The organism is Micromonospora sp. NPDC048835 (genome assembly GCF_040649995.1).
Lineage (GTDB): Bacteria > Actinomycetota > Actinomycetes > Mycobacteriales > Micromonosporaceae > Micromonospora.
In genome coordinates this window covers 1-115343 of sequence record NZ_JBEZGM010000011.1, presented here as the reverse complement: position 1 = coordinate 115343, position 115343 = coordinate 1, and the positions used below count along the sequence as shown (strand labels likewise).

General features: G+C 70.6%; 106 protein-coding genes and 1 tRNA gene (1 of these 107 running past the window's edge). 42 read left to right on the top strand and 65 right to left on the bottom strand.

Features of this window, described 5'->3' with window-relative positions; genetic code table 11:
- The 4 genes from AB0C15_RS15735 to AB0C15_RS15720 all read right to left on the bottom strand — a co-directional run.
- Nucleotides 1–495, bottom strand: partial view of a primary-amine oxidase gene (locus tag AB0C15_RS15735; RefSeq protein WP_357352369.1) — the beginning only. Its footprint begins 732 nt before the window's first position; 495 of the gene's 1227 nt are visible here — the first part of the coding sequence; its start codon is at nt 493–495; its stop codon lies beyond the left edge, outside the window.
- 10 nt (nt 496–505) lie between these two features.
- Nucleotides 506–1207, bottom strand: coding sequence for a hypothetical protein (locus tag AB0C15_RS15730; RefSeq protein ID WP_357352366.1), 702 nt, complete (start codon nt 1205–1207; stop codon nt 506–508).
- Between the two features lie 65 nt (nt 1208–1272).
- The gene (locus AB0C15_RS15725) at nt 1273–1401 is read right to left on the bottom strand and encodes a hypothetical protein (protein WP_357352364.1); all 129 of its coding nucleotides are present in this window, start codon (nt 1399–1401) and stop codon (nt 1273–1275) included.
- Nucleotides 1402–1432: 31 nt separating this feature from the next.
- Nucleotides 1433–4867: an RHS repeat-associated core domain-containing protein gene (locus AB0C15_RS15720; RefSeq protein WP_357352362.1), complete on the bottom strand. Its 3435-nt coding sequence runs from the start codon at nt 4865–4867 to the stop codon at nt 1433–1435.
- Nucleotides 4868–5920: 1053 nt separating this feature from the next.
- Between AB0C15_RS15720 and AB0C15_RS15715 the strand changes: the two genes are divergently transcribed.
- Complete coding sequence (locus AB0C15_RS15715; RefSeq protein WP_357352360.1) at nt 5921–6595, top strand: hypothetical protein; 675 nt, start codon at nt 5921–5923, stop codon at nt 6593–6595.
- Between the two features lie 1050 nt (nt 6596–7645).
- Here the strand turns inward: AB0C15_RS15715 and AB0C15_RS15710 are convergent.
- Both AB0C15_RS15710 and AB0C15_RS15705 read right to left on the bottom strand, forming a co-directional pair.
- Nucleotides 7646–8293 carry a 2'-5' RNA ligase family protein gene (locus AB0C15_RS15710; RefSeq protein ID WP_357352358.1) on the bottom strand — a complete coding sequence of 216 codons (648 nt, stop codon included), beginning with the start codon at nt 8291–8293 and terminating at the stop codon, nt 7646–7648.
- A 10-nt stretch (nt 8294–8303) separates the two neighbouring features.
- Nucleotides 8304–9104 (bottom strand): GntR family transcriptional regulator, encoded by an 801-nt coding sequence (locus AB0C15_RS15705; protein ID WP_357352356.1) that lies wholly within the window; start codon nt 9102–9104, stop codon nt 8304–8306.
- A 124-nt stretch (nt 9105–9228) separates the two neighbouring features.
- Between AB0C15_RS15705 and AB0C15_RS15700 the strand changes: the two genes are divergently transcribed.
- The 15 genes from AB0C15_RS15700 (at nt 9229) to AB0C15_RS15630 (ending at nt 18657) form a co-directional block, all read left to right on the top strand.
- Nucleotides 9229–9546, top strand: coding sequence for a hypothetical protein (locus tag AB0C15_RS15700; RefSeq protein WP_357352354.1), 318 nt, complete (start codon nt 9229–9231; stop codon nt 9544–9546).
- A 251-nt stretch (nt 9547–9797) separates the two neighbouring features.
- A complete protein-coding gene (locus AB0C15_RS15695; protein ID WP_357352352.1) occupies nt 9798–10226 on the top strand; it encodes a DUF3307 domain-containing protein in 429 nt (142 codons plus the stop codon).
- A 35-nt stretch (nt 10227–10261) separates the two neighbouring features.
- Nucleotides 10262–10444: a hypothetical protein gene (locus AB0C15_RS15690; RefSeq protein WP_357352350.1), complete on the top strand. Its 183-nt coding sequence runs from the start codon at nt 10262–10264 to the stop codon at nt 10442–10444.
- A 105-nt stretch (nt 10445–10549) separates the two neighbouring features.
- Nucleotides 10550–11488: a hypothetical protein gene (locus tag AB0C15_RS15685; RefSeq protein WP_357352348.1), complete on the top strand. Its 939-nt coding sequence runs from the start codon at nt 10550–10552 to the stop codon at nt 11486–11488.
- Nucleotides 11489–11570: 82 nt separating this feature from the next.
- A complete protein-coding gene (locus AB0C15_RS15680) occupies nt 11571–12446 on the top strand; it encodes an FtsK/SpoIIIE domain-containing protein (protein WP_357352346.1) in 876 nt (291 codons plus the stop codon).
- Nucleotides 12443–12652, top strand: coding sequence for a hypothetical protein (locus tag AB0C15_RS15675; protein WP_278137311.1), 210 nt, complete (start codon nt 12443–12445; stop codon nt 12650–12652). Before AB0C15_RS15680 ends, AB0C15_RS15675 begins: the two co-directional genes overlap by 4 nt.
- A gap of 87 nt (nt 12653–12739) precedes the next feature.
- Nucleotides 12740–13138, top strand: coding sequence for a hypothetical protein (locus tag AB0C15_RS15670; protein ID WP_357352344.1), 399 nt, complete (start codon nt 12740–12742; stop codon nt 13136–13138).
- Nucleotides 13138–13437, top strand: a complete 300-nt coding sequence (locus AB0C15_RS15665) for a hypothetical protein (RefSeq protein WP_357352342.1) — start codon at nt 13138–13140, stop codon at nt 13435–13437. The genes AB0C15_RS15670 and AB0C15_RS15665 overlap by 1 nt, the downstream gene beginning before the upstream one ends.
- On the top strand, nt 13434–13844 hold the full coding sequence (locus AB0C15_RS15660; protein WP_357352340.1) for an RRQRL motif-containing zinc-binding protein: 411 nt from the start codon (nt 13434–13436) through the stop codon (nt 13842–13844). Before AB0C15_RS15665 ends, AB0C15_RS15660 begins: the two co-directional genes overlap by 4 nt.
- On the top strand, nt 13841–14134 hold the full coding sequence (locus tag AB0C15_RS15655; RefSeq protein WP_357352338.1) for a hypothetical protein: 294 nt from the start codon (nt 13841–13843) through the stop codon (nt 14132–14134). Before AB0C15_RS15660 ends, AB0C15_RS15655 begins: the two co-directional genes overlap by 4 nt.
- Complete coding sequence (locus AB0C15_RS15650; RefSeq protein ID WP_357352336.1) at nt 14124–14978, top strand: DUF2637 domain-containing protein; 855 nt, start codon at nt 14124–14126, stop codon at nt 14976–14978. Before AB0C15_RS15655 ends, AB0C15_RS15650 begins: the two co-directional genes overlap by 11 nt.
- The gene (locus AB0C15_RS15645) at nt 14975–15238 is read left to right on the top strand and encodes a hypothetical protein (RefSeq protein ID WP_357352334.1); all 264 of its coding nucleotides are present in this window, start codon (nt 14975–14977) and stop codon (nt 15236–15238) included. Before AB0C15_RS15650 ends, AB0C15_RS15645 begins: the two co-directional genes overlap by 4 nt.
- Entirely contained in the window at nt 15238–17037 is a 1800-nt protein-coding gene (locus AB0C15_RS15640; protein ID WP_357352332.1) for a replication initiator, read from the top strand. The genes AB0C15_RS15645 and AB0C15_RS15640 overlap by 1 nt, the downstream gene beginning before the upstream one ends.
- 25 nt (nt 17038–17062) lie before the next feature.
- Entirely contained in the window at nt 17063–17251 is a 189-nt protein-coding gene (locus tag AB0C15_RS15635; protein ID WP_357352330.1) for a helix-turn-helix domain-containing protein, read from the top strand.
- Nucleotides 17248–18657, top strand: coding sequence for a site-specific integrase (locus tag AB0C15_RS15630; RefSeq protein WP_357352328.1), 1410 nt, complete (start codon nt 17248–17250; stop codon nt 18655–18657). Before AB0C15_RS15635 ends, AB0C15_RS15630 begins: the two co-directional genes overlap by 4 nt.
- 187 nt (nt 18658–18844) lie before the next feature.
- On the opposite strand, the gene AB0C15_RS15625 is transcribed toward AB0C15_RS15630, so the two are convergent.
- Nucleotides 18845–18917, bottom strand: a tRNA-Arg gene (locus AB0C15_RS15625).
- A 287-nt stretch (nt 18918–19204) separates the two neighbouring features.
- Between AB0C15_RS15625 and AB0C15_RS15620 the strand changes: the two genes are divergently transcribed.
- Entirely contained in the window at nt 19205–20815 is a 1611-nt protein-coding gene (locus tag AB0C15_RS15620; protein WP_357352326.1) for a serine/threonine-protein kinase, read from the top strand.
- Between the two features lie 77 nt (nt 20816–20892).
- Here the strand turns inward: AB0C15_RS15620 and AB0C15_RS15615 are convergent, their stop codons facing one another.
- On the bottom strand, nt 20893–22251 hold the full coding sequence (locus AB0C15_RS15615) for a glycoside hydrolase family 6 protein (RefSeq protein WP_357352324.1): 1359 nt from the start codon (nt 22249–22251) through the stop codon (nt 20893–20895).
- Between the two features lie 188 nt (nt 22252–22439).
- Here AB0C15_RS15615 and AB0C15_RS15610 point away from each other — a divergent pair, with 188 nt between their 5' ends.
- From AB0C15_RS15610 to AB0C15_RS15590, 5 genes are all read left to right on the top strand, one after another.
- The gene (locus tag AB0C15_RS15610) at nt 22440–23651 is read left to right on the top strand and encodes a CapA family protein (RefSeq protein ID WP_357352322.1); all 1212 of its coding nucleotides are present in this window, start codon (nt 22440–22442) and stop codon (nt 23649–23651) included.
- A gap of 154 nt (nt 23652–23805) precedes the next feature.
- Nucleotides 23806–26010 (top strand): HAMP domain-containing protein, encoded by a 2205-nt coding sequence (locus AB0C15_RS15605; RefSeq protein WP_357352320.1) that lies wholly within the window; start codon nt 23806–23808, stop codon nt 26008–26010.
- A 2-nt stretch (nt 26011–26012) separates the two neighbouring features.
- Entirely contained in the window at nt 26013–27290 is a 1278-nt protein-coding gene (gene pgsB, locus AB0C15_RS15600) for a poly-gamma-glutamate synthase PgsB (protein WP_357352318.1), read from the top strand.
- Nucleotides 27287–27772, top strand: a complete 486-nt coding sequence (locus AB0C15_RS15595) for a poly-gamma-glutamate biosynthesis protein PgsC/CapC (RefSeq protein ID WP_355005071.1) — start codon at nt 27287–27289, stop codon at nt 27770–27772. The genes pgsB and AB0C15_RS15595 overlap by 4 nt, the downstream gene beginning before the upstream one ends.
- 25 nt (nt 27773–27797) lie before the next feature.
- Nucleotides 27798–28844, top strand: coding sequence for an NlpC/P60 family protein (locus tag AB0C15_RS15590; RefSeq protein ID WP_357352316.1), 1047 nt, complete (start codon nt 27798–27800; stop codon nt 28842–28844).
- A 13-nt stretch (nt 28845–28857) separates the two neighbouring features.
- Here AB0C15_RS15590 and AB0C15_RS15585 read toward each other — a convergent pair whose 3' ends face one another.
- From AB0C15_RS15585 to AB0C15_RS15500, 18 genes are all read right to left on the bottom strand, one after another.
- Complete coding sequence (locus AB0C15_RS15585; RefSeq protein ID WP_357352314.1) at nt 28858–29781, bottom strand: hypothetical protein; 924 nt, start codon at nt 29779–29781, stop codon at nt 28858–28860.
- Nucleotides 29782–29833: 52 nt separating this feature from the next.
- A complete protein-coding gene (locus AB0C15_RS15580; RefSeq protein ID WP_357352312.1) occupies nt 29834–30811 on the bottom strand; it encodes a carbohydrate kinase family protein in 978 nt (325 codons plus the stop codon).
- A gap of 15 nt (nt 30812–30826) precedes the next feature.
- Nucleotides 30827–32272, bottom strand: a complete 1446-nt coding sequence (gene ahcY, locus AB0C15_RS15575; protein ID WP_357352310.1) for an adenosylhomocysteinase — start codon at nt 32270–32272, stop codon at nt 30827–30829.
- A 107-nt stretch (nt 32273–32379) separates the two neighbouring features.
- Nucleotides 32380–33843 carry a peroxidase family protein gene (locus AB0C15_RS15570; RefSeq protein WP_357352308.1) on the bottom strand — a complete coding sequence of 488 codons (1464 nt, stop codon included), beginning with the start codon at nt 33841–33843 and terminating at the stop codon, nt 32380–32382.
- Nucleotides 33844–33997: 154 nt separating this feature from the next.
- Nucleotides 33998–35383, bottom strand: a complete 1386-nt coding sequence (locus tag AB0C15_RS15565; protein ID WP_357352306.1) for an acetyl-CoA carboxylase biotin carboxylase subunit — start codon at nt 35381–35383, stop codon at nt 33998–34000.
- 2 nt (nt 35384–35385) lie between these two features.
- The gene (locus AB0C15_RS15560) at nt 35386–35823 is read right to left on the bottom strand and encodes a biotin/lipoyl-containing protein (protein WP_357352304.1); all 438 of its coding nucleotides are present in this window, start codon (nt 35821–35823) and stop codon (nt 35386–35388) included.
- Nucleotides 35810–37471 carry an acetyl-CoA carboxylase carboxyltransferase subunit alpha gene (locus AB0C15_RS15555; RefSeq protein WP_357352303.1) on the bottom strand — a complete coding sequence of 554 codons (1662 nt, stop codon included), beginning with the start codon at nt 37469–37471 and terminating at the stop codon, nt 35810–35812. The genes AB0C15_RS15560 and AB0C15_RS15555 overlap by 14 nt, the downstream gene beginning before the upstream one ends.
- Nucleotides 37468–37938: an SRPBCC family protein gene (locus tag AB0C15_RS15550; protein WP_357352301.1), complete on the bottom strand. Its 471-nt coding sequence runs from the start codon at nt 37936–37938 to the stop codon at nt 37468–37470. The genes AB0C15_RS15555 and AB0C15_RS15550 overlap by 4 nt, the downstream gene beginning before the upstream one ends.
- A gap of 4 nt (nt 37939–37942) precedes the next feature.
- Nucleotides 37943–38200 carry an acyl carrier protein gene (locus AB0C15_RS15545; RefSeq protein WP_357352299.1) on the bottom strand — a complete coding sequence of 86 codons (258 nt, stop codon included), beginning with the start codon at nt 38198–38200 and terminating at the stop codon, nt 37943–37945.
- Nucleotides 38197–38658 carry a cupin domain-containing protein gene (locus AB0C15_RS15540; RefSeq protein WP_357352297.1) on the bottom strand — a complete coding sequence of 154 codons (462 nt, stop codon included), beginning with the start codon at nt 38656–38658 and terminating at the stop codon, nt 38197–38199. Before AB0C15_RS15540 ends, AB0C15_RS15545 begins: the two co-directional genes overlap by 4 nt.
- Before the next feature lie 2 nt (nt 38659–38660).
- A complete protein-coding gene (locus AB0C15_RS15535) occupies nt 38661–39668 on the bottom strand; it encodes a class I SAM-dependent methyltransferase (protein ID WP_357352295.1) in 1008 nt (335 codons plus the stop codon).
- Nucleotides 39665–40006, bottom strand: a complete 342-nt coding sequence (locus tag AB0C15_RS15530; protein ID WP_357352293.1) for a TcmI family type II polyketide cyclase — start codon at nt 40004–40006, stop codon at nt 39665–39667. The genes AB0C15_RS15535 and AB0C15_RS15530 overlap by 4 nt, the downstream gene beginning before the upstream one ends.
- Nucleotides 40007–40010: 4 nt before the next feature.
- Entirely contained in the window at nt 40011–41633 is a 1623-nt protein-coding gene (locus AB0C15_RS15525; protein WP_357352291.1) for an FAD-dependent oxidoreductase, read from the bottom strand.
- Nucleotides 41626–41952: an antibiotic biosynthesis monooxygenase family protein gene (locus tag AB0C15_RS15520; protein WP_357352289.1), complete on the bottom strand. Its 327-nt coding sequence runs from the start codon at nt 41950–41952 to the stop codon at nt 41626–41628. Before AB0C15_RS15520 ends, AB0C15_RS15525 begins: the two co-directional genes overlap by 8 nt.
- 15 nt (nt 41953–41967) lie before the next feature.
- A complete protein-coding gene (locus tag AB0C15_RS15515; protein ID WP_357352287.1) occupies nt 41968–43026 on the bottom strand; it encodes a methyltransferase in 1059 nt (352 codons plus the stop codon).
- Nucleotides 43023–44243, bottom strand: coding sequence for a ketosynthase chain-length factor (locus AB0C15_RS15510; protein WP_357352285.1), 1221 nt, complete (start codon nt 44241–44243; stop codon nt 43023–43025). Before AB0C15_RS15510 ends, AB0C15_RS15515 begins: the two co-directional genes overlap by 4 nt.
- Nucleotides 44240–45502 (bottom strand): beta-ketoacyl-[acyl-carrier-protein] synthase family protein, encoded by a 1263-nt coding sequence (locus AB0C15_RS15505; protein ID WP_357352283.1) that lies wholly within the window; start codon nt 45500–45502, stop codon nt 44240–44242. The genes AB0C15_RS15510 and AB0C15_RS15505 overlap by 4 nt, the downstream gene beginning before the upstream one ends.
- Before the next feature lie 81 nt (nt 45503–45583).
- On the bottom strand, nt 45584–46372 hold the full coding sequence (locus AB0C15_RS15500; protein ID WP_357352281.1) for an AfsR/SARP family transcriptional regulator: 789 nt from the start codon (nt 46370–46372) through the stop codon (nt 45584–45586).
- A 233-nt stretch (nt 46373–46605) separates the two neighbouring features.
- Between AB0C15_RS15500 and metK the strand changes: the two genes are divergently transcribed.
- Nucleotides 46606–47793 carry a methionine adenosyltransferase gene (gene metK / locus AB0C15_RS15495; protein ID WP_357352279.1) on the top strand — a complete coding sequence of 396 codons (1188 nt, stop codon included), beginning with the start codon at nt 46606–46608 and terminating at the stop codon, nt 47791–47793.
- A 16-nt stretch (nt 47794–47809) separates the two neighbouring features.
- On the opposite strand, the gene AB0C15_RS15490 is transcribed toward metK, so the two are convergent.
- The 6 genes from AB0C15_RS15490 to AB0C15_RS15465 all read right to left on the bottom strand — a co-directional run bounded on the left by AB0C15_RS15490 (nt 47810) and on the right by AB0C15_RS15465 (nt 54923).
- Entirely contained in the window at nt 47810–48508 is a 699-nt protein-coding gene (locus AB0C15_RS15490) for a response regulator transcription factor (protein ID WP_357352277.1), read from the bottom strand.
- Between the two features lie 129 nt (nt 48509–48637).
- Nucleotides 48638–49762: a ScyD/ScyE family protein gene (locus AB0C15_RS15485; protein ID WP_357352275.1), complete on the bottom strand. Its 1125-nt coding sequence runs from the start codon at nt 49760–49762 to the stop codon at nt 48638–48640.
- Nucleotides 49763–49850: 88 nt separating this feature from the next.
- Nucleotides 49851–51935, bottom strand: a complete 2085-nt coding sequence (locus AB0C15_RS15480; RefSeq protein ID WP_357352272.1) for a multicopper oxidase family protein — start codon at nt 51933–51935, stop codon at nt 49851–49853.
- 105 nt (nt 51936–52040) lie between these two features.
- Nucleotides 52041–52700 carry a response regulator transcription factor gene (locus tag AB0C15_RS15475; protein WP_357352270.1) on the bottom strand — a complete coding sequence of 220 codons (660 nt, stop codon included), beginning with the start codon at nt 52698–52700 and terminating at the stop codon, nt 52041–52043.
- Nucleotides 52697–53815 (bottom strand): sensor histidine kinase, encoded by a 1119-nt coding sequence (locus tag AB0C15_RS15470; protein ID WP_357352268.1) that lies wholly within the window; start codon nt 53813–53815, stop codon nt 52697–52699. The genes AB0C15_RS15475 and AB0C15_RS15470 overlap by 4 nt, the downstream gene beginning before the upstream one ends.
- Before the next feature lie 82 nt (nt 53816–53897).
- Nucleotides 53898–54923 (bottom strand): methyltransferase, encoded by a 1026-nt coding sequence (locus tag AB0C15_RS15465; protein WP_357352266.1) that lies wholly within the window; start codon nt 54921–54923, stop codon nt 53898–53900.
- A 127-nt stretch (nt 54924–55050) separates the two neighbouring features.
- Here AB0C15_RS15465 and AB0C15_RS15460 point away from each other — a divergent pair, with 127 nt between their 5' ends.
- Nucleotides 55051–56589: an aminotransferase class III-fold pyridoxal phosphate-dependent enzyme gene (locus AB0C15_RS15460; protein WP_357352264.1), complete on the top strand. Its 1539-nt coding sequence runs from the start codon at nt 55051–55053 to the stop codon at nt 56587–56589.
- Nucleotides 56590–56752: 163 nt separating this feature from the next.
- Complete coding sequence (locus AB0C15_RS15455; RefSeq protein ID WP_357352262.1) at nt 56753–58450, top strand: MFS transporter; 1698 nt, start codon at nt 56753–56755, stop codon at nt 58448–58450.
- Between the two features lie 53 nt (nt 58451–58503).
- Here AB0C15_RS15455 and AB0C15_RS15450 read toward each other — a convergent pair whose 3' ends face one another.
- From AB0C15_RS15450 to AB0C15_RS15440, 3 genes are all read right to left on the bottom strand, one after another.
- Nucleotides 58504–59070, bottom strand: a complete 567-nt coding sequence (locus AB0C15_RS15450; RefSeq protein WP_357352259.1) for a PadR family transcriptional regulator — start codon at nt 59068–59070, stop codon at nt 58504–58506.
- Between the two features lie 65 nt (nt 59071–59135).
- Complete coding sequence (locus tag AB0C15_RS15445; protein WP_357352257.1) at nt 59136–59816, bottom strand: response regulator transcription factor; 681 nt, start codon at nt 59814–59816, stop codon at nt 59136–59138.
- Nucleotides 59813–60889: a histidine kinase gene (locus tag AB0C15_RS15440; protein ID WP_357352255.1), complete on the bottom strand. Its 1077-nt coding sequence runs from the start codon at nt 60887–60889 to the stop codon at nt 59813–59815. Before AB0C15_RS15440 ends, AB0C15_RS15445 begins: the two co-directional genes overlap by 4 nt.
- A 332-nt stretch (nt 60890–61221) precedes the next feature.
- Here AB0C15_RS15440 and AB0C15_RS15435 point away from each other — a divergent pair, with 332 nt between their 5' ends.
- Both AB0C15_RS15435 and AB0C15_RS15430 read left to right on the top strand, forming a co-directional pair.
- Entirely contained in the window at nt 61222–62685 is a 1464-nt protein-coding gene (locus tag AB0C15_RS15435; RefSeq protein WP_357352253.1) for a multicopper oxidase domain-containing protein, read from the top strand.
- Nucleotides 62686–62703: 18 nt separating this feature from the next.
- Complete coding sequence (locus tag AB0C15_RS15430; RefSeq protein ID WP_357352251.1) at nt 62704–63156, top strand: SRPBCC family protein; 453 nt, start codon at nt 62704–62706, stop codon at nt 63154–63156.
- Here AB0C15_RS15430 and AB0C15_RS15425 read toward each other — a convergent pair.
- The 9 genes from AB0C15_RS15425 to AB0C15_RS15385 all read right to left on the bottom strand — a co-directional run bounded on the left by AB0C15_RS15425 (nt 63153) and on the right by AB0C15_RS15385 (nt 73863).
- Nucleotides 63153–63755, bottom strand: coding sequence for a hypothetical protein (locus AB0C15_RS15425; RefSeq protein WP_357352248.1), 603 nt, complete (start codon nt 63753–63755; stop codon nt 63153–63155). The genes AB0C15_RS15430 and AB0C15_RS15425 overlap by 4 nt on opposite strands.
- The gene (locus AB0C15_RS15420) at nt 63752–64630 is read right to left on the bottom strand and encodes an ATP-binding cassette domain-containing protein (protein ID WP_357352246.1); all 879 of its coding nucleotides are present in this window, start codon (nt 64628–64630) and stop codon (nt 63752–63754) included. Before AB0C15_RS15420 ends, AB0C15_RS15425 begins: the two co-directional genes overlap by 4 nt.
- A gap of 164 nt (nt 64631–64794) precedes the next feature.
- Complete coding sequence (locus tag AB0C15_RS15415; RefSeq protein ID WP_357352244.1) at nt 64795–66099, bottom strand: cellulose binding domain-containing protein; 1305 nt, start codon at nt 66097–66099, stop codon at nt 64795–64797.
- A gap of 211 nt (nt 66100–66310) precedes the next feature.
- Nucleotides 66311–67456 carry an alanine racemase gene (locus AB0C15_RS15410; RefSeq protein ID WP_357352242.1) on the bottom strand — a complete coding sequence of 382 codons (1146 nt, stop codon included), beginning with the start codon at nt 67454–67456 and terminating at the stop codon, nt 66311–66313.
- On the bottom strand, nt 67453–69051 hold the full coding sequence (locus AB0C15_RS15405) for an IucA/IucC family protein (protein WP_357352240.1): 1599 nt from the start codon (nt 69049–69051) through the stop codon (nt 67453–67455). The genes AB0C15_RS15410 and AB0C15_RS15405 overlap by 4 nt, the downstream gene beginning before the upstream one ends.
- On the bottom strand, nt 69048–70676 hold the full coding sequence (locus AB0C15_RS15400) for an IucA/IucC family protein (protein WP_357352237.1): 1629 nt from the start codon (nt 70674–70676) through the stop codon (nt 69048–69050). The genes AB0C15_RS15405 and AB0C15_RS15400 overlap by 4 nt, the downstream gene beginning before the upstream one ends.
- Nucleotides 70673–71842: a siderophore biosynthesis protein gene (locus AB0C15_RS15395; protein ID WP_357352554.1), complete on the bottom strand. Its 1170-nt coding sequence runs from the start codon at nt 71840–71842 to the stop codon at nt 70673–70675. The genes AB0C15_RS15400 and AB0C15_RS15395 overlap by 4 nt, the downstream gene beginning before the upstream one ends.
- Before the next feature lie 54 nt (nt 71843–71896).
- Nucleotides 71897–73156 carry an MFS transporter gene (locus AB0C15_RS15390; RefSeq protein WP_357352235.1) on the bottom strand — a complete coding sequence of 420 codons (1260 nt, stop codon included), beginning with the start codon at nt 73154–73156 and terminating at the stop codon, nt 71897–71899.
- Nucleotides 73153–73863: a siderophore-interacting protein gene (locus AB0C15_RS15385; protein WP_357352233.1), complete on the bottom strand. Its 711-nt coding sequence runs from the start codon at nt 73861–73863 to the stop codon at nt 73153–73155. The genes AB0C15_RS15390 and AB0C15_RS15385 overlap by 4 nt, the downstream gene beginning before the upstream one ends.
- Before the next feature lie 81 nt (nt 73864–73944).
- Here AB0C15_RS15385 and AB0C15_RS15380 point away from each other — a divergent pair, with 81 nt between their 5' ends.
- Entirely contained in the window at nt 73945–74505 is a 561-nt protein-coding gene (locus AB0C15_RS15380) for a GNAT family N-acetyltransferase (RefSeq protein ID WP_357352231.1), read from the top strand.
- Nucleotides 74506–74544: 39 nt separating this feature from the next.
- On the opposite strand, the gene AB0C15_RS15375 is transcribed toward AB0C15_RS15380, so the two are convergent.
- The 3 genes from AB0C15_RS15375 to AB0C15_RS15365 are packed head-to-tail and all read right to left on the bottom strand — an operon-like array spanning nt 74545 to nt 77846.
- Nucleotides 74545–75240 (bottom strand): hypothetical protein, encoded by a 696-nt coding sequence (locus AB0C15_RS15375; RefSeq protein ID WP_357352229.1) that lies wholly within the window; start codon nt 75238–75240, stop codon nt 74545–74547.
- Between the two features lie 24 nt (nt 75241–75264).
- Nucleotides 75265–75948 (bottom strand): DUF305 domain-containing protein, encoded by a 684-nt coding sequence (locus AB0C15_RS15370; protein ID WP_357352227.1) that lies wholly within the window; start codon nt 75946–75948, stop codon nt 75265–75267.
- 14 nt (nt 75949–75962) lie between these two features.
- The gene (locus AB0C15_RS15365; RefSeq protein WP_357352225.1) at nt 75963–77846 is read right to left on the bottom strand and encodes a sigma-70 family RNA polymerase sigma factor; all 1884 of its coding nucleotides are present in this window, start codon (nt 77844–77846) and stop codon (nt 75963–75965) included.
- 321 nt (nt 77847–78167) lie between these two features.
- Here AB0C15_RS15365 and AB0C15_RS15360 point away from each other — a divergent pair, with 321 nt between their 5' ends.
- Nucleotides 78168–78353, top strand: a complete 186-nt coding sequence (locus AB0C15_RS15360; protein ID WP_357352224.1) for a hypothetical protein — start codon at nt 78168–78170, stop codon at nt 78351–78353.
- Nucleotides 78354–78571: 218 nt separating this feature from the next.
- The gene (locus tag AB0C15_RS15355; protein ID WP_357352222.1) at nt 78572–79378 is read left to right on the top strand and encodes an RNA polymerase sigma factor SigF; all 807 of its coding nucleotides are present in this window, start codon (nt 78572–78574) and stop codon (nt 79376–79378) included.
- A gap of 6 nt (nt 79379–79384) precedes the next feature.
- Here the strand turns inward: AB0C15_RS15355 and AB0C15_RS15350 are convergent, their stop codons facing one another.
- The 10 genes from AB0C15_RS15350 to AB0C15_RS15305 all read right to left on the bottom strand — a co-directional run bounded on the left by AB0C15_RS15350 (nt 79385) and on the right by AB0C15_RS15305 (nt 89697).
- On the bottom strand, nt 79385–80452 hold the full coding sequence (locus tag AB0C15_RS15350) for a DUF2855 family protein (RefSeq protein WP_357352220.1): 1068 nt from the start codon (nt 80450–80452) through the stop codon (nt 79385–79387).
- Nucleotides 80453–80543: 91 nt separating this feature from the next.
- A complete protein-coding gene (locus AB0C15_RS15345; RefSeq protein WP_357352218.1) occupies nt 80544–81758 on the bottom strand; it encodes a PP2C family protein-serine/threonine phosphatase in 1215 nt (404 codons plus the stop codon).
- A gap of 57 nt (nt 81759–81815) precedes the next feature.
- Entirely contained in the window at nt 81816–83306 is a 1491-nt protein-coding gene (locus AB0C15_RS15340) for a glycoside hydrolase family 130 protein (RefSeq protein ID WP_357352216.1), read from the bottom strand.
- On the bottom strand, nt 83303–84355 hold the full coding sequence (locus AB0C15_RS15335) for a glycosyltransferase (protein ID WP_357352214.1): 1053 nt from the start codon (nt 84353–84355) through the stop codon (nt 83303–83305). The genes AB0C15_RS15340 and AB0C15_RS15335 overlap by 4 nt, the downstream gene beginning before the upstream one ends.
- Nucleotides 84352–85488, bottom strand: coding sequence for a glycosyltransferase (locus tag AB0C15_RS15330; protein WP_357352212.1), 1137 nt, complete (start codon nt 85486–85488; stop codon nt 84352–84354). Before AB0C15_RS15330 ends, AB0C15_RS15335 begins: the two co-directional genes overlap by 4 nt.
- Before the next feature lie 31 nt (nt 85489–85519).
- On the bottom strand, nt 85520–86524 hold the full coding sequence (locus AB0C15_RS15325; RefSeq protein ID WP_357352210.1) for a glycosyltransferase family 4 protein: 1005 nt from the start codon (nt 86522–86524) through the stop codon (nt 85520–85522).
- Entirely contained in the window at nt 86521–86694 is a 174-nt protein-coding gene (locus AB0C15_RS15320) for a hypothetical protein (RefSeq protein WP_357352208.1), read from the bottom strand. The genes AB0C15_RS15325 and AB0C15_RS15320 overlap by 4 nt, the downstream gene beginning before the upstream one ends.
- Before the next feature lie 413 nt (nt 86695–87107).
- Nucleotides 87108–88139 (bottom strand): medium chain dehydrogenase/reductase family protein, encoded by a 1032-nt coding sequence (locus AB0C15_RS15315; protein WP_357352206.1) that lies wholly within the window; start codon nt 88137–88139, stop codon nt 87108–87110.
- 88 nt (nt 88140–88227) lie between these two features.
- Nucleotides 88228–88770 carry a TetR family transcriptional regulator gene (locus AB0C15_RS15310; protein ID WP_357352204.1) on the bottom strand — a complete coding sequence of 181 codons (543 nt, stop codon included), beginning with the start codon at nt 88768–88770 and terminating at the stop codon, nt 88228–88230.
- Nucleotides 88771–88815: 45 nt separating this feature from the next.
- On the bottom strand, nt 88816–89697 hold the full coding sequence (locus AB0C15_RS15305; RefSeq protein WP_357352202.1) for a helix-turn-helix transcriptional regulator: 882 nt from the start codon (nt 89695–89697) through the stop codon (nt 88816–88818).
- A 152-nt stretch (nt 89698–89849) separates the two neighbouring features.
- Between AB0C15_RS15305 and AB0C15_RS15300 the strand changes: the two genes are divergently transcribed.
- Complete coding sequence (locus AB0C15_RS15300; RefSeq protein ID WP_357352200.1) at nt 89850–90716, top strand: oxidoreductase; 867 nt, start codon at nt 89850–89852, stop codon at nt 90714–90716.
- Here AB0C15_RS15300 and AB0C15_RS15295 read toward each other — a convergent pair.
- Entirely contained in the window at nt 90713–92269 is a 1557-nt protein-coding gene (locus tag AB0C15_RS15295) for an MFS transporter (RefSeq protein ID WP_357352198.1), read from the bottom strand. The two genes, AB0C15_RS15300 and AB0C15_RS15295, sit on opposite strands and share 4 nt — an antisense overlap.
- Nucleotides 92270–92373: 104 nt before the next feature.
- On the opposite strand from AB0C15_RS15295, the gene AB0C15_RS15290 reads away from it, so the two are divergent.
- Together AB0C15_RS15290 and AB0C15_RS15285 are read left to right on the top strand one after the other, a co-directional pair.
- Nucleotides 92374–92850: a helix-turn-helix domain-containing protein gene (locus AB0C15_RS15290; RefSeq protein ID WP_357352196.1), complete on the top strand. Its 477-nt coding sequence runs from the start codon at nt 92374–92376 to the stop codon at nt 92848–92850.
- Between the two features lie 341 nt (nt 92851–93191).
- Nucleotides 93192–94442, top strand: a complete 1251-nt coding sequence (locus AB0C15_RS15285) for a DUF222 domain-containing protein (protein WP_357352194.1) — start codon at nt 93192–93194, stop codon at nt 94440–94442.
- A gap of 20 nt (nt 94443–94462) precedes the next feature.
- On the opposite strand, the gene AB0C15_RS15280 is transcribed toward AB0C15_RS15285, so the two are convergent.
- Complete coding sequence (locus AB0C15_RS15280) at nt 94463–94699, bottom strand: hypothetical protein (protein WP_357352192.1); 237 nt, start codon at nt 94697–94699, stop codon at nt 94463–94465.
- A 397-nt stretch (nt 94700–95096) separates the two neighbouring features.
- On the opposite strand from AB0C15_RS15280, the gene AB0C15_RS15275 reads away from it, so the two are divergent.
- Both AB0C15_RS15275 and AB0C15_RS15270 read left to right on the top strand, forming a co-directional pair.
- A complete protein-coding gene (locus AB0C15_RS15275) occupies nt 95097–98174 on the top strand; it encodes a S8 family serine peptidase (protein ID WP_357352190.1) in 3078 nt (1025 codons plus the stop codon).
- 162 nt (nt 98175–98336) lie between these two features.
- Nucleotides 98337–100832 carry an AAA family ATPase gene (locus AB0C15_RS15270; protein ID WP_357352188.1) on the top strand — a complete coding sequence of 832 codons (2496 nt, stop codon included), beginning with the start codon at nt 98337–98339 and terminating at the stop codon, nt 100830–100832.
- A 112-nt stretch (nt 100833–100944) separates the two neighbouring features.
- On the opposite strand, the gene AB0C15_RS15265 is transcribed toward AB0C15_RS15270, so the two are convergent.
- The 6 genes from AB0C15_RS15265 to AB0C15_RS15240 form a co-directional block, all read right to left on the bottom strand.
- Complete coding sequence (locus tag AB0C15_RS15265) at nt 100945–101370, bottom strand: hypothetical protein (protein ID WP_357352186.1); 426 nt, start codon at nt 101368–101370, stop codon at nt 100945–100947.
- Nucleotides 101371–101587: 217 nt separating this feature from the next.
- Nucleotides 101588–103831 (bottom strand): glycoside hydrolase family 27 protein, encoded by a 2244-nt coding sequence (locus AB0C15_RS15260; protein ID WP_357352184.1) that lies wholly within the window; start codon nt 103829–103831, stop codon nt 101588–101590.
- Between the two features lie 46 nt (nt 103832–103877).
- The gene (locus AB0C15_RS15255; RefSeq protein WP_357352182.1) at nt 103878–105956 is read right to left on the bottom strand and encodes an alpha-galactosidase; all 2079 of its coding nucleotides are present in this window, start codon (nt 105954–105956) and stop codon (nt 103878–103880) included.
- Nucleotides 105953–106774: a carbohydrate ABC transporter permease gene (locus tag AB0C15_RS15250; protein WP_357352180.1), complete on the bottom strand. Its 822-nt coding sequence runs from the start codon at nt 106772–106774 to the stop codon at nt 105953–105955. The genes AB0C15_RS15255 and AB0C15_RS15250 overlap by 4 nt, the downstream gene beginning before the upstream one ends.
- A complete protein-coding gene (locus tag AB0C15_RS15245; RefSeq protein WP_357352178.1) occupies nt 106771–107691 on the bottom strand; it encodes a sugar ABC transporter permease in 921 nt (306 codons plus the stop codon). Before AB0C15_RS15245 ends, AB0C15_RS15250 begins: the two co-directional genes overlap by 4 nt.
- Nucleotide 107692: 1 nt before the next feature.
- The gene (locus AB0C15_RS15240; protein ID WP_357352176.1) at nt 107693–108988 is read right to left on the bottom strand and encodes an extracellular solute-binding protein; all 1296 of its coding nucleotides are present in this window, start codon (nt 108986–108988) and stop codon (nt 107693–107695) included.
- Nucleotides 108989–109147: 159 nt separating this feature from the next.
- Between AB0C15_RS15240 and AB0C15_RS15235 the strand changes: the two genes are divergently transcribed.
- The 7 genes from AB0C15_RS15235 to AB0C15_RS15205 are packed head-to-tail and all read left to right on the top strand — an operon-like array spanning nt 109148 to nt 115088.
- Entirely contained in the window at nt 109148–109894 is a 747-nt protein-coding gene (locus tag AB0C15_RS15235; RefSeq protein ID WP_357352174.1) for an SDR family oxidoreductase, read from the top strand.
- A 35-nt stretch (nt 109895–109929) separates the two neighbouring features.
- Nucleotides 109930–110640, top strand: coding sequence for an FCD domain-containing protein (locus AB0C15_RS15230; RefSeq protein ID WP_357352172.1), 711 nt, complete (start codon nt 109930–109932; stop codon nt 110638–110640).
- Nucleotides 110637–111782, top strand: a complete 1146-nt coding sequence (dgoD, locus tag AB0C15_RS15225) for a galactonate dehydratase (RefSeq protein WP_357352170.1) — start codon at nt 110637–110639, stop codon at nt 111780–111782. The genes AB0C15_RS15230 and dgoD overlap by 4 nt, the downstream gene beginning before the upstream one ends.
- Nucleotides 111779–112615, top strand: a complete 837-nt coding sequence (locus AB0C15_RS15220) for a hypothetical protein (protein WP_357352168.1) — start codon at nt 111779–111781, stop codon at nt 112613–112615. Before dgoD ends, AB0C15_RS15220 begins: the two co-directional genes overlap by 4 nt.
- A gap of 9 nt (nt 112616–112624) precedes the next feature.
- Nucleotides 112625–113248 carry a bifunctional 4-hydroxy-2-oxoglutarate aldolase/2-dehydro-3-deoxy-phosphogluconate aldolase gene (locus AB0C15_RS15215; protein ID WP_357352166.1) on the top strand — a complete coding sequence of 208 codons (624 nt, stop codon included), beginning with the start codon at nt 112625–112627 and terminating at the stop codon, nt 113246–113248.
- Complete coding sequence (locus AB0C15_RS15210; protein ID WP_357352164.1) at nt 113245–114186, top strand: sugar kinase; 942 nt, start codon at nt 113245–113247, stop codon at nt 114184–114186. Before AB0C15_RS15215 ends, AB0C15_RS15210 begins: the two co-directional genes overlap by 4 nt.
- 20 nt (nt 114187–114206) lie before the next feature.
- Nucleotides 114207–115088: an SMP-30/gluconolactonase/LRE family protein gene (locus AB0C15_RS15205; protein ID WP_357352162.1), complete on the top strand. Its 882-nt coding sequence runs from the start codon at nt 114207–114209 to the stop codon at nt 115086–115088.
- Nucleotides 115089–115343 lie beyond the last annotated feature (255 nt).

Below are 115343 nucleotides of genomic sequence, written 5' to 3'. Positions count from 1 at the left end.
GTCGACACCCTGCCGGGAGTAGAGGTAGCCGTCGTCGGCGACCCGCTGCGCCGGGCCGGTGGGCTCGGCGACGACACAGAGGACCTTGCCGCTGTCGTACGCCGCGCGCCGCGACCCGCCGGGGCACTCGCGCTCGGGCAGCCGCTGCATCGCGTCGCCGCCGAAGCCGTACGAGGTGATGTCGTTCCACTCGGTGGTGCCGGTGTCGTACGGCACGTTGAGCTGACCGAGCGTCACCGACTCCAGCACGGTGGTGACCGGGCCGCCACGGAAGCTCAGCCCGACGTCCTCCAACACCAGGCCGGTCTGCGGATCGACGTGCCAACACATCTGCCAGCGGGTGCCACCCGGCAGCGTCTCGCGGACGGTGGCCGCCGGACCGCAGGCCACCGTGGCGGGCTCCTCGGCGTGGCCGGCGCTGGCGCCGGCCAACCCGGAAGCCAGGATCACCGACAGCACGGCGGACAGGCCGAGGGCCAGGGTTCGCTTGGTCATCGCGGGCTCCTCAGGGCAGACGGACGACGGTGCCGGCGGACAGGTCGACGACCAGGTCGGTGAGATCCACGTAGGGCTCGCCCGGTCGGTGCAGGAGCAGCAGGACGCAGCGGTGCACCGCGCACGGTTCGCCGGTGTAGGTCTGCGCGCCGGGCTGAAGCTCCGCCGCCGTGGCCGGCGCGGCGCCGGTGGCCTGCCGGAACCGCTCGCGCATCAGCTCGCCGAGGTCGTGCCGCCAGAGCAGGTCCACCGCCGCCGCCACCTCCCGAGGGGTCGCCGGCGGCTGCATGCCGGTGGCGGTGAAGGTGCCGGTGACCCGCCCGGCGGTGAGGTCGACCGCGACCTTGACCAGCTTGTCGCCGCGGTAGTCGTACGTGAGCACGTCGGCTCGGCGTGCGGTGCCGTCGCCGTCCGCGCGCCGGACGGCCAGCAACTCCGGCCCGGCCGCTCCGGTGACGTCGGTGGGCCCGGTCGGGCCGGCGTCGGCCAGCCCGGCCAGTGCCAGCTCGCGGGCCCGGGCGGTCTCGGTCGGGGTGAGCGGATCCCGCCCGGTGCCGGCGGCCGGCACCGGCGCCTCGGGCGGGTCGGTTATCCGCGGAACGACGGGCGCGGCACCGGAATCCTCCGCGCCGGCCGACGAGCCGAGCATCCAACCCAGCGACCACATTGCGACCACCGCCGCGACCATGGCCGCGGCCGTTCTCTTCTGCATGTGCCGGCCCCCCGTGAGTGTGCCGGGCCGGCCGGTCGTGACCGGCCGGCCCGGATGCTGCGGTGCTACTTGTTACGCGAACGCAGGAACAGGATCACCACGATGGCGACCGCCACGAGGACGAAGAAGCCGATCAGCACCGGTGTGGCGACTGGTGACTTCGGTCCGCCAACCACGGCGAGGTTTTCCAGCATGTCGGTCTCCGTCCGATGAGGATGGTGCGGGTCAGAATTTCTGTGTTCCCGAAATGCCTAGCGAACAACCCGCTCCGGTGCTGCCCGGGCTGACCGAGGCGCCGTACTCGTCCTCACCTGTCGCCGCGTCCTCCTCGACGGTGGCGTTGAACGGCCCGGCGCTGCACTGGCCGTACCCACTGACGCCCTCCTCGACGGTGCCGCCACCGATCTCACTGTTGAAGCCACCACCGGCACCGACCCCGATGGTGCCGGTGACGCCCTGATTGCCCTGGTCGTCGATCTCGTAGTTGAGACCGGCGCAGATGACGTAGCAGACCTCGAAGCCGATGCTCGCCACCACCAGACCCGTCGGATCGGAGTTGTTGATCGGGTCGGCCCCGGCGAACGCGTACCTGTTGCCCACCGTCGGGTCGCCGATGGTGTTGAGGCTGTCCTGCTGGGTGAACCGGCCGGTCTCCGGGTCGTACCACCGCTTCCCGAACTTGGTCAGGCCGGTGCTGGCGTGCCTGAGCCCGCCGGCGTAGCCGATCGCGAACGAGTTGACCACCGGCTGGTTGGCAGTGATGTTCGTGGTGCGGCCGTACGGGTCGTAGGTCCAGTGGCCGGCGTAGGTGCCGTTCTGGTTGGTCAGGCCGACCACCGAGCCGTTGCCGTCGATCGTCGGGAAGTAGTGCACCCACTTGCCGGTCTTCTTCTCGGCGACCCGTACGCCGACAAGCGCGCCGGTGCCGTCCCGCTCGAGGAAGTGGGTGTCACCGTCGACGGCCTGGTAGTCGTCGAGCGAGGTGCCGCCCTGCGAGCCACGCCCCCAGGCGAAGTACATCTGGTCGTTGTCGTCCCCGTCCACCCAGACGGAGTCCAGCTCGGACTGGTCGCCGGTCAGATAGTGGAAGTAGGCGTCCTTGTTGCCGCTGGTCCGGTTGCCGGTCGTCTGCCCGGCCGCGTTGTAGTCGGTGCTTCGGGTGGCCGAGCCGTTGAGCTGGTTGCCCGCGCCGTCGTACGAGTAGCCGCTGGAGGTGATCTGGTTGGCCGAGTTGAACGTCAGCCGCTGCGTCTCGGTGCCGTTGACCTTGACGGTGGTGCGGTTGCCGTTCGAGTCGTAGGTGTAGTCGAACGTCCCCGGCGCCAGGTTTGTGGCCTTGGTCAGCCGGTTCGCCTTGTCGTACGTGTAGACCTGCACGGCTCCACCGCGGTGGTGCTCGGTCTGCCACTGGCGCAGCGAACTGTCCTGGGTCGTGTCGGTGGTGTTGCACGCGGCGGTGCCGACCCGCTTGCTGTAGCAGTACGAGACGTCGTACGTGACGAACTCCTGGTCGGCGTTGTTCACCCGCTCCCAGCGCTTGCTCGTGGTGCGGGTGATGCGACCCGACTTGTCGTAGGTCAGCTTGGTGTGCGCGGTGGTGGTCGGCCCGGCGTCCTCGACGCTGAGCTTCGTGTCGGTGCGCCGACCCTCCTTGTCGTACTCGAAGGTGTAGGTCGCGCCGTCGACCTCCATCTTCGTGAGCAGGTTGCGCTTGTCGTACGAGTAGACGGTGTCGCCCCGGTAGTCACCGTGCAGCTTGGTGAGGTTCCCGGCCGGGTCGTACGTGTACTGGGTCAGGTAGTAGTCCGGCCCACGCTGGATGAGCCGGTTGAGCCGGTCGAAGACGAACGTCTCGCTCTTGCCGCGGGTGCGCTCGATCAGGTTGCCGGAGCCGTCGTACTCGTACTCCACCGACTCGGTGTCGTCGGAGTACGTGGTCCGGACGAGGCGGTCGTCGGTGTCGTACTCGTTGGTGGTGACCCGCCCGCCGCCGTCGCTGGCGGTGCGCACCCGGCCGAACGCGTCGTAGGTGAACTCCCGCTTGGCCAGGCTGTTGCCGGTCGGTGGGGTGATGGTGGTGAGCTGCTTGTTGCTGTTGTACGTGTAGTTCGTCGGGTTGTTGGTGTTCGCCGGGTCGGTGGCGGTCTTCACCGTGCCGTCACTGTTGTAGTCGACCTTGGCCTCGGCCGCCTCGGCGTTCTTGGCCGACATCTTGTTGCCGGCGCCGTTGTACGAGTACGAACTCTGGTTCTTCTGCGCGTCCCCACCCGTCGAGGGCTGGTAGCCGGCGGTCGGGTTGGACGACGTGGGCGCGTTGGTGTACGCCGCCGTGCTCGACGCGCCGGTCGGCGTGGTGGTCGAGGTCAGCGACTGGCCGTTGTTGGCGTCGTACTTGTTGCCGACGCTCTGCCCCATCGCGTCGGTCGAGGTCGCCACGTCGTGGTACGGGGTGTAGGAGCGGTTGCGCTCGTTACCGTCCGGGTCGACCGCCTTGGTGATCCGCTTGTCGCTGTCGGTCGTGTAGGTGGTGTGCGCGACGTCCGACACCCGCTTGGTGATGTCGGTGTTCGGGTCGGCCACCTGGACCTCGGTGGACGACGTGTACGCCCACCGGGTGATCGCGAGTCGGCCGTCCGGGTTGTCCACCGACTCGTTCTCGAGCACGCGGGCGACCGCGGCGACGCGGTGCAGGCTGTCGTACTCGACCCGGGTCTCGGTGCCCGGCTCGGAGGAGAGCCCGGTGGTGATCCGCTTGACCCGCTGCGACGAGTCGTAGGCGAACTTCACCGCGTGCCCGGAGGTGGGCACGATCTGCGTCAGGTTGCCCGCGTTGTTGTACGAGTAGATGACCTGCCGCGAGTTGGAGGCGTCGACCGCCTGCTGGAGTCGCTGGATCCGGCCGTTCTTGTACGTCACCACCGCGGTGCGCGCCCCGGTGGCACCCCGGTCGGTGACCACCTTGGTCAGCTCGCCCGCGCTGTTGTAGGTGTAGTCGATGACGTTGTCGTTGCGGTCCTCGACCTTGTCGAGCTGCCCGGACGAGGTGAAGTACAGCTCACGCCCGTCGTTGTTCTCGGTGAACTTCCAGCCCGACCCGTCCTGCTTCAGCGTGCCCTTGAACTCCTTGGGCGTGTCGTAGCCGCCGCTGACCGCCGTGAACGTGCCGACCAGCCCGTCCGCGGCCGCGTACGTCACCGAGTTGTCGGAGTTCTTGATGAGCTTGGTGTCCGGGCCCGTGCGTGCCCGCCAGCCACGCCCGTGCGCGCCGGTCTCGATGTCACTGCCGACAAGCAGGCTGTTGAACGCCGCCCCCAGCACCACGTTGGTGCTGATGCCCGGCAGCACCAGGTCGGTGGTGCGCAGGAGGAGGTTGCCCGAGCCGGCGTGGACCTGGAGAACCACCCGGTCGGACAGGTCGAAGGTGGTGAACGTCGCGTTGTTACCGGCACCCGTCCCCTTGGGCACCTCCACCGCGCCGGGGACCATCGCGAGCGTCCCGTTGCTGGGGCCGAGCGCGATGCGACCGGAGCCCGGCGAGCCGGGCTGCACCGGGGTGGCCTTGGGGGCCTTCTCCGGAGCGGCTAGCACCGGCCCGGCCACCGGCATGAGGACGGTCGCGGCGGAAACCGCCGCGACCGTGAACACTCTGAGAACGCGCACTACCGAACCTCCCCGTCGTCATGGCAAAGCACGGGAAGGCTTTCATCGAGATCATTGGATGGTCTGCCCCGTCGAGTCGTTTGCGCAGCATCCTCTATTGAGGACGATTGCCGTTAGGCAACTAACTGAAGACGTGGTATGTGATCACAAGCAGTGAACTGGCGGGAAGGGTGGCCGCTGCCGTAGATCCCGGCGCGTTCGCGCAGCTCAGGGGCGCGAGGACGACAGTCACCCGGCGGGACGCACAGAGTTGAATCATGGTGCGCGGAGAGACTCCCGCCGAAGCGACGGGTCGGTCTCAGCTGATCTTGGAGGTGCCCCCGGCAGGATTCGAACCTGCGACACACGGTTTAGGAAGGGTATAGCGCCTGCTCGGGTGCACCTCGTCCTAGCAGGCGTTGCGTCCGACTGGTCCAACCCGTTGCGCTTGATCATTCCGCGCATGTTCCGGATTTTGCGATCAACGTCGACGTCTCGCTTACAAGCTCTGTGCACCGCGTCCGGCGGAGTCTACGTCCGTCTCTGACATCGGGCGATGATCCGTCACCCATCGCCCTTGGTTGCCTCCGTCCTGCCTCGTCGCTGTCACCGTTGCTGTCGACAGCAACGTCGATGGCCGCTCCGGTACAAGGTCCTGCACGCTTACAGTTCGTCGTTCCTCCGTCTCATGTCGGCGGCAGTCCCCCCATGTGGATGCGGCGGCGGGCGTCGGTGTCCACCGTGCGGCCAACAATGATGGGTCGAATCGACGCGGTCGGATCATGGCCCTCGCGCTGCTCCGCTGCCGCGATCCTGCTCGTCGTAACGGGCGTCATCGGGTGCCGCCTGTCGTGAATCTCTCCGTCGAACCCCGGTGGGCTGGAACGCGCCGCTGATGCAAGCTGCGTTTGGCACGGGGCAGCATGATGGTCGATGTTCGTGTACGTTAACAACACCGGCCGGTAACACCCCGTAAGCGGGAGAACCTCGCCACCTGGCAGGGGTCAAGCCGACACGGGTGCGACTGCGGGATGCACCCCGCAGCCGCACGTCCCCATCGAGAACGGAGATCTAATGAGGACGACACCATCGTACCGCCCTGCCTGGGCTGTGACAGCATTGCTCTCACTGTTGTCACTCGTCGCTGCGGTGCTTGCGGTTCCAACCTCGGCCTCGGCCGATGCCGCGAGCGCGGGCTGCTATCGAGTCGGCGACGCGCAGTACGCTGAGTTTCGCTCGACGGTGAAGCAACTGAAGGCGAAGGGCGAACTGAGCGCTTCCGATGCATCGGCATTGGACTGCGACCCTAGGCGCGCTAGTGAGCGCATCACCTACGAAATCAGCAGCGAACCCGTGATGGGGACTCTGGCCTCCGGCTGCAAGTCCAGTACCAACTGGATTATCAGCTTTAGCATTTGGGGCGCAGAAGCAGGCAAGCACAACCAAAGCCTTAGCTGGTGTTGGAACAACACCACGAAGAAGGTATCGGACTGGGGCGGGCCGTGCGGCGGCTCTACCACTGGCTGGGGAACGACCAACGGGTGGAGTTGGGACGGCTGCTCACAGAACGACTTTATCCCGTACACTTTGGGTGGGTCCTACCCGGGCGGCATTCACCATAAGACGGAGGGCAAGTTCACAAATAGCGTCCCCTACACGCCGGCAATCTATTTGCGCCTTGAAATTTGGGGGCACTACGCCGGCACCTGCGCCACTAGGTACAACAACACGACGCGCCAGTACTGCTAGCTAGGCTACTGTCGGCCGAGGTGGGGGTGCGCTAACGTACCCCCACCTCGGCCAAACGCCAATTTCGAGGAGGTTGTGTAATGCCACTCAGCATCTCGCGCCGGAGTCTGACGACGGCCTTGATCGTCTTCTCTGGAGTGGCAGCACTCTTGATAGCCGGCACTAGGCCCACTTCTACCGCCGTATACCGAATTGGCCAGACCGGCGAAGTGCTAGAGCAGGCGGTAATTCATCCCCTGAACCTGGCACTACTTGCCTGGTCGGCGGCCGTTGCTGCCCTCGCCACGTGGGCGGCAATCGCTTATTTGCGTGGGCAACTCAAAACGGCTCAACGGGTCCTCTTGTTCGCAGGCATCATGGGGCTCGTTCCGGCAATTTTGCCGGGGGTTGGCGCACTAGCCGCACGTGCGTTCGTTATTCGAGAGAAGTAACTTCCAGCAGCTCCGGCCATTAAACCCCCGCACCGACGGCCACCGACGGCGCTTTGCCATCCCGTCTGCCGTCGACCCGCCCTCCTGGGGTGCGGGCCGCCGCCCGGCCCGCCGCGTCAAGACGGCCTTGACGCACGGTCGGACGCTGGCGGGCCGGGCGGTGGTCTGCTCGGCTCGCCCGGGTCGAGGGCAGGCGGGTTGGCCTACCGCAACCACCCACGGACGGTGACCCGCCGATGCAGTCTTGCCATCCTGGAGCCCGAGCGCCCCCGCCGGAGGCGCAGTAACCGCGCCCCCGCGACCACCGCCAGTTCGCCGACGCGGCCGACGTCCGCTCCCCTACGCCGCGCGGGCTCGTGGCCGCGCGGCCCGGCCGGCTGCCGGCCAAACACCCCACCGTTCAACGGCCTGTCGTTCTGCGGCGGCCCCTTGGGCTTCCCGCTTCCGCGCCAGCCGCCGGGCATGTTGCGTGGCCGGAGTCGGAGCGCCAGCGGAGCGACGGACGCGCGCCCAGGCGGCGGCGCGTGCGGCCCGTTCAGGGCCGCCTTGAAGACGTACAGAAACTTTGCACAACATCGCCGGCAGCCGACTGGTCACGTCCGTACCGAGCTTGCTGCCGTCAGTGCCCTATTGGGATTTGAACGGCTTGGTTCCACTCGTACATGCGGTTGTCGCGGTGAAACTCAAGCAGGCCCACGTGGCTCAGCGAAACCGTGACGGGGGCCGCTTCGACCCCGCTGATCGCGTCCGCGATCGGCTCCGCGGCTTGTGCTGAGTTGGAGTAGGCGACGCTGACGTGCGGCCGGTACACCGGGACGTGTTCGGGTGCCAACTCGACGTGGTCCTGCCCGAGGACGCCTCCAATCGCGATTCTGACAGCGTCCCGCACGGCTCGGATGGGCTCCGGTGGCAACCCTGGCAAGTAGACGGCCTCGGCTCGCACGACTGGCCGATGGAACGTCACGACAGGTGTCGGAATCTTGGCCACTCTCCGACGGATCACCTCCTCCAACTTCACGGTCTGGGCGTCGCTAAGTTCATCTACGAACCCGATGCCTTGCATGGTCATGTGCAGCCACGACGCGGGGATAGGGTCAAGGCCGGGAAACGGCTCTAATGCCTGCTGGTATAGCTGGACCAGCTTCACCAGCTCGGCGTGCTCGCCCACGGCGAAGTGGCATGCGTAGAAGTGGCGACCCTTCTGCCATCCCGGCCGCCACCACCAGTGGTCCTGCATCGTGCCGACGTGCTCGACCAGATCGGACATGTCACTTTCCCTAGATGTCTGAGCGACCGGCAGCGTCTTCAGGCTGCTGGGTGACGTCGTACTCATCGATGATTTCGATCCGGTCTGCCGGCCACACCGACTCGGACACTTCGAGCACCGTGTCGTCCTGGGCGCGAGCGACATGAACCACGTGAACAACCCCGGTCCCCGCCGAAATTTGGAGTGCCTCGGCCTCGGCCGATGTGGGCATCCGCCACTGCCAGTGGTCCCTAGCCTGGGCGTACTTCTTACCGCTCAAGTCCTCCACGCACAGGAAAAGTGCCTTAGGCACCACGGTGGGCTCTTCAAGGAAGGTGCTGCCGGCGATCCCTACCGGGATGTAGCTAGCCCCGACCTCCTGAGGCTTGCTGGTCTTCGAATCCGACAGGATGCGTCGGCGGATGACTACTTCCTCACCGGGCTCCATGTCCGCTGCCTTGGCAATGTGCTCGGGAACTGGGCCACGCCCCGCAAATGGGATCTCATGGCGTAGGTGGGCCGTAAGTAGTTTGCCGTCGGTCCGGGCACGCCCGTAGCGGTCACGGGACCGGCGTTGCAACCGGCGGTTCGTGCTGACGAAGGTGCCTACGCCCTGGCGCGCCTCGACGATTCCCTCGGCCCTCAGGACACGGATCGCACTTCTCAAGGTCTCAAGCGAGAGGCTGGGGAAGGTAGCGCGGAAGCGCTCAAGTAATGCGGCCTCGGCAGGCAGCCGCTCCCCTGGTTCGTACTTGCCGCTTTTGATGTCGCGCCGCAGCTCATCGGCTATGCGCTGGTACTTGGGAGCCTTTGTTCCCAGGTCATCGGTCATGTTGCCCTCCTACCACCAAGTTTAGTCCTCTAGAGGACTTGACGCGCTCACTGGATCGACATACCTTGATTACACGCAGTCCTCTAGAGGACTAGAGCACTAGACCTAGGAAGGGGTCACGCTCATGAAGCTTTACGTGGACACCACGAGCAAGCAGGTGACGGCGTCGAAGGACCCGATGCCGAAGAACGACGAGAAGGGCAATCAGAAGTCCGAGAAGAACACGGGCCGGCTGATGTGGTCTACCCAGGTCTTCGTGCTCGACGAGAACGGCGGGGAGGTCATCACCATCACCACGGCGGGAGAGAAGCCGAGCGTGAAGGTGGGCGACTTCCTGGCCGTCGAGCAGTTGGAGGCCATTCCGTGGGCGACCAACGGGCGTAACGGCGTCGCGTTCCGGGCGGTCTCGCTGAAGCCGAAGACTGGTTCTCCGGCCAAGTAGGTCCCTCGCACCGCTGTGCTGTGTGAGCCGCTGGTGTCCGTGGCTCGCTGTAGCGGCCTGATGGTCCGCTGATCTAACCAATCCCCATCTTTGATTCGTCCGGGAACGGTTCTGGCTCGCACGTTTCCGGCCGGTGATCACGTCAGGTGGTCACATCCCACAAGGCGCGGGGTCGGTACTGGCTCGCATACCTGCCGACCCCGTCTGCCATTTCCAACCTGTCTGCCCTCGTCATAGGGAGTGGTTGTCTCATGCTCGTTTCCGCCATCGTGTTCGCCGTCGTCGCGGCGACCCTCTACGCCGGTCACCAGGTGGCCGATCACGTTCTCGGCCAGTCCGACAAGCAGGCCGCACACAAGGCCGCCCCGGGCTGGGACGGCTGGCGTCACCTGTTGGGCCACGTGATGGCCTATCACCTCGTAGTGGTGGTCATGCTCGCCATCACGCTCGCCGCCCTGGACCTGCCCGTCACCGCCCTCGGGCTCGCTGCTGGGCTCGGCTTCTCCGCCGTCTCGCACGCGTTTCTTGACCGACGGTGGCCGGTGCGCTGGCTACTCACCCACACCGGAAGCGGCGACTTCGCCGACCGTCAGGCCCCGATCTGCGGGATGTACCTGGCCGATCAGTCCCTGCACGCGGCGTGCCTGTGGGCGTCCGCGCTGCTCATCGCCTGCCTCTAAGAACCCCTCACTCTGATCAAGGGGAGATCCCTGCCATGGGGAAGAAGTACCTGTTCAGCGAGGACACCAGTGGTCGTGTCCGTGAGGTCAAGGTCGACCCGAAGCACCTGGACAAGCAGCTCCGCGAGGAGCGCGCCGCTGGGCGCACCCCGACCGTCCTCGACGAGGACGACCGCATCCGTTTCGGCCTGATCGCCAACAACCTGCGCAACGACTGACGTCGGTCAGTTTAGGAAGTTCGAGCGCGGGGCCGGTACTGGCTCGCAACCTGCCGACCCCGCTCTCTCCAACCCATCCAACCCATCCACTTGGGAGGACGTGTCATGTCCAAGTCTAGCCCTCGCCGGTTCGCTGGCAGGTCAACCGGAACGGTGACGGTCATCGAGGCCAAGGTTCACCGATCCTCGGCCCGTAACGCCCGGATGGCGTTCATCCTCACGGCGGTCATCGTCGGCCTCCTGGCGGTCGTGGTGGCCGCTTCCTACATCCACCCGATTCTTGCCGTCTTCGTCGGCGCGCTGATCGGCGTCCCGACCGGTGCCCTCGTCTGGCTCCTCGTCCGGGTGTGGCCGGTGATCCGGCTGCTGTGGTGGTGGACCCCGGAAACCATCCTCGGTGTCCTGCTGCTCACCGCGTGGGTGCAACTGGCCAACCACACCCCGACCCTGGTGACCCTGATCGTGGTCGCCCTGATCGTCGGCGTCCCCGCCGCCATCCGCCCGGTCCGCCGGCAGGTCATCGCCTGGACCTGGTGCCTGATCGTCCGGCATCGACTGCGCGTGTGCTTCGCGCAGTTCATCATCGCCAACCAGTCCGGCAGCCTGCCGCTGATCCTATGGGCACGTCCCACCCCGGTCGGTGAGCGAGTCTGGGTCTACCTGCGCCCTGGCTTGTCCGCCGAGGACTTGGCCGGGCAACTCGACAAGATCGCGGTCACCTGCCACGCCTCCACCGTGCTCGTCGAGCGCGCTTCGGAAAACAAGGCCGCCTATCTGCGGTTCGACATCAAGCGACGCGAGGTGCTCACCGCGCACGTGGGTTCCCCGCTGGTCGACGTGATCGACCTGACCGTACCCGTCTCCGCACCGCACATGTCGGTGCCCACCGCCCTGGACCTGCCGGACGTCGACGCTCCAACGTTCACCCTCCCGGCTCAGGGCAAGCCGGCGAAAAAGCCGGCCGCAACCACGGCCAACGGCAGCAAGCCCGCGGCTTTGTCTGCGCCGTCCGTAGATCACGACGACACCTCCGACTGGATCTGACCCAAACCCAACCCGGATGCGAGGAGCCATGACGGCTCGTTCGTGTGGCTCCTCGCGCCCACAACGCCCAGGAGGGCACCTCATGACCACCACGATTCCCACCACTGCCGATGCGGTGCCGGTGGGTGCTGGCCTGTCGATGTTCGACCCGGTGTTCATCGGGATCGACGAGTTCGGCCAGCCCGTCTACCTCGACGTCGTCTATCACAACCTGCTCGCCGCTGGTGAGCCCGGCGGCGGTAAGTCCGGCCTGATCAACAACATCTGCGGCCACGGCGTTCTGTGTGACAACACCCGCCTGGTGCTGTTCGACGCCAAGCTCGTCGAACTCGGCCCCTGGCGCGACCTCGCCGACGCGTTCATCGGCCCCGACATCGATCAGGGCATCTCGGTGCTACGTCGCCTGCTGACGGTTGCGACCAACCGCTACACCTGGCTGCTCGCCAACCGGCGCCGCAAGCTCGGCCCCGATGATGGCATGTCCGTCATCCTCACCGTCATCGACGAACTCGCCATGTTCTCCACGGTGCTGGGCACCAAGCAGCAACAGGAAGAGTTCTCCACCCTTCTGCGAGGGCTCGTCTCCCTCGGGCGGGCCTGTGGCATGCCCGTGGTCGCTGCGACTCAACGCCCGTCGTGGGACATCATTCCCGCCTCGTTGCGGGACCTGTTCGGATACCGGGCCGCGTTCCGGTGCACATCGCTGAACAGCTCGAACATCATCCTCGGTCAGGGCTGGGCCGAGCAGGGCTACACCGCCTCCGACATCAGCCCCACCAACCAGGGCGCGGCCTACCTCCTGGCCGAAGGCGGCGTTCCCCGCCGCATCAAAGCCGCCTACCTCACCGACTCCGATATCTACAACATCGCCGACTACGCCGCCTGGACCCGCCGCCCTGTCGGCACCAGCGCCAACGCTCCGGCGGCCAATTCGACCGAGTGGGAAATGGCGGCATGACTACCCGCGAGCGCGCCTACGCCAAAGCCAACAACCAACGCGCCGCCCAGTTCACCGAACTGTGGGTCATCGGCCGTCCCGAGGACATCGCCGTCATGGTCCGCGCCGCGTCCGCCAGCGGCCGGCTCGTCTACCTGTCCTCGCCCACCCCGATGGGTGGCGACGACAACCGCCAACGCCGCTACCTACGGCTGCGCACTCACTGATCGGCCGACAGGACCGGAACTTCGCCTGGCAGCAATGCCGGTCCTGCCGACCTCCCAACCAAGCCCTTCTGAAAGGACGTGGCTGCCATGAAGGCTACCCAAAACCCACCACCCACCACAGCAAAGGTCACACCGGCTGACCTGCTGCGAATGGCTGCCCTCTACCTGCGCCGGCACGGCTGGACCCAGGGCGACTACTACACCGTCGTCTTCGACGCCCTTACCCCTCGGGCCTGCGTCTCCGGCGCTATCGCCATGGCTGCCTACGGCACCGCCACCGACTTCCCGTTCGGTGTCGACCGGCCTGAGCGGCCCGACTTCCGTGCCGCCTTGGGCGTCCTGCGCGATCACCTCGACCTGGGTTGCACCTCCCGCCTGTTCGGGTGGAACGACAAGCCCGGCCGCACCGCCGAGCAGGTCATCAACGCCCTCACCGCCGCCGCTGACCGGTGGGACTCCCTCCACACCCAGGAGGGCGAGAACTAATGAGCACCGTCAAGAAGCCCTTGACGCCGAAGCTGCCTCGGCAGAAGCGGCGCACGGTCGTCGAGAACGACGAGTTCGCCGCGTTCGGTCGCCGGATCATCCGCGCTCACGGTCGCCGCGTCGCCACCGGCGATGTGGAAGCACTGCGCGACCTTGTCGCCCTCTCATCGGTCATCGACGAGGCCATCGGTGAGGCCGTGATCGGCCTTCGCGCGTTCGGCTACTCCTGGTCGGAGATTGGGTCCCGGCTTGGCATCTCCAAGCAGGCCGCCCAGCAGCGCTGGGGAGACAAGCCATGACCGACCTTCGCAGCGTCGACCTCGACAACCTGGCCGAGCGCACCGGCATCCGGGTCGAGTTCTACGACCCGCTCGGCACCCGCTACGGGTTCCCGACCTTCCCCTACCACGCCGCACCCTTCGGCCTGGCCACCGTGCGGCAACTCCGCGCCGCCGGCCTTCGCCCCAACGGCCAGACCCCCATCGCGCAGATCTATTGGCGGCACCGCCAAACCCGGCGCGTCGCCTACCTCTACCGCCTCGACATGGCCGCGCCGAAGCGAACCGCCACGCCCGCTCAGCGGGAGGCCATCGCCAAGGCGCTTCGTGCCCGCCGGACCTGCCGGATCTGCCAGCAGGTCAAGCCCTACTACATCCCCCGCCGCTACGGCGAATGCCTCGACTGCCACGAAGGGAACCCGTCGTGAGCTTCCACCTGTCTGACCCCTGCCTGTGGTGCATCGAGGGCAGCAGCCCTGCCGGCATCCACGACATCCTCGGCCCGGTCTACAAGCCCTGCCCCGTCTGCCTCGGTGCCTGCGCCCTCTGCGAGGGCGACGGACTGTTCCCAGCCGACTTCGCTTGCCTGCCCTGCTTCCGGCAGCAGCTCGCCGCCCAAGGGCTGGCCCCCATCATGTGCGCCCACTGCTCCGGCGTGGTCGACCTCATCCCCCTCGACGCCATCCCGGCCCCGGAGGTGACTCCCCATGGCCACTGATCCCACTGCCGTCACCGAGCAGTTCGCCGCCGAGTACGCCCGCAACGCCGTACCGACCATGCTCAAGGCGATCAGCTCCATCAAGCGGTACAACCGCTTCGTTCTCCTCGGCGCTTTGCTGACCAGCTACCTGCACCAGGCCCACTACCTGTGGACCCAAAACGCCGGCTACTTCGCCTACCTCGTACCACTGATCTTCGACGCCGCGATGGTCTCGATGCTGACCGTCGTCCGCACCTCCGGCATCGCCAAGGACGCCAAACGCGGAGCCATGATCGTCTTTGCCGCCGCCGCCATGCTGTCGGCCACCATCAACTTCGCCTCCCCCGGCAGCCTCGGCCTACGCCTGGTCTTCGCCCTGGTCGTCGTCCTCGTCATCGGCGTCGAACTCGTCGCCGGACGCATCCGCCCCGACTTCGCCGCCATCCAAGCCGAAGCCGCCGCACTCCTCGCCGCCGTCAACGACCTCACCGACACGACACCGGCCACCGAGCCGACCACCACTCGGACCGTCGACACCACATCGGCCCCTACGCCGACCGTCGACACCCCGCCGGACCCTGCTCCGGTCGTCGACATCCCGCCGGCACCCGCGCCGGCCGCCATCACGGCACCCGCCTTCACCCCGATTCCGGTCGCCCGACCGGAGGTCCCGGCGCACCTGATGCCCACCGCCCGGTTCGTCATCGGCCGCCACGAACAGAGCACCGGCCGACCCATCACCACCGACGAACTCGCCGACCTGCTCTCCGTCACCCCGGACATCGCCCGGGAACTGCTGCACACCATCACCGGCCACACCCCGGCTGTCAACGGCACCCCCATCAGCGGTGGTGCCCGATGACCATCCACGTCGTCGACATCGAGCAGGTCACCCACACCTGCCCCGCCTTCGCTGAGGCGCATCCTTACGACACCCGACGCACGGTCATCCATGTCATCCCCGGCGGTCCCTGCCGGAACCCGGTCACGGTTCGCTGCGGCGACACGACGGTCACCATCGCGTGCCACCGGCACGAACCAACGGATCGCCAATGCGGCGCCTGCCGCATCATCGTCACCCAACACACCATTACCACCCGGCACCTCACTGAGGCTGCCTGATGGTTTCGACGCTGGACCTCACACCCCGCGCTTCGGCCCGGGGTGTGGGCTCGAACGCCGACACCACCAGTCCCTACGTCGGCTACACCGCCGCCGGCTCCGCGTTCACCCGCGCCCAGCAACCCGACTACTTCGGCTGGCTTGAACACGTCCGCGCCGCCGCCGGCTGCACCCGCCCCATCCGCCTCGCCGGGCAGCTCCTCACCGTCGAACCCGCCACCGGCCGACTCCTCGACGCCCGACACACCGACGCCATGCCCGACGCAGCGATCTACAAGGCGTGCGGCAACCGCCGCGCCACCGTCTGCCCCACCTGCGCGGGCGTCTACCAGCGCGACGCCTACCAACTGCTACGCGCCGGCCTCGTCGGCGGCAAAGGCGTTCCTGAAACCGTCTCCCGACAACCGGCCGTGTTCGCCACCTTCACCGCACCGTCCTTCGGTGCTGTGCACGTCCGCGCGGTGAAGCGGCACACCTGCGCCAACCGCAAACGCTGCGACTGCCGACCTGACCCCTGCCATGCCCGCCGCAGCACCGACGCCACCGCTGGCCTCTGCGCCCATGGTCGCCCGGCCGTGTGCTGGGCACGCCACGAACCCGGGGACCAGGTGCTCGGTCAGCCGCTGTGCCTGGACTGCTACGACCACGACCACCAGGTCGTCTGGAACGTGTTCGCAGGCGAACTGTGGCGGCGGACCAAGCAAGCCGCGGAACGCCACCTCGCCCAACTCGCCCGCCGACGTGGCATCCCGCCAGCCCGGATGGTCACCGCCTCGGGCAAGGTCCGTACGCTCGCCCCGGTCCGGCTGTCCCACGGGAAAGCCGCCGAGTTCCAAGCACGCGGCGCAGTCCACTTCCACGCCCTGGTGCGCCTCGACGGCGTCGACCCCACCGACCCCACCGCCGTCATCCCACCACCGCCCGGGTTCACCGCCGCCGACCTCGACGATGCCATCCGCCACGCCGCGTCCCAGGTCGGCTACACCACCCCCACCCACCCCGACCGGCCCGAAGGCTGGTCGATCGTGTGGGGTGACCCGTCCAAGGGCCTCGACATCCGACCCATCAGCCTGACCGGAAGCGGTGAGGTCACCGACGGCATGGTCGCCGGTTACCTTGCCAAGTACGCCACCAAGAGCACCGAGGTAACCGGGCACCGCTCCGTCAGGCTCGACGCCGACAGCATCGGCGACTACGCCGACCCCGACGGCGACCACACCGCCCGCCTCATCGACGCCTGCTGGCGACTTGGCCGACCCACGAGCACACCCATCCCGCTCTCGCAGCGGCCCCGGGAGCACCGACCTCGGCCCGGCTTCGTGCAGCGCTGGGAATGCCCCGACTGCGGCACCCACACGCGCTACGCCGCCTGCCCCGTCTGCATCGCCGAACGTCAAGCCAGCCTTGACGCCGAACCGACGAAACCGGCCACTGGCAACCCGTACGCCCGGCTACGCCGCTGGGCACACATGCTCGGCTTCGGCGGCCACTTCCTCACCAAAGCCCGCCGCTACTCCGTCACCTTCCAACTCCTGCGCGACACCCGCGTCACCTACCGACGCAACGACGACCAAGACCAAGCCGTCCCCGACCCCATCAAGGCCGTCGACCACCTCGACGACACCACCCTGATCGTCGGCACCCTCACCTTCGCCGGCGTCGGTTGGCACACCACCGGAGACGCCCTGCTCGCCAACACCGCCGCCACCATGGCCCGCGCCCGACACGCCACCGGCCGCGAAGAACTCGCCCACGAACTCGGCACCACCCCCGCCGGCTCTACGCCGGTAGCCGCTTGAATCGACAGGAGGAAGGACCCCGACGGTGGATGACGAACTGATGACCGTTCCGGAGGTGCTCGCCGCGCTTAACAACGTGTCCCGCCGAACGTTCTACCGGTGGCGTGAACTCGGTATCGCCCCGGCCTGCATCCGGCTTCCCAATGGAGAGCTTCGGATCGCGAGGAAGGACCTCCGGATCTGGCTTGAGCAGCGGCGCGAGGTGGTGGCGTGAAGTCCCGTCGCGTCCGCATCTGGGCGATCAAACCGAACGCCGGAGGCGTCGGGTCAAAGAAGGCCAAGCGGTCGTACACCGTCCGGTGGGTGGTGGCTGGCCGCGAGAAGTCCCGCACGTTCGTCACCCGCGCCTTGGCCGACAGCTTCCGCTCTGACCTCATGCAAGCAGCCAACCAGGGCGAGACGTTCGACACCGGCACCGGGCTACCGGACTCTCTGACGGAAACCCCGGCGGCCACGACCTGGCTGGACTTCGCCACGAAGTACGTCGACATAAAGTGGGCAGGCGCGGCGGCCAAGTCCCGCGACAGCATGACCGAAGCGCTCGCCGCCATCACGGCGGCACTCGTCAAGGACGCCCCCGGCCGGCCACCGGTCAAACTGCTTCGCCAGGCCCTGCGCAACCACGTGCTACCGCCGCCAGCTCGTGGCCTGCACATGCCACCGGACATCGCCGACGCGACGCGCTGGCTGCGCCACGCCTCCCTGCCGCTGCCTGAGCTTCGAGAGGCGGGGACCGTTCGGGGTGCGCTCGACGTCCTGGTGGTGAAGCTCGACGGCAAGCCTGCCGCCGCGACCACCGCGCGCCGGAAGCGGTCGGTGTTCTACAACGCGCTTCAGTACGCGGTCGAGCTGGAAGAGCTGGAGTTCAACCCGATCGACAAGCTTCGGGTGCGGTCGCAGCGGAAGAAGATTGCCGAGGTCGTCGATCGCCGGGTGGTCGTCAACCAGCGCCAGGCGTTGGAACTGCTGATCGCCGTCACCTACGTCGGTCAGCGGGGCCGGAAGGCCAAGCGTGGTGAGCGCCTGGTTGCGTTCTTCGCCTGCTTGTACTTCGCCGCGCTCCGTCCGGCAGAGGCGTTGGCGCTACGTGAGCAGGACTGCGACTTACCCGCGAAGGGATGGGGTCGGCTGACGCTGGCCAAGAGTCGACCCCAGGCGGGCAAGCGGTGGACAGACAGCGGCGAGGTTCACGACGATCGAGGGCTGAAGCATCGAGCCGAGGATGAGCCGCGTAGCGTGCCGATCCCGCCCACGCTCGTGGCGATCCTGCGTGCGCACATCGAACGGTTCGGGGTCGCCAAGGATGGCCGGCTGTTTCAGAGTGAGTGGGGCAACGTCGTTGCGGCCTCGACGTACTCGCGCGTCTGGGGTGAGGCGCGTCGACTGGCGTTGACGCCGCGTCAGGTTGACTCGCCGCTCGCAGGTCGGCCGTACGACCTTCGGCACGCCGCCGTATCGCTGTGGCTCAACGCTGGTGTGCCGGCGACCGAGGTAGCCGACCGGGCCGGACACTCCGTTGACGTTCTGCTGAAGGTCTACGCCAAGTGCATCGACGGCGCGGAAGCGACCGTCAATGATCGGATCTCTGAGGCTCTGACCGGCGTGGCCTGGCCCGTATGATGGTCGCCGTTCCGGATCTTGCCTTGGACGTGCCGACTGACCTGCACAGATGCCGCCAAGGTCATTCCGTGCCTGTTCCGGGAGCTGCGACAATCGGCGGCTTCCGGTGACCTACGGCTGCACACCTGTTCTAATTGAACGGCATGCGTATTACCAGCTCAGGAAGCGTTTCGGCTGTGTATCGAGGTGCCCCCGGCAGGATTCGAACCTGCGACACACGGTTTAGGAAACCGATGCTCTATCCCCTGAGCTACGGGGGCGCGAGGGCACAGTCTAGCGACCTGCGGGGTGACCCGCGTGGGCAGGGAGCGACCCCCGTTGAACCGGGCGGGCCCCGCCGAAGCGTCCCGACCCACACCACACCCCCACCAATCCGGACGGGCAGGGACCAGCGTCCGCGCTCGAAGCCCCAGCACCCAGGGTGTGGGCGGCATCGACGGCGCTGGGTGGACGGACGATAGGCTGCGGGCTGCTTCCGACTGACCTAAGGGGAACGGGTGATGGGCGGAACGGTTCGCGTGGTGGTCGCGGTCTGCGGGCATCCGGCGTGAACGACGGGTTGCGTCCCGGTGACCCAGCCCGCCTCGGCGGGTACGAGGTGCTCGGTCGACTCGGCGACGGCGGCATGGGCAGCGTCTTCCTGGCCCGCTCGCCCCAGGGGCGGCGGGTGGCGGTCAAGGTCGTCCGTGCGGAACTCTCGCACGACGAGGAGTTCCGGGGTCGGTTCCGGAGCGAGGTGAACCGCGCCCGCCAGGTTCCACCGTTCTGCACCGCCGAGGTCCTGGATGCCGACCCCGATCATGACCCGCCGTATCTGGTGGTGGAGTACGTCGAGGGTCCCAGTCTGGCCCAGGTGGTCCGGGAACAGGGGCCGCTGGGGGCGGCGCAGCTGCACAGCATCGCGGTGGGGGTGGCTACCGCGCTCACCGCCATCCACGGTGCAGGGGTCATCCACCGGGATCTGAAGCCGGCGAACGTGCTGGTGGCACCGGGCGGGATCAAGGTCATCGACTTCGGCATCGCCCGAGCGTTCGAGGCGACGAGTCAGCACACCCGGACCAACCAGATGGTCGGGACTGTCTCGTACATGGCTCCGGAGCGGTTCGACGGGGCGTCTGGCGGTCCGGTGGGCCCGGCCGCGGACATCTTCGCGTGGGGTGCCGTGGTCGTCCATGCCGCCACCGGCCGTAACCCGTTCGTGGGCGATTCGGCCACCGCCACCGCGATGCGGATCCTCACTCAGCCGCCGGACCTGACCGGGCTCGGTGGGCCGTTACGAGACCTGGTCTCCCGTGCGTTGGACAAGGACCCCGCTGCTCGGCCCACCGCCCGAGAGCTGCTCGACGAGTTGCTGACCGCAGGGTATCCGGGGGCTGCTGGCGGGCCGGCCCACACGACGGGCGCGACGCCGATGGCCGGTGTGTCCGCCGCCGGTGGTGCGGACCAGGGCCGCCGATCGGTGCCGCCTGGTCCCGCCACGGCCGGCCGCACGGGCCGGCGCCGCTGGCTCACCGCGCTGGGGGCGACCGCCGCCGTGATCGCGGTGCTCGTGCCCGCCTCCCTGTTCGGCCGTCAGTTGCTGCAGGGGCGTGCGAAACCGGATCTCACCGGTTCGACGGTGACCGGCAGCCCGACAGCGAACGCACCGTCGACCACCGCGTCCGCAGCCGCATCGGCTACGCCGTCCGTGTCACCGTCGAGGAGCGCGGACCCCACCCGAGCCATCCTGGCTGGTCAGCGGCGTATCCTGGTGCACGTCGTGGAGATCGACCGTGACCTGTCGCTGCCGTCCCATGGTGAGCTCGAGGTCGGCGACGGCACCGGCAAGAGTGGGCTCTTCGTTCTCGAACCGGTCGGCGTCGACTACATGATCAGGTCGGTGAACCCGGAGATTGCCCACCGACCGTGCCTCGGCGTCAAGCAGAACTCGAAGGGGGACAGGTCACTTGTGGGAGCCGACTGCCGGCCGACCGCCGCAACCGTGTTCGTGATATCCCCCGAGGGCGAGGACGACAAGGGGCGCCCGTCCTACACGATCAGCAACGACGAGCACGGCGTGGTGCAGTGGAGCCCGACCCGGAAAGAGATCTACGTGGAGTTTCTTGGTGACGCCCCGATCGACACCACGTTCAGCCTGGTCGACCGAGGCGCGGTCTGACTCGGGCGTACCCGGCATGCTGGCGGGCCCGGTGAGCAGAGTGGTCCTCCCCGCCGGGCCCGCCGCACCAGGTGGATTCAGGCGGTCACGCAGGTGCCCGCCGTTGTGCCTGGGCCGGTGCCGGTGCCCTGGAAGCCGAAGTTCGTCGACTGCCGGCCGAGAACCCGCCCGTTGTAGCTCACGTTGGTGAACCTGACGTTCCCGCTGACGCCGCTGACCTGGGCGTTCCAGGCGCTGGTGACCGACCCGTTGGGCAGCGCGACGGTGACGGTCCAGCCGTTGATGTCCGACTGGCCGGCGGTGACCGTCACGCTCGCGGTGAAGCCGCCAGCCCACTGGTTGACCGCGATCGACGCGTAGCAGCCGTCACCGGCCGGCGGCGTGGTCGGCGGCGTGGTCGGGGGCTCCGTCGGCGGCGTCGTCGGGGGCGTGGTCGGCGGGGTGGTGGTGGGCGGGTTGGGCGCGCCGTTGGCCAGGCTGAAGGCCAGGTCGGGCTGGAACGACCCGGCGGTGTAGCGGCAGCCGTCCGCCTCACCCGGAGGCTTCACCCACAGGTACGCGTCGATGTTGTTGTCGCCGGTGTTGGTCGTCGGGTACGTCCCGATGCGCCGGTCGGTGTTGTCGTCGCCGCACCAGTCCCCGCTGGCACCGCCGTTGCGGCTGGTGTCGATGACCTGGCGCTTGCCCGAGATGCCCATGCCGTTGAGGGAGGAGATCACCGCCCGGCCGAAGTTCGCCTCGTTCGACGTGGAGTTGTAGTTCGACACGTTGCTGAAGAAGCCGTCGGCGTACTGCACGCCTGCCGCCCGGAGCCGGTTGGCCGTCTCACCCGCGCTGTTCCAGGTGGAGTGGCCGGCGTCGAGGTACACCTTGGCGTTGGGGTTGGCCGACTTGATGGTCCGGGTGGCCGTCGAGATCGCCTGGTTACGCGCGTTGATCTCACTGCTGCTCAGGCACGTCAGCAGGGCGAGCGAGTCGGTCTCCAGGATGATCAGGACGGTCTGGTTGCCCAGCCCTCTGGCGAAGTTCGACACCCACGTCTGGTACTGGTTGAGGTCGGGCGCCCCGCCGGCGCTGGCCCCACCGCAGTCCCGGTTCGTGATCTCGTAGACCGCCAGCACCGGGATCTGCTGTGCCGCGTTCGCGGCACTGATGAACGCGGAGGCCTCGGCCTGCACCGTCGACGGGTTGAAGTTGGCGAACCAGCGGGCCTGGGGCTGGCTCGCGATCTTGTCGCGAATGACGGCGGCGCGCGAGTCGCCGGGGTTGGCGGCGACCCAGCGGACGACTGCCGAACTCGGGTCGCGGTAGAGCGACCCGGACACCGTGCCGGCGGACGCACCGCCGGTGAGACAGACGCTTACGACGGTGGTGGCCGCGACGGCCGCCACACCGATGGCCGCCGATCTACGGCGGAGCGAGGAGAGGATAGCCACGACGTGTTTCCTCCAGATCACATAGACGTATCTAAGTTCATGGGAGCGTTCCCATGGACGGTAGCGGAGGCAAGCGCCGCTGCCAAGATGTCCGGACGTGCTCGCGCTGTCGACATCCCCGTCGCCGGCCGGGTGACGGCCGACCAACCCCTCCGCTTGCGATCTCCAGGGCGTACTAGCCTGTCGCGGTGGCGAGCAATTCTCAGCCGAGCGGCGGGTTCTCCGGCACGCTACGGGCAGTCCTCAATTGCGTGATCGCATTGGCGGTCGGGGTCGGCGCGATCTACGCCCTCGGGCCCTGGTCGGTCGAGTCGCCGGCGCCGGCCGACCCTCCGCGCCCCCTGGGTGCCCCGGCGAAGGTCGCCGGACGGACGGTCTCCGTGCTCGGCGCGGGGGACATCCTGCTGCACCCCGAGTTGTGGGACCAGGCCCGGCAGGACGGCGGCGGCGAGTTCGACTTCGCCCCCATGCTCGAGCCGGTGCGCGAGACCGTCTCCAGCGCGGATCTGGCCCTGTGCCACCTGGAGACGCCGCTGGCACCGCCGGGAGGCCCGTACATCGGCTTCCCCAAGTTCAACGTGCCGCAGGAGGTGGTCAAGGGCATCAAGAGCATCGGGTACGACGGTTGCTCCACCGCCTCGAACCACACCATCGACCAGGGGTACGACGGGGTCAAGCGGACCCTCGACGCGTTGGACAAGTCGGGTCTGGGGCACACCGGCAGCTACCGGACCGAACGCGACTCCCGCACCATCAAGATCTATCGGGCCAAGGGCGTGAAGGTCGGGCACATCAGCTTCACCAAGAGCTTCAACGGCCTGCGCCCCCCGGCCGGCAAGGAGTGGGTGGCGAACCTGATCGACGTGAAGGCGATCCGGCGGGACGCGGCGGCGGCTCGGGAGGCGGGCGCGGAGATCGTGGTGGTCAGCCTCCACTGGGGCACCGAGTACGAGCACGAGCCGGACGTCGACCAGCAGACCTGGGCCCGCCAGATCGCCGCCATCGACGACGTGAACGTCGTCTTCGGACATCACGCGCACGTCGTTCAGCCGGTCGAGCGGATCGGCGACACCTGGATCGTCTACGGGATGGGCAACCAGCTCGCCCGGCACGCCGAGCCGGTGAACGCCAATCGCGACGGCGCGATGACCCGGGTGACGTTCGGTCCGGCCGATGGGCCGAAGAGGTGGAAGGTGGTGGCCATCGAGGCGATCCCCACCTTCGTTGATCTGAACCCGGACATCCGTCTGGTCGATCTTGAGCGGGCGCTTGCGGACCCGGCCCTCTCCCCCGGACGCCGCCGGATCTACGAGGCCGCTGTCGAACGGATCGAGGGCAACCTCTTAACCAGGGCCGCCGACACGTCGGGCCTCGTGGTACGCGGGGTTCCACGCAAGTAACAGCGGTGACTCAGCCGACGCGAAGACGAAATCGGCACGAATCTCTTGGTGGTTGACCTTGCTAGCATTCGCGGCGGCCGGCGGCCGTGCCTGGCTGACGAGCTGGCTGGGATCGCGGTCCAGGGAGTAGCTCCACCGGGAAGGTTGTCGTTTCGTGTCAGGCAGGTCGGCGCAGTACGCGCCATGGCAGTCGACGGCTGGACCTGCGGACGATCATGAACAGCTGGTGGCCTGGCGGCGACGGGCACTCGACCAGCAGTTGCCAGCGGCGGCATTCCCCGCCGGCACGAGCGCGCCCTCCCTGGTCTATCTCTGGACCACCATGTTCGTGGTCGCCATGGCGATCCTCGGGTTCGCGGTCAGCGCCCAGCGCGGCGTACTCCCGGCTGTCGTCGACTCTCAGCGTGACGTCGTGGCCAAGCTGGCGTCCAGCATGCGGGTCGAAGCCAGCGGCCGGGCGACCGACCTGAGCCGGACGGTGCAGGACCGCGGCGCCGCGAGCGACGCCGACCTGCTGACCCGCCTGGTCGGTGACGGCGCCGACTTCACCGGCGCGATGATCGTCGAGACCGCCACCCGGCGATCTCTCGCCGCCAAGGGTGCGGCGCTGCCGATCGACCTGCTGCCGCCGGTGCTGGTGGTGGACAGGACGACAGCGGTCACCACGCCGGACGGCCCCGTGCTCGTCTACGCCGTCGCGCTTGACGACACCCGCGCGGTGCTGGCGATCCAGCCGGTCACCATGCGGAACCTGCGACTCAACCCCGACGCGGGGCACGGCATCCACATGATCGGGCCCGACGGCAAGAGCAGCCTGATGCAGGGGGCCAGCGCGGTCGACGCCGTACACCTGCCGACGGTCTTCGCCGGCCTGGCCGGGTCCGACTCGTCGCAGAGCCGCGAAGTGGTCGTCAAGGAGTGGACGGACCGCAGGCTGGTGGTGTCGTCCGCGCCGGTGGGCGACACCGGGCTCGTGGTCGTCTCCCTGCTCGCCGCGCAGGTGAGCGCCGGGACCTCGGGCACCAAGGGGGTGTTGCTCGGGCTCAGCCTGCTGGTCGTGACCCTGCTCAGCTTCGTACTCATGCGCATGTCGCTGGTCCGACCGGTCCGGGCGCTGCTGGATCAGGCGAAGGCCGACGCCTGCGGCGCGATGACCCGGCACCGTGCGCCGATGCGCATCCGCGAGGCGCACCGGATCACGCGGGCGCTGGCCCTGACCTCCGGCGACCAGTACCCGCCGGACCGGCGCTGGCGGCCGACGGTCCTCCAGGGCCTGACCGCGGCCGTGGTGGTCGCGATGCTCTGGCCGGCGGCGGCCACCGTGCTCGCGTTGCAGGCTCCCGACCCGACGATTCCCGTGCAGTTGGTGCGGGACGCGGAGAGCCGGGCCGAGGAGGCCAGCAATGCCCTGGGGCACCTCCTCGATGACGGCCTGGCCACCGTCTCCCGGGTTTCCCAGGGGGTCAACGCGAAGGACCTTGCCCAGGCCGGCCGGACCCTCGACCGGGAACTCGCCGACGAGCAGCGACTCCGTGCGTTGTACCTGGTCGACCCGGGCGGGAAGATGGTGGCCGGCGCGGGTCGGAAGCCGCTGCGGGCCGCCGCGCCACTGCCCGGCGAGGTCGGCATCCACCTTGACGACACGGCCGAACGGTTGCCGCTGGTGTACGCCTTCAACCAGCGCGCCGACGGGTACGCGGTGGTTGGTGAGTTCGACCCCGACCGCCTGCTCGGGTTGGTCCGTCGGGTCGACGGCCGGGTCCGGGTCGTCGACGCCGAGCTGCGGACGATTCTGGATTCGGAAGGCTTCCAGGCGTTCCAGCCGCTACAGGGCGAGTTGGCCCGGAGCATCGCCGTCGAGGTGCTGCCCGGCAGCACGGTCGGCCGGTCCACCACCACGGACGGCAGCCCCGCGATGGTCGCCGCCTCCGGCCTGACCGTGCCGACGACCGTCGCCCACCTCGAGTGGGCGGTCGTGCTGGAGCAGGACGTCGCCGGGTTGCGCCTGCCGACGATGGTGGAGCGGCGTTGGACCCTGCTGGTGGCCGGTGCCGTGGTGGGCATCGCCCTCCTCACCCACGTGTGGCAGCTCTACATCTACGTCCGGCCGCTGCGCAGGTTGAGTTCGTTCGCCGAGCAGATGAGCGACGGGACGGTGGAGCTGCCCGTTCCGCCGCAGCGGCACGACGACATCGGGGCGATCGCGATGTGTCTGGAGATCTGTCGCCAGGTACGGCACACCGGGTCCGCCCGGTTCGGAGGTGCGCTGCGGCTGCGTGGCGCGGGAGCCGACCGGACCAGCGTCCTCGCCCGCGTCCGGCACGCGGCCGGGGCTCGCAGCCGAGCGACGAAGGGCTGAGCATGTTCTACCTCTACACCGTCTACAGCCTCTGCTGCCTCGCGCTGCTGGTGGCCGGCGTGATCGAGCAGCGGAACCACAACCGCAACCTCGACACCATCCCGCACCGCGTGCTCGTCAACGGGATCCGTGGCAAGAGTTCGATCACCCGACTCTGCGCGGGCGCGCTGCGCGGCGGCAGCAAGGTCGTGGTGGCCAAGACCACCGGCACCGCCGCGCGGTTCATCTTCCCGGATGCCAGCGAGGAGCCGGTACACCGCAAGTTCGGGATCGCGAACGTGGTCGAACAGATCGGCATCGTCCGGCGGGCCGCCGTCTACCACCCGGATGCGCTGGTCATCGAGTGCATGGCGGTCATGCCGGCGTTGCAGGAGATCAACCAGAGCAAGCTCATCCGGTCCACCATCGGGGTGCTCTGCAACGTCCGTGAGGACCACCTCGCGGAGATGGGGCCGACCCTCGACGACGTGGCCCGGTCGCTGAGCCGGTCGATGCCCGAGGGCGGCATCTGCATCACCGCGGAGAAGGACCGGCTGGCGATCCTGGAGCAGGAGGCGGCCAAACGGGACTGCCGACTGATCGCTGTCGACCCGGAGTCGGTGACCGACCAGGAGATGTCGGGCTTCGGCTGGATCACCTTCAAGGAGAACGTGGCGATCGCGCTCGCCGTTGCCGAACAGCTCGGCGTCGACAGGCGCAGCGCACTCGCCGGCATGTGGTCGGCGCCGCCCGATCCGGGGGTGCTCTCGGTGGCCCGGGTCCTCTACGGCGACAAGCGCGTCCGGTTCGCGAACATCTTCGCCGCCAACGACCCGGAGTCGACGTACATGAACATCGAGCAACTGGAGAAGCAGCGGTTGATCAGCAAGCCGTTGACCATGGTGATCAACTGTCGACCGGACCGGGTGGAACGGAACGGTCAGATGGGTACGCTCGCCGGCCGGGTACAGCCGCAGCGCATCGTGTTGATCGGTGAGATGACCCGCAGCGCCCGGGTCAACGTGCCCGCCGAGCTGCAGAGCCGGGTCGTCGACCTGGGCGGGAAACTCCCCTCTGAGCGGCTGATCAGCGAGGTGCTGGCGGTGACCGCCGAGGATGCCTCGATCGTCGCCGTCGGGAACATCCACGGGCAGGGTGAGGTGCTGCTGCACGAACTGGCCGCCCTGCCCAGCTGGGAGCCACGCGACCACACCCGCGCCGAATCGATGCTCCGTCCGCCGACCGCGCGCGCGTCCGCCGTGGACGGCGAGACCGTGTTCCTGGGAAGGACCTACCGGTGACATTCGGAGGAGAACTCAGCGCCCAACTGGCCACCGCCTGCCTCGGCATCGGGCTGGTCTTCGCGCTGCTCTGCTATCTGACCACAAACCTCTCGCCGGGCGGGATGATCACGCCGGGCTGGATCGCTCTCGCGCTGATCGAGGACCCGCTCCAGGCCGCGGTGATCGTGGTGATGACCGTCGTCACCTACGCCCTCACCCGGCTGATGCAGCGCATGGTGATCCTCTACGGCAAGCGCCTCTTCGCCGCGATCGTCCTGCTCAGCGTCCTCCTCCAGATGACGCTGTTCGTGATCGTCCAACGGGACCTGCCGCTGCTCTTCGCGCACCAGACCCTGGGCTTCGTGGCACCGGGTCTGATCGCCTACCAGCTCGTACGCCAGCCACCGAAGGCAACCGTGCTGGCCACCGTCATGGTCACCGTCATCACCTACGGGGTGGCGTTCAGCGGCGTCGTGGCCGGCTTCGTGCCGGTCACCTGAGGCCACACACCCACGAGGGACAGGCATGAACTACCGGACGTACTCCCGCAGCCGCGCCGTGCTGATGACCGTCGCCGCCTTCGCGCTGCTCAGCGGCGGCAGCACCTTCGCCTACGTCGTCGCCCGGCACAGCGCTGCGGATCCGATCGAGCTGAGCCTCGGCGCGCAGGCCGCGCAGGCCGCCCCGCCCGCCGCATCCGGCTACAGCTACCGGAGGTTGAGCGCACCGAACCGGACGTTGATGGTCGACGCCAAGGGAAAGACCGTCGCGATCATGACCGACGGCGCCCGCACGGTGCACATCGGCGGCGCGCGGCGGACGTTCGCCGAGGCGCGGTTCACCAAGGCCAAGGTGCCCACCGACTTCTGGGTACGACTGGCCCCACGGGAGTGGCGGGCGGGCGCCGAGAAGGAGAAGTGGTTCACCGACTGGTTCCGCAGGGCCCGCACCGACCGCTCGCCGGACGTCCTGGCGGTGGCCCGCGAGTACACCTACGTCGCCGTACCGAAGAAGGACGCGAAGGGCCGGCAGTACTCCGGCGACGCCGCCTTCGGGCCGCTGTCGGACATCGACCCGGACGGTCGCGCGGAGAACTCCGACTTCTACGACTACCTCGGTGTGTCGTGGGAGTTCCCCGACAAGAAGGAGAAGCCGACCGCGTCGCACATCCGCAGCCTGGACTGCTCGGGCTTCCTGCGCATGGTCTACGGCTACCGGATGGGCTATCCCCTGCTCGGCACCAACAACGCCGGCCCCGGCCTGCCCCGACGGGCGACCGCGATGGCCTCGGTGGGGCCGGGGGCTCTGCTGATGCCGAACACCGGCAAGCGGGCCCGGGAGCTGGATCGGCTGCTCCCCGGCGATCTTCTCTTCTTCAACGCCGGGCCGGTGCAGGGCGCGAACATCGAGCACTCCGGCATGTACCTCGGCGTCGACGACCGGGGACACCACCGGTTCATCTCCAGCCGTACCACCGCGAACGGCCCGACCATGGGTGACCTGGGCGGCGAGTCCATCCTGGACGGCACCGGCTACTGGGCTCTGCGCTGGCGGACGGCCCGTCGGATCTGAACCCGACGGCGGGTCAGGCCGCGGCGAGCTGCGCCGCTAGCACCGTCGCGACGCGGCTCCGGGCCTCGGCGTCGCGCCGGACCGACCAGCTCAACTCCAGGTGGACGAAGACGGCTTTCAGCTCCGCCGCGGCCCGGCCCTGCTCGTTGGTCCTACCCTCGAGCTGGCCGCACTTCTGCACCCACGCACGGCAGGCGTTCAGCCCCGCGCCGGATAGGCCGTCCGCGATCCGCCGGGCCACCGGGGTCACCGGAGCCGAACCTGTCGACACCACCGCGTCGGAGGTGGGCAGGTTCCGGTCGGCGAAGCCGTGCAGTTGGATCTGGTCGAGGTCGTTCCTGGCGAACTCCGTCGCCAGGGCGTGGAACAGCGACCGGTCGTTGTGGGCGACGTCCGCGTCACCGTCGGCTGCCTGCCGGTGTGCCCCGGCGACAAGCAGCACGCTCGCCGGCGTCTTCCGGTACAACGCCAGGCCGAGCTTCTCCGTGTTGATGTCGAAGCCGGGGTGCGGCACCTCGATCACCGTACGCGGGGTCGCGCCCCGGTCCACGAGCACGGCACCCCAGGAGCGGTCGTCGGAGCCCTCGGCGAGGTAGAGGTCGAACGCCCGACCGGTGGCCGGGTCCGTGCCACGGTGCGCCCGGAAGCCGAGGTCGGCGAAGAGCCGGCCCAGGTCGGGGTCGGCGTTCGGCTCGGTGACCAGCAGTCGCGCTGCCCGCCGGGCCGCCGCCCGTTCCTCCGCGTCCGGATCACGGTACGGATTGTCCCGGGCGAGGCCGGCGGTCAGCTCGTCGATCAGCTGCTCGGGATCGGGCCCCCGCTGCTGTTCGGCACTCGGCTCGGCGTCGGCGCACGCCCCCGAGCCGAGCAGGGCCAGCGTCGCCGCGGCGATCAGCCCGCGGCGGGTGGAACCCGCGGCCGGAAGCGGTGTACGCACCAGTGCAGGCTATCTGATCACCCGCCGCGTTCGTCTCGTGCGGCTGGCCCGGTCAGACCCGGGCCAGCCCCAGCGCACGCACGTCGAACGCCGCATCCGGGCCGTACGACTCGGCGAGACGGCGCTCGAAGGCCTCCGCGTCGATCGTGTACTCCTGCGGGCCCTCGACCTCCAGGACGTGCGCCGCGAGGACACAGCCGACCTGTGCCGCACGCTCGATGGGCAGGTCGGCGGCGAGCGCGGCGAAGAAGCCGGCCCGGAAGCCGTCGCCGACACCCGTCGGGTCGACGATGTCGCCCACCCGGGCCGCCGGCACCAGGACGTCGCCGTCGGGCCCGGTGACCCGTACCCCGTTGGCGCCCAGGGTCACCACCCGTACGCCCACCCGGCGCAGGATGTCGTCCCCGCTCAGCCCGGTCTTCGACTCGAGCAGCGCCGCCTCGTACTCGTTCGTCAACAGGTAGCGCGCGCCGTTGATCATCGCCTCGATGTCCGCCGACGACATCCGGGCCAGTTGCTGCGACGGGTCGGCGGCGAAGGGCAGACCCAGTCGGCGGCAGGCGGCGGCGCGGCCGAGCATGGTGTCCGGGTTCTCCGCGGCGACGATGACGAGCCCGAGCCCGCCGGCCCGCGCGGCGACACCGTCGAGGTCGACCCGGTCGGGCTCGCCCATCGCCCCGGGGTAGAACGACGCGATCTGGCAGAGGTCGGTGTCGGTGGTGCAGATGAACCGAGCGGTGTGCGCGACGGAGCTGACCTGCACCTCCGAACAGTCGACCCCGTGCCGCTCCAGCCAGCCGCGATAGTCGCCGAAGTCGCCGCCGACCGCGCCGAGCAGCACCGGCCGGTGCCCGAGCTGCGCGAGCCCGAAGGCGATGTTCGCCGCGACCCCGCCGCGACGGACGACGAGGTCGTCGACGAGGAACGAGAGCGAGACGGTGTCGAGGCTGCCGGCGATGAGTTGCTCGGCGAACCGCCCCGGGAAACGCATCAGGTGGTCGGTCGCGATCGAGCCGGATACGGCGATCATGCGAGGCGGGCCCTCTCAGTAGCGGTAGTGGTCGGGCTTGTAGGGCCCTTCGACCGGGACACCGAGGTAGTTGGCTTGTTCCTTGGTGAGTTCGGTGAGGCGCACACCCAGCGCGGCGAGGTGCAGTCGGGCGACCTTCTCGTCGAGGTGTTTGGGCAGGGTGTGCACGCCGACCGGGTACTGGTCGGTGCTGGTGAACAGCTCGATCTGGGCGATGGTCTGGTTGGCGAAGCTGTTCGACATCACGAAGCTCGGGTGCCCGGTGGCGTTGCCCAGGTTCAACAACCGCCCCTCGGACAGCACGATGATCGAGTGGCCGTCCGCGAACCGCCACTCGTCCACCTGCGGCTTCACGGTGATCCGCTCGACGTCCCCGCGCTTCGCGAGACCTGCCATGTCGATCTCGTTGTCGAAGTGGCCGATGTTCCCCACGATCGCCTGGTGCTTCATCCGCGCCATGTGCTCGTTCGTGATGACGCTGAAGCAGCCCGTGGCGGTCACGAAGATGTCGGCGGTCTCGACCACGTCGTCGATGGTGGCGACCTGGTAACCGTCCATCGCCGCCTGGAGGGCACAGATGGGGTCGACCTCCGTCACGATGACCCGCGCCCCCTGGCCCCGCAGGCTCTCGGCGCAGCCCTTACCGACGTCGCCGTAACCGAACACGACGGCGACCTTCCCGCCGATCAGCACGTCGGTGGCCCGGTTGATCCCGTCGATCAACGAGTGCCGGCAGCCGTACTTGTTGTCGAACTTGCTCTTGGTCACCGAGTCGTTGACGTTGATCGCCGGGAACAGCAGGGTCCCCGCCTGCTGCATCTCGTACAGCCGGTGCACGCCGGTCGTGGTCTCCTCGGTCACGCCCCTGATGCCGGCGGCGACCCGGGTCCAGCGGCGGTCGTCCTCCCGCAACGATCGCGTCAACACCCCCAGGATGACCTCGTACTCCTCGGAGTCGGCGCTCTCCGGCGACGGCACCGCGCCGATCGCCTCGAACTCGGCACCCTTGTGCACCAGCAGCGTGGCGTCGCCACCGTCGTCGAGGATCATGTTCGGGCCCTGGCCGTCCGGCCAGAGCAGCACCTGCAGGGTGCACCACCAGTACTCTTCGAGGGACTCGCCCTTCCAGGCGTAGACCGGAACACCCGCCGGGGCTTCCGGGGTGCCGGTCGGGCCGACCACGATCGCTGCCGCCGCGTGGTCCTGGGTCGAGAAGATGTTGCAGGACGCCCAGCGGACCTGCGCGCCGAGCGCCACCAGCGTCTCGATCAACACCGCCGTCTGGATGGTCATGTGCAGCGAGCCCGTGATCCGCGCACCCTTCAACGGCTGCCGGTCGGCGAACTCCCTGCGGATCGACATCAGACCCGGCATCTCGTGCTCGGCCAGCTCGATCTCCTTACGCCCGAAGGCCGCCAACGACAGATCCGCCACCTTGAAATCGCTGAAGTCGCCAGTCATGCCCGCACCCTCCCCCAAGGGCGTCGAGGACCGTTGGAGTTCCGTTCAACCGCGGGGGATGCTCCGCACACCGGGCCGCCCCGGGCCCGGGTGCGGAGCAGACACCGTCAGGAGTTGCGGCTGGCCGGGTCGACCCGGGCGTACGTGAGCAGGTCGGCCATCGTGAACTGCCCCGAGAAGCGGGCGGGCAGGGTCGGACGCCAGTTGGGCTGCACGGTCAGGTAGCTCCCCGGGTCGAGCTGGGCGATGCCGATCAGCACCTCGGCGACGATCCGCCCGCCCACCGCGCCCAACGAACCGCCGCCGGCCTGGAGTTGCGCCTCCTTGAGGACGTAGTAGAAGAGCGGGGTGTTGGAGTCCAGACCGAGGCCGTACCCGCTCAGCTCCGGGAAGTTGAAACTGCTCAGCGCCGGGGCGCCGATCTGCGCGGCGATCCGTTGGCCCGACGGGATGCCGAAGGTGAGCTGACGGAGCAGGTCGCGCCCGAGCAGGTTTGCCGACGGCGAGCCGGACGGTGGCGGTGGCAGCGGGAACCCGAACAGCGGCGTCGAGTTGCGGACGTCGATCCACTTGCTCCAACGCACCTGGCCGTCGAAGAACTGGAACCAGAACTGGTAGTCGAGGTAGCGACGGGCGGCCCGCTTGCCGCCGCGCAGGTCGGCCGGGTCGGCGCCGCTGAGCGCCGAGTCGAAGAGCATGGCGTAGAACTCGTCGCCGCCGTCACCGGTGCGGTTGACCAGGTACGCCGGTCGTGGCTGGCTGTGGCCGAAGCGGAACGCCGCAGCGGTGAACTCGACCGGGATGAACGTCGCGTTCGGCTCCGGCCGGTAGAAGCGACGGCCCCCGTTGAGAACTGTGAAGACCGTGCCCGTGCCGGCGATCAGCGGAAGGAACTCGTTGAGCACGATCCACTGGTAGTGCCAGGTGACGATCTTTCGGGCTGCGGCGAACACCTGCGACGCCGCTGTGCCCTGGGCCCGCACCAGGTCGACCACCCGGTTGTGGAAGAGGATGAACGCGGCAGTGATCTGCGAGATCGGCAGGTTCTCGTCGTTGCGGGGGTCGAAGACGATCGCCCTGCCGCTCGAGTTCCGAGGCAGGTCCTCGAAGCGCCCGCCGGACTCGATCTTCAGTTTGGCCGGATCGGCCGAGTTGTAGAGCTCCGGGTTCCCGCTCGGCCCACCGCCGTAGAGCGAGTCGAGGTCGAGGGCCGGCGTCCGGGGGTTGGCCACGGTGGTCGGGTCGACAGGCGTGCCCAGCGGCGCCGTCGTCTCGAACGCCAGGTCGTGGTCGACGAACTGCCCGAAGTACGTCATGCCCTGTGGGACCGAGAAGTTGTCGGGGTTGTTGATGCTGTGCTGCTGCAGGTCGGCGAGGGCCTCCGCGCCGACACTGAGCGGGTCGCGTGCGTCCATCGGGCCGCCGACGCGCGACAGGTCGATGAGCGCGTTCCGCATCTGGGTCGTGGCGGACCCGAACGCCGGCAGCGACGGGAACATCCGACCGAACCGGTTGGAGAACGCGGCCGCCGCGGGCGTCGCGTCGAGCAGAACTCCCCCGGTGCCGGCCACGAGGGCCCCCGCGCCGACTCCGGCCAATAATCGCCGTCGGCTGACACCTCGGGAGGCGTTGTCAAATGCCATGTCGGCCACCTTCCGTCCGCAGGCGCCCGCGTGGACGCACGGGCCGTAAACCCGCGAACCGGCAGCAGTGTGAACCCTTCGGTTAGTGGCGCCCTGGAGCTTCGGTGGTGTCCGGCTGGAGGCCGTTGAGCATGGTGTCGACGAGCGAGGTGTCGTGCTTCGCGGCGCGGAACAGCGGATGGTCGAGCGTCGATCTGAGGAAGTCGCGGGTCGTGGCCACCCCCGGCCCCTCGACGGTGCACTCGTCCAGGGCGCGGGCCATCCGGGCCAGGGCCTGGGCGCGGTCGGGTGCCCAGACGACCACCTTCGCGAGAAGTGAGTCGTAGTCGGCCGGCACCCGGTAGCCGGGGTACCCGTGCGTGTCGACGCGGACGAACGGGCCGGCGGGCAGGTCGAAGCGGGTCAGCTCACCCGGCGTCGGCACGAAGCCGCGGGTCGGATCCTCGACGTTGAGGCGACACTCGATCGCCGTGCCGCGCGGGGTCACCTCGGCCTGGGTCAGCGCCAGCCGTTCGCCGGCGGCGACGAGGATCTGTTGCCGCACCAGGTCGACGCCGGTCACCAGTTCGGAGACCGGGTGTTCGACCTGGAGCCGACAGTTGACCTCCATGAGGTGGAAGTCGTCCCCGCCGCCGACCAGGAACTCGAAGGTGCCCGCGCCCACGTAGCCGACACCGAGCGCACCGGTAACCGCCGCGGCGGTCATCCGGTCGACCATGTGGTGCGGCAACCCGGGCGCGGGCGACTCCTCGATCAGTTTCTGGTGCCGCCGCTGCACCGAACAGTCGCGCTCGCCGAGGTGGATGCCGTTGCCGTAACGGTCGGTGAGCACCTGCACCTCGACGTGGCGGGCCGACTCGAGAAAACGCTCGATGTAGACCCGGTTGTCGCCGAAGAGCAGCTGCGCCTCGGACCGCGCGGAGGCGAACTCGCCCAGGAACGCGGCCGGGTCACGGACCACCCGGACGCCCCGACCGCCGCCGCCGGCGACCGCCTTGATGATCAGCGGAAAGCCGATCTCGTCGGCGACGGCACGGGCGTGTGCCGCCGACTCGACGGCGTCGGTCGTGCCGGGCAGCACCGGCAGGCCGAGGCCCGCCATGATGCCCCGTGTCCGGGCCTTGTCGCCCAGCGCGGCCATCACGGCGGGCGGCGGCCCGATGAACGTGATCCCGTCGGCCTCACAGATCTCGGCGAAGTCCGGGTCCTCGGAGAGGAACCCGTAGCCCGGATGGATCGCGTCCGCCCCCGTACGGCGAGCCGCTTCGATGATGGCCGGGGCGCTCAGGTAACTGCGTCGGCTCGGACCGGGCCCGATCTGGACTGCTTCGTCGGCGAGGCGTACCACTGCCGAGTCGCGGTCGGCGGTCGAGTAGACCGCCACGGTACGCAGCCCCATCTCCCGGCAGGTCCTTGCGATCCGGACCGCGATCTCGCCCCGGTTGGCGATCAGCACCGACTCGAACACTGTCAGTCCTCCGACACAGCTAGGGCGATCAACCGTTCGCCGTACTCGACAGGCGTCGCGTTGGGCACCAGCACCTTCACGACCTCGCCCGCGCGGTCGGCCTCGACCGGGATCATCATCTTCATCGCTTCGAGGATCGCGACCTGCTGGCCGGGTACGACCCGGTCGCCCGGACTGACGAACGGGTCGGCGCCGGGCGACGGTGCGAGGTAGAGCGTGGCCACCATCGGCGCGCACACGTAGTGCAGGCCGGCGTCGGCCTCCACCGGCGGGGCCACCGGGACCGCCGCCACCGCAGGTGTGCCCTCCGGCCACTCCACCTCGACCACCAGGTCGCCGTGCTGCAGCCGGGCACGGCGGACCGGACCCGGCGTCGATCCGATCAGCCGCGCGAGACTACGGACCGCGGCATCCAGCGGGTCGCCGTCACCCTCCGACATTCGTCACACCTCCGATCTGTCGGAAGCGGGCCCGGCGGTGGGCCCGCACCTCCTCGCGGTTGAGACCGGCCAACTCCGCCAACGCGTCGACAACCGCCCGGTGTACGGCCGACGCGGTCGCCCCGGGATCGGCCGGCGCCCCGCCGGGCGGTTCGGCGACCACCCCGTCGACGATGCCGAGCGTGAGCAGGTCGCCGGCCTGGAGCTTGAGCTGCGCGGCCGCCTCGTCGGCCCGACCGGAGTCGTTCCACAGGATCGCGGCGCAGCCCTCCGGGCTGATCACCGAGTACGTCGCGTTGGCGAGCATCAACACCCGGTTGCCGACGCCGAGGGCGAGCGCACCCCCGCTGCCCCCCTCACCGGTCACGACCGCGACGACCGGCACCGTCAACCCGGCCATCAGCCGGATGTTGTCGGCGATGGCGAGAGCCTGCCCGTTCTCCTCCGCCGAGATGCCGTGGTAGGCCCCCGGGGTGTCGATGAGCGTCACGATCGGCGTCGCGAGCTTCTCGGCCAGGCGCATCAGCCGGGCGGCCTTGCGATAGCCCGCCGGCGTCGCCATGCCGAAGTTACGGCTCGCCACCTCGGCGACCGTGTGGCCCTTCTGGTGGCCGATCACGACGGCGGGCCGCCCGTCGATCAGGCCGACACCGCCGACGATCGCAGGGCAGTCACCCGCCAGCCGGTCACCGTGCAACTCCACGAAGCCGTCCACGAAGTGACCGATGTAGTCCAGCGTGGAGGGTCGTCCGAGGTCCCGGGAGAGCGCCACGACCGACCACGCGTCGGCCGCCTCGGGAGGCTCGGCCACCCGTACCCGGTAGGGATCCGGCGCGGACCGCTCGGCCCCCGCGAAGGCCAACAGCCGGCCGATGGTCGGCCGCAGGTTGGACCGGGGCACCAGGTCGTCGAGCATGCCGCGGGCGAAGAGGTACTCGGCGGTCTGGAAGCCGGCCGGCAGGGGCTGGCGCAGGGTCTGCTGGATGACCCGCGGCCCGGCGAAGCCGAGGCGGGCTCCGGGCTCGGCGAGGATGACGTCGCAGAGGGTCGCGAACGATGCCGCGACGCCACCGTAGGTCGGGTCGCTGACCAGCGAGATCGTCAACACCCCGGCCTCGTCGAGGGCCCCGAGCGCCGCGCTCGTCTTGGCCATCTGCATGAGCGACAGCGCGCCCTCCTGCATCCGGGCACCACCGGAGGCGCTGACGATCAGCAGCGGCGTACCGGTCTCGAGCGCCACCTCGGCCGCCCGGGTGATCCGTTCGCCGACGCCCGAGCCGAGACTGCCGCCGAGGAACCGGAAGTCCATGACCGCCGCGACCAACGGCTGCCCCTCGACGGTGCCCCGGACGCAGACGACTGCCTCGTCCAACCCGGTGCGCCGACGGGCCGCCTCGATCCGTTGCGGATAGGGCTTGGTGTCGACGAAACCGAGCGGATCGCCGACGGCGCCCACCGGTGGCAGCTCCTCGACGGAGTCGAGGTCGAAGAGCTGCTCGATCCGTTGGTGCGCGGTGACCTGGTCGTGGTGGTCGCACTCCGGGCAGACGCCCAGGTTGCGATCGACCCGACGCTGGTAGAGCAACGCCCGGCAGCCCGGGCAGATGAGCCAGCTCTTACCGACTGGCGTGTTGACGGTGGCGGTCATGACTGCCCGCGTTCGGCCGCGGCCTTCTCCACGATCTCCCGGATGCGTGCCTGCTGCTCACGTGTGGTCCGGTTGAGGTGGGCGGTCATGCCCTCGTCGTCGGCGTGCCCGCCCGGCCGCATCTCGAAGTCCTGGACCCACCGCATCCGTACGCCGCCGTCCGGAAGCTCGGTGTACTCCCAGAACAGGTTCATGTACTTGAAGGCGCCGGTCTCCAGCCGCCGTGCCCGCACCACCCGGTCGGCGCGGTCGGGCACCCGCTCGGAGACCCAGCTCCAGACCCGGCCGGCCGGGTCGGGGTGCATGGTCAGGCGGAAGACGACAGCCCCGTCGGCGGACGTGGAGAGCACCTCCGTGCTGGCGTACTCGCTGAAGAGGGAGGGCCAGTTGGGGATGTCGTTCGTCAGGTCCCAGACGAGGTCGAACGGTGCGTTGATGACGATCGCGTTGTCCGTGTGTCCGGCCATGGGGTCACCGATCCGCGAGTCGTTGGTTGACGTAGTCGACGGCGAGCCGCGGCGTCTTCATGATCGAAACGGCGTCGTCGGGGATGCGCACCTCGTACTCCTGCTGCACCCGCGCCGCCAGCTCGAGCAGCGCGAGCGAGTCGTAGCCGAGGTCGTCGAACGGCGCGTCGAGCGTCGCCGGGTCGGACCAGTCGGTCTGCTCGACCACGCCGGAACTGGTCTCCAGGATCCGACGCAGGTCGTCGAGGGTCAGCTGGCTCATGATTTTCCTCCAGTGGGTCGCTGCCACCCGTCGCGCACACCGCCGACCTGCGGCACCGGCGACTCGGGGTGCGGGACCTCCTCGGTGTCGACGTGGCCCAGCTCGGGGCGGGGCGCGAGCGGACTGATCTGGAACACGATCAGCGCGGTCTCGCCACCGGCGTTGACGATGCGGTGCCGCTGGCCGCGCCGGACCATGAGGGCTTCGTCGGCGGCGAGCTTGACCTCCGCGCCGTCGACCCGGATCACGACCTCGCCGCGCACGAGGTAGCAGAACTTGTCCGAGTACGGGTTGTACTGCTCGGCCAGGAACTCGCCCGGCTCCAGGCGGACCGTGCCCATGAAGCCCTCGGTCGCGTCGACGGTCTTCGGGCTGAGCAGGATCCGCACCTCCCCGCCGATCCGGTTGATGCCGGGCACGTCGGTGGCGGCGACCTTGACGATCGGTTGCCGGTGCATGGTCATCCCTTCTCTGCGACGAGCACCCGGAAGGGCAGGTCCGTCGGGTGGACGGTGGCCGGGCCGAAGCCCGCCGCGGCGAGGGCCCGGTTGTAGGCGGCCACGGAGTGCGACTCACCCTCGAAGGTCCAGACCAGCATCAAAACCGAGAAGAGGTACGGCGCCGGGTCCAGTGCCGGTGACTCGTCGCCGGTGGTGAAGCCGACGATGACCAGCCGCCCACCCGGCTTGACCACGGAACCGAGCCGTTTCACCAGCTCGTGCACCCGCTCCTCGGAGAAGTGGTGGGTGACGTTGGTGAGCAGCGCGACGTCGTAGGGCCCGCCGAGATCGGTGGTGAACATGTCACCGGGCAGGAACGACGCCCGGTCCCGTACGCCGAGCCGCTCGGCGTGCTTCTCCGTCACGGCGAGCACGTTGGGCCAGTCCAGCGAGGTCACCGCCGCCTGGGGGTTGTGCTGCGCGAGGGTGTAGCCGTAGACGCCGTGACCGCAGGCGACGTCGAGGATGTCGAGTGCGGTGCGCTCCTTCGTCCACGGCGCGAGCGCCTCGGCCATCACCTCGGCGGTCGGCTGGGCGACCTTCGTCGCGTACGCGGCGAAGTCCTCCCAGTAGGTGTACTCGGGGGTCTCGGCGTGCACGTCGAGCACGGTGCCGCCGGCCTTCACCGCGGCGCTGAGGTCGCGCAGCGCGTCCCACTCCCAGTCGCTGGACATCACCTTGACCATGCCGCCCAGGTAGTCCGGGCGGGTGCTGACCAGGTGGTCGGCGGCCGCCGAAGTGAGCGAGAAGTGCTCGCCGGTCCGGTCGGTGAGGCGGATCGCGGTCAGCGCGTCGAGCAGGATGCGTGCGCCTCGCGGGTGGATGCCGAGCTTCGGGGCGAGCCCGCTCGCCGTCGCAGGGCCCGCGGCAAGGGCGTCGAAGACGCCCAGCTCGACCCCGGTACGCAGCAGACTGGTCTTCTTGTAGGCCTGCATCATGTCGTTGATGTCGCGGCGGGTCAGCGTCACGTGATGCTCCCTGTCTCGGGGCTCCAGGTGTAGAAGGGCGTGGCCTTCGAGTCCTGCAGCTCGGTCATGCTGTCCGGCGCGTAGCGCTGCAGGTAGGCCGAGAGGCGCCGGTTGACCTCCTGGAAGTCCGTGCGGGCTCGGGCCGCGAGGAGCTTGTCGAAGACGTCGGTGTCGGCCTCGAGCAGGTGCATGTAGAGGTCCTGGTAGCGGAAGAGCGTGCGCCGCGAGATGCCGACGACGTAGGGCATGTCGCCCTTGTCGTGCTCGGTGAACAGCTCGGCGACCGCGTCGGCGTGGCTGGGGGCCATCCGCATGACCATGAGGGCGCGGTAGGACATCTGTTCACGCTCCCCGCAGGATGGTGGCCAGGGCGGCGGCCAGGGTCTGCTTCTGGTCGTCGACCGGGCCGGTACTGCGCCAGGCGACGATGCCGTCGGGGCGTACCAGCAGCGCCCCGCCGGGGCCGACTCCGCAGCTCGCGAGCCAGGAGCCGTCGTCGGCGAGGTCGCCGTCGGGGCCGGCGGTCAGCGCCGTGATCGGCAGCCCGGTCTCCGCCGAGGCAGCCGCGGCCGCCGCGAGCCAGGCGTCGTCGCCGGGAGCCGTGGCGAGCGTCCAACCCTCGGTGAGCACGTCGATCGTGGAGACCCGGCTGCCGTTGCGGTCGACCCAGCCGTGCGGGGCGCGCGATCCGGGCTGGCCGGTGAAGGTCAGCTCGCGGGGCAGCAGCTCGGTGTCGGCGGGTACGCCGACGACCGCGTTCGAGGTGTACCGGTAGCCCATCGTCACGATGACGAAGTCGCGGTAGGCGGCCTTGTCCTCGTCGGCGAGCTGACCCCGGGTGCGGAAGAGCATCCACGCCTGGTCGGCGGTCGCGGCACCGACCGGACGACGCTCGGCCTCGTACGAGTCGAGCAGGCTCTCGTCGGCGTGCCCCTGAAGCACGTCGGCGAGCTTCCACGCCAGGTTGTGGGCGTCCTGGATGCCAGCGTTCACGCCGAAACCGCCGGCCGGCGGGTGGGCGTGGCAGGCGTCACCGGCGAGGAAGACCCGCCCCGACTGGTACGCGTCGGCGACCATGTGCCGCGCGTCCCAGGGTTGGGCCGACTCGACCTCGATCTCCAGCTCGGGGTCACCGGCCGCGATCCGGGCAAGCTCCACGCAGCGCTCCGGGGTGAAGTCGGCCGGCGACTGCCCCCGCTCGGGGTAGTAGTTCACCCCGAACATCCACCGCCCGGGCTCGATGAAGAGCAGCAGGCCCTGGGCCCGCTGGTTCATCAGGTAGATCAGCGTGAACCGGGGCGCGGTGTCGGGCAGGTCGACCTTGGCGCGGAAGATGATGCTCACGAAGTTCCCGGCCACACCGTTGCTGCGGTTGCCGATCTCCAGCATCTCGCGGACGGGGCTCTTCACGCCGTCGGCCGCGACGACGTAGCGCGCCCGGATGGTGCGGGTCGTGCCGTTGTCGTTGACCGTCGCCGTCACGCCGTCGGAATCCTGAACCAGCCCGACCAGCTCGTTCTGGAAGCGGATGTCCGCGCCCGCCTCGACGGCGGCGTCGAAGAGCAGCGGCTCGTAGTGGTCCTGCCCGCACCAGATCGGCCAGCTCGGGGTGAACCTGTCGTAGTCGACGTCGTGCGCCTCCATGACGAACGACTTGTGCAGGTCGGCCAGCGACTGGGCGCCGAGCATCACCAGCGGCGTGGCGCGACCGGCGCGGACGAGGTCGAGTTCCGCTCCCGGCCCGACGATCTTCATGCCGGCCTGCTGCACGGCCGGCTCCAGGCCGACCGTGCGGAAGATCTCCACCGTGCGGGCGTGCAGACCCGTCGCGCGGGGAATCGTGGACAGCCGGGGCCGCCGTTCGACGAGGATCGGCCGGACCCCCTTGCGGGCCAGGAAGAGCGCGGTCGACAGGCCGACCGGGCCGCCGCCGACGATCAGGACGTCGGTGCTTCCGTCAGACATGAGCGTCCTCCGTGTAGACGACTTTGTAGAGGTGGCGTTCCGGGGTGGCGATCGCGCGTACCTCGCCGAAGTGCGGGTGGACCTCGGGGCTCTGGAGCATCGCGGTGAAATGCTCCTCGCTCTTCCACTGCGCGTAGTTGACGACCCGGGTCCCGTCGAGACTGGCGTGGATGTTCGCCGACACGAACCCGTCGACCTTGGACATCACCGCGTCGGTCGCCTCGATCAGGATGTCGACGAGCTTCTGCTGGTTGGCCGGCTCGACGGTGAAGACGTTGACCATCGTCACGACCGGCTGGTCGATGCCGATGTGTGCCATTGCGGGCTTCCTTTCCTAGATCGGACGCGCTTCGAGCAGGGCCCAGCCGCGCGGTGCGGGGGTGTTGACCAGCTCGAAACCGGACGCGGTGAAGAGCGCCTGCCATTCGCGGAGGTCGCGTTCCTTGCCGCCGAAGAGCACCAGCATGTCGATGTCGATGATCTTGGCGTGGTCCCACTGGTTGCGGGGCGGCACGATCTGGTCGATCGCGATGAGACGGGAGTCGGCGTCGCCGATCGCCGCGCGGATCCTCCGCAGCAGCGTGACGCAGGTGTCGTCCGGCCAGTTGTGGACGATCGACTTCAGGATGTACGCGTCGGCGCCGGTCGGCAGCTCGTCGGTGAAGAAGTCGCCGCCGCGCACCTCGACCCGATCGGTGACACCGTGCTCCTTGAGCAGCGGTTCGGCGTCGGCCACCACCTCGGGCAGGTCGAAGAGGACGCCGGTGCCCTCGGGGTGACGCTGGAGCATCTTGGCCAGGAAGTAGCCGTTGCTACCACCGATGTCGGCGATCCGGTCGAACCGCTCGGGCGCCAACTCCGCGGCGAACCGGTCGGCGAGCCGGCGGCTCCAGTGGGCCATGAAGCCCTCGAAGAACCGGTTCGCCTCCGGGTGGGCCTGGAGGTAGTCGTAGAAGCCCATGCCGAAGACCTTGTTGAAGGCCGGCTCGCCGGTGCGGACGCTGTGCAGGATCTCCGCGTACGGGAGGCGGTTGAAGTCGGCGCCGCTGAACTGCACCATGGGCCGCAGCCCGCCGATCCGGGCCGACGTCAGCCCTTCGCCGAGCGGTGTCAGCGCGAACGCCCCGTCCTCCTGCTCGTCGAAGATGCCGACCGCGGCGGCCGCGCGCAGGATCCGCCGCAGGGCGTCCTCGTGCGACTCGGTCGCCGCGGCCAGTTTCGCGACCGGCACCGGCCCGTCGACGAGCAGGTCGGCGACGCCGAGTTCGGTGACCACGTAGATCACATTGGCGATCTGTTTGGCGCTCCCCAGCACCGCGATCTGCCGTTCACGCAGGTCGAGTGCCTGCTGCTCGTCGAAGTTCGCGACGGCGGCGAGGCTGGCGTCGGTCATCGTCCATTCCTTTCGTCGGTCACGACCATGGCCGCGTTGAATCCGCCGTAGCCTCTGGCGAGCACGAGCGCGGCACGCACGGGCGTCTCCCGCGCGACGTCCCGCACCAGGTCGAGTCGCAGGCCCTCGGCCGGCTGGCGGATGTTCGTGGTGGGCGGAATGACTCCGTGCCGGATCGACAGCAGCGCGGAGACCAGGTCGAGCGCCGCCCCGCCCGAGTAGAGCCGGCCGGTCATCGTCTTGGGCGCGGTCACCGGCACCCCGAGTGGGCCGAAGACGGCGGTGATCGCCTCGGCCTCGGCGCGGTCGAGGTCCGCGACCCCCGCGCCGTCGGCGAAGACGACGTCGATGTCGGCAGGCGTGAGACCGGCGTCGGACAGGGCCATCTCGGCCGCCCGACGCAGCCCCGGAGGGCGCCCGGAGCCGGGCCGGGGGTCGAATGTCGCGCCGTAGCCGGCGATCACGCCGTAGACCTCGGCACCGCGCTGGGCAGCGGCGCGTTCGTCCTCCAACACCAGCATCGCCCCGCCCTCGCCCGGCACGTAACCCGACGCGTTGGCGTCGAACGGCAGGAACGCCGTGGCCGGATCGCGCCCCGTGCTGAGCAGGCCGTTGGCGAGCTGGGCCGTCCAGCCCCACGGGCAGAGCGACGCGTCGACACCGCCGGTCATCACGAGTTGCACGCCCTTGCGCACCTGACGCCGGGCCTGCGCCACCGCGTCGAGCCCGCCCGCCTGCTCGGTGACGAGCACCCCGGTGGGGCCACGCATGCCGTGGCGGATCGAGATCTGGCCGGTGTTGACCGCGTAGAACCAGGCGAACGACTGGTAGGCGCTGACGTGCTCGGAGCCCTTGCTCCAGAGCTTCTCCAACTCACGGTGGCCGAACTCGAAGCCGCCCGACGCGCTCGCCGTGACGACACCCATGCCGAACTCGGGCAGCGCCGACGGGTCGACTGAAGCATCGGCGAGCGCCCACTGTGCCGCCGTCAGCGCCAGCCGGGTCATGTGATCGGTCTGCGCCATCAACCGGCTCGGAATGTGGTCGGACGCCTCGTACCCGGGAACCTCGCCGGCCAACTGCGCGGGGTACGTCGAGGAGTCGAACCGGCTGATCGGTCCGATGCCACCCACCCCGGCCACGGTGGCCGCCCAGAAGGCGTCCCGGCCCAACCCGTTCGGCGCGGCAACCCCGACCCCGGTGACGACAGTGGTCATGCCACACGCGCCAGGAGCATGGCGCTCTGGAAACCGCCGAACCCGCTCCCCACGCTCAACACGACGTCGGTCTGCTGCTCACGGGCGGTCAGCGGCACGTAGTCGAGGTCGCACTCCGGGTCGCGTTCGTGCAGGTTGGCCGTCGGCGGCACCACCCCGTGCTTGATCGCCAGGGCCGACGCCGCGATCTCGATCGAGCCGATGGCGCCGAGCGAGTGACCGATCATCGACTTGATCGAGCTGACCGGGGTGCGGTACGCGTGGTCGCCGAGGCTTCGCTTGAACGCCGCCGTCTCGTGCCTGTCGTTCTGCTTGGTGCCCGAGCCGTGCGCGTTGATGTAGTCGACGGCGTCGCCGGACAGCCGGGCGTCGGCCAGCGCGACCCGGATCGCCTCGGCCATCTCCCGCCCGTCGGGCCGCAGGCCGGTCATGTGGAACGCGTTGGAGCGCGAGGCGAAACCGACCAGCTCGGCGTAGATCTGCGCACCCCGCCGGCGGGCGTGCTCCAACTCCTCGAGGACGAACATCGCCGAGCCCTCGCCGAGGACGAACCCGTCGCGGCTGTTGTCGAACGGCCGCGACGCGTGCGTCGGGTCGTCGTTGCGGGCGGTGGTCGCCTTGATCGCGTCGAAGCAGGCCACCGTGATCGGTGAGATCGGGGCGTCGGTCGCGCCGGCGATCATCACGTCGGCCGAGCCTTCGCGGATCAGCTCCCGGGCGTGGCCGACCGAGTCGAGCCCCGACGTGCAGCCGGTGGAGACCACCGTCGCCGGGCCTTCCGCCCCGACCGACCACGCCACCTCCCGGGCGAACGAGCTCGGCACCAGATAGTCGTAGAGGTGCGGGGTGGCGTACCTGTGGTCGGTCAGCCACTTCCGGCCGCCGTCGCTGACCACGACGTACTCCTCTTCGAGGCTCATCGTGGCCCCGACCGCCGTGCCGACGCTGACGCCGACCCGGGTCGGGTCGGTGACCTCGAAGCCACTGTCGGCGAGCGCCTCCCGGGTGCAGACCACGGCCATCTGGGCCGCCCGGTCCATCCGGCGGATCTCCTGCGGTGACAGCCCCTCGGCCGCCGGGTCGAAGTCGGCCTCCGCGGCCACCCGCGACCGGAAGGGTGTGGCATCGAAGAACGACAGGGTACGGGTGGCCGTGCGGCCAGCGGTCAACAGTTCCCAGAACGCCTTGGTGCCCAGTCCGCCGGGGGCGATGACGCCAATCCCGGTGATGACCACCCGACGGTCGGATGTGCTCGTCATGGAAGACCTCCTGGCCGCGATATCCGTGTGAAAGCTAGGGACGGCCGGTCGAACGGCGCTGGAGCGTCGGTCGAGGGCCTGTCACGAGGCCCTGGCCAGCCCCGGGCGCAGGGGTGCGCCGGCTGCCAACACCTCCCGCTGGAGCCGCTGGAGGTCAGGCGAAGGGTCCAGGCCCAACTCCTCACTGAGCACCCGGCGCAGATGGTGGTACGCCTGCAACGCCTCGCCGCGTCGTCCCGACCGACTGAGCGCCACGATGAGCTGGCGGTGGAACCACTCGTTGAGCGGGTACGTGCCCACGAGGTACCGCAGCTCGCCGATCAGCTCGCGGTGGCGGCCGAGCGTGATGTCCGCCTGGATCCGTAGCTCCAGCGCCCGGATCCACTGCTCCTGCAGGTGGATCGCGTGCGCCTCCAACGCCGGCCCGAACGTCACGTTGGCGCCCACCGGCCCCGTCCACATGGCCAGTGCCCGCCGCAACACCTCGGCGCCCTCCTCGGGCCGGTCCGCCTCGATGTGCGTACGGCCCTGGTCGAGCAGGGTCTCGAACACCTCGGCGTCGAGTTGGCCCGGCTCCACCCTGAGCAGGTAGCCGCGGGCGCGGCTCTCCAGCACAACCCGGTCCGGGGTCTCTATGCCCTCCTTCGCGAAGAGCTTCCGCAGGTGGTAGATGTAGGTCTGCACCGTGGTGACGGCGCTGCGCGCCGGATCGTCACCCCACAGCTCCCGGATTATCGAGTCGACCAGGACGACCCGGTTGGCCCGCATCACCAGCAGCGCCAACACGGTCCGCACCTTCGGCGGTGTCGGTGTGCAGATCCGGCCGTCATGGATGACTTCAAGCGACCCGAGGATCTCGTACCTGACCACAGTGGTCCCCCCATTCCCCATAGCACTCGTCGAGACGTTCTCAAGCTATGGAGGAGCGGGGTGTGTCGGAACGACCGCAGGTAGCGACATCACGGGTTCTTCCGAGGATCGATGTGTGTCGAAAGTTGTACGGCGGATACCCCTTTGATCGCTCGATGCTTCCTCAAGGCAACCTCCACCAGTTGCGGGAAGACTCGCCGGGCCCCCACGCCTCCTTGGGTTAGGAGTCACACATGTCGCGCCGCCTCTTCACGTCCGAGTCGGTCACCGAAGGTCATCCCGACAAGATCGCCGACCAGATCAGCGACGGGATCCTCGACGCGCTGCTGGCGCAGGACCCGCACAGCCGGGTCGCCGTCGAGAGCCTGATCACCACCGGTCAGGTCCACGTCGCTGGCGAGGTCACCACGCAGGCCTACGCCGACATCCCCCGCATCGTGCGGGACACGGTCCTGGGCATCGGCTACGACTCGTCGAAGAAGGGCTTCGACGGCGCCTCCTGCGGCGTCAGCATCTCGATCGGCGCCCAGTCGCCGGACATCGCGCAGGGCGTCGACACCGCGATCGAGCTGCGCGACGGCTCGTCCGGCGGTGGGCTCGACGCGCAGGGCGCCGGTGACCAGGGCATGATGTTCGGCTTCGCCTGCTCGGAGACGCCGGAGCTGATGCCGCTGCCGATCGCGCTGGCCCACCGTCTGGCCCGTCGCCTGGCCGCCGTCCGCAAGGACGGCACGGTGCCCTACCTGCGACCGGACGGCAAGACCCAGGTCACCGTCGAGTACGACGGCCTACGCCCGGTCCGGCTCGACACCGTCGTGGTCTCCACGCAGCACGCGGCCCACATCTCCCTCGACGAGCTGCTCGCTCCCGACATCCGCAACCACGTGATCACGCCGGAGTTGGAGGCGCTCGACCTCGACACCGAGGGCTACCGGCTGCTCGTCAACCCGACCGGGCGGTTCGAGATCGGTGGCCCGATGGGCGACGCCGGCCTGACCGGGCGGAAGATCATCGTCGACACCTACGGCGGGTACGCCCGCCACGGCGGTGGCGCCTTCTCGGGGAAGGACCCGTCGAAGGTCGACCGGTCGGCGGCGTACGCGATGCGCTGGGTGGCGAAGAACGTGGTCGCCGCGGGCCTGGCGGAACGGTGTGAGGCGCAGGTGGCGTACGCGATCGGCAAGGCCCACCCGGTGAGCCTGTTCGTCGAGACGTTCGGCACGGAGACGGTGCCGCTCGACCGGATCGAGAAGGCGATCGGCGAGGTCTTCGACCTGCGCCCGGCGGCGATCATCCGGGACCTGGACCTGCTGCGTCCGATCTACCAGCAGACGGCGGCCTACGGCCACTTCGGCCGCGAACTCCCGGACCTGACCTGGGAGCGGACTGACCGCGCCGCCGACCTCAAGGCCGCCTGTTGAGCGACGTCCGCAGCCGCTAACGCGGCGGGCGGCGAGGGCGCGGCACCAACCGGTCGTGTGGCAGCGTCACCAGTGACGCTGCCACCGCCTTGTTCACCGCGTCGATGCGGGAGACCGCGCCGAGCTTCGCGAAGATGCGACGCAGGTGACTCTTCACCGTGGCCTCGGTCAGGTCGAGCCGGCGCGCGATCTGGGCATTCGTCATCGCCTCGGCCGCCAGTTGGAGGATCTCCAGCTCGACGGGGGACAGAATGGCGGACTCCGCGTTCTGCACCTGCACCAGGCTCTGGCCGGAGACGGAGAGCAGGACCGAGCCGCTGCCGTCCCGCGCCTTGCGGATCGCGGCCACCAGCTCCGCACGACCCACGCTCTTGAGCAGATAGGCGCGCACCCCGGCGGCGATCAGACGGCGCAGCAGGTCAGGGCTGTCGTACATGCTGAGGATGACGACCGCGCTGTCGGGCGACACCTCGCGGATGCGGCGCACCGTGACCACCGGGTCGTCGCCGGGGATCTCGACGTCGAGCAACACGACGTCGGGGCGCTCGGCCGCCGCCTTGGCGACTGCGGTGGCCGAGTCACCCGCCTCGTCGACCACGTCGAGGTCGGCGTGGACCTCGAGCACCCAGCGCAGCCCTTCGCGGACGAGAGCGTGGTCGTCGACTATGAGGATGGTGGTGGCGCCGGCGGGAGACCCGCCGTCGGACCGCGTCAACCTGACCCCCAGACCCCGTCCCCCGCCACCAGCGTGCACATGATTGGCACCGTATCGCGGACCTCCGACGCAGCAGCTATCGTGGCGTCCCTCTGACACGAAGAACGCCACGATCGCCGCGCGTTTATGTCAGTCTCGTGTGGACAGACGGACCAACTCGCCGATGCCAAGGCCCTTGTTGGCGATGTAGAAGCTTCCGTCGCGGGCGATGGCGAACGACATCGGGTTGTCGAGGCCGGTGCTCGCCAGCTCCCGGAGGCTGCCGTCACGCTCCACCCGGATCAACGCCCCGGTCGAGTCCCCGGAGTTGAGCCCGTTCTTCGCGATCTCCAACACGACCAACCGGCCCCGCTTGTCGAACGCGAGGTCGATGATGTTGGTGAAGCCGGTCGCGTAGATGGTCGGCTCCTGCCCCGGCACCAGCCGCCACACCCGGGCGCCGCCCCTGGGGAAGGGGTGCCCGGTCAGCTGGCCGATGTAGAGAGCGCCATCGGGCCCGCGGGTGATGGTGACCGGCACGAACTGGATCGGCGTTGTCGAGCCGGGCGGCAGGCCCCACTCCGGCGGTGCCGGAACCTGCTCCTGCGGCCAGACGTGTTCCGCCGTGACCACGCCGCGACGGTCGATGCGGAGCACGTCGTTGGCGGCCGCGTCGAGCGCGTAGACGTCCCGCCCGTCGGCGACGACGGCGTAGGGCTGGCTCTCCGGGATGACACCGTCGGGGTTGTTCTGCCCCTCGAAGGCCGAGAGGTCACCGACCACCGACCACCGGCGCTTCCCCTCCACCCGGAGGATCGTTCCCATCGTGGCCCCGGCCGCACCGAGCAGGTCGCGCGAGACCGGGTCGGTGCTGTAGCCCATCGCCACAAGGATCTTGCCCTGCCGATCGAAGGCAAGGTCGTGTGCGCCGTACACCGAGAAGCCGCCACCGGTGCTACGCAGCGACGGCAGGCCCGTCACCACCCGCTTCTGCCAGCCGTGACGGACCGCCGTGATCGCCCCGGTCGAGCCGTAGCAGAGGTTCGTGCCGAACGTGCCGGGGATGCAGACGTCCTCACCTCCGAGCCCGGCCTCGGCGACGAAGACGGTGCCGGCGCGGTCGATGGCGACACCGCGAGGGTTGTCGAGGTTGCGGGCGACGACGGTCAGTCGCCCAGTGGTCGAGGTGGCCGCGGTGGCGGGCGCGGCGAGGCCGGCCACCACAAGTACCAGCGGCACGGCCAGCGACAGCGTTCGTCGCATCGCGTCTTGCATGGGTTCTCCTCAGCAAGAGGGGTTCGGATGCGAACGACGCTGCCGCCGGTGCCTCGAGGCCCGGTGGAGGAAGACTCGACAGGGCCGCCTACTCCGGCTGGTTGGGAGTGCCCCGCCCCAGCTCGTACGGCGACGTCACGCCCTCGTAGGCCAGGTGCATCACCATGCCGTTGGCCGCGTGGTCGAGGTTGTGGCAGTGGTCCATCCAGAGCCCCGGATTGTCCGCCTTGAAGCCGATCTCGTAGATCTCACCGGGGATCACGTCGAGGCTGTCGATCCACCACGGCGAACCGGTCGCGGCGACTCCGTTGCGGGACAACACAAGGGCGTGATGCCCGTGCAGGTGCATCGGGTGGTTCTGGTGACTGCGGTTGACGATCCGCACCTTGACCACGTCGCCTGTCCGGACCATCAGGGTCGGCGTCTCGGGGAAGCTGTGCCCGTTGATGATCGGCACCAGGTGCAGGCCACCGTTGTAGAAGGACAACCGGTCGTCGAGGAGTTGGGTGAACGAGCGGTCGTACGACGAGCGCGCGTCGAAGGGTCGGGAGCCGCCCGAGCCGTACGAGAGCGGGTCGAACTGGTCGCCGTCGTCGACGACCTTCGGCGTCGAGGTGTCACCCGGCGGCGCCAGCACCAGCCCGCCGTCGCGGTTGGCGAGGTCGGTCACGCGGACCGGGTTCGCGGGCATCGTGAAGGTCACGTCGTGCCGTCCACCTGTCGCCAACCCGAACCGTGGGTTGGTCAGCGGGGTCGGGCCGTTGACGTCGACCCCGTCGATCGCCGCGACCTGCACCGGCGTGCCGTTGACGGTCAACGACCGGGGGCGGCTGTCGCCGGCCGGGTTGTTGTCGGTGTTGATCAGGCGCAGCCGCACCGGAGTGCCCGGGGCGATCTCCTGGCGTTGCAGCGTGTCACTGGTGCCGAACGAGACGAGGTTGTCGTCAGGCGTACGCCACTCGTGTGCCATCACGACGACGTCGCGCTCACCCGGTGGTGGGCCGTCGCGTGGCTCGACGATCAGCGCGCCGAAGAGGCCCCGCCGGATCGCCTCCAGCGGGTTCTGGTGGGTGTGGTACCAGAAGGTGCCGACCTGCTCGGCGACGAATCGGTAGGTGAAGCTCCCGCCCATCTCCACCGCGTTCTGGGTCGCGCCGGCCACCCCGTCCTCACGGTTGGGCACGTCGAGACCGTGCCAGTGCAGCGTCACGTTCTCGTCGGGGATCTCGTTGCGCAGCGTCACCTCGACGAGATCGCCCTCGCGCACCCGCAGCTCCGGGCCGGGCGACTGACCGTTGTACGTCAGGGCGTCGATCTCGGCGCCCGACGACAGCCGTACCGTGGCGGTCTTCGCGGTCAGGGTGAACGTCTTGTCGGGCGTGCCGGTCGTCGGCCCACGCAGGTCGTCGACGGAGACCCCGCCGCCGTGGTTGCCGCCGTGCCCGAACGACGGGCCGCCGCCGTAGTCGACGTTGTCGTGGGACATCATGCTCATCCGGTCGGGCAGCCTGCTGCTCTGCGCCACGTAGGTGATGCCGGCGGCGACGACGAGCACCACGACCGCGGTCTGCGCGACGGCGCGCAGGGCACCGGCCCGGCGGCCCCGGCGGGCGAAGTCGGTCGCGGTGACCGCCCGCAGGCGACGCCCCTGCCAGAACCAGAACACCACCACCGCCAGCAGGATCGGCGCGGCGTGGGTCGCGATGTCGTCGAGATACGACGGGACCGGCCGGGACACGTACGCGAAGTAGACCCCGACGACCGTCGCCACGGCCGTCACCTGGACCGGGACGACGAACCTGGGCTGGGCGGCGGCGGCGCGCGTCTCGGCGTCGACGGGTGCGTCGTCGTCGCGGTTGGCCAGGGCGCGCAGGCCCGGCACGGTCCACACGGCGACCGCAAGCATCGGCAGCAGCAGGAGGGGCATCTGGACGATCACCCGGTTGTCGGCGAAGATCCAGTCGACGGCGAGCATCAGCCCGATCGCGACACACTTGACCACAAGCACCACAAGAGCGGCGACGAGCAGACGAAGCAGCCGGCGGGCGCTCTTGCGCAGCGCGACGGGCGTCGGCCGCCAGGCCAGCCGCGTGGCGAGGATCGCTGCGGGCAGCCAGATCAGGAACAGGACCCCGGCCAGGATCCCATCGGCGTTCTCTCCGACCTCAAACATGACGCCAACATACGAAGGATTCCCACCCCACGGCATCCGTTGCTCAACGGCCGGGAGGTACGGCGTTCGCCGTAGCCGGAACCCCCGGCGAAACAGGGGCCGTAGCTAGCCGCCGGGCGCGACGAGCCCGGTCTGGTAGGCGAGCACGACGAGCTGCGCGCGGTCGCGGACGCGGAGCTTGACCATCGCCCGGTGGACGTGGGTGCGAGCCGTGGCGGGGCTCATCGACAGCCGCCGTCCGATCTCCTCGTTCGTCAGCCCGTTGGCCACCAGGCTCATCACCTCGCGCTCGCGGTCGGTGAGCACCGCCAGCCGGCCGCCGTCGACAGGCGCCGGCGCGACCTTGCTGACGAACGCGCTGACCAGCCGACTGGTCACCCGGGGCGAGATCAGCATGTCCCCGCCGGCCACCACCCGCACCGCCTGGCGCAGCTCGTCGGGCTCGATGTCCTTGAGCAGGAACCCGCTCGCGCCGGCGCGCAGCGCCTCGAAGACGTACTCGTCCAGCTCGAAGGTGGTCAGGACGATGACCCGCACCGCCGGGAACCGCTCGACGATCGCGGCCGTGGCCCGCACTCCGTCGAGCACGGGCATGCGCACGTCCATCAGCACGATGTCGGGCCGGGTCGCGGCGACCATCTCGACAGCCTGGGCACCGTTTGACGCCTCACCGACCACCTCCAGGTCGTCACTGTGGTCGAGCAGGCCCCGGAAGCCGGCCCGTACGAGTGTCTGGTCGTCCGCAAGCACCATCCGGATCGTCACGCTGTCTCCTCCACCTCGACCGGCAGCCGCGCGGCCACCCGGAAGCCCTCGCCCTCTGACCGGGGCCCGGCTTCGAGCGACCCGCCGGCGCCGGTGGCCCGTTCCCGCATGCCGGCCACCCCGTGCCCCCGCTGGCCCGTCCCGACCCCGACCCCGTCGTCGACGATCTCGACGGTGACGGCGTCCCCCGCGTACGTGATGGTGACATCGACAGTCGTCGCTCCGGCGTGCTTGACCGTGTTGGTGATCGACTCCTGCACGATCCGGTAGACCGAGAGCGCCACCTCCGGCGGGATCGGGCGCGGCGTTCCGGCGACCCCCGAGCGCACCTTCACGCCGGCCTGCTCGGCGACCGCGAAGACGCGGGCCAGGTCGGGCACCTCGCCGGCGTCGCGGAGCATGCCGATCGCCGCGCGGACCTCGTGCATCGCGTCGCGTGCCGCGCCCCGGATGCTGCGCAACGCGGCCCGTGCCTCGGCCGGCTTGCTGTCGAAGATGTCGTCGGCGAGACTCGCCTGCACACTGATCGCGGCGATCGTGTGGCCGAGCACGTCGTGGACCTCGCGGGCGATGCGGAGCCGCTCCTGGGCGACCTCGTGTTGGCGCTCCTGGCGCATCACGGCGAGGCGCTGCTGTGCCTCGGCCAGCCGGATCCGGCGGGTGCGGATCGTCTCGGCGAGCAGCACCACGGCCGCGAGCAACGAGCCCTCTTCGAGGGTGGCCGAGAGGGAGGGGAAGAAGCCCTCGCCGAGCAGCGTGTACCGCATGATCAGCTCAAGGACGACGAAGAACCCGGCGACGACGAGCGCCCAGGTGAACCGACCGGCGGCCGCGACGGAGAAGAGGGCGGCGGCCAGCGGAAGGGCGGGCGGGATGCCCGGGTACTCGAGCGCGTAGTAGATCATCAGCGCGGTGACCGAGCCGACGAGCACCAGCAGCGGCCAGCGGCGCCGGAAGACCAGCAGGAGCCCGATCACCGCGCCGATCGCGTAGGCGCGCGCGTCCGGCGGCCGGGCGCCGGGCTCGTCGGCGACTCGGATCGCCACCGCCACGACGGCCGCGACGCCGATGGCGATGAGGACATCGATCGCGGTTCGTCGGAGGGCCGGGCTCATGCCCGCAACGGTACGACGCGCGCACGGTCCGTTAGCGAGGGCCCCTTCCTAACCCAGGTCCGTCAGCAAGGGGCCCGTCCCTTCAGCCGCGACGGAGAGAGAGGAGGGTCTGCCCGGTCGGGATCACCGTGCTGCCGTCCACCTGGAGCCCGGCCTTCTCGCCAAGCTCGGCGTACTCCCGCCAGGTCCGCGCCTTGCCGGCCATCAGCGAGAGGAGACGCAGGTCCATCTGGGTGATGAACATGAGTCGGGCCGGGTCGTCGGGGAAGTTGTCGTTCTCGTCCTTCACCAGGATCTGCACGATCAGCACCTTGCCGGTCGTGCCGATCGCGTCGGCGGCCCGCTGGAGGATCTTCTCGGCGGCGCTGTCGTTCCAGTCGTGCAGGACGTTCGACAGGATGTAGACATCCGCGCCGGCCGGGAGCGGGTCGAAGATGCTCCCGCTGACGACCTCGGCACGGTCGGCGATGCCGGCCGCCTCGAACCGGGCCCGGCCCTGCTCGACGACGCCGGGCAGGTCGACCACGGTGCCGCGCAGGTGCGGCTGGGCCTTGAGGATCTCGGTGAGCAGGGCGCCGGTGCCGCCGCCGACGTCGATGACGTGGTTGACAGTGCTCCAGTCGTACCCCTGGACGACCTGGTCGAAGTAGCTCGCGTGGGTGGCCATCAGCGCGCCGAACGACGTGGCCCGGTCGGGGTTGGTGGCCAGGTCGTCCCAGAACTCGATGCCGTAACGCACGGGGTACGCCGCGTCGCCGGTACGGATCGAGTGGGTAAGCGAGCTGAACGTGCCCTCGATCCGGCCGGCCATCGAGTCGACGTCGAGCCAGGGGCGCTGGGCGGCGGGGTGGTCGGTCTTGAGGAACTCGGCCGCCTCGGTCAGGGCGTACACCCGTGGCTCGGTCTCCTTGAAGACGCCACGGACCGAGAGGTAGCGCAGCAGCCGGTGCAGCGCGTCGGGGTTGGCCTTCGTCGCCGCGGCGAGCTCGTCGAGCGTGGTGGTGCCCTCGGCGATCAGGTCGGCGAGGCCGAGCGTCGCCGCGGCCCGCACTGCCCACGGCGTGATCGTGTCGGTCAGCGAGTAGAGATTGACCCGATTATCCGTCATGGCGGCGAGCCTCGACGACGACGCTCGAGACCGGCTCGAAGCGGCGTCGATCGACCCGTTCTCCAGTCAGGTTCGAGTGGGCCCGCGCAGGCTGCGCCTGTCACGGCCGCCATGCGAAGGGGACACGATGGGCGCCAGCCACCAGGAGCGCGGAGCGATCGAGGTCATTCAGGACCTCATGCAGCAGAAGTGGGTCTACGAGCTGTTCGGCGAGATCGGCGCGCGCCAGGGTGCCTCGGCCGCGCACGTCGAGCAACTGAGGGCGGTCGACGCCGCCGCGCACGTGTTCTGGCCGTTCCAGGCGCCGCCGTTTCCGATCATCGCGGCCACCGCGAGCGGTTCGACGTTGACCGACATCGACGGCAACAGCTACCTCGACTGCCACATGGGGTACGGCGCGCAGGCGCTGCACGGTCACAACCCGGCCCCGGTCGTCGACTTCGTCCGCGAACACCTCGGCAAGGGCACCGGCAACGGCTACACCAGCGCGCTTGAGCTGGAGCTGGCGACCCTGCTTCGGGAGATCCTCCCGCACAACGAGAAGTTCGCCTTCCAACACTCGGGCACCGGCGCCACCCAGTCGGCGATCCGGCTCTGCCGTGCGTTCACCGGGCGGCGGATGGTCGCCAAGTTCGAGGGCACCCTGCACGGGTCACACGACCTGGCCGTCCACAACACCGCGCCGTGGTACCACGGGCACCCGGCGGTGCCGTTCCCGGAGATCGGCAAGGACGGCATCCCGCTGGTCTCGGCGTTCGCCGGCGTCGCCCCGGCCGAACCGCGGGACCTGCTGATCCTGCCGAACGACACGGCGCTCGCCGTCGAGCTGATCGAGCGCCACGCGGGTGAACTGGCCTGCATCCTCGCCGAGCCGGCCGCGTCGTCGTTCCCGTTCGAAGAGACGACGATCCCGATGATCCGCGAGGTGGCGGTGGCCTCCCGGCGGCTCGGGGTGCCGTTCATCCTCGACGAGGTGCTGACGGGCTTCCGTTCCGGGCTCGGCGGTGCCGCGCAGAAGTTCGACATCCCGACCGACCTCGTCACCTACGGCAAGGTGATCAGCGGCCTCGGGCTGCCGCTGTCGGCGATCGGCGGTCGGGCCGACATCCTCGACATCACGCAGACCAGCGGGCAGTCGTGGACCGACTTCGGCCAGAAGGCCGGTCTGCAGGGCAGTCACACCGGCAACTACCTGTCGGTGGCGGCGTCGCTGGCCACGCTCCAGCTGCTCCGCGACAAGGGTCCGGCCTACTACACCGACCTGAAGGCCAAGGTCGACCGGGTCCAGGCGCGGCTGGCCGAGTTCCGGGCGGCCGAGGGCATCCCGCTGCGCATGGTCGGCTTCGGCGACTACATCGGGTGCTTCCAGTTCCTTCCGGAGGACTCCTACACCGACTACCGGGTCTACTCGCGGGCGCTCAACCCCGCGACGTTCATCCTCACGCTGCTGCTGCGCAAGCGCGGCATCTACACGCTCGGCATGCCGATGTTCTTCGCCGGCGGCGCCCACAGCGACGCGGACGTCGACCGGCTGACCGACGCCGTGCTGGAGAGCACGCTGGAGCTGCGCGCCAACGACTTCCCCTTTGAGCTGGCCTGGCCGGCGACGTCCGAGTGGGGCGCCGCTTCCTCGGAGTGGAGTGGCACCTCGTCCAGCTGGTCGTAAGCCGCCGCTGTGTCACCGGGCCCGGGTCAGATCATGACCCGGGCCCTCACCATGTGCCGTACGGGTCATACGCAAATAGCCGTACTTGACTATTCGTACGCGACAGCGTGTAGTCGAAGGGTGGGTCCGCTGTCGACCCCCGTCCGACTTCAGGAGGAACACGATGACGGAGAGCTGGACCGACGACCGCAGCGCAGCGCCACCCAACCCACGCCGATGGCTGATCCTGGCGGTCGTTCTGGCCGGGGCGTTCATGATCCTGCTGGCCACGACGATCGTCAATGTGGCGGTGGCGCCGATCCAGCGCGACCTCCAGTCGACCTACACGGCCATGGAGTGGGTCATCGCCGGCTACGCGCTCGGCTACGGCCTGCTGCTCATCCCCGCCGGTCGCATCGGTGACCGCTTCGGCCACCGCAAGCTGTTCCTCATCGGCGTCGCGGGGTTCACGCTCGCATCGGCGGCGTCGGCGCTCGCGGCCACGCCCAACCAGCTGATCGCCTTCCAGGTGGTGCAGGGCATGATGGCCGGCATCCTCAACCCGCCGGTGCTGGCGCTGATCCAGACCACGTTCCCGGCGAAGGAGACCGGCAAGGCCTACGGGATCTACGGCGCGATCGGCGGCATCGCGACCGCCAGCGGCCCGCTCCTCGGCGGCCTGCTGATCGCCTGGGACCTCGGCGGCTGGGACTGGCGGCCGGTGTTCCTGCTCAACGTGCCGATCGGCCTGGCCACGTTCATCGCCGCGCTGATCCTGGTGCCCGAGTCGCGCGGGCGCCGCGGCGGGCTCGACGTGGTCGGCATGCTGCTGGTCTCGGCCGCCGTCCTGCTGCTGGCCATCCCCCTGGTCGAGGGCCAGCGCCTGGGTTGGCCGGCCTGGACCTTCGTCTCGATGGCCGCGGCGCTGCCCGCGCTCGCCGCCTTCGCGGTGTGGGAGCTGCGCCGCGCCCGACGTGCCCAGGTCCCGCTGGTGAGCATGCGCCTGTTCGCCCACCGCTCCTTCTCGGCCGGCGTCGGCATCAGCCTCTGCTACTTCGCCGGCTTCATCGGGCTGCTCTTCGCGCTCTCGCTCCACCTGCAGATCGGCCTGGAGAAGTCCGCCCTGACCACGGGGTTGATTCTGCTGCCGTTCTCGTTCGGCACCCTCGTCGGCGCGGCCATCTCCGACAACATCGCCCGTGCGCTCGGTCGCGGCGTGCTGATGCTCGGCGCGGGCATCGTGATCGTGGGCATGGTCGGCATCATCGCGACGATCCACTGGTGGGGCTCCGGCCTGGAGCTGTTGCCGGCCCTGCTCTTCGCCGGCTTCGGCTCGGGCCTGGTGATCGCGCCGAGCGTCGAGATCGTGCTTGCCGGCGTGCCCTGGCAGGACGCGGGCGCGGCCAGCGGCGTGCTCGGCACCGCGCAGCGGCTCGGCCAGGCGATCGGCGTCGCGGTGGCGGGTGTGGTCCTCTTCGGAACGCTCGGCTCCTACTCGGCGACGGCAGCGGAGAAGGCGAGCCCCGAGCTGCAGGCCTCGCTCGTGGCGGCGGGCCTGCCGCCGGAGCAGGCGAGTACGGCAACGGCCACCTTCGCCGACTGCTTCATCCGCCAGTCACGCGCGTCGGATCCGACGGCCACGCCACCCGGCTGCGAGGACTCGGCTCCGGGTCCGGTCGGGGCGGCCTTCGACGACGCGGCCAGCTCGGCGCTGGAGACCAACTTCAACCGCGCGGTCCAGTGGACGGTCGGCGCCGTCCTGGTCGGCGTGATCCTCACCTTCCTTCTCGTCTACCTGCTGCCCCGCCGACCCGACGAGCCCTGGGCCGAGGCGAGCAAGCCGGACTGGAACGTGACCACGCAGCCCGAGCCCGCGAAGTGACGAGCCGCCGGCCCTGGCCCCCGGACATGCCGTCGGGGCCAGGGCTGGCACGGTCACGAGGTGGTCATCGTCGTCGGTTGGTTGGCCATCAGCTTCGGCAGCTGGTCGAGCAGCTCGTCGTGCCAGGCGAGCTCGGTGCGAAGTCGCAGCTCGGTGTGTCGGAAGGTCGTCCACTCCAGACCACGAATGTGGGGCGCCGCCAGCTCGCGGAGGGCGAGCCACGAGTCGAGCTGCGCGGCGAGATCCTTCCGGCGCGCGACGATGATGGTACGGAGCGCTTCTTCTCCGAGGTCGATCACGTTCTGCAGGGCCAGGTCGACCGGGTCGTGACGAAGCTTGGTGTCGCGCAGCGCCTCGTCGCGGTGGTCGATGAGCTCCGCGGCGCCGGCCGAGGTGAGCGCGTAGATCGTGCGGGCCGGTCGGTTGCCCTCCTGCTCGGTGCGGAGCGCCTCGATGACGCCCTCGACCTGCATCCGGTGCAGCGCACCGTAGAGCGACCCCGGCTTGACGTCGCTCCACAGCTCGGTACGGTCGACCTGCGCCGCCCGGCGGATCTGGTGCCCGTGCATGGGGCCGCCACGCGCGAGCGCTCCGAGTACGAACAGGCGAGTGCTATTCACGGCATTAGTCCAACACGAGTGCCCGTTTGCGGGCAACCCACCCATAGCATTGCTCGAGTGGCCTCCTACCCGCCGTAAAACCTGGGGTCGACGCAGATCCGGGGCAGGACGATCAGCGAAGCGGCGATGGCCCTGTTGACCGCGTCGATCCGTGACACCGCGCCGAGTTTGGCGAAGATGTTGCGCAGGTGGCGCTTGACCGTCGCCTCCGACAGGCAGAGTCGACCGGCGATCTGGGCGTTGCTCATCGCCTGACCGACCAGCTGCAGGACCTCGCGCTCGCGGTCCGACAGCGTGCTGTGCACCGGCCCCTGCACCTGGGTGAGGCTCTCCCGCGACACGGCAAGCATCACCGGCGCGTCATCGGCCCGGGCGCCGCGGATCGCCGCGACCAGCTCCTGACGCGTCGAGTTCTTCAGCAGGTAGCCGCAGATGCCGAGGGTCAACAACTCGCGGAGCAGCGTCGGGCCGTCGAACATGCTGAGGATGATGACCCGACTCGCCGGCGCGACCTCACGGATCCGGCGAACCGTGGTGGTCACCCCGTCACCGGGGATCTGCACGTCCAGCAGCACGATGTCGGGCTGGCGAAACCGTATCTCGTTGATCGCGGCGCTGCTGTCGCCGGCCTCGCCGACGACCACGAGGTCGAGCTGGGCGTCGAGGATCTCCCGGAGACCGTCGCGCACCACGACGTGATCGTCGACGAGCACGATGCGGGTCGGCTCGACCATCGTGGTGGTCATCGGCCGACCCCCGCCTCGACGGCGAGCAGCGGCACGACGAGCTCGACCGAGGTGCCCTGGTGGCCCGCCGCGCGCACCGACAGGCGACCACCGATGGCGGCCGCACGCTCGGCCATCGCCTGCAGGCCGGAGCCGTCGCGCGCCGCCGCGAGGTCGAAGCCGACCCCGTCGTCGGCGACTGTCGACCGCAACTCGTGCGGCGTGATGTCGACGACCGCGTGGATCACCCGAGCACCTGCGTGCGCGACCGCGTTGCGCAGCGCCTCGCGGACGACCAGGAAGACCTCGTCGAGCACCTCGGGTGGCACCCACGACTCGTCCCCGTTGATCTCGGTGTGCAGACGCGTGTCGCCCGTCTCGACAGTCGACAGGAAGTTGGCAAGCGCCTCGTCGAGTGACCCCAGCGGCTGGGACAGCCGAAGATCCGCGATGAGCACGCGCAGATAGCCGACCGCGTCGTGAAGTGACTCGCGGGCGATGACCACCCGGCGGTCGACGTCGTCGCGGCGTCGTTCCTGGGCGAGCTCGTGGGCCTCCAGGTTGCGGTAGGCCGCGCTCAGGCTGTGGCCCAGCCGGTCGTGCAGCTCGCGTGCGATCAGCGAGCGCTCGGCGATCTGCGCCCGATGGACCTCGTTCATCAGGCCGGCGGCATAGCGCGAACTCGCGTCGAGCAGCCGGGTCAGTGTGGTGCGGGTGAGTGCGTCGGCGACCAGCGCCAGGATCGCGCCCTGGTCGGGCCGGCCACACAACTGCTCCCGCGCGTCGGCCAACACGGTGTCGGTAAGGGCGACGACCGCGCGGAAGCACTCGCGTGGGTGAAGCTCGCCGCCCTCGGTGGACACCGCTGGTGGCGGTGTCGGCAGCGGGTCGACCGTTTCGCGCGCAAGCTCGCCCATCGTCTCCTGGACGAGGGCACCAGCAAGTGCCGTGTAGCTGTCGATCAGGTCAGCGGCCCCGGCGAGTTCGTCACTCGCGGCGGCGAGACGCCGACGGTAGGCGGCGAGAATCGGTTGACGCCTGCGTTCGAGAACCTCGGCAGCGGTCCTCCGCAGCGCATCGTTTCCAACAACCATCGCGGATCCCCCGGTGTGTGCCCTATTGCTCCCCAGGTGCGGGCACGAACGGCTCTCCCCAGCGCCGGCTGCCCGCCGTGTCGCCCTCCCCCCTGTGTGTGGGCGACAAAGCACTCAGATCGGATCGGCCTTCTACGAGTTGTCACGGCCGAGTACTCGCACGAGTCTACGGTCTCCCGGCGTGTCGTTGGAAGCATCGAAGCTTAGCTTTTGGTAGTCGCACCAGAACTTAAGGTGAAATCCATATTGGCCGCGATCAGCCTTCGACGATGCGTTGAGCGAACTCGGTGACAGTTCACCCGAGACCTCGAACGTCAAGAGCGGAGCGACAGATGGTGAGCAGACGCAACGTCATGAAGGCCGGCGCCACTGCTGGAGCAGCGGCGCTGGTCACCGGCACTGCGGCCGCATCGGCCCAGGGATCCACCCCGTCCGCGACGCCGGCCCACGGCACCCACGCGGGCCACGGGAAGACCGCACACGTCGCGGCCGTCACCGCCCCGTTCGCTGTCCGGATGCCGATACCGCCCGTGCAACAACCAATCGCCTCGGTAGCTAACACCGACTTCTACGTCGTTTCCACCCGTAAGGCTCAAGTGGAGATTTTGCCCGGAACGCGTACCGAGGTGTTGACCTACGACGGGCACTTTCCCGGCCCGACGTTCCGGGTCAAGACGGGCCGTCTGGCAGTCATCGCCCACAGCAACCACCTCGACATGCCAACCGCGGTGCACGTGCACGGCGGCAACACACCGTCGAGCAGCGACGGCTTCCCGACCGACGTGCTCGACCCCGGCAAGAGCCGGCTCTACAGCTACCCCAACAAGCAGCGGGCCGCCACGCTCTGGTACCACGACCATGCCCACCACATGGAGGCCGAGCACGTCTTCCGCGGGCTCGCCGGCTTCTTCCTGATCGACGACCCGGCCCAGAACGAGCTCCGGCTGCCGTCGGGCAGCTACGACGTTCCCATCATGCTGCGTGATGCCCGGTTCAACGAGGACGCGAGCCTGCTCTTCGAACACGACGACTTCCAGTTCCGCAACACGATCCTGGTCAACGGCAAACCGCAGCCCTACTTCCAGGTCGCCGCCCGTAAGTACCGGCTGCGGCTCGTCAACGCGTCAAACCTCCGCACCTTCACCCTGCGGCTCGGCAACGACGCCGAGGTCACCCAGATCGCGAGCGACGGCGGCCTGCTCGCCGGCCCGACGCCGATCCGCTCATGGAGCCTGACGCCCGGCGAGCGGATCGAGATCGTCGTCGACTTCGCCGCGTTCCCGGTCGGCAGCCAGGTCTTCCTCGACGATGCCGTGGCCGGGCCGGTGCTGCGCTTCGACGTCAACCGGGCCGTCGCCGACACCAGCCGGGTGCCCGACCGGCTGAGCACCATCCCCACCTTGCCGGCGGCCACGAAGGAGCGCGCCTTCACGCTCAACTTCAACCCGTCGACCGGCCAGTTCCTCATCAACGGGCAGCAGTTCGACGCCGACCGGGTCGACACCGAGATCAAACGCAACACGACCGAGGTATGGACGGTGACGAACGGCGACACGCTCTTCGGTATCCCGCACAACTTCCACCCTCATCTGGTCCAGTTCCGGGTGCTCGCCCGCAACGGCCAACCGCCGGCACCGGGCGAGGCCGGGGTGAAGGACACCATCTCGGTCGGTCCGGGCGAGACGGTCCGACTCCAGGCGACATTCGGGCCCTACCTTGGCCGGTATGTCTACCATTGCCACATGATCGACCACTCCGCGAGTGGGATGATGGCACAGATGAAGATCGTTCCCTGACCCTAGGAAAGGTTCCTTGTGCCCTCGGCAGAGAAGACCGTACAGATCGGACGTACCCCCGACGTCGTGTTCGCCTTCCTCGCCCGTGGCGAGAACGACGCGCGCTGGCGTCCCAACGTGCTCGACGTCGCGCGCGTCTCGGGTGAGGGGGTCGGCACTCGCTACCGACAGGGGCTCAAGGGCCCCGGTGGGAGCCGCATCCCGGCCGACTACGAGGTGACCGGGTTCGAGCCGGGCCGGCGTCTGGCGTTCCAGGCGACCGGCAGCGTGGTGCGCACCCAGGGCGAATACACTCTCACCCCGGCCGGCGACGACGGGACCAGCCTCACGCTGAGGCTGGCGTGGCAGCCGAGCGGGCTGTCCCGCTTCCTCGGCCCGGTCGTCGGCAAGACGTTCGAGGAGGAGATCGCCGCCCTCGACGCCCTCCGCGACCTGCTGGAGGGAGAAGCCCCGCCTCCGTCGGCGGCCTAGTCGCCGGTCAGGTCGCGACCGACACTGACGCTCGCCACCGCCAGGGCCACTGCGGCCCACCCGGCGGCGGTCAGCAGACCCCGGGTGTCGCCGGCACCGGCGCTGATCAGTGCGGTGAACGGCAGTGGGAGCTGCAACCTGCCGACCAGACCCTCGACGAACACGAACCAACCCGCAGCACCGAGGAAGAGCCACGTCGAGCGTCGCACCACGGAGGCGCAGGAGCCGGCCAGGATCGCCAGGATCGGCACCACAGTCACCAGGTCCCGGTACGGCCCTGCGTCACCCCTGATCAGCACGGCGAGGCCACTGGTCGCGACGAACCCGGTGGCCACGACAGTCGCCGCCGCCAGCTGCCCACCGAGCACCACCATCCGCCTGGGTTGCGACAGGTAGAGAAGGACGGCTGTGCGGTGCTGATAGTGCTGTGCCACGACCATCGCGGCGAACCCGAAGGCACCCATGCCGGCCATCAGGGCCCAGGCGTCGATGTTCACGGCACCGACGAGCAGGACCAGCAGGCTGAGCACGACCAGGGAGACCACGCTCGACCGGATGGTCACGGTCCGGTAGAGGTCGCTGCGGAGGATGGAGATCATCGGCTGGCTGCCAGGTCGAGGAAGATCCGCTCCAGGTCCGGTGGGTCGACGGTCAGTTCGTACAACGGAACCCGTGCCTGGCAGGCGATCTCGCCGACGTCCTCGGCGGTCAGACCCACCACCTCCATGGTGTCGCCATTCCTGGTGACCCGCCCGCCGGCGCTCTCCAACACGTGCCAGAGCCGCCGCGGCTCCCGGCTACGGATGCGTAACCGGGAGGCCGCGTTGCCGTACAGGCTGGCGAGTGGCGCCTCGCAGGTGACCCTTCCCTTCACGATGATCACGACGTCGTCGATGAGTTGAGCCAGCTCGGCGAGCAGATGACTGGAGAGCAGGACCGTTCCGCCGCGGTTGGCGTGGTTACGCAGCAGGAGGCGGATCCACGCCACACCCTCGGGGTCGAGCCCGTTCGCCGGCTCGTCCAGCACCAGCACCGGCGGGTCACACAACAGCGCGGTGGCAACGGCCAGCCGCTGACGCATGCCAAGCGAGTACTGGCCGGTGCGCTGGTCGGCCACCTGGGCGAGGTCGACCTCGTCGAGCAGGGCGTCGACCCGTGCCCGGCTCGCGCCCACGACGATCGCCTGGGAGGTCAGATGCGCTCGCCCGGACTGGCCCGGATGGCTGATTCCCTGTTCGAGGACGGCACCGACCTCCCGGGACGGGTGCTTCAGATCCCGGAACCGCCGGTTGTTGACGTGCGCCTCCCCGGATGTCGGACGAGTCAACCCGAGCAGCATCCGGAGGGTTGTCGTCTTCCCCGACCCGTTGAGCCCGAGGAAGCCGGTGACCCGACCGGGCCGCGCCGTGAAGCTGACCCGGTCCACCGCCCGCACCCGACCGTACGACTTGGTCAGTCCAAGAGCTTGGATCATCGCAGCTGGATGCCTCCGTGGGCGGTCATGGTCTCGCTCTTCCGCACGGCGCGACGGCCCCACACGGCGTGACGATCACCCATCTCTCTACACCAATGACCCGCCCGCACACCAGCGGAAGGGCCCGGAGCCAGCCGGCTCCGGGCCCTTCCCTGTCCAGGTGGTCAGGGGCTGGTGCAGGTGACGTTGCTCGGTGCGGTGGCGCCGTTGCCGGTGGCGGTGAAGCCGAAGGTGGTCGAGGCGTTCGGACCGACCGCGCCGTTGTACGGGGCGTTCCTCACGGTGACGCTTCCGCTGGTGCCGGTGCTGGTGCCGCTCCACAGGCTGCTGATGGCCTGACCACTGGCCAGGGTCAGACCCACGGCCCAGCCGTTCAGTGGCGTGCTGGAGTTGTTGGCCACCGTCACCTCAGACTGGAAGCCGCCGGGCCAGGTGTTCAGCGTCCGGTAGGTGGCGGTGCAGGTGCCCGGCTCGCCGGTGGGCGGCGGGGTGGTCGGAGGCGGGTCGGTCGGCGGCGGGTCAGTGGGCGGCGGACTCGTCGGCGGCGGACTCGTCGGCGGCGTGGTCGAGGCGAACTGGCTGAAGAACCTCCAGATCTCGCCCGAGGTCCAGGTCCGCGAGTCGTTGGGGCTGCCCGACCCGTCGACCGGGCTGGGGGTGTGGTCCCCGTCGAATGCCGCCCACTGCACCGGGTAGCCGGCGCGGCAACCCGAGTACGCGGTGGTGACGTGGGTGAGGCTGCCCCGGCTCGGCTCGCGCGGGCTCTGCGCCGTACAGCCGTTGTTACGTACGAACGTGTCGCGCAACTGCCGACCCTGGGAGATGTTCAGCACGCTGTCGTAGATGCCGTGGATGCCGAAGTAGGCGACCGGCTGCGTGCCTCCGTTGCATCCGCTGAGGTTGGCACCGGAGATGACGGTGACCGCGCGGATGATCGCGGGCCGGGCACAGGCCACCGCGTAACTCATCGCTCCGCCGTAGCTCCAGCCCAGGGCGAAGCGCTGTGTGGTGTCCACGCAGAGGTCGTTCTCGATCTGCTGACGGATGTCGTCGAAGAGGGTCAGGTCCCGACCGTTGGTGTTGGCCCAGCCGGCATTGAGGCCCTGCGGGGCGACGAAGATCGCGCTGTTGTTCGACAACGGCTGGAGCCCGTAGTAGCCGGCCGAGGTGACGTTGTTGGCCGAGCCGTTCAACCAGTGGAAGCCGAAGATCAGGCGGTAGGGACGGTTGCGGTCGTACCCGTCCGGGATCCGCAGATTGTATGTACGACTCTGTCCGCTGCTCTGAATCGTCCGCGTCCCGTTGGCGAGGGTGGGGGCCTTGCCGCAGCCGGCGGTCGCCGCGAGGGTGCCGTTCGTGGCGGCCACCGCCGTCGCACCGAAACCGCCGCTCAACACGCCGCCGGTGGTGGCCGCGAGCAGGAGTGCGGCGGCCGCGATTGATGGGAGGAAGAACCTACGTCTCAGCATTGCTTGGGCTCCTTGCCGTTGAGCGACCAACCGCGGTCGCCAGGCATCGACGGGGGCCCGGACTGGTCACCGACCGGATGAGCGGCGGGATAGCTGGCCTCTCGGCGCGTCTGCACCGGCTGGCTCGGGTGACCGGGAGCGTGCCCTTCACTCCCGGGGTGAAAGATAGCATGTTATCGATAACACACCGAGCCGATCGAGCCGACCAGGCTCACGTCCCGAGTGGCCGCGCCGCCCACTCGGCGGCTACTTCCCGCAGGTCACCGGCTCGGAAGAGCGGCGGCTCGTGCAGCAGGAAGTCACGGTGGCTGATGTTCCAGGCGTACGCCCCGGCCATGGTGAAGGCCAGCACGTCACCCACCGCGATCGGCCCGGCGGTGGCCGAGAAGGACAGCACGTCCTTCGGTGTGCAGAGTTGCCCGACCACGGTGACCGGCCCACCGTCGGTACGGGGACCGGCGGCACCGTGGCGCGGGTGCACGGTGAAGGGCTGCGCGTGCCCCTTCGCCGCGGGTGTCCGCAGGTGGTGCGTCCCGCCGGCCACCACCACGAACCACTCGCCGTAGGAGCGCTTCACGTCGACGACCTCGGTGAGGTACGCCCCGCAGTGGGCGGTGACCGACCGGCCGGGCTCGATGCGCAACCGCACGCCCGGGTGCCTGTCGAGTACCGCGCCCAGGGCCCGGCCGTAACCCTCCCAGTCGAACCGCGCGGCCGGGTCGGTGTAGTCGACGGTCATGCCGCCGCCCACGTCGACCTCGGCGGCGTCGACCTCGGCCACCGCCCAGTCGACCACCGCGGTAGCCACCGTCGCGGCGAGCGGCGCGTCCAGCCCGCTGGCCAGGTGGGCGTGGATCCCGCGTACGTCGATGCCGGCCGGTGGGCGGCGGGCACAGTCGACCGCGTCGGCCGGGTCCATGCCGAACGGGCTGGGCCCACCGCCCATGACCAGACTGGCGCCCGGAGCGTCGACAGGCAGGTTCACCCGCAGCAGCACCTGGGCCGACCGGCCGGCGGCGGTGGCCAGCGCGCCGAGGCGCGTCAGCTCGCCCGGCGACTCGACGTGGATGCGGTGCACGTCGGCGGCGAGGGCGGCGGCGAGGTCCGCGTCGGTCTTGCCCGGCCCGGCGTACGCGGCCGGCGCCCGGCCCGGCAGCACCTCGGCCAGCCTCCGCAGCTCGCCACGACTGGCGGCCTCGAACCCGTCCACGATCGGGGCGAGGGTTCGCAGCACACCGGGGTCCGGGTTGGCCTTGACCGCGTAGAGCAGCTCGACCGGCCGGGGCAGCGCCGCCCGGATGGCGCGGGCCTGCCCGGCAAGCGCGTCGAGGTCGTAGACGTAGACCGGTCGGGTCATCGTGGCCCACCCATCGGATTGGGCACCGGCACGAACGGTGCGGCCCGGTCGGCGTCGCGCCGCCACCGGACCAGCAGGTTCGCCTTGGCCAGCAGCGGCTCGCCGGACAGCAGCGCGCGCAGTTCGACGGGGTCACCGAGGTCGGCGGCCACCGCCTCGACGACGGCACGCAGTTCCTGCCACAGCCGCCGTTCGATCCCCGGCCGCGCGTCGGCGAGGGCCCCGCTGATCCCACCGAGGTGGTTGACGAACAGGCAGTAGACGATCCGGCGGTGGGCGGCCCGGGGCCCGTAGCGGACCTGCGCCGGAACGCCGTCCGGCCAGGCGCTCCAACGAGCGGCGTCCAGCTTCACCCCCTCCAGGTCGCGCAGCAGCATGCGGACCGGGCGGCGGTCCCGGTCGAGCACCACGACGACGTTCTGCAGGTGCGCCTCGTGCACGACGCCGTGGCTGAGCCAACTACGCAGCACCGTTGGCACCAGCAACCCGACGTACGCCCGCCACCAGGCCACCGGATCCGGTGTCACCAGCGGCGTCGCGGCCAACGCCGCCGCCAGCACCGGGGTGTCGCCCGGGCGCAGGTGCGGGCGCAGACCGTCGCGCAGGATCGTCCCGTACGCCTCGTCCGGGCCGGGAAGGTCGACGGTGCGGTAGGCGGGCTCGGCGAGCAGCCGCACCCCGTCCGGCAGCGGCACCCGGGCCAGCAGGTCGGTGAGCGCCACCGCGCCGGTGAGTTCGTAGCGGGCGTTCTTGCGCAGGCAGTTGGTGATCCGCACGTGCAGGCTGGTCTTGACGAACACGTCGGCGGCGGGGGCGTAGAGGGTACGGACGCTCGCCGTCGGTCGTACCGGCACACCGGCCGCCCCCAGGTCGCGCAGCCGTGGGTGGGTGGGCGGGATCAGCGACAGTTGCCAGGGATGCACCGGCAGGACACGGTGCCCACGCGGCGGCCGTGGTGGGTCGAGGGCGGCCACGAGCGGATCGAACGGTCCGGCGTCGGCGATCAGGTCGTCAGGTACGGCGAGCCAGTGCAGCCGAAACGCCGTGCGCAGTTCCGGCGCGTACGCCCGCCAGTCGTCCAGGTCGCCGCTGCGCCACTTCGGGGTGGGGTGATGCGGGTGGCCGAGGACCAGCGACTGCTCGGAGTCGACGTACGCGTCGATTGCCGGCTCGCCGGTGGGTGTGGGGTCCGCCGCCGGCCGGTCGGCGAGCAGCCGGGCCACGGTGTCCCGGCTGGCCCGGACCTGATCGACGAACTCGTCGTTGGCCAGGCCGGTGCGCCTGGTCAGTTCCGCGGCGACAAGCGCGGCCAACCCGTCGGCGTCCAGGTCCTCCCACCGTCCGTCGGCGGCCCTCCGTTGCACCGGCCCGGTGTAGCGGTGCGCGCCCAGCGGCGAGACCCGCGCGACCTCGCAGCGCACGGTGACGTCGAGGTGTCGCAGCAGCAGCCGGACGGCGCCGTCGACCACGGTCGGGGCGCCGTCCGGCGGTGCCAGCTCGCGGAGCAGGCAGCCGAAGACGACGTGCGCGGCGGCCAGGTCGGCGGACTGACCGGTGTCGGTGCCCGGCCGGGAGCGCAACTGCGCGCTCGTCATCGTGTCTCCCGGAGGTAGTTCGGGCCGGTACGCAGGTAGTACTTGTTGATGTCGGTGCAGCCCAACCGCTGCTTGGGCAGCAGCGTGCCGGCGGTGAGCATCGCCTTGACCGGCAACTGGGCGGCGTGCAGGACCCGCTCGGTGAAGGTCCGCACCGCAGGTCCGTCACCCCACCTGTCGCGGGCGGCGGCGAGCCGGGGCACCAGCGCTTCGGCCGGCGACGGTACCGGCAACCCTCGGGCGGCCAGGGTCATCAGGGGCGCGGCCGCGGCCAGGTGCAGGGTGATGGTGATGAACACGTCGGCCAACTCCTGCGGGTCAGCCGCCCACATCCGCTTGTCGTGCAGGGTGAGCCCGTTGGGACCGCCGTGCCGCGCGTCGAGCCGGGCACCGTCGTTGTCCTTGTAGAGCAGCCCGACCGTGCCGTCCGGGCGCACCAGCAGGTGGATGTTCTGCGGGTGCGCCTCCAGGGCGATGCCGTGGCGGAGCCAGAGGAAGACGTGCCAGTCGAGCAGCAGGTCCAGATAGGACTCCAGCAGCGCGACGGGCCGCTGCGGGCTGACCCGTTCGAGGACCGTGCCCGCCACCGGGTCGGCTGCGGCGAGGGCCGCGACCGGCACCACCTGAACGTCGGCGAGGTCGCGCGGAAATCGGCGCAGCAGGAAGCCGCGTCGCTCGTCACCGTCGACGTGCGCCCAGGTGCTCTCGTCGGCGTGCCGGATCCGACCGGCGAAGCCGGGCTCGGCGGTGGCGATCCGGTCGAGCAGTGCGGCGACCGCCGCACCGTCGGCGAGCGAACCCGGTTGCAGCGTCCGGCGGTTGCGCGCGCCGAGGCTCGCGGTCGGCAGCGGCAGTTTGAGATGCAGGTACGGGTCGTGGTCGAGCGCCACCGTCCGCATGGAGAGGGTGGGCCGCACCGGGGTCACCGGCAGGTCGACCACCGGGAGCGCGTCGCGGGCCACCGTGACCGGATGCGCGGGCAGCAGCAGGTGACCGGGTCGCGGCGCGCGGGGCCACCACGACGGAAGGTCGCCGGTGAGCCGGACGTCCTCGCTCCGTGCGGCGTACCAGCGCAGCGCGAAACGGGGTGCGTGCTCCGGGGCGTACCGGAGCAGGTCGTCGTCGCGCAGACCGTGCCGGCACCTGTCGGTGGGGTAGACGGGGTGGCCGTGGTGGGCGGCGAGCACGTCGTCCAGGAGCGCCGCCGGTAGACCGCCGGCTGTGTGCGCGCGTTCGGCGGCCACCTCGGTGAGCACCCGGGACCGGGTCGTCGCGGCGAGCCGCCGGGCCCGCAGGTCGGCGCGGCACTCGACGCCGAAGTCGCGCCAGCCCGCCTCGGCCTCGGCGTCGTCAGGCGGGGCGAGCAGCGTCAACAGCCCGTCCACGGTCTCCGTGCGCTGCGGTTCGCCGACGGCCGTCACCAACAGCACCATCGGCGCCGCGCTGCGCAGGGTCTGCTGGAACCCGTCCGCCCGGACCGGGATGCGCAGCAGACCAGCGGGGTGCGGCGCCTGCCACCAGTGCGGCCCGTCGGCTCGGCCGCCGCTGAGCAGACCGAGGTGGTCCTCGCGCAGCAGGGCGTCGAGCACCCGGGTGAAGACCTCCCGCTCGCAGTCGTCGCTCACTCGACGATGGTCCACGTGAGGTCGCTGCGGAGCGCGGCAAGTGACTGCCGGACGGTGCCCTCGTCGGGGCCGATCCCGTGCAGCACGGCCAGGTAGTCGCGGTTGGTGCCGGTGTACGCGGCGGTGCGGCCCACCTCGCGCAGCGGACGGCAGCCCAGCCGGACGTCGCCGTGCACGGTGTCGAGCGGGCCCGGTGCGGCGACGAGACGACCGGACCGGTCCGCGCAGACGTACTCGACCAGGGCGTAGCTGTCGACCGAGTCGGGCAGGCCGAGGGCGGCCAGTGACTCACCGAGGTGCAGCCGGATGACGTGTTCGAACAACGGCACACCGAGCAGTTCGGCGAGGATCAGGTCCATCCGGTCGCCGATGAGGCGGTAGTTCACCTCGATGAGCCGGACCCGGCCGGCGGAGACGACGTACTCGGTGTGACAGGCCCCGAAGCCGACCCCGAGGGCGTCCAGCCGGGCCCGCAGTTGGGTACGCGCCTGTTCGGCCGGGGGTGACCAGGCGAGGCTCTCCTCGGTGAACGTCGGTGGCGGGCCGAGGCCGGTGCGCCACCCGCCGAGCGAGGCCAACGCCGTGCCGTCGCCGAGGGTCTCGAAGGTGCGCAGTTCGCCGTCGAGGTACTCCTCGACCACCAGGGCCACGTCGGGGCGTCGGCCCCGGATCTCGGCAACCCGGCTGACCAACTCGGCGTGGTCGGTCACCAGGTACGCGTCCTCGCTGGCCACCCCCTCACGGGGCTTGACCACCGCCGGGAACATCCCGGTCGGCACCTCCGGCACCGCGCCGGGGTCGACGGTGACGGTGCGTACCAGATCGAGGCCCGCAGCGGCGACCGCCCGGCGGGCTGCGGCCTTGTCCTTGCAGAGACGGGCAGCGGCCGGGTCCTTGCCGGGCAGGCCGAGCTTGCGGGCGGCGATCGCGGTGGCCTCCTGAAGGTGGTCGCTGTTGGACAGTAGCGCCACCGGCCGGGTCCGTGCCGCCGCCGCGACCACCGCGGCCGGGTCGCGGACCGCGCACCGCGCGACCCGCACGTCCGCCGGCCAGTCGGCGGGGCGGTCGGTCAGCACGGTGGCCGCGAGCCCGAGCGACGCCGCCGCCGGGAGGAACCCGTGCAGCACGGCGTCGGTGGGGTTGAGCGCGGTCAGGTAGAGCCGCATGCCGCCTCCGTCGACCACCACGATGGCACTGTCAGGCAGCCGGCGGAACGGTGGTCACGCCGCCGCCTTGACGCCGTCCGCTGCGCGCTGCTCGGCCGGCCCGTCGACGGCGGGGTCCGGCCGGCGCGGGAACCGCCGCTGGTGGGCAAGGCCGAGGAGGACGCCGGCGACCACGAGCACGATGGCCGCGACCGCGACCGCCGGGTAGCCGAGCCGGTCGGCCACCGCGAGACCGATCGACGCCGCCACGAACGAGCAGACCAGACCGAACGACGACAGGACGGTGAAGTCGGTGCCGCCGGTGTCGGGCCGCGAGTAGTCCATGTTGACCGTGTAGAGCACGACGTTGGCGACGGTGTAGGCCGCCATGAAGCAGCAGAGCGCGGCGACCGTCCCACCCAGCGGCGCCCGGCCGTTCATCAGCGGCAGCAGCAGCACCGTCGACACCGTGAGCGCGACACCACCGACCACGAGTACGCCGGCACGCCCGAACCGCCCGATCCCGAGCCCCGCGACCAGACCCGCCACGATGGCCGGGACGCTCGTCACCACGCCGGTGACGACGCCGATCCGACCCAGCGACCACCCGGCGTCGACAAGCGCCGGGGTGACCAGGGCGTACGCCATTCCCGCGCCGACGTAGACAAGCGGCACCACGCCGAACGTCCACGTGCGGCAGCCCGGCTGGCCGAACACCGACAGCAGCGCCCGGTAGGCCGTGCCGACCCGTTCCACCCGATCGGTACGGGGCGGCTCCCGGAACCGCCACACCACGAGCAGGCCGACCGCCGTCATGGCGGCCAGCAGGCCGATCGCGGGCACCCAGCCGAACCTGTCGTAGACCAGGACGCAGGCACCGCCACCGAGCAGGTTGCCGAGGTAGCTCGCGGCGACCTGGATGCCGTTGCCGGTCCCCCGGGCCGAGTCGGCGAGCATCCGGACCGCGACGGCGTCCACGGCGATGTCCTGGGTGGCCGAGAAGAACACGTACGCCGCGCAGATCGCGACGATCGGGCCGAGCGCGTCGGCCGGGCTGGTGAACGGCAGCAACGCCAGCAGGGCGAGCACCAGGGCGGTCTGCAGCACCAGCAGCCAGGAGCGGTAGTGGCCGCGGTGCCTGGAGCCGTACCGGTCCAGGATCGGCGCCCAGAGGAACTTGATGGGCCAGATCAGGCCGACGATCTGCAACAGCGCCAGGGTGTCGAGCGAGGTGCCGCCGTCGCGCAGGATGGCGGTGAGCCCGACGGTGATGAAGCCGACGCCGAGGTACTGGGTGACGTACAGCGCGGTCAGGGTGCCGAGCCGGCCCTTCATGCCGCTTTCCAGTAGCCGAGGGAGGTCAACCGGTCCTTGTCGACACCGAGCGTCTTCCTGATGTGTCGGGTGAGGCCCCGGGTGGTGGCCGCCTCGCAGGCCACCCAGTAGTGGCCCGCACCGCTTGTCGGCAGGGCCGCGCACACCGTGTCGACGAGGTGCTGACCCTCGTCGCGCCGCGGCACCCAGGTGACGTCGTGGTGCGCCCGGGCCCGCAGTGCGAGCGCCTTCTCGCCCTCGTGGGCGTACTCGAGCCAGACCGTCGCCGGGATGTCGGCGCCGGCGTCGAGCAGGCTGTTGACCGCCGGCAGCGAGGCCGCGTCGCCGACCAGGTAGAGGTGCTCGGGCGCGGGGTCGGGCAACTCGAAGGCGCTGCCCTGCACCGTCGCGCCGATGGTGTCGCCGACCTGGGCCGTGGTGGCCCAGCGTGCCGCGCAGCCGTCGTGGATGGCGAATTCGAGGGTGAATCGGCCGGTGGTCGGGTCCGGGTCGACAAGCGTGTACGCGCGCTGGTGCGCCCGGCCGTCGTTGTCGAACCACAGCCGGATCCACATGGTGGGGTGCACCCCGCACGTCTCCAACAGGTCACCTCCGTCCAGGAGGAGTCGCTGGTAGTGCCCGTCGACCGACTCGGTGCTCAGGACGGTCAACTGAAAGTCCCGCCCTCCCATGGCCTTGAGGACCAGGGCCTCCCAGTTCCGTTTCACGCACCCCTCCAGGTAAGGTCATCCTTGGTTAGGGGAGGTTAACCTAAGTTGCACCCCCGATGGAACAGAGGACGGCACCCGATGACCTACCAGGAGAAGATCGCCGGTCTCGGCGAGCTGTCGTTGGTGACCGTGGACCCCGACCGGGACGCCGCCCTCCTGCACGGCTGGGTGACCCTGCCCCGCAACTCCTTCTGGGGCATGGGTTCGCACAGCCTCGAAGAGGTTCGTGAGATCTACGCCTTTGTCGACGGTCTGCCCACCCACCACGCGTACCTGATCAAGGTCGACGGGGAGCCGGTGGGCCTCTTCCAGAGCTACCAGCCCGAGGCGGACCCGGTCGGCGAGCGCTACCCCGTCCAGCCTGGCGACGTGGGGATGCACCTGCTGCTCAGCCCCGACCGACGCCTCGCCCGCAGCCTCACCAACGCGGTCGGCCCGGCGGTGGCCCGCTTCCTGTTCCTCGACCCGGCCGCGCAGCGGATCGTGGTGGAGCCGGACATCCGCAACCACCTCGCCCTGCGCCGACTCGAGATCGAGGGCTTCACCTTCGACTCGCAGATCGACATGCCGGACAAGCGGGCCCAGCTCGCGTTCCTGACCCGCGCCCGGTTCACGGCGAGACACCCCGCGCCGGCCTGACCAACGACGCGACCGTCGACCCTCGGCTGTTGACGACGGTCAGCTGTTGGCGTTCCAGAAGCCGACGAGGGTCGCGGTCCACCAACCGAGCTGCGAGATCGTGGCGGCGGCGACACCGGGCAGCAGTGCGGACCAGGGCGGGCGGCCCTGCACGGCCACGAGTCGATCCCGCACCCGGCCGAGGAACAGCCCGTTGACGCCAACCACCAGCACCGCGAGCAACTTGACCCAGACCAGCCCGGACGACGTGTCCGGCCCCAGTGCGGCGCCACTTGCGAGCAGACCCATCAGGCCCAGCCAGATGAGCAGGTGCGCGCCGCGTGCGGCAGTCAGCACCGTACCGAACGGTTCCCGGCGCAGCACCCATCGGAGGCTGAACCAGTCCACCGTCAGCACCGCTCCGAAGCCCACCACCAGGCAGGTCAGGTGGCATAAGAGAGCGACCATCCGCGCACCCGGCGACAGGGTGACGTGCGGTGCGACGAGGATCGCGAGCAGCCACCCGAGACTGACCGCCAGCATCGCGGCGACGACGGTGGCGCGACCGGCCGCGCGCCGGTGACCACCGCGCCACCCCACCGCCGGCACCGGGGCGACCGTGTCCGGCGGCGCGCTCCCGGCCCGGTGTGTCGCGCGCCGGGCCGGGCGGACCACGCCCGATGTGACGGCACGGTGGGTGGCCCGGGACGCCCGGACGGCGTGGCGGACGTCGGCAGGCAGATCAGACGTCCGCATCGGCCGGTCTCCTGGGCCGCATGCTCAGCCGCCCGGTGCAGCGGGGGGCGCACCCGGCCGGCTGTCCAGCGTGCTCAGCTCGGCGGCCCGCGCCTGCTGGATCCGGCCGGCCAGCGCCTTCAGCTCCGGGCTGCCCCCAGCGGCCTGTTCACCCCGGCACAGCACCACCGTCTGCGCGAGATGCGCCCGGATCAGGGCAGCCGCCCGGGACGGCACCTCGCCGTCCGGGGCGGCACGCAGCTCGGCGAGGCTGGCATCGGTGACCATGCCCGGCATCTGGTGCCCCTCGTGGATGTTCAGCTCCGGCACGTTGCCAGCGGCCAACAGCCCACGCAGGTCCCGCAGCTCCGCCTGGTGAGCCGCGCGGACCGCACCGAGGAGGGCCCGCAACGGCGGGTCCGCCTCCGTCGGTCGGGCGTCGAACTGGTCGATGAGCGCGAGCGCGCCCTCGTTCATCGGGATCAGCAGTTGGATGAACGCGTCGTCGGTGCCGTTGAGCACCACCGGCGCGGTCGGCACCGCAGCGGCCGACGCGACCGCGGGCGACGACGCCGCGGCCGGTGGCGGCGTCGTCGCCTGGTCGGTGTCGACCCAGCCCTGGGTGAGACCGACGGCCAGCGCCGTGGCGACGAGTGTCGCGACGACGCCGACCAGCCGTCGGGTACGGACGCGGGGGTCCCGGCGCTCCGCGCTGATCTGCTCGTCCATCCGTTCGCCACCGCTCACTTGGCGGCCTGGAAGGCACGGCCGACAACTGTCGCCTCGGCCCCGTCGCTGAACAGGCCCGATCGGTCCTTGTCCGTGGCGGGCAGGCCGAACCAGGCGTAGCGCTGCAGGTAGGAGAGCTGGCCGAGCATGGTGGTGGCCGCGGTGAGGAACGCCGCCTGCTGCTCCTGACCGGGGAACTGCGCACCGCCCGCGCCGAAACGGATCAGCGCGAACTCGGTCAGCCAGATCGGCTTCCGGTACCGCTGGTAGACGGCCTGCAGGTACTGCCGGAGTTGGGCCACCGCCGCGGGAGTCGAGAAGTCGGCGCCGAACCAGTGCAGCGTGATGAAATCCACCCGGTGGCCGCGGGCCTCGGCGCCGGTCATGAACCGGTCCAGCCAACCCTGCGGGTCCGGCGCACCCCAGGCGACCGCCGGGCTGCCCAGCTTGCTGCCCGTCGCCATCAGCTGCGGCCACAGGTCCAGCGCCCGCTCGACAGTCATGTTCGCCTGCTCGGGCAGGTCCGGTTCGTTGAAGGTGAGCAGGTACGGCCCGGCGGCCTTGGCCCGGGCCAGCTCCGTGGCGGTGACGTTCTCCGCGCTGCGGATCATCGGCACGAACGTCGTACCGCGCGGGGTGCTGATCCCCGGGTGCTGGGTGCCCCAGGTGTAGTACCAGCCGGCCTTGGAGTTCGCCAGAGCCTGACTCGCCCCGGCGAAGTCCCACACCCCGACGCCCTTGCGCACGGAGCTGACCACCGGAGCGACCGGAGCCTTCGTCGAGGGCCGTGCGCTCGGCGACGGTGCCACGCTCGGGGTGGCGACGGCGGTGGGCGCCGCGGACGGCGGGGCCGCCCACGAGGGTGCGGAAGGCTCGTCCGGCAGGATCACCACCGCCATGGTGATGGCCAGGACGGCGGCGGCGACACCTGCGGCGAGGGACGGCACGAGGCCACGGGGTCGGTTCACCGCGAGGTCGACGATGCTCGGGCCTCCACCGGAATCGCCTGGCACTCCGCCTGGCGGCGTCGGCCCGGCGGCGGGCCCGGCCGTCGGGCCGGGAGGCGTGAGCGCCTGCGCGGCGGCTGCGGGGTTGGCCGCGCTGGGCAGGTGCGCGCCGAGACCCGCCGGCAGCGGCAGCAGCGGTAGGCCGGCGAGGAGCCTGTCGATCGGCAGCAGCGTGGTGCCCAGCCGACCGCAGAACGCGCAGTCGCGAACATGTCGGGCCAGTCGCTTGCGCCACAACGAACTGGGGGTGCCGTCCCACTCGGCGGTCACCGTGCCCAGGTCCGGGCAGCCAGGGCGGGCGCGGAGCGCGCGTACGACGCCACGGGCGCTCTGGATCTGCTCCTTCATCCGGTGGATCCGCACCGCCACGTGCCCGGGTGACAACCCGAGCGCGTCGGCGACCTCGTTCCGGGTGATCTCGCCGGTCTCCTCCAGCCACCACAGCGACAGCAGTTCCTGGTCGTCCGGGTCGAGCCAGCGGGTCGCCTCGGCGACCTCGCGTCGTTGGTCGGTGAGGCCGAGCCGGAGGATCGTCATCCCCGCGAAGTCGGAGGCAGGGTCGGGCACGTTGTGGATCACGTCGAGACCGGCGTCGCGGTTGAGCGCGACCCGTCGGCGCGTCTCCCAGTCCCGCACCTGGCGGATGGTGATCGCCACCAGCCACGATCGGTACGCCGCCGGGTCGTTGAGCGCGGGGAGGTACCGGATCACCCGTACCAACGTCTCCTGGACCACATCGTCGACGTCGGCGTGCCCGCGCAGCGCCCGCCCGACGATGTTGTAGACGAGCGGAAGCGACGCCGCGACGACGTCGTCGAGAGCGCGCTGGTCGCCCTGCCGGGCCGCGACGACCAACCCGACATCGGGCAGTGCTCGACCGGCTGACGACATGGATCTCACTCCTCGTGTGTTCATCCGCGCGGCGCCACGCATTGGTGCGGTGACCGCCCTCAAGATCGGAGACTCGCGGCAGCGGGCGGGATTACAGAATTCCCGCACGGCTGGCCAGCCACAAGGTGCGCGGGTCCGTCAGCGGCGCATACGGGGCGACGGCGCCGGGTATGGTGCGGGGTGTCGGTGTCGCCGGGCGCTCGCCCGTGCACAGCACACCTGCATCCGCGCGCCAGCATGTGCGCCGAAGCGCTCCTCAGCTCACCCGGCGGGCATCGCCGAGACCAGCCGCACCCCTTTTCGTAGAGACAGGATCCCTGCATGACATCGAACGACAACGGCCGACCTGCCCTGTTCCTCGCCACGTCGACAGGCGACGGGCTGGACGGTCCGGCGGTGACCTTCGACAGCAGCGAGGAGGCCATGCGGCGGCTGCGCCACCCGTTCGCGGTCACGCCTGCCCGGCCGGCCGCTGCCGCCGTCGACGCCTCCGATCAGCGCGGCTGATCCACGCAGACCTGCACTGGCTCATACTTTCGGCTAGTTAATTTTCGGTCGTTCGGGTAGGGTTCGGTTCATCAAGCGAACGACATGACGCGGTGGCGAGGCCCGTGATCGTGGCCCTGCGACGGCGCACCTTCGCCCGTACGTGCGCTCCGGCGGCAGCCGGTTCGGAGATCCTTCCGGTCGACCCGATCGACGGGCGCGTACGGGAGGGGCCAGCCATGTCCACGATCGTCGAGAACGCCACCGGCACCCAGTTCAGCAAGCGCAGCAGCGACCAGAACCCGGACGACCTCTTCGCCGCCCTGGCGGCGACCCCGCCGGATGATCCCCGCCGCCCGGCACTGCGGGACCGCACCATCGAGGCGTGGCTGCCGCTCGCGCGACACCTGGCGCGCCGCTACGGCGGACGCGGCGCACCCGACGACGACCTGGCCCAGACCGCTTCGGTCGGGCTCATCAAGGCCGTGGACAACTTCGACCCCAGCCGCGGGATCGACTTCAGCGGGTACGCCATCCCCACGATCATCGGCGAGATCAAGCGGTACTTCCGGGATCGCACCTGGGCGGTGCGCGTACCCCGTCGCCTCCAGGAGCTGCGCCTGTCCATCAGCGCCGCGAACGGCGTCCTGACCCAGACCCTCGGCCGCCTGCCCACGGTGGCCGACGTCGCCTCCTACCTCGACGTGTCCGAGGAGACCGTCCTGGAGGGGTTGGAGGGGGCGCGCGCCTACCGGGCCACGTCGCTGTCCACCCCGATCGGCAGCGACGGCAGCCGGGAACTCGGCGACACCCTCGGTGACGACGACGGCGCGTTCGACCTCGTCGAGATCCGCGTCGCGCTTGGCCCGGCCCTCGCCACGCTGCCGGAACGCGAACGCGAGATCCTCAGCCTGCGCTTCCACGGCAACCTCACCCAGGCCCAGATCGCCGACCGGATCGGCGTCTCGCAGATGCACGTTTCCCGACTGATCACTCGGTCGCTGGCCGCGCTGCGCCTCCAGCTCAGCGACGACGTCGCAGCCTGAACCCGTTCACAGTTGGACGACGTGGCCCACCCGGGGCGGCGTACGACCGGCGAGAACGTCGAGCCACGCGTGTTGGAGCGCTGCCGGCCCGGCACCCACCCGGACGTCGAGCCACCCGCTCACGACGGCGGCGAAGCGTTGCCAGGCCTCGGTGAACCGCTGGTCGAGCCCGTCGCGGCCCCAGTCCTGGCTGCGCTTGCGCATCTGCACCGGCGCGAAGAACACCTCCTCGGCGGCGTCGGCGTTCGGCGTCTGGTTGGTGAGCCCGACCGCGATGTCCCGGACGAGCCGGTCACCCATGCGCCGACGCAGGGCGGTTCGGGTCGAGGGTGCGCCGGACAGGTCGAGATAGACACTCGGGACCACGTCGAGAGTGTCGATGTCGTCGTACGAGACGACCTCGTCGTAGCAGCCGAGCGACCTGGTGAAGGCCACGTTTCCGGGTGAGGTGAGACCGACCAGGCGCGGTCCGCGCCGGTGCAGCTCGAACGCGGCGGCGTACGCGGTCTTGCTCGACGCCGACGACACCAGCAGCGCCTCGGCACCGTAGAAGTCGTTGTCCACGACCTGGTCGGCAAGCATGAACGAGGTGAAGAACAGCGGCCGGAACAGGATCAGCAGATCCTCCTGGTCGCGCTGGTACGCCGGGTCGCCGGTGGTCGACCGGTACGCGTTGTACGGCGACGGCAGCTCGGCCCGGTGCGGGCTCGCCTCGCGGAACCCGGACCCGTCCACCCGGTCCGGTCGCACCACGAGGTGACCGGCGGGCGGGAGGTAACCGTAGATCCGCTGCCCCACCTCGACCCCGGCAGCTTTGGAGGCGACCACCTCGGCGAAGCCCCAGAGCGGCGGAAGGCCCCACTGCGGGCCGAGCCCCTGGGCCGCCGGCGGAAAGAACTGCCAGTAGCGCATCGCGTCGCCGAGCACCGCGTAGGTGACGTTGTTGGCGGTGAGGCCGACCCGGTCCACCCGCAGCAGCGCCTCACCGGCAGCCACAGTGGGGGCAGGGCCATCGACGAGCGTGGTCTGCCCGAGGTCGTCACGCGCCACGGCGAAGGTCCATGAGTCAGCCATGAGGTGACGCTAGACAGCCACACGATCGGAGACAAGTGCACTGCGAGTGCAAAATCCCACTGGGTGCGGGCAGAGGCGCGGCGGAGTGCGGTCAGAGTCCGTTCGCGGCGAGGTCGCGGAGGTGCGCGAGCGGCAGATGTGGTGGCTGCCAGTCCACGAAGAGGGCCGTCGCGTCGTCCTCGAGCTGGTCGTCCTGGTAGCTGACGACCGCGCGGACCAGGCGACGCATCGTCTCCGGGCTGGGCAGACCCTCGTTGAGGGCGCGATTGACGAAGTCGACGAGCCGGTCCAGCCCGAACTGCTCCCCCTCCGCGTTACGGGCGTCGGTGATGCCGTCGGTGTAGGCGAGGATGCGGTCGCCCGGGTGCAAATCCTCGATGTGTACCAGCGGTCGGCGGGAAGTCATGTGACCCAGGCCGAGGGGCAACGCGGTCGGCCCCGGGAGGTCTCGAATGGCCTTGCCGTCGCGCAGAAGCATCGCGCCGGGATGCCCGGCGTTGATCATGCTGAGCCGGCCGGTCCGGCGGTCCAACTCGAGGAGTAACCCGGTGGCGAAGAGGTTCGGGTGCTCGGACCGCACCCAGCGGTCGATGCTGATCGCCGTGTCCACCAGGTCGAGGCCACACCGGCGGGCGTTGCGGTACGCGCTGACCACCAGCGAGGCCAGCGTGCTCGCCTTGATGCCGTGCCCACAGGTGTCGAAGAGCCCGACGCTGAGCACGTCGTCGTTCAACGCGTAGTCGAAGATGTCGCCGCCCACGTCGTAGCACGGTTCGAGGATGGCGGTGACCACTAGATCGTCGGTGGCGAAGGTCAGCGGTGGGAGCAGGCCCCACACGATCTCGGCCGCGACCTGCATCGGCATCCGTCGCCGCATCCGCTCGACCACGTCGCCGTAGAGCCGGCGGTTGACCAGGATCTGGGCGACGTTTACCGCCACCTCCCAGGCCGGACCGTCAGTCGTCGCGTCGGCGGCGGTCGACGAGACGATCTCCAGCACGCCCATCCGTTCACACCCGAGCAGCAGCGGCACCCACATCCGGTCCGGGTTGTCGGGCGCGCGTTGGATGTCGAGGGTGGTGAAGGCCCGGCCGGCGAGCGTCGTCTCGATCGGCAACTGGTCCCGGTCGAGACCCGCGCCGAGCAGCGGCACGAGGAGGGTCTGGGTGTAGTCGGCCAGGTAGATCACGATCTCGCTGGCGTCGAGCGCGGGCGCCGCGCGGGCCACCAGCTGCGCCACCTCGTCCGGCCCACCCCGGGGGGCGTTGAGCTGCAACCAACGCACCACCTCGCCGACGTCGGCCACGCCCACCTCCCCCTCTGTCCTCCCCGGTCGCAGGAGCACGTCCCACAAGCGGTGAGGCTACCGCGCCCCGCCGCATTCCCCACTTGCCTCGACCATGGCGTTGAGGAGCGCGGACAACGGCACTGTGGCGAATCCCACCCGGGCGTCGCTCGCCCCGTACGGCACCCACAGCTCATCGTCGTGCACCAGGGCGCCGCAGGAGTAGACGACGTTCGGTACGTACCCGTCCCGGTCGGTGTCGTCGGGTGCCAGGAGCGCACCGGGCAGGTGGGCGACGACCCGCTCCGGGGTGTACAGGTCGAGCAGGAGCGCACCGATCGCGTACCGACGCATCGGCCCGACACCGTGGGTGAGCACGAGCCAGCCGGCGTCGGTCTCGATCGGCGACCCACAGTTGCCGACCTGGATCAGCTCCCAGCTCTCGCCCGGTGCGTGCAACGGGGTGGGCGCCTGCCAGCGGTTCTCACCGTCGAGGGCGGTCAGGCCGATGGTCTCGCCGTCGGCACGGCACAGTGCCAGGTGCCGGCCGCCGACGGTACGCGGGAACAGCGCGAGCCCCTTGTTCCGGGCACCCGGCCCGCGCATCGGGGTCATCTCGAACCGGCGCAGGTCATCGCTGGCCAGCGCACGGGTGGCGATGGTCCGGCCGTCGTAGGCGGTGTAGGTGGCCCGGTAGACCGGCCCGGATTCATCGACGAAGCGGACGAACCGCGCGTCCTCCATGCCGTTGCTCTCCGCCGGGGTGGCCGGCCAGAGCACCCGCTGGTGCAGGACCGTGTCGGCGGGGAACGCTGTGGCGTAGCCACCGGCGTTGGTACGACGCAGTTGTTCGACGGTCCCCAACCCGGTGCTGCGGGAGAGCAGATCGGGTGGCAGGTTGCCGAGCACCCGCTCGAAGGTGGCCTCGTCGTACCACTCGGGCAACGCGTCCAGCACAGTGGCCGTGACCTCGTTGTCGCAGTCCTCCTCGGCCAGGCCGGCGACGAGCAGGTCCCGGCGGTGCCGTACGCCCGTCCGCTGCCCGACGGCCAACGGACCGGCCCGGTCGGTGATCGTGAGCTGCTCCCCCGGTCCGACGATCGCTGTGGCGAAACCGATCGAGGACACGTGGCCCTCCCCGACCTGACGCAGGCTGACGGCGACGCGCAGCTGCCCGGCACCGAGACCGGTCTGGTCCGGGTGGGCCACCATCGACGGGTTGCACAGGGCGGCGGCCTCGACGGCGTACTCGTGGCTGAAGTAGGCGCCGACCAGCAGCCGGCTGTTCGGCGAGAGGTCCCGGGCCCGCGCCGCGCGGTGCCGGACCAGGTCGTAGTGGTGGCGGAACGTGCCGGCCAGGTCGCGGTGCCGGGCGCCGAAGCGGTCGAAGGTGTCCCGCAGCAGCCGGGTGGTCTCCTCGTCGTCGAGGTGCGCGACCCGGTCGATGAGCGCCTGCGCGCGGGTCCGAACCACAGCGGCATCCTCACCGGGAACGAAGAGCTTGATGATGACGCGACGTGGATCCGGGGTGAGGGTGACGTCCTGCCGGACGGCCAGACTCCCTGTCACGACCACCGCCGCGCGTGCTGCAGCGTGGAGATGAGCGCGAGGGTCGACTCCGCGCCCTGGTTGAGGTTGGGCCCGTGCGCGGTCAGCCCGTCGTAGCCACCGCCGGTCGCCGGATCCCACATCGGCGTGCCGAGGTCGTTGTCGCCGAGGAACCACCCGACCGCCTGCCGCACTCCGTTGTCCCACTCCGGATCCCCGGTGACAGTGGCCGCCGTGGCGCAGGCGTCGGCGAAGGCGGCGACCTCGATCGGCTGTTGGTCGTGGTGCTGCCGTACCGCGCCGCGCCGCCAACCCCCGGCGGGTACTACCGACATCCGCCCGTCGCGGAGCTGGACATCGCGCAGCCAGGTCAACATGCGCAGGCCGTCGTCGAGAGGCGGACCACCCTCGCGGAGCTGACTCGCCGCGACGACCACTTCGGCGAGAGCGGCGTTGGCGTAGGTCAGCTCCGGCCGTGGCCACGGCCACAGCGGATCGGCGGCCGGGGGGCCGATCGTGCTGGCCGCGTCCGCCAGCAGGGCCGCTGCGGCGACGTGACCGGGATGACGACGAAGCACCTCGGTCGCGCCCAGACCGGCGAAGGCCATCGTGTGCGGGGCCTTGGCCCGCCGGGTGGCACCCCGGCTGAAGGCGACAAGCGCCTCCTCGCGTACCCATGGGGCGGGGCTGCGGGCGACGGCCGTGCCCAGGCCCCACAGAGCCCGACCCCACCAGTCGCCGAGCCCTGGTTCGTCGACCCAGCGCCGGTCGTGCCCGAGTCGGTTGCGGAACGCGCCGCCAGCGTCCTGCGCGTGGGTGAGGAACGCCAGGTACCGCTCCGCCAGCCGGAGCAGTTCCTCGCCCGGCTCCGGCTCGCGGCTGACCACCACCAGGCCACGGGCCACGTCGTCGGTGCAGTACCCGTGCTCACGCCGGACGATGGCGTGCCGTGCGTGCTCGAACAGCCCGGTGTCGTCGCTCAGCCGAGTCAGGTGCGCGAAGCTCGGCGCGGGTGCCGTCGCCCAGCGCCCACCCGCCGACGTTCGGGGGCGTCCGGTGGTAGCCGTCACGCCGGCACGGCGCTGACGGCGGGTGAGCGGGCATCGACGAGGTCCTCGGCGAGGGCGCCGTAGCGGGCCGCCACCGCAGGCCACCGCAGGTGCGCGGCCAGCGGGCGGACCCGCCCGGCCAACCGGGCGGTCAGGCCCGGTTCGGTCAGGACCCGCCGGATCGCCTTGGCCAGTGCCGCCGGGTTCTGATGGGGTACGACCAGACCGGGCCCACCGGTCAGCAGCTCGACGGCGTGCGGGAACGCCGTCGCCACGACGGGCACGCCGGCGGCCACCGCTTCGATGAGTACGCCGGAGGTGACCTGTTCGCGGGAGTCGTAGGGCAGGACGACCACGTCGGCGGACCGGATCAGCCGGCCCAGCGCCTCCTGGTCGTGGTAGACGTCCTGGTAGTCGACGGCATGCGCGACGCCCAACTGGGCGCCGAGCTGGTGCAGCCCCGCCCGGTACGCCTCACCGTGGTGCTCGATCACCTTCGGGTGGGTCCGTCCCGCCACCGTGTAGGTCGGCGTCGGCTCCAGATCCTGCAACGTCGCGAGGGCCCGCAACGACCACTCGATGCCCTTGCCCGGGCCGAGCAGGCCCCAGGTCAGCAGGTGCGGGCGGGTGCGCCGGTCGACGGGTGCACCGGCAAGCTCGGCCGCGCCGTGCGGGATGACAGTCACCTTGCCCGCTGGCACGGCGTACCCGACGAGCAGCCGGTCGCGGGCGGTGTCGGTCATCGTGACGACCGCCCCGGCGGTCGCCACGATCTGCTCCAACAGTGATTTCTGCCGAGCCGAGGGCTGGCGGAGCACCGTGTGCAGGACCACGATGCTCGGCACGCTGAGCCGCCGCAGCAACGGCAGCACCTCCTCGCCGTCGGTGCCGGGGTAGATCCCGTACTCGTGCTGGATGATCGCCACGTCGTACGCGTTCAGGGCGGCAGCCGCCTCCCGCCAGCCGGCGGGGTCACGCGCCGACCAGGTGTGCACCACCCCGGGCAGGGGCCGCTGGTCGTCGCCGTGATCGGTGACGCGGACGATGCCGCCACGGGTGCCGTCGGCGGTCAGCTGGGCGGCGAGGGCGGCATTGAACGTGGCCAGTCCGCACCGGGTCGGTGGGTGGGTGCTGAGGAATCCGTAGCTGGGCATGAACCCTGGGCCTTCCGGTTGTCGGTGTGGTTCAGCCGTGGACGAGCTTGTCGTAGACGGCGAGATAGCCGTCGACCATCCGGTCGGCGCTGAAGCGTTGCCGAGCCCGCGCCCGGCACTCGGTCCGATCCAGGGCGGCGACCCGGGTGACCGCGTCGACGGCCTGGTCGACTGTGGAGACGAGGAAGCCCGTCACCCCCTCGTCGACGACCTCCGGCATGGACCCCCGCCGGTAGGCGACGACCGGCGTGCCACAGACCATCGATTCCACTACCGACAGCCCGAACGGCTCGTCGAAGGCGATCGGGTGCAGCAGTGCGGCGCTGTCCCCCAGCACCTCGGCACGCCGTCGCGGACCCACCGATCCGAGGAAGACGACCTGGTCGCCGTCGATGTGCGGGGCAATCTGTTCGGCGAAGTACCGCTCGTCCTGCACGATCCCGCAGATGGTCAGACGCCGGCCGGCGCGGCGGGCGATCTCGATGGCGGTGTGGGTGCCCTTGTCCCTGTGGATCCGGCCGAAGGCGGCCAGCCCAGGACCGGCCTCGTCGGTGAACGGCAGTCCGGCGACGTCGACGCCGTGGTACACCGTGGCCACGTAGTCGAGCTCCGGTGCCCGGTCGGCGTCGGAGATCGACACGTACGACGAGCGGGCTCGGCCGTAGGCGGGCAGGATCCCCGCGCCGGAGAAGCCGTGCACTGTGGTCAGCAGCGGCGCGCGGCAGTGTTCCGCGAACGCCAGGGGCAGCCAGTCCAGGTGACTGTGCACCACGTCGAACTGTGCCGAGCGGGCCATCGCGTGGGAGACGTGCATCGCCTCCCACACCCGGCCGTCCAGGTCCGGGTCGTCCGCGTACCCCCGTGGGCAGACTCCGTCGAGCTGGGCGGACGTGACGGAGTCCAGTGTCGCGAAGAGCGTCACGTCGACCCCGCGGCTGACCAGCCCTTCAGCGAGCAGGCCGGTCACCTGCTCCCACGGGCCGTAGTGGTGTGGGGGCGTACGCCAGGCGACCGGTCCGAGCAGCGCAACCCTCAAGGGGAGGACGCGCCGACGAGATCAGCTGGGTTGAGGTTCAGGGTGGCGAGCAGCCCGGAGTGCTTGGCCGGGTCCACACGCTCCGGCAGCTCACGCTCGACCCAGTCGGCCCTGGCCTGCTGACCCCGATCGCGAAGTGCGGTGACGATCCGGTCCCTGGCGATTCTCATCTGGTGCTCCCCTGGTTGAGGTGTTCAAAACGATCATTCGCACGGACAGCTGTGCGCACGCGCGGGTGGATCCGAACCACGAACCGTTCCGACCGCGACGACTGGCGAAACCGACGGCCGGGACGTGGTCGGCGATCGGCCAACACGACCAGTGAGTCGCGGCGACGGGGATAACGTTCGGTAACGCCCCTGACGGGCTGATGGTGACGGCGTCTGGCGGCCACCGGGGTCCCGGGCGACATGTTCACCGTACGCCCTCGTGGCGTGCGGCTGCACACGCACGGACGGCCGGGCCGGTCGGCAGGTGCTGCCCAAGGACCTGGATCCGGTGCCGCGACGAGGCCGACCCGCCGGTCCTGGCCTGGTTACTGGCCCCGGGCCCGCTGGCGGAGCGCCCTCGACGTCGTCGGCGATCAGGGCTCCAGCACCACCTTGCCGGCCCGGCTGCGGGCCTCGGCGAACACCAGTGCCGCGGAGACCTCGTTGAGCGGGTAGCGGGCGGCGATCTGCGGCACTATCACTCCCTGCCGCAGCAGGTCGAGCACGATGCCCAGGTCGGTACGCAGGCGACGACGGAAGGCGGCACGTCGGGTGAGCTGACCGGCCCAGAAGTTGTAGAAACCGGCCCGGTGGCCGTTGGGCAGCGCGTTCCAGGTGTAGAGGCGGGCCAACAGCTTCACGAAGACCCAGACCACCGACTGCCCGGTGCCCACGGCGGCGGCGTTGCCGTAGACGACCAGCTTGCCGCCGGGGGCGAGCAGGGCGTACGACGTACGCACGCCCGGGCCGGCGACCGGGTCGAAGACGGCGTCGACGCCACCCGGCGACAGCTCACGGACGCGCGCGGCCATGTCCGGGTCGCGGTAGTCGAGCGGATCGACGCCCAGCTCGCGCAGCCCGGCGTGGTGCCGTTCGGCGGCGGTGCCGATGACCCGCAGGCCGAGGTGTCGGCCGAGTTGGACCAGCACGCTCCCCACGCCGCCGTTCGCGCCGTGCACGAGGATGGTCTGGCCGGCCTTCAGGTCGGCGTCCCGCAGCATCTGCCAGGCGGTCACCCCGTTGACGACGACGGTCTCGGCCGCGGCGGCGTCCAGGCCCACGGGTACCGGGGTCAGGGCGTCGATGTCGACAAGCGCGTACGTGGCCCAGGCGCCGGTCTTGGTGACCGCCGCCACCCGGGTGCCGACCAGCGCGTCGTCGCCGCCCGGACCGACCGCCCGGACCGTGCCGACGAGGTCGTAGCCGGGCACGAACGGAAACTTCGGCTGGCCGGGGTAGAGCGCGTGGCGCATCTGCTGCTCGGCGAACGAGATGCCGGTCGCCTCGACCTGGACGAGCGCCTGCCCCCGGGCGGGGACGGGCATCGCGCGTCGGTGCAGCAGGAGTCCGTCGGGCTCCACCACGCCGGGCAGCACCACTTCGGTGATCATCGTGTCGGTGGTCATCGGGGATCTCCTTTGTTTGTAAGTGTGCACTCACACACTTCGAGGGCTGAAAGAGTGGGCCGCCGAAGCGGCCCAGCGTCGGGGTCGGTCAGGGGTGGCGAATGCCTGCGGTCAGGGCGCGAGCCCACGGCTCCGGGACCTGCTCCAGGCCCACTGTCACGATCAGGTGGCACAGCTGGCCGTACGCGAAGAACTGCTGCACCTGCGCGTCACTCGCCCCGGCCCGGCTCTGCACGAAGGTCGCGACCCGCCGGTAGCCGGCCCGCACCGCCTCGGCGACCTCCGGGATGTCCGTGACGGCCTGCGCCTGCACCTGGAAGAGCAGCAGATCGCGATCGGCGATCAGCTCGGCGTAGGCACCGCCCATGGCGTCGAGGATCTCCTCCGGGGTGTCCCCCCCGGCACGCTCCGCACCCGCCTCGATCGCGGCGGCGATCCGGTCGAAACACGCCCCGGCCGCCGCCAGGAACAACCCGAGCTTTCCGGAGAAGAGCCGGAAGACGTACGCCTCGGAGATGCCGGCGGCGGCCGCCACGGCGGTGACCGGGGTGGCGTGGAAGCCGGCGCGGGCGAACACCGAGACCGCGGTGTTCAGGACGGTGACCCGGCGGGCCTCGGCGGTGGATCGCATGTTTGTAAGTGTGCACTCACAAACAAGTGTCGTCAAGCCCTGAGCTCACTCCAGCGGATAGAGGCGGGCCGGGTCACCGGGTCGAAGGCTGTCCGGCACGTCGTCCACGCCACTGGCGGCGATCGAGCCGAGCAGCGCCAACGAGCGGGCGGACTCCGTACCGGGCTCAGCGTGGTAGATCACCAGAAGCTGCCCGTCGGCGCCCGCCACCGCGAGCTTGTCGCAGTACAGGTCGAGGTCGCCCACCTCGGGATGGTGCAGCCGGCTGACCACGCCCTCCCGGCGACGCACCTCGTGGCGCGCCCACAGCCGCCGAAAGCACTCGTCCTTGATCGACAGCTCCCCCACCAACGCCGCCAGTCTGGGGTCGTCGGTGGCCCCAGCCGAGTCGGCGCGCATCTGCCCCACCACGCTCTGCATCGCCTGCCGCCAGTCGCGGAACAGCTCCCGCTCGGCCGGGTCCAGGAACACCGCGCGGAGTCGGTTGGCGCCCGGCGCGAGATTCGGCGACAGCGCCCTCGCCATCGGATTCGAGGCCAGGATGTCGAGGTAACGGTTCTGCACGAAGGCCGGCATGGAGAGCTGCCGCAGCAGGTGCAGGATGCTGGCCGGCACCCGCTCGGCGGCCGGTCGGGCCGCCCGGCGCGACCGCGCACTGCTCAACCCGATCATGTACGCGGTCGCCTCCGGATCCAGCCGCAGCACCCCGGCGAGGGCATCGAGGACCTGCACCGAAGGGTGCCGCTCGCGGCCCTGCTCCAGGCGGAGGTAGTAGTCGGCGCTGATGCCGGCGAGCATCGCCACTTCCTCACGGCGCAGCCCCGGCACCCGGCGCAGGCCCACACCCGGGCCGAGCCCGACGTCCTCGGGCCGGGTCTGCTCCCGGCGGGCACGCAGGAATTCGCCGAGCGGGTTCGTCGCGTCCATGCCACCGACGGTAGATCGCCGGGCGGGCCGGTGACTGGCTGTGTCACTACCAGGAACAACTCGCCCTGCCGCCCCGCCGGGTCCGGACGCACAGTCGTCGAGGGCCGGTTGCGAGCGGCCCCCGACGCCACGACGAGCGACAAGAGGACGACATGAGCGAGAACCTTCCCGGCGGTGCCCTCACCCCGGCTGACGGCCTCACCCTGAGCCGGATGGGCTACGGGGCGATGCAGTTGGCCGGCCCTGGTGTCTTCGGCCCGCCCCGCGACCGTGAGCAGGCGCTGGCCGTGCTCCGCCTGGCCGTCGAGCTGGGCGTCCGGCACATCGACACCAGCGACTTCTACGGGCCGGTCGTGGTCAACGAGCTGATCCGCGAGGCGCTCCACCCGTACCCCCGGGGTCTGCACCTGGTCACCAAGGTCGGCGCGCGACGCGGCGCCGACGGCTCGTGGATCCCGTCGCTGCAGCCCGACGACCTCAAGGCCCAGGTCCGGGAGAACCTCCAGCATCTCGGCCTGGACGCGCTCGACGTGGTCAACCTGCGGGTGGGGGCGGCACACACGGCAAGCGAAGCGCCGATCGGTGCGCAGTTCGCCGCCCTGGCCGAGCTGCGGCAGGACGGCCTGATCCGGCAACTGGGGCTCAGCAACGCCACGCTCAACCAGCTCATCGAGGCCCAGGCCATCGCGCCGGTGGTCACCGTGCAGAACCACTACAACCTCGCCAACCGGGAGGACGACGCCCTGGTCGACAGGTGCGCGGCGGAGAACATCGCGTTCGCGCCGTACTTCCCGCTCGGCGGCTTCACGCCGTTGCAGTCCGACACGCTCGACGGCGTGGCCGCCCGGCTGGGTGCCTCGCCGCAGCAGGTCGCCCTCGCCTGGCTGCTCCAGCGGTCCCCCACCATCGTGCTGATCCCCGGCACCTCGAGCGTGGCGCACCTGCGGGAGAACCTCGCGGCGGCCGACCTGAAACTGCCGGCCGACGCCATCGAGCAGCTCGACTCGATTGCCGCCTAGCTTTTCTGGTGCGGCCGGTTTCGGATGAGGGTGAGCGCGAGCACGGCGGTGACGAGGAAGACGACGCCGGTGACCCGCAACCCGGCCTGGACACCCGAGGTCAGCGCCTCGGCGATCGCCGCCCGGACCGGGTCGGGTAGCGGTTGCCCACCGTTCGCGCCGGAGGCCACCGCCGTCCGCACCGCGGTACGGGTGGGTTCGCCGACCTGGTGCGCGGCGAGCCGGTCCGGCAGGTCGGCCACCATCGTGGTGGTCAGGAGCGTGCCGAGCAGGGACGAACCGAGCACCGAGCCGACCTGCCGGGCGGCGTTGACCGCCCCGGAGGCCATGCCGGCCTGGGCGGGCGCGACGCTCGCCAGCGCCGCCGCCGTCGCCGGGGCCACCACCAGAGCGCTGGCCGCACCGAACAACGCGAACAGCGGCCAACGGTCACCGAACGACGTGGTCGGCCCCTGGTTCGCAAGCGCGAAGCTGGCCACCGCGCCGAGGACCAGACCGAGGGTCAACGGCGCCTTGAATCCGGTACGACGAATCGCGCGCCCGGCACCGAAGGCAGCCAGCACGTAGGCGCCGAAGAGCACCAGCATCCGCCAGCCGGTGTCCAGCGGGCTGAGCGCCTGGGCACGTTCGTGGAAGAGGACCAGCAGGATCGCCACGCCGGTGAAGCCGAACAGCGACACCGCGCCGACGACCATCACCGCACTGAACGACACGGACCGGAACAGCCGTACGTCGAGCATTGGCGCGCTGGTCCGCAGCTCGACAACCACGAACGCGACAAGTGCGACAGCCGCGACAACCCAGGCCGTCGCCACCACCGGGCTGGTGTAGCCGACCTTGCCGCCCTGGATCAGCGCGTAGACGGCGGACGCGATGGCGACGGTGCCCAGCAGCAGGCCGGGTACGTCGAGGCGGGCGGCGACCGGCCGGGACTCGGCCACCCCGACAACGGCGACGACGAGCGTGATCAGGCCCAGCGCGATCGTCGACAGGTAGACGCTGTGCCACTGGTAGTGGTTCAGCAGGACGCCGGCGATGAGCGGGCCGACCGCGAGCCCGATGCCGGACGCCGCCGACCACGCCGTGATGACCTCGGTCCGTCGGTGCGGGTCGGTGAAGGTCGCACCGAGGATCGCCAGGCTGTTCGGCAGGATCAGGGCCCCACCGAGGCCGGCGACCAACTGCCCCACGATCACCCACCCGACGGTCGGGGCGCTGGCCACGACCCCCGCGCCGACGATCATCGCGACGACCCCGGAACCGAACATGCGCCTACGCCCGTAGCGGCTGCCCAGGGTGGCCGCGGAGAGCACGACGCTCGCCACCATCAGGGTGTACGCGCTGGGGATCCAGACCAGCGTGGTCGGATCGACGCGCAGGTCCCGTTGGATCGTGGTGAGAGCGGAGACCGTAGCGGTGATCTGCAGGAACGTGATCATCGCGCCCAGGCACATGGCGACAAGCGTCACCGCGCGGGAGCCGCGCAGGGTTCCTCGGGCGGCGCTTGTCGCTTCGGGCGGTCTCGGGGCCAGGTTCGTGGTGTCGGTGGTCACTGAAGTCCTCAGAGTGAGTGGAGCTGGCTTGCGTCTGCTTAAGCCAGCAACGCCCAAGTGAAGCACCTGACTAGCGTCACCGCAAGTCAGGTAAGCTTGTCGACATGGAGGACCTACGGAACGACCGCGACTCCTGGTCGAGCGAGAACTGCTCGGTGGCCCGGGCGATGGACGTCGTGGGCAGCAGGTCGACGGTCCTGACCATGCGCGAGGCCCTGCTCGGCACGCGCCGTTTCGACGACTTCGTCCGCCGGGTCGGCATCGGCGAGCCCGCCATGGCCGCCCGACTCAAGGAGATGGTCGCCGCCGGACTGCTGGAACGAATCCCGTACCGGGAGCCAGGGCAGCGCACCCGCCACGAGTACCAACTCACCCACAAGGGCCGCGAACTCATGCCCGTCATCACCGCCCTGCGCAACTGGGGCGACACCTGGGCCAGCGACACCGGCCCCTCCATCGTCGCCACCCACCACGACTGCGGCGCGCCGATCCACGCGGTGCTCCGCTGCGCGGCCGGCCACGACGTAGCAGACGGCGACACCGACATCACCGCTGGCCCAGGCCTCGTCCGACTCGACTGACTCGACTGACCACTGCACCACCCGCCCGGCGGTCCCTGCGCCACCCGGTCCCGGCGTACCCGACCGCGCTCGTCGGCGGCCCCGCACGACACGTCCGCCGCCACCGCGAGGTCGCGGCACGGCACCAGCACGGGGTTGCGGCACGTGGCGGGCACGAGCACGGCGCTGCGGCACGGCGTGGGCGCGAGGCGCGGGCGCGGGGTCACGGCAAGACAGGGCGCGAGCACGCGGTCGCGGCACGGCACGGGTGTGACACGGCACGATGCGGACCGGCGCGGGCCTAATCGACACATCGATCATGGCCGACCGAAAGTGTCGTACAAGTGTTCTAGTGTTGGGTCATGGTTGAGGAGTTGGCGCAGGCAGAGGACGTAATCGCCGCCTGCACAACTGCCGCCACCTGGGTGCTGCCGGAGCACGAGTTGATCGCCGCTCTCGACGCCGCGCACCGCCTGGAGCAGCGCCTTGCCGCCGTCAAACTCGCCCTGATCCGCGAGATCGACGGCCGTGGCACCGCCCGCGCCCAGGGCTCATCGTCCACCGCCGTTTGGCTACGCGAACGGTTACGGCTGAGCGTGCCCACCGCCCGCCGCCTGGTCGACGTCGCCGCGGCCCTCGATTCCGGAAACCCCGGTATCCGACAAGCGCTGGCTGATGGCGTCATCAGCCTCGACCAGGCCCGGGTCATCGCCGACACCGCCGCCACCGTGCAAACCACCGCTGGCGCTGAAGCCACCGACAAAGCGGTCAGTCTGCTCACCGACTGGGCCGGGCAGTTCGAGCCCACCCTGCTGCGCAAACTCGGCACCCGCATCCTCGACCACGTCGCCCCCGACCTCGCCGACGCCGCCGCGAAGGCGGCCCTGGACGCCGATGCCGCCCGCGCTGCCCGCGACCGCCATCTCACCCTGTCCGAACAGACCGATGGTCGACTGCGACTCACCGGCACCCTCGATGCCGAAACCGCAGGTCTCCTACGCGCCGCCATCGACCCGTTGACCGCGCCATCAGGCGCCGACGATCTGCGGTCCCCCGGGCAACGCCGACATGATGCTCTTGCCGACGTCTGCCGACTCAGCCTGCGCACCGCAGAACTGCCCGAACACGGTGGCGATCCCGCCCAGATCGTCGTCACCACCACGTACGACGCGCTGGCGGCCAAGCTGGGTGCCGGCAGCCTCGACACCGGCCTTCAGCTCACCCCGCAGGTGGTGCGGCGGCTGGCCTGCGACGCCACTCTGCTGCCCGCCGTCCTCGGCGGCGCTGGCCAGGTCCTTGACGTTGGGCGACAACGCCGCCTCATCACCGGCTCCCTCCGCCGCGCCCTGGTGCTGCGCGACCAGGGTTGTGCGTTCCCCGGCTGCGACCGACCGCCGCGCTGGTGCGACGCCCACCACGTCGAGCACTGGGCCGACGGCGGCCAGACCAGCCTGACAAACGCTGTGCTGCTCTGCGGCCACCATCACCGACACCTTCACCACAGCGGCTGGACAGTCCGACTCGCAAGCGACGGCCACCCCGAATTCACCGCACCCGCCTGGCTCGACCCCGAACAAGTCCCTCGCCGGAACCACTACCACCGGCGGACGTAGGACCAGCGAGCCGACGCTGATTACACCGAGCCGAGCCAGGCCGAGCCAGGCCGGGCTGCGCGGGGCCGGGCCGGGCCGAGCCGGGCCGAGCCGAGCCGGGCCGAGCCGAGCCGAGCCGGGCCGGGCCGAGCCGAGCCGAGCCGGGCCAGGCCGAGCCAGGCCGAGCCAGGCCGGGCCGAGCCGAGCCGGGCCGAGCCGGGGCCGAGCCGGGGCCGAGCCGAGCCGAGCCGAGCCGGGCAACGCCAGGCCAGATCCACATCGACCCGGCGATGACCTCTCCGGCGCGGCCGCGCAGCGCCGACGTACGCCCGGCTCGCTCGACGGCAGGAGCAACAGACGAGGCGGCACGGAGACCTCTCCGAGCCGGGGCGCACCGACCGGGAACCAGAGCGCCGCGGCGGTGGGAGTGACCCGGATCCGAAAGACCAACGAGGCGGCAACCAGACCTCGTAGCCGGATCCGGAAGACCGACTGGGCGGTACCGAGAACCTTGTGGCCGGATCCGAAAGTGACGCGCAAAGTACCTGTTGTGTTACGAGCTTGTTTCCAGGATGACAGCCAGGTTACGGGTGCTTCTCGGTGATCGGTGCCGATCCTAGGTTTCGGCCACCGTCATCAGTCGTGGCGGCCGGCACCGAACGTGGAGGCAACGACGTGCCACAACCGAACACACATCGGACCGGGCGGGCCAGGTACGGGGTCAGCATGCTGGCCGCCGTGGCGCTGACCGCAGCCGGTCTGACCAGCCTGCCCGCCAGCGCCACCGCCGCGCCGGCCAGCAGCGGTCCGACCGCCCGCTACCTCGTCCAGCTCGACGAGGAGCCGATCGCCACGTACACCGGCGGGGTTCCTGGGATCGCGGCGACCAAGCCGGCCGGCGGGGCCAAGCTGAACCGCTCCTCCGGGAACGCCAACGCGTACCGGGATCACCTGCGCCGGCAGCGCAAGTCGGTGTTGGACCACGTCGGTGTGCCGGCCGAGCGCACCCGCGTCACCATGGAGACCGCGTTCAACGGCTTCGCCGCCGATTTGACCGGGCCGCAGGCCGCCCGGCTGCGGGCGACCAACGGTGTCCGAGCCGTGTACGAGAGCCAGGAGGTGCACGCCACCACCTCACACACCCCTGACTACCTGGGCCTGACCGGCAAGGGCGGGGTGTGGAACAAGGAGTTCGGTGGAGACTCCCGCGCTGGTGAGGGCGTGATCATCGGGGTCATCGACAGCGGCTACTGGCCGGAGAGCGCGAGTTTCGCGCCGCTGCCCAGCCCGCGCCCCGACCAGGCCGTCATCGACGCCAAGTGGAAGGGCACCTGTGACGTCGGCGTCGAAGCGCCGGTGACCTGCAACAACAAGGTGATCGGGGCGCGCTGGTACAACGACAGTGGCATCGCCGACGCGTTCCCGGACGACTACTCGTCGCCGCGCGACCGCAACGGCCACGGCACCCACACCGCAAGCACCGCGGCCGGCATCCACGGCGTGCGGGCGACGTCCGGCACCCAGGACCTGGGCCTGATCTCCGGCATGGCGCCGGCCGCGCGGTTGGCGATCTACAAGGCGCTGTACGACAACGGGGCGGGGGGTGCGACCGGCACCGACATCGACATCGTGCACGCCATCGACGACGCGGTCGCGGACGGCGTCGACGTGATCAACTATTCGATCGGTGACGACACCGAGCAGTTCGGGGCGGTCGACGCGACGTTCTTCAACGCGGCTGCGGCCGGGGTGTTCGTGGCCGCCGCCGCCGGCAACTCCGGCCCGCTCGCCAACACCGTCGACAACTCGACGCCCTGGCTGACCACGGTGGCCGCCAGCACGACCGACCGGCAGAACACCCGGAAGCTCACCCTCGGCAACGGCACCACGATCGCCGGTGTGGGCATGGGCGAGACCGGTGTCGGGCCTGCCCGACTGGTCTTCGCGAAGGACAGCGCGGTCGACCCGGACGGCGCCTACGGTGCCGGCCTCTGCGCCGACGACACGTTGGATCCGGCCAAGGTCAAGGGCGCCATCGTGCTCTGCCTGCGCGGCGAGATCCCGCGTACCGACAAGAGCATCGAGGTGGCGCGGGCCGGCGGGGTCGGCATGGTCCTGTACAACGAGGAACTGAACTCGCTCAACGCCGACGTGCAGACCGTGCCGACGGTGCACATCAACGAGGTCGACCTGGCCACTGTCACCGCGTACGTCGCCAAGGGCAACGCCACGGCGACCATCTCGCCGAGCCGGCTGGAGACGGTCGAGGCACCCTCGGTGGCCGCGTTCTCCTCGGCCGGACCGTCCAACCTGAACGCCGGTGAGCTGCTCAAGCCGGACATCAGCGCGCCCGGTCAGGACATCGTCGCGGCGTTCTCCCCGTCCATCGGAGGCAACGACTTCGCCCTGGAGTCGGGCACCTCGATGGCGGCGCCCCACATCGCCGGTATCGCCGCCCTGCTGCTGGCCAAGCACCCCGACTGGTCGCCGGCCACGGTCCGCTCGGCGTTGATGACGAGCGCCGTGGACAAGACCGACAAGGGCAACCCGATCAAGATCGGCACGTACGACGCGACCCCGCTCAACTACGGTGCCGGCCAGGTCGAGCCGGGCAGCGCCTTCGACCCGGGCCTGGTCTACGACTCCGACCAGCAGGACTGGATCCAGTACCTGTGCGGGGTGTCAGCCGACCGGGGCGGCGACTACGGGCTCGGCGACCTGGACGGCTGCGACACGGTCGGCGCGATCGACACGGCGCAGCTCAACTACCCGTCCGTCTCGCTCGGCCGAATGGTGGGCAAGCAGACGGTGACCCGCACGGTCACCAACGTCAGTGACAAGACCAGCACCTACACCTCCTCGGTGCAGGCCCCGCCGGGCTACAAGGTCAAGGTCACGCCGAAGAAGCTGCAGGTCCGTCCGGGCGGCAGCGCCCGCTTCACCGTTGAGGTCACCAACACCGGTGGCGCGTTCGACACCTGGGCCGACGGCTCGTTGACCTGGCGCGACCAGTTCAAGCACGAGGTACGCAGCCCTCTCGTCGTACACAATTCCGGTTTGGTCGTCCCCGACGCCATCTCCGGCAAGGGCACCTTCGGCAGCGTCCGGATCGGCGCCGAGGTCGGTTTCAGGGGACAACTGATCTCCCAGCTCTCCGGCCTGACCTCCGGTACCAGCACCGCGGTGACCCTGAAGGGCGACGGACCGAGTTGGGACTGGAGCACGTCGAACAACCTGCCGGTGCCACTGCCCGCGTCGATCAGCAGGACCACCCTGCACGTCCCGGCCGGCACCCGCAGTCCGGAGATCCACGTGACGTCGGCACGACCCACCTGCTCCCACATCGACTGGGACGACGAGGAGGGCGTGATGGAGTGCACCGAGTTCAGCCTCAACGTCTACGACAAGTCCGGGAAGTTCGTCACCGCCACGGCAAGCACCCGGATCGGCGCCAAGGTCACCCTGCCGGACGGTGCCGGTGACTACATCGTCGTCGTCGAGCAGGAGTTCACCGAGAACATCAAGGACGGCGCGAACGCGTACACCATCACCAGTTACCTGCCGGGGGCACCCGGCACGTCCACCGGCCGGTTCACCATCGACCCGAAGCAGCGCGCCGTGCAGCCGGGCACGACGGCGAACCTGACCCTGCGCTGGTTCGGTCTCGCCCCCGGGCAGCGCTACGTCGGCGTGGTGGAGTTCCGCAACGGTGACGGCTCGCTGAAGACCGTGCCCGTCACCATCCAGTCCTGACCGCTCCCCCCATCCGGCGGATCGGCGTGTGACCCAGGTCACCGCCGGTCCGCCGGCCCACCGTCCCGCCACGCAGAGGTGATCTGCTCGGCCACGGTGATCGACGGCGACAAGACCACGGCACGGGGCGGCGGGAGCCCGACTTCCGTCCGCCCCGAACGCGTGCGCGGGCCCGTCGAGTTCGTCGGTCGAGCGGCGGAGCTGGCCCAGTTACGCCGGCTGGTCGCCACCCCGCCCTGCCTGATCCTGCTTGAGGGCGAGCCCGGCATCGGCAAGAGCCGACTCGTCGCCGAACTGCTCGCCGACCTCCCCGGGCGGCACCTCGTCGGCGAGTGCGACGATGTGCCCGAACCCTTTCCGCTCGGTGTGCTGCTGGACGCGATCCGGGGCAGCGCCGACCGGCTCGGTCCGCTCAGCCCGGTGGCCGGCGCACTCGCCCCACTGCTGCCCGAGCTGGCCGACGCACTGCCGGACCCACCACCCCCGTTGACCGACCCGGCGGCCGAGCGACATCGTCTGCTCCGCGCCGTCGCGGCGGTGCTCGCCGCGCTGAGCCCCGCCACGCTGCTGCTCGAGGATCTGCACTGGGCGGACCCGGCGACCTGTGAACTCCTCGCCTACCTCAGCACCCACCCGGTGGACGGGCTCGCCGTGGTGCTGACCGCCCGGACGGCGACGGCGGGAAGCAGTACGCCGATCCACGACGCGCTGGCCCGGACTCCGCCGTGGAGCGTCACGCGCGTCCCGCTCAGCCCGTTGGACGCCGACGACGTACGCCGGCTGGTAGCCCGCACCCTGCGGCTCGACGACCCACCGCAGCAGCTCACCGCCACGCTGCTCGACCGCACCGCCGGCATCCCGTTCGTGGTCGAGGAGGTGCTGCGAACGATCGCCGAGCGCGGCGGTGACCCGTTGGCGGACGACAGTGTCCCGTTCGTCCTGCGCGACGTGCTGCTCTGGCGGCTGCGCCCGCTCGACGAGGCCACCCGGGAGGTGCTCGGCGCGGCTGCCGTACTGGGGATGACGCCCGACCAGCGCGTCCTCGCCTCGGTGCTCAGCCTGGACCGGGTGGCGATCGGCGCGGCGTTGACCGCCGCGCACCGGGCGGGCCTGCTGCACGACGCCGGGGACGGGCTGCGGTTCCGCCACGACCTGGCCCGGCAGGTGGTGTACGACCTGGTGCCCCGGGAGAGTCGGGAATGGCTGCACCTGCGGGTGGCACGGGTGTTGGAACAGGCGCTGCCGAGGCCGGTGGCCCAGCTGGCGCACCACTACCGGCTGGCCGGTAGCGGGGCGGACTTCGTCCGCAACGCCGAGGCGGCCGCCGACCTGGCCACCGAACGCGGCGACGACGCCACCGCCGCCGGCTTCCTGCTCCAGACCATGGACGTCGCCGAGCTGCCCCGGCCGGTGCGGGTCCGGCTCGCCGCCAAGCTGGGCCGGTCGGCCATCGACGGGCTCAGCCAGGCCGAGGCGATCCCGGTGCTGGAACGGCTGCTCGCCGACCGACGGTTGCCGCCCGGCGCCCGCGGGGAGCTTGGTCTGGTGCTCGGGCGGATGTTGCGCCAGCAGGGCGAGGCGCTGCGCGGGTACACCGAGATCGAGCGTGCCGTGCCGTACCTGCGTGCGCCGCGCCGCCGGGCCCCGGCGCTCGCGGTGCTGGCGGCCCCCGACACCGTCGTCGGCCGGCACGTCGACGACCACCTGGCCCGGTACGCGGAGGCGGAATCCGCCGCGGCGGCCAGCGGGGATCCGGCCGCGCACCTCGCGGTCCGCATCGCCCGAGCCTCGCTGCTGCTGGAGCTGGGCGACCCGGCGGCCTGGGCGATCATCGCCGAGCTGCGCGCCTCCGCCGAGCTGGCCGACCGGCCCCGCGAGCATGCTCGGGCCTGCCTGAACTGGGCGCAGGGGGCGCTGCACGCCGGCCACCCCGCACCTGCCGAAGCGCTCCTGGCGGCCGGTCGGGCGCTCGTCGACGAGACCGGGTACACGCGGCTGACGGCCCTGGTGGAGGCGACCGAACTGTCACTGGACCGGGCCGCCGGCCGGCTGGACGGACTCGCCGAACGGCTCAGTCGGCTGGTCGCCAGCGCCGAGCGGATGCCGGTCACCCTGCTGGACGCACGGGCCGAGCTGGCGACCGTCCTGGCGCGTACCGCCGACGGCACCGCGAGCGACGGCAACGCCGCGCGACCCGACGGCACCACGACCGACGGCAACGCCGCGCGACCCGACGGCACCGCGCGCGACGGCAACGGTGGGACCGAGGGACGTGCCGGCGGCGCGAGCGGCGACGAAGGGCGGGACGAGGTGGCGGTGGCCGAACGGGCGCTGCGGGAGGTGGTGGTCGACGCCCGGCGGGTCGGTGCGATCTGGCCGCTGGTGCAGGCGCTCTCGGCCTTGGCCCGGCTGACCCTGACCAGGCAGCCGGACGAGGCCGTCCGGCACGCGACGGAGGCGCTGTCGGTGGTACGCGGAAAAGGCATCCTGGCGTGGGCCGCCGACGCGGTGCTGGTGCTGGCCGAGGCCGCTGCGGCGCAGGGTGAACCGGCGCGGGCCGCGGCGGCGGTCGCCGAACTGGAAGCCGGGATCGCCGGCCGTGACACGCCGCTGGCCCGGGCCACCCTGCGCCGCTGCCGCGACCTCGTCCCGGCCTGAACCGGCCGGACGGACGGTGCGGGTGGCGAGCCGCCCGGTCCGCCTTCAGAGATCCGCGGCACTACCGGCTCGGTCGCCGCGCCGGTGCCGCGTAACGGCGGCCCGCCCGGTGTCAGCGGACGATCCGCACCACCTGTTCGGTCTGGGCGAATTCGCAGTTCGCCCCCGGACAGGCGGAGATCGACGCCAACAGCAGCGCCTCGCCGGTGCGGAACGGAACGCCGGCGACGTCGGCCGGGAAGAACGCCGACAACGGCTGCGGCTGACCGGTGCAGGTCCAGGCCGGGTACTGCGGTTCGGACGCGTAGGCGATGCGGTTCCCGACCGCCTGGGTGATCCTGGCACGCACATCGCCAGCGGCGCCCTCGTCACAGGTCACCACGTAGTCCAGGCGCACACCGGCGCCCTTGGCCACCAGGGTCACCGAGCTGATCTGGAGGGTGGGGGTGGCGGCGGCCGCCGGAGCGGCGCCACCGAGCACGAGCATCGGCAGCACGAGGGCCAGGGTCATCGCGGTCAAGCGGCGGGTGCGTGGCATCGGACGGGCTCCGTCTCCGGGTGGCCCCACCCGCCCGGGACGGACGGCGGACGGCCGACCCACATCATCGACCTCCGTCGCTGGCCCAGTCAACGCCCGGACGCGCTGACCTCGACCTTCCGGTCGCAGACCCACCAGCCCTCCCGGCTGCGGGGCAGCGGAAACCGAAGTGGCGGGCCGCCGCCACGACCTGGCCGGCGGCCCGCCACCGCACGGATCAGAGGACGATCTGGTGTACGTGGTCGTCCACGCCGCGTACCGCAAGCCACGCACTGCCGTTGACACCTGCGGCGGCACCGGGAGCGCCCCGGAACGCGTCGGTGGCGAACTCACCGCGACGGAACCAGCCGCCCCAGGCGCCGTCGGTCAGGTTGCGCTGCCAGAGCCGGTTGTCGGCGGCGAGCGCGAACAGGTAGACCCGGCCGGACGTGGCGAGCAGGGTCGGGCTGCCACTCGTGGTGCCGCCCAGGCTGGTCCAGGCCGACCACCCGGTGCCGGTTCGGCTGCTCCACCACACCTCGTCGGTGCGGCTGCGAACCGCCACGTGCAGCACACCGTTGTCGTCGACGACCGCGCTCGGCCGACCGTAGAACGGCCGGTTGTCGGGAGCCCCGACGCCGGTCCAGCCACCACCTGGCGTACGCGACCAGAGCTTGCCGTCGGCACCGCGGGCGACAAGGGCCCACTGCGTCGGGCTGGTCCAGGCCACCGTGGGAGCGTCGGTCAACGTGCCACCGAGGCTGCGCCACGGTCCCCACGTACCGGCGGTGTAGCTGCGCTGCCAGGCGGCGTTGTCGGTGCCACGGACGAAGACGTCGATCCGCCCGTCGGCGGAGCCGTACGCCGCCGGCTGGCCGAGGATCCGACTGCCGACCGGGCCGCCGAGCGAGGTCCACCGCGTCCCCCACGTCGTGCCGGTGCGGGTGTTGACGGCCAGCGCGCCGGAAGCGTCGCGGACGAAGGCGGTGGCGTGCGTGTCGTCCACCCGGACCAGGGCGGGGCTGGCGCTGGCGCTGCCACCGAGATCGACGCCAGCAACCTGGTCGGTGCCGGTCAGGCGGAGCATGGCCACGCCGTGCGCCGGCACCTCGACGGTGTACGAGCCGGTGAACGGCTGGACTCCGGCGGTGCCGGGCTGGGCGTCCACGTCGACGCGGGACCAGAGGTCACGGACGCGCACCGCGCCGCCGAGAGCGACGTCGCCGAAGTTGACGGTGATCTGCTGGGCGGTGTCGTGCCGGTTGAGCAGCGCGACTGCCCGCTTGCCGGAGCCGGCGAGCACCTTGCTCCAGACCTGCGCGTCGGTGCCGGTGTCGGCGACCTTGACGCCCTGCCGGACCAGTGGATCCTGGTCCACCGCGACGATCTCCGGGTTGGTCAGCGCCGAGATCATCTCCTTCGGCAGGCCACGCGGATCGGAGCCGATCACCAGCGGCGCGGCCATGATGGCCCACATGCCGAGCTGCGTCTTGGACTCCTCCAGGCTCAACTCGTACCCGCCGTCGGGCAGCGGACGCATCGGCAGCAGGTAGTCCGGGTCGTTGTAGTGCCCCGGGCCGGTGGCCGCCGGGTGGTACGCGTTGACGTCCATGTTGCGCAGCACCCACGGGTACGCCCACTGCGGGGTCGGGTCGGTGAGCCCCACGTCGGTGTACGTCCGCCAGGAGTCGGCGATTGTCGGCGCGTACGTGTAGCTCCAGGTGGAGAGCTGCTCAGGGGTGTACGGGCCGCCACCCCAGTCCGAGCTGACCGGGTTGCAGATGTTGAGCAGCATCGGGCGGGGCGACTGGCGTACCGCCTCGGCCAGTTCCCGGAAGGTGGTCTCCGGGTCGAGGCCGGCGGCCCGGCCACAGAGCCAGTCGGCCTTGAGCGCGTCGAAGCCCCAACCGGCGAACTGGGCGATGTCGGCCTGGTAGTGGCCGTTGCTGCCGAGCCCGCACTGCCCCGGCAGGTACGGGCCGGCGTCGGTGTAGATGCCGGCCTTCATACCCCTGCTGTGGATGTACGCGGCCAGCGCGGCCATCCCGCCGGGGAAGCGGGCCGGGTCGGCGACGAGGTTGCCGGCCTCGTTGCGCGGGGTGGGCGCGGCCCAGTTGCCGTCGATCCAGACGTAGGTGTAGCCGGCGTCGCGGAGGCCACTGTGGACCATGTGGTCGGTGACCGACCGTACTTCGGCCTCGGTGGGGTCGCCACCGAGACCGAAGTAGGTGTTCCAGCCCTGGTAGGGCGTCGGGGCGAGGCCGCTGTTGAAGAACGTCGGCGCGCCCTGGTCCTCGGCACCGGTGGCCGCCGGGGCGTGACCGGGACGGCCGGGCCCGTGGCCGACAGCGCTCGGGCCGGCAGGGGTCGGGCTCGCAGGCGGTGGGCCGGCAGACGGTGGGCCGGCCATCGCCGGCATGGGGCTGGCCAGGCCCAGGCCGAGCACGGCCAGGGCGGCGGTCAGCGGTCGGTTCAGGCGCATGGAGGTACTCCTGTCCCTCGGGGGTGGGGGTGGTGGTGCTCCGATCTCAGTCGCGGGTCAGCACGATGAGGTCGGCGTCGTGGGTCGCGCTCCACTGCACGGGCAGGCCGACAGCGGCGAGGTGGCTGCCGGAGTAGTGCCGATCGCCGTGCGAGTAACGGGCCGCCGGATCGAGGCCCCGCAGGGGCAACCGGACCGGGCGGGACGGGAGCAGCCCGGCACCGTCGAGCCGGCCGGTGTGCCAGGCCAGGACGACCACCCGGCTCTCGTCCGGCGCGGTGTACTGCACCGCGCAGCGGGCCTGGTCGGGGCCGCCGATCAGGTGCACCTCGCCGTGCGTGACGACGTCCCGGATCTCCTTGTAGCGGGCGATCCAGCCGGCCGCCTCGGCGCGCTCGTCGGGGGTCCAGGCCCGGATGTCCGCGCCGATGCCGAGCACACCGGCCATCGCGAGGACGAACCGGAACGCGAGCGTCCGGGGCCGTGGGTCGAACAGGCCGGGCGCGTCGGTGACCCAGGAGCTGAGCAGGTGCGGGGCGTTGGCGTGCAGGAAGCCGTACTGGATGGCCAGCCGGTCCAGCGGGCCGGTGTTGTCGCTGGGCCAGAAGACGTCGGCCCGGGCGGCCATCGCCAGGTCGGTGCGCGCGCCACCGCCGGCACAGGCCTCGATCAGCACGCCGGGGTGGTCCCGACGCAGTTGCTCGTAGATGCGGTGCAGGTTGGCGACGTGCGCGCCGTCCAAGTCGAGCGGAGCGATCCCGCCGGGGCGGCCCGGCTCGGTGCGTGGCCGGTTGAAGTCCCACTTCAGGTAGTCGATGTCGTACCGGCGCAGCAGACCGTCGACGGTGCCGTGGACGAACTCGGCGACCTCCGGCCGGCCCAGGTCGAGCAGGTACTGGTTGCGGACCGGGGTGAGCGGGCGACCGTCGACGGAGTAGACCCACTCGGGGTGCTCGGCGTACAGGGACGACTTCGGGTTGACGCACTCCGGCTCGACCCAGAGGCCGAAGTTCAGCCCGAGCGCGCGGACGTCGGCGATGAACGTGTCGAACCCGGCCGGGAACTTCGCCGGGTCGGGCGTCCAGTCACCGAGCCCGGCGGTGTCGTCGTTGCGGCCGACGAACCAGCCGTCGTCCACGACGAACGTCTCGACGCCCAACTCGGCGGCGACCTGGGCGAGGGCGAGCTGACTCTGCGCCTCGACGGCGAAGTAGGTCGCCTCCCAGGAGTTGTAGAGCACCGGGCGCGGGGTGAGCCGGTCGGCCGCCAGCAACCGCTGGTGGGTGTGCCAGACCCGGGCCAGCCCGTCCAGGCCGTCCGGGCTGTACGCCCCGGTGACCACCGGCAGGGTCAGCCGCTCGCCGGCGGCAAGCGCCAGCGGACCGTCGACCAGCTGACGGCCGACCCGGACCCGGGTCAGACCGCCGGTGTCGCGCTCGGCGCTGATCTCCCACGAGCCGGTCCAGGCCAGAGCCATCCCCCACGCCGGGCCGGCCGGGTCCGCGGTGTCGCGCACGGCGAGCCAGGGCACGTGCAGATGCCCGGGTACGCCCTGAGAGCTGCCGATGCTGAAGGTTCCGTGGCCCAGCTCGACGTGGGAGAGCTGGAACTCCTGCTCCCACTGGCCCCACTGATGGCTGAGCAGCGCGCCGTGCGGGGTCGGTACGCAGAAACCCCCCGAGCCGGCCCGGACCACCCGCAGCGCGTCGACGCCGTCGTTCGTCAGCTCGACCCACCGCTGCACCACGTCGGTGCCGGCGGGCACCCGGTAGTGCACGGTGGCGCGCAGCCCGGTGACCGGGTCGGCGAAGTCGACGGCCAGCTCCCGCCGGCCGGCGTCGGCCCGCGCGTCGGTGTGCGCGAAGCCCACCCGCCGCTGCCCGTTGGGGGCCTCGATCACCAGGTCGGCACCGGTGAACGGGCGGTCGGCGTCGGTGGCGTACTCGATGGGGGCCGCGTCCCCGGCGGTCAGGAACGGGACCGGGCCGTCGTAGGCCACCGGCGACGGCCCGTCCGAGACGCCGTGCGGACCCCACGCGACGAGCTCCAGCCAGCGACCGTGCGCCGGCACCGTCACCGTGTACTCGGTGTGCGCGCCGCGCAGCGTCCACCGCTGCCGGGTCACTTGACCGCTCCCAGCGCCAGGCCGGAGACGAAGTGCCGCTGGAAGCGCAGGAACACCGCGACGGTGGGTACGGCGGCGATGACCGTACCGGCGGCGATGACGTTCCAGGAGGAGACGAACTGTCCCTGGAGGGCGAGCAGCGCCGGCGTCACCGGCATGTTGTCGTCGGTACGCAGCACGGTGATCGCCCAGAGCAGGTCGTTGAAGATCCAGGTGAAGGAGAGCGCCCCGAGGGCGGCGAGCGCGGGTCGGGTCAGCGGCAGCATCACCCGGGTGAAGATCTGCGCGGTGCCGGCGCCGTCGATGGTGGCCGCCTCCTGGATCTCGCCCGGCAGGTCCCGCATGAAGCCGTGCAGGACGAACGCGTAGAAGCCGAGCCCGAAGCCGACCTGCACCGCGATCAGCGCCCAAAGCGTGTCGTACAGGCCGGTCAGCTCGCTGAACTTGGCCACCGGGATGAGCAGGATCTGCGGTGGCAGCAGGTTGCCGGCGAGCATCAGCAGCAGGATGGTCCGCCGGCCGGGGATCCGGAAGCGACTCAGCGCGAACGCGGCCATCGCGGCCAGAGCGAGGCTCACCAGCACGGACGGGACGGTGACCAGCATGCTGTTGATCAGGGCGCGCAGTTCGCCGCCGTCGGTCCACGCCTGCCGGTAGGTGTCCAGGGTGAACGACCGGGGCAGGCTGCCCACGCCGTGCGCGGCGATGTCGTCGAACGACCGGGTGGACATCACCACCACCCAGAGCACCGGGCCCAGCCAGAGCAGCGAGAGCAGGATCATGCCGGTGTGGAAGGCCCCGGTACGGAGCTTGTTCATGACGCTTCCTCCCGGAACGCCCGGACCAGGTAGCCGAGGATGACGGCGAGCGCGAGCACGAAGATCACGACGGCGATCGCCGAGGCGTAGCCCAGCCGCAGGCTCTGGAACGCGGTCGAGTACATGTAGGTGCTGAGCAGCTCCGACGAGTGGTACGGCCCGCCCTTGGTCAACGACCAGACGATGTCGAACGAGCGCAGCGAGTCGATCACGATGACCGACAGGACCACCGCGTTGACCCCCCGGAGTTGGGGAATGGTGACGTGCCGCAGCCGCTGCCAGGAGTTGGCGCCGTCCATCCGGGCCGCCTCGTGCAGCGCCGGGTCGATCGCCTTCAACCCGGCCAGGAACAGCACCATCACGTACCCGATCTGCCGCCACAGGGCGGGCAGGATCACCGCGTACAGGGCGGTCTGCGGGTCGGCCAGCCAGGGCCGGATCAGGTGCTCCAAGCCGACGGCCCGCAGCAGCGTGTCGGCGATGCCGTCGGGTTGGTAGAACACCCGCCAGACCAGCGCCGTCACCACCAGCGAGAAGACCACGGGTGTGAACAGCGCGGCCCGGTAGAAGCCGACGCCGCGCCGCTCCTTCTGCAGGACGAGCGCCATCCCGAAGCCACCCAGCACGGAGAGGCCGCCGAACAGCACCAACCAGATCACCGTGTTGACGAGCGCACCCCGGAAGGTGGCGTCGCCGGCCAGCTCGACGTAGTTGTCCGCGCCGACGAAGGTCGGCGGTGTCATCCCGTCCCAGCGGGTGAGCGAGAACCAGAAGCCCTGGAGCGCCGGCCAGAACACCCAGATGCTCTCGACCGCGAACGGCACGAGGACGAACGCCACCAGCAGCGGCGACAGTCGAGCCGACCGTCGCCGCCGCCGGGTGGGGGTGACCGAAGTCGGGGAGATCGTTGCTGTCACGTCAGCCCTTGAAGACCTTCTCGGCGCCGGCCTGCCACTCCCGCAGGATCGCGTCGATCTGGTCCGGCTTGTCGATGAACTTGGTCAGCGCGGTGTCCGCGGTCGGCTGGAGCGCGTCGCTGGAGTCGCGGTTGAAGAACTGGGTCAGCTCCTTGGCCTCGCCGAGCATCGCCTTGCCCTTGACCACGAGCGGGGAGTCGGACGCCTTGGCCCTGGGGTTGGCCGGCAGCACGATGCCGGAGCTGGCCTTGACGTACGCCTCCTGGGCCTCAACCCCGGAGAGGTAGGTCAGCAGGGCCTTGGTGCCGGCCGGGTTGGCGGTCTTCGCGCTTGCGAAGAAGCCGTCGGTGGGTGCCTCCTCGGCCAGCGGAACCGCCGGGTCGATGATCGGGAACCGGAAGAAGTCCAGGTCACCGAGCGCGTCCTTGGGTGCTGCGTCGGCGAAGAAGGTCCCGATCAGGAACATGCCGGTCTTGCCGGCCAGCAGGGCGGTGGTCGCCTCCTGGAACGGGTACGCCTTGCCCTTGGGGTCGAAGTAGGGCAGGGCCTCGCGCCAGCGGGTGAAGACCGCCTTGACCTTCGGGTCGTCGAAGCGCTGCTTGCCGGCGAGCAGCTCGCGGTGGAACGGCGCGCCGTTGATCCGGATGTTCAGGTAGTCGAACCAGGCCGAGGCCACCCACGGGGTGTCGCCGAGGCCGATGCCGATCGGCGGGACGCCCTTGCCCTTCAGCGTCTCGCAGAGCGCCAGGAACTCGGTCCAGGTCTTCGGCTCCTGCACGCCCCACTTGGCAAAGTTGGACTTGCGGTAGAAGAAGCCCCACCAGTAGTTGTTCATCGGCACGAAGATCTGCTTGCCGCTGGCGTCGGTGGAGAGGGTGCGCAGCGACTCGGGGTAGTCGCCGAGCGACTTCCAGACCTCGGAGACGTCAAGCAGCAGGTTCTTGCTGGCGTAGTCGTTGGCGACCGAGCCCGCGTACCAGGTGTAGAGGTCCGGCGGGTTTGCCGAGGTCAGGTAGGTCGGCAGCTGGGTCCGGAAGGTCTCCGAGGCGATCGTGTTGAGGCTCGCCGTGCCCTTGCCCTGCGCGTTGAAGGTCTCGATCAGCTTCTCCATCGCCGCCTTGGCCTGCGGCGAGGAGAGGTTGGACTGGATGGTGACCGCGCCCGAGCCGCCGCTCGTGGTCGGCCCGCTGGCGGAGCTGGCGCACGCGCTGAGGAACGAGCTGGCGCCGAGCGCGCCCAGGCCGGCGAGCCCGAGGTGGCCAAGGAATCGCCGGCGACCGGGGTCGAAGTCGCTCACGGAGGTATCCCTTCCTTTACGACACTCAGCGTCACCACGCGATGTGTCGTCCATGTGAATGCTGTGACCAGAAGGTTGCATCGACCCTCGCCGGCTGTCAAGATATCTTCGTAATTAATGATTAGACGAGACCAAGGCGAGGGTCAGGTGGATCAGCCTATGCGCCGGCTTGAAGGCAAGAACGCACTGGTCACCGGCGCGATGGGCGGGATCGGCGCGGCCATCGCCAGGCGACTCTCCGCCGAGGGAGCGGCTGTCGCGCTGCTCGACGTCCACGATCCGACGCCGCTGGCCGAGGAGCTGACCGCCGCCGGCCACCAAGCACTGTCCGTAATGGGCAGTGTCAGCGAGGAGAGCGACTGGACGGCCGCGGTAGCGGCGACACGAGCGAACCTCGGCCCGGTCGACATCCTGGTCAGCACCGCGTACGCGGTGCGGGTCGCGCCGGCCCACGAGACCAGCCGGCAGTCCTGGGACGACCAGCTCGGCGTCAGCCTCACCGGCTCGTTCCTCGGCGTCCGCGCCTGCCTGGACGATCTGCGGGCGCGTTCGGGCGCGGTGGTGCTGATCTCCTCGGTGCACGCGCTCGTCGGGTTGCCCGGTCGGCCCGCGTACGCCGCGGCCAAGGGCGGCCTGGTCGCCCTCGGCCGCCAGCTCGCCGTGGAGTACGGCCCGCAGGTCCGGGTCAACACCGTGCTTCCCGGGCCGATCCTCACCGCCGCCTGGGCCGACGTGTCCGAAGAGGACAGGCAGCGCAGCGTCGCGGAGACCGTCGCGAAGCGCTTCGGCACACCTGACGAGGTGGCCGCCACCGTCGCGTTCCTCGCCTCGCCGGACGCCGCCTACGTCACCGGCGCGAGCCTCGTGGTGGACGGCGGCTGGACAGCGGTGAAAACCTCGGCCTGAGAGATCGATACCGACCAGCGAAAAGGCCAGGAGCATTGGCACAGTACGCACGCCGTGGCGTCCACGGGCAGACCGTCGAAGCGATCGCCCGTCGCATCCTCACCGGCGAGATCGCGGCCGGCGCGACCCTGAACATCGTCGCGTTGCAGGAGGAGTTCGACGTCAGCCTCACAGCCCTCCGCGAGGCGCTGAAGGTCCTCTCGGCCAAGGGCATCGTGGACGCCCGACAGAAGCGCGGCACCTTCGTCCGTCCCCGGGCGGACTGGAACCTGCTCGACGGGGACGTGATCCGCTGGCAGTTCGCCGAGGGCACCGACCAGCGCCTGCTCGACCAACTGCACGAGGTGCGCGCCATCATCGAGCCGGCCGCCGCCCGACTGGCCGCCACCCGCGCCACCGAGGACGACCTGACCGCCCTCGACCGGGCCCTGGCCGAGATGGCCCAGGCCGACGGTGATCCCGCCGCCGCCACCGCCGCCGACCTCGCGTTCCACCGCGCGCTGCTCACCGCCACCCACAACGAGTTGCTGGAGCGGATGGAGGTGGTGATGGAGACCGGGCTCGCCGAACGGGACCGCCTGGTGCACGGCGGCGCCGCGCACGACGACCCGGTGCCCAGCCACCGAGCGGTGGTCGAGGCGCTGCGCGACCGGGACGAGACGGCGGCCGAGACCGCGATGCGTCAGTTGCTGGACAAGGCCGTCCGCGACGTCGAGAAGGCACGGGGACGAAGGGGCAGTCGGTGAAGATCGAGCGGATCGAGACCTTCCTGGTCGCGCCACGGTGGTTGTTCTGCCGGGTGGAGACCGACGACGGGCTGGTCGGGTGGGGTGAGCCGGTGGTCGAGGGCCGCGCCGAGGTGGTGCGCAGCGCGGTCGAGGTGCTCTCCGAACACCTGATCGGTGCGGACCCACTGCGCATCGAGCAGCACTGGCAGGTGCTCACCAAGGGCGGTTTCTACCGGGGCGGCCCGATCCTCTCCAGCGCGGTCGCCGGCCTCGACCAGGCGCTCTGGGACATCGCCGGCCAGGCGTACGGCGCGCCGGTGCACGCGCTGCTCGGCGGGCCGGTGCGCGACCGGGTGCGGGTCTACTCGTGGATCGGCGGGGACGAGCCCGGCGAGGTGGCCGACGCCGCCGCCGCCCAGGTCGCCGCCGGCCTCACCGGGGTCAAGATGAACGCCAGCGGCCGGCTCTCGCCGATCCCCACCTCGGCCGAGGTGGATGCGGTCGTCGGTCGGGTGGCCGCCGCCCGCGAGGTGCTCGGCCCCGACCGGGACATCGCCGTGGACTTCCACGGTCGCGCCGGGATGGCCGCCGTCCGCCGGATCCTGCCCGAACTGGCCGCCCTGCGCCCGTTCTTCGTGGAGGAGCCGGTCCTGCCCGACCAGGCACACCACCTGCGTGACATCGTCGCCAGCACGCCGATCCCGGTGGCCACCGGCGAGCGGCTCTACGGTCGCACCGAGTTCCTCGGCCCGTTGCAGGCCGGGGTCGCCGTGGTCCAACCGGACCTGTCGCACGCCGGCGGGATCTCCGAGGTCCGCCGGATCGCCGCGCTTGCCGAGACGTACGGCGCGCTGCTCGCCCCGCACTGCCCGCTCGGCCCGATCTCCCTGGCGGCCAGCCTCCAGGTGGCCTTCGCGACGCCGAACTTCCTGATCCAGGAGCAGAGCATCGGCATCCACTACAACGCCGGCTCGGAGTTGCTCGACTATCTGGTCGACCCGGAGCCGTTCCGTTTCGTCGACGGGCACATCGCCCGCTTCGACCGGCCCGGCCTGGGCATCACCGTCGACGAGGCGGCGGTCCGCAAGGCCGCCCAGACCCCGCACGCCTGGCGCAACCCGGTCTGGCAGCACGCCGACGGGTCGTTCGCCGAGTGGTGACCGGCGCGAGGCCGGTGGCCCTGCGGGTGTCGTACGACGCGGCGCACGGCGGCCGGTGGACGAGTCTGCACGGCGGCGACCGGGAGTGGCTGTGGCGAGGCCCGGCACCCGGCCGGCACCAGGTACGCCCCGACGACGCGTTCGTCGACGCCGGCGGGCTGGAGGAGTGCCTGCCCACCGTGCGCGGCGAGCCCGACCACGGCGAGGTGTGGTCGCGGCCCTGGCGGAGCGTCAGCCCCGGCACCGTGGTCATCGAGCGCCCGTCGTTCACCCTCGCCCGCCGGGTCAGCGACGACGGCGGCGTGGTGGTGGCCGACTACCGACTGACCGCGGACCCCGGACACCGATTCGTCTGGGCCGCGCACGCCCTGCTCGACCTCTCCCCCGCCGCCCGCCTCGATGCGCCCGCCGGCACCCCGACCCGGCTGCACCCGGAGGCCGCCGTACTCCTGCCGCCGGGCGGCTGGCCCACCGGCGAGCCGCGGCTGACCGGGCCGTGGCCGGCCCCGGCCGGGCTGACCCTCGACACGTTCGGGCCGGACGACGGGACCGCGCTCGGCGCGGTGCTGCGCGACTGCGCCCGCGTGCAGGTGGTGGACGGAGCCGACCGGCTCACCCTGGAGCTGGAGTGCGCGGACCAGCCCCGCAGCACCGCGCTCTGGCGCAACCTGGGCGGCTGGCCGACGAGCCGCCCGTACCGCAGCATCGGGGTCGAACCGATGCTCGGCGCGGCCTTCGACCTGGCCGACGCCGGCCCCGACGACGCGGCGGTCGTTCCGCCCAGCGGCGAGGTCACCTGGCGACTCACCATCTCCGCCCACCGCTTCCACTGAGGACTCACCGTGCTGAACCTGCTCGACGAGCTGCGTACCCATCGCCTGTTGGCCATCGTGCGCGGCCCGGACCCGGCGGCGGCGCTCGCCGCCGTGCTCACCCTGGCCGAGAGTGGCGTCGCCCTGGTCGAGGTCTCGTTGACGAGCGCCGACGCGCTCGACGTCATCCGGCGTGCCAGAACCGCCCTCGGGCCCGATTTCGCCCTGGGCGCGGGCACCGTGCTCAGTGTCGAGGACGCCCGCGCGGCAGCCGACGCGGGTGCCGGCTTCCTGGTCACTCCGGCGATCGCACCGAGCCTCGCCGAGGGCGGCCGGCTCGGGCTACCAGTGCTCGCCGGCGCGCTCACCCCCACCGAGGTGGTGCAGGCGAACAACGGCGGGGCGACCGCGATCAAGCTCTTCCCGGCCTCCCTCGGCGGTCCCGACTACCTCGGCGCCCTACGCGACCCGTTCCCCGGGACCGCATTCGTTCCGGTCGGCGGGGTCGACGCGGACGGCGCCCGGCGCTACCTCGACCGGGGCGCGTCAGCTGTCGGCGTCGGTTCCCCGCTGCTCGGGGACGCCGTCCGCGGCGGTGACCCGACGGCGTTGCGTAACCGCGTCGCTGCCTTCCTCGCGGCGGTCCGGCCATGACCGACCTGCTCACGCTCGGCGAGACGATGGCGGCGTTCCGCACCACCGGCCCACTGCGTCTGGGCGGCACCGCCGGGATCACCGTCGCCGGCGCCGAGTCGAACGTGGCGATCGGCCTGGCCCGGCTCGGCCACCGGGCCGCCTGGGTCGGCGTCACCGGCGCCGACGAGCCCGGCGAGCTAATCCGCCGTACGCTGCGCGCCGAGGGCGTCGACCTGACCTGGTCCCGGGTCGACGCGACCGCACCCACCGGGCTGATCCTCTTCGAGAACCGGGTCGCCGACATCAACCGGGTCACCTACCACCGCGCCGGGTCGGCCGGCTCACGGCTGGACCCGGCCGACGTGACCAGGGCCTTCGACGCGCCCGGGCCACCACCCCGGCTGCTGCACGTCACCGGGATCACCTGCGCGCTGGGCGTCGAGCCGTACCAGGCGGTGGTGGAGGCCGTACGACGCGCCCGCGCGGCCGGCAGCACGATCTGCCTGGACGTCAACCACCGCAACCGGCTCTGGTCGGTCGCCCAGGCCGCTGGCGCGCTGCGCCCACTACTGCCATCGATCGATCTGGTGATCGCCTCCGACGACGAGTTGACCGTGCTTACCGACGCGGCCGACCCCGCCTCGGCGCTACTCTCGGCCGGCGTCACCGAGGTCGTGGTCAAGCACGGCGCCGGCGGAGCGACGAGCCACAGCGCCACCGGCACGATCCACCGTCCAGCCCGGACGGTTCCGGTCGTGGACACCGTCGGCGCGGGAGATGCCTTCGTGGCCGGGCTGCTCTCCGGCTGGCTCGACGGCGACGACGCGTCGGCCCGACTGGACCGGGCCGTCACCACCGGCGCGTACGCAGTCGCCACCCGGGGTGACTGGGAGGGTCTGCCCAACCGGGCCGAGCTGGCGCTGCTCGACCAGGACCCCGGCGGTACGGTCCGCTGACGAACCTTTGGAGGAGCACCATGGAGTTGACCGAGCCGACCGTCTGGAGCGCCGACCGGCTGGAGCTGGGTGAGGGCCTGCGCTGGGTCGACGGCCGGCTGGTCCTCGTCGACCTGCTCGCCGGGCGGCTGCTGGAGACCGACGGCGACGCCCCGACCCCGCTGCGGGAGCTACGCCGCCTCGACGTGCCGCTCGGCGCGGTCGCCCCGGTGGTCGACCGACCTGGCGAATGGTTGGCCGCCGCCGGGACCGGTGTCACGGTGCTGCCCGCCACCGGCGACCCCCGGCCGGTCACCGAACTCGTCGCCGACGCACCCGAGCCGACCCGCATGAACGACGCGGTCGCCGACCCGCACGGCCGCTTCTGGGCCGGCAGCATGGCGTACGCGATGGTGCCCGGCGGTGGCACGCTGTTCCGCCTGACCCCGGGCGCCGAGCCGGTCCCCGCGGTGACCGGGCTGACCATCCCGAACGGGCCGGCGTTCGACGCGGCCGGCACCACCATGTACCTGGCCGACACCCCCCGTGGCGAGATCGACAGGTTCACCGTCGACCCCGCCACCGGGGCACTGAGCGGGCGGGAGCCGTTCGTGCGGCTGTCCCCCGCCGACGGCGGCCCGGACGGCATGACGCTCGACGTGGCCGGTCACCTCTGGATCGCGCTCTGGGGCGGCTCCGCGGTACGCCGTTACCGGCCCGACGGCACCCTCGACCGGGAGATCCGGCTGCCGGCCACACAGCCGGCCGGCATCTGCCTGGGCGGCCCCGACCTGCGCCGACTCTTCATCGGCACCGCCCGAGTGGGGCTGGACACGCCAGGCCCGGCGGACGGGGCCCTGCTCGCGGTGGACGTCCCGACCCCCGGTCTGCCCACCGCGCCGGCCGCCGCGCCGCCGAGCTGACCCGCGAACCAACTGCACCGGCAGCCGCAGTACCAGCGCGGCAAGGACCTGCGACGCAAGCCGTACGCGCTGTTCCGCACCCGCGTCGACGCCGGCCCGGTGCTGCTTCGGCGCTGACCGGGGCAGGCCGGCCGGAAGGTCGCGCCGATCTTGCAGGTTGCGCCGATCTGTGAGTGAGGTTGTCAAGGGGTGCGGTGGTGGGTGGTGATGGTGCGGTAGAGCTGTCGGGCGATGTAGCGCTTGAGGCAGCGGGTG

Coding starts and splice junctions, on each gene's coding strand:
- AB0C15_RS15365 (WP_357352225.1), bottom strand. CDS start 77,846: ATGTCGTCAGCCGGTCGAGCACTGCCCGATGTCGGGTTGGTCGTCGCG.
- AB0C15_RS15480 (WP_357352272.1), bottom strand. CDS start 51,935: ATGTTTGAGGTCGGAGAGAACGCCGATGGGATCCTGGCCGGGGTCCTG.
- AB0C15_RS15355 (WP_357352222.1), top strand. CDS start 78,572: ATGTCCACGATCGTCGAGAACGCCACCGGCACCCAGTTCAGCAAGCGC.
- AB0C15_RS15555 (WP_357352303.1), bottom strand. CDS start 37,471: ATGACCGCCACCGTCAACACGCCAGTCGGTAAGAGCTGGCTCATCTGC.
- AB0C15_RS15660 (WP_357352340.1), top strand. CDS start 13,434: ATGACCGACCTTCGCAGCGTCGACCTCGACAACCTGGCCGAGCGCACC.
- AB0C15_RS15370 (WP_357352227.1), bottom strand. CDS start 75,948: ATGGACGAGCAGATCAGCGCGGAGCGCCGGGACCCCCGCGTCCGTACC.
- AB0C15_RS15550 (WP_357352301.1), bottom strand. CDS start 37,938: ATGGCCGGACACACGGACAACGCGATCGTCATCAACGCACCGTTCGAC.
- AB0C15_RS15305 (WP_357352202.1), bottom strand. CDS start 89,697: ATGGACGCGACGAACCCGCTCGGCGAATTCCTGCGTGCCCGCCGGGAG.
- pgsB (WP_357352318.1), top strand. CDS start 26,013: ATGTTCTACCTCTACACCGTCTACAGCCTCTGCTGCCTCGCGCTGCTG.
- AB0C15_RS15650 (WP_357352336.1), top strand. CDS start 14,124: ATGGCCACTGATCCCACTGCCGTCACCGAGCAGTTCGCCGCCGAGTAC.
- AB0C15_RS15425 (WP_357352248.1), bottom strand. CDS start 63,755: ATGATCTCCATCCTCCGCAGCGACCTCTACCGGACCGTGACCATCCGG.
- AB0C15_RS15580 (WP_357352312.1), bottom strand. CDS start 30,811: ATGATCGCCGTATCCGGCTCGATCGCGACCGACCACCTGATGCGTTTC.
- AB0C15_RS15390 (WP_357352235.1), bottom strand. CDS start 73,156: ATGAAGGGCCGGCTCGGCACCCTGACCGCGCTGTACGTCACCCAGTAC.
- AB0C15_RS15525 (WP_357352291.1), bottom strand. CDS start 41,633: ATGTCTGACGGAAGCACCGACGTCCTGATCGTCGGCGGCGGCCCGGTC.
- AB0C15_RS15445 (WP_357352257.1), bottom strand. CDS start 59,816: ATGACCACCACGATGGTCGAGCCGACCCGCATCGTGCTCGTCGACGAT.
- AB0C15_RS15315 (WP_357352206.1), bottom strand. CDS start 88,139: ATGACCACCGACACGATGATCACCGAAGTGGTGCTGCCCGGCGTGGTG.
- AB0C15_RS15205 (WP_357352162.1), top strand. CDS start 114,207: ATGGAGTTGACCGAGCCGACCGTCTGGAGCGCCGACCGGCTGGAGCTG.
- AB0C15_RS15260 (WP_357352184.1), bottom strand. CDS start 103,831: ATGCGCCTGAACCGACCGCTGACCGCCGCCCTGGCCGTGCTCGGCCTG.
- AB0C15_RS15320 (WP_357352208.1), bottom strand. CDS start 86,694: ATGAGAATCGCCAGGGACCGGATCGTCACCGCACTTCGCGATCGGGGT.
- AB0C15_RS15235 (WP_357352174.1), top strand. CDS start 109,148: ATGCGCCGGCTTGAAGGCAAGAACGCACTGGTCACCGGCGCGATGGGC.
- AB0C15_RS15465 (WP_357352266.1), bottom strand. CDS start 54,923: ATGACGGATAATCGGGTCAATCTCTACTCGCTGACCGACACGATCACG.
- AB0C15_RS15285 (WP_357352194.1), top strand. CDS start 93,192: ATGGTTGAGGAGTTGGCGCAGGCAGAGGACGTAATCGCCGCCTGCACA.
- AB0C15_RS15560 (WP_357352304.1), bottom strand. CDS start 35,823: ATGTCGGAGGGTGACGGCGACCCGCTGGATGCCGCGGTCCGTAGTCTC.
- AB0C15_RS15265 (WP_357352186.1), bottom strand. CDS start 101,370: ATGCCACGCACCCGCCGCTTGACCGCGATGACCCTGGCCCTCGTGCTG.
- AB0C15_RS15710 (WP_357352358.1), bottom strand. CDS start 8,293: ATGTCCGATCTGGTCGAGCACGTCGGCACGATGCAGGACCACTGGTGG.
- AB0C15_RS15435 (WP_357352253.1), top strand. CDS start 61,222: ATGGTGAGCAGACGCAACGTCATGAAGGCCGGCGCCACTGCTGGAGCA.
- AB0C15_RS15455 (WP_357352262.1), top strand. CDS start 56,753: ATGACGGAGAGCTGGACCGACGACCGCAGCGCAGCGCCACCCAACCCA.
- AB0C15_RS15530 (WP_357352293.1), bottom strand. CDS start 40,006: ATGTCCTACCGCGCCCTCATGGTCATGCGGATGGCCCCCAGCCACGCC.
- AB0C15_RS15395 (WP_357352554.1), bottom strand. CDS start 71,842: ATGCGGCTCTACCTGACCGCGCTCAACCCCACCGACGCCGTGCTGCAC.
- AB0C15_RS15730 (WP_357352366.1), bottom strand. CDS start 1,207: ATGCAGAAGAGAACGGCCGCGGCCATGGTCGCGGCGGTGGTCGCAATG.
- AB0C15_RS15210 (WP_357352164.1), top strand. CDS start 113,245: ATGACCGACCTGCTCACGCTCGGCGAGACGATGGCGGCGTTCCGCACC.
- AB0C15_RS15705 (WP_357352356.1), bottom strand. CDS start 9,104: ATGACCGATGACCTGGGAACAAAGGCTCCCAAGTACCAGCGCATAGCC.
- AB0C15_RS15405 (WP_357352240.1), bottom strand. CDS start 69,051: ATGACGAGCGCGCAGTTGCGCTCCCGGCCGGGCACCGACACCGGTCAG.
- AB0C15_RS15645 (WP_357352334.1), top strand. CDS start 14,975: ATGACCATCCACGTCGTCGACATCGAGCAGGTCACCCACACCTGCCCC.
- AB0C15_RS15545 (WP_357352299.1), bottom strand. CDS start 38,200: ATGAGCCAGCTGACCCTCGACGACCTGCGTCGGATCCTGGAGACCAGT.
- AB0C15_RS15670 (WP_357352344.1), top strand. CDS start 12,740: ATGAAGGCTACCCAAAACCCACCACCCACCACAGCAAAGGTCACACCG.
- AB0C15_RS15440 (WP_357352255.1), bottom strand. CDS start 60,889: ATGGTTGTTGGAAACGATGCGCTGCGGAGGACCGCTGCCGAGGTTCTC.
- AB0C15_RS15725 (WP_357352364.1), bottom strand. CDS start 1,401: ATGCTGGAAAACCTCGCCGTGGTTGGCGGACCGAAGTCACCAGTCGCC.
- AB0C15_RS15420 (WP_357352246.1), bottom strand. CDS start 64,630: ATGATCCAAGCTCTTGGACTGACCAAGTCGTACGGTCGGGTGCGGGCG.
- AB0C15_RS15485 (WP_357352275.1), bottom strand. CDS start 49,762: ATGCAAGACGCGATGCGACGAACGCTGTCGCTGGCCGTGCCGCTGGTA.
- AB0C15_RS15360 (WP_357352224.1), top strand. CDS start 78,168: ATGACATCGAACGACAACGGCCGACCTGCCCTGTTCCTCGCCACGTCG.
- AB0C15_RS15510 (WP_357352285.1), bottom strand. CDS start 44,243: ATGACCACTGTCGTCACCGGGGTCGGGGTTGCCGCGCCGAACGGGTTG.
- AB0C15_RS15700 (WP_357352354.1), top strand. CDS start 9,229: ATGAAGCTTTACGTGGACACCACGAGCAAGCAGGTGACGGCGTCGAAG.
- AB0C15_RS15540 (WP_357352297.1), bottom strand. CDS start 38,658: ATGCACCGGCAACCGATCGTCAAGGTCGCCGCCACCGACGTGCCCGGC.
- AB0C15_RS15715 (WP_357352360.1), top strand. CDS start 5,921: ATGAGGACGACACCATCGTACCGCCCTGCCTGGGCTGTGACAGCATTG.
- AB0C15_RS15310 (WP_357352204.1), bottom strand. CDS start 88,770: ATGCGATCCACCGCCGAGGCCCGCCGGGTCACCGTCCTGAACACCGCG.
- AB0C15_RS15380 (WP_357352231.1), top strand. CDS start 73,945: ATGACCTACCAGGAGAAGATCGCCGGTCTCGGCGAGCTGTCGTTGGTG.
- AB0C15_RS15665 (WP_357352342.1), top strand. CDS start 13,138: ATGAGCACCGTCAAGAAGCCCTTGACGCCGAAGCTGCCTCGGCAGAAG.
- AB0C15_RS15680 (WP_357352346.1), top strand. CDS start 11,571: ATGACCACCACGATTCCCACCACTGCCGATGCGGTGCCGGTGGGTGCT.
- AB0C15_RS15415 (WP_357352244.1), bottom strand. CDS start 66,099: ATGCTGAGACGTAGGTTCTTCCTCCCATCAATCGCGGCCGCCGCACTC.
- AB0C15_RS15375 (WP_357352229.1), bottom strand. CDS start 75,240: ATGCGGACGTCTGATCTGCCTGCCGACGTCCGCCACGCCGTCCGGGCG.
- AB0C15_RS15520 (WP_357352289.1), bottom strand. CDS start 41,952: ATGGCACACATCGGCATCGACCAGCCGGTCGTGACGATGGTCAACGTC.
- AB0C15_RS15410 (WP_357352242.1), bottom strand. CDS start 67,456: ATGACCCGACCGGTCTACGTCTACGACCTCGACGCGCTTGCCGGGCAG.
- AB0C15_RS15250 (WP_357352180.1), bottom strand. CDS start 106,774: ATGAACAAGCTCCGTACCGGGGCCTTCCACACCGGCATGATCCTGCTC.
- AB0C15_RS15590 (WP_357352316.1), top strand. CDS start 27,798: ATGAACTACCGGACGTACTCCCGCAGCCGCGCCGTGCTGATGACCGTC.
- AB0C15_RS15505 (WP_357352283.1), bottom strand. CDS start 45,502: ATGACGAGCACATCCGACCGTCGGGTGGTCATCACCGGGATTGGCGTC.
- AB0C15_RS15675 (WP_278137311.1), top strand. CDS start 12,443: ATGACTACCCGCGAGCGCGCCTACGCCAAAGCCAACAACCAACGCGCC.
- AB0C15_RS15460 (WP_357352264.1), top strand. CDS start 55,051: ATGGGCGCCAGCCACCAGGAGCGCGGAGCGATCGAGGTCATTCAGGAC.
- AB0C15_RS15640 (WP_357352332.1), top strand. CDS start 15,238: ATGGTTTCGACGCTGGACCTCACACCCCGCGCTTCGGCCCGGGGTGTG.
- AB0C15_RS15300 (WP_357352200.1), top strand. CDS start 89,850: ATGAGCGAGAACCTTCCCGGCGGTGCCCTCACCCCGGCTGACGGCCTC.
- AB0C15_RS15685 (WP_357352348.1), top strand. CDS start 10,550: ATGTCCAAGTCTAGCCCTCGCCGGTTCGCTGGCAGGTCAACCGGAACG.
- AB0C15_RS15330 (WP_357352212.1), bottom strand. CDS start 85,488: ATGCCCAGCTACGGATTCCTCAGCACCCACCCACCGACCCGGTGCGGA.
- AB0C15_RS15290 (WP_357352196.1), top strand. CDS start 92,374: ATGGAGGACCTACGGAACGACCGCGACTCCTGGTCGAGCGAGAACTGC.
- AB0C15_RS15695 (WP_357352352.1), top strand. CDS start 9,798: ATGCTCGTTTCCGCCATCGTGTTCGCCGTCGTCGCGGCGACCCTCTAC.
- AB0C15_RS15515 (WP_357352287.1), bottom strand. CDS start 43,026: ATGACCGACGCCAGCCTCGCCGCCGTCGCGAACTTCGACGAGCAGCAG.
- AB0C15_RS15350 (WP_357352220.1), bottom strand. CDS start 80,452: ATGGCTGACTCATGGACCTTCGCCGTGGCGCGTGACGACCTCGGGCAG.
- AB0C15_RS15470 (WP_357352268.1), bottom strand. CDS start 53,815: ATGAGCCCGGCCCTCCGACGAACCGCGATCGATGTCCTCATCGCCATC.
- metK (WP_357352279.1), top strand. CDS start 46,606: ATGTCGCGCCGCCTCTTCACGTCCGAGTCGGTCACCGAAGGTCATCCC.
- ahcY (WP_357352310.1), bottom strand. CDS start 32,272: ATGACTGGCGACTTCAGCGATTTCAAGGTGGCGGATCTGTCGTTGGCG.
- AB0C15_RS15690 (WP_357352350.1), top strand. CDS start 10,262: ATGGGGAAGAAGTACCTGTTCAGCGAGGACACCAGTGGTCGTGTCCGT.